General features: G+C 39.2%; 59 protein-coding genes, 3 tRNA genes and 1 pseudogene. 46 read left to right on the plus strand and 17 right to left on the minus strand.

The window, feature by feature from the left end; all coding sequences use genetic code 11:
- Nucleotides 1-373: 373 nt before the first annotated feature.
- Nucleotides 374-1,006 (minus strand): multiheme c-type cytochrome, encoded by a 633-nt coding sequence (locus tag AB4140_RS06210; RefSeq protein ID WP_372000177.1) that lies wholly within the window; start codon nt 1,004-1,006, stop codon nt 374-376.
- Nucleotides 1,007-1,413: 407 nt separating this feature from the next.
- Here AB4140_RS06210 and AB4140_RS06215 point away from each other — a divergent pair, with 407 nt between their 5' ends.
- Nucleotides 1,414-1,662, plus strand: coding sequence for a YdcH family protein (locus tag AB4140_RS06215; protein ID WP_102476762.1), 249 nt, complete (start codon nt 1,414-1,416; stop codon nt 1,660-1,662).
- Between the two features lie 50 nt (nt 1,663-1,712).
- Here the strand turns inward: AB4140_RS06215 and AB4140_RS06220 are convergent, their stop codons facing one another.
- From AB4140_RS06220 to AB4140_RS06230, 3 genes are all read right to left on the minus strand, one after another.
- Nucleotides 1,713-3,014: an ectonucleotide pyrophosphatase/phosphodiesterase gene (locus AB4140_RS06220; RefSeq protein ID WP_102476763.1), complete on the minus strand. Its 1,302-nt coding sequence runs from the start codon at nt 3,012-3,014 to the stop codon at nt 1,713-1,715.
- Between the two features lie 235 nt (nt 3,015-3,249).
- A complete protein-coding gene (locus AB4140_RS06225) occupies nt 3,250-6,447 on the minus strand; it encodes an efflux RND transporter permease subunit (protein WP_372000179.1) in 3,198 nt (1,065 codons plus the stop codon).
- A 2-nt stretch (nt 6,448-6,449) separates the two neighbouring features.
- The gene (locus AB4140_RS06230) at nt 6,450-7,649 is read right to left on the minus strand and encodes an efflux RND transporter periplasmic adaptor subunit (RefSeq protein WP_372000181.1); all 1,200 of its coding nucleotides are present in this window, start codon (nt 7,647-7,649) and stop codon (nt 6,450-6,452) included.
- A gap of 434 nt (nt 7,650-8,083) precedes the next feature.
- On the opposite strand from AB4140_RS06230, the gene galE reads away from it, so the two are divergent.
- Entirely contained in the window at nt 8,084-9,112 is a 1,029-nt protein-coding gene (gene galE / locus AB4140_RS06235; protein ID WP_372000183.1) for a UDP-glucose 4-epimerase GalE, read from the plus strand.
- Nucleotides 9,113-9,608: 496 nt separating this feature from the next.
- Nucleotides 9,609-11,204, plus strand: coding sequence for a glycoside hydrolase family 43 protein (locus AB4140_RS06240; RefSeq protein ID WP_372000185.1), 1,596 nt, complete (start codon nt 9,609-9,611; stop codon nt 11,202-11,204).
- Nucleotides 11,205-11,319: 115 nt separating this feature from the next.
- Here the strand turns inward: AB4140_RS06240 and xylA are convergent, their stop codons facing one another.
- Nucleotides 11,320-12,639: a xylose isomerase gene (gene xylA, locus AB4140_RS06245; protein WP_102435458.1), complete on the minus strand. Its 1,320-nt coding sequence runs from the start codon at nt 12,637-12,639 to the stop codon at nt 11,320-11,322.
- A 50-nt stretch (nt 12,640-12,689) separates the two neighbouring features.
- On the minus strand, nt 12,690-14,147 hold the full coding sequence (gene xylB / locus AB4140_RS06250) for a xylulokinase (protein ID WP_102435456.1): 1,458 nt from the start codon (nt 14,145-14,147) through the stop codon (nt 12,690-12,692).
- Nucleotides 14,148-14,347: 200 nt separating this feature from the next.
- Here xylB and AB4140_RS06255 point away from each other — a divergent pair, with 200 nt between their 5' ends.
- The 11 genes from AB4140_RS06255 (at nt 14,348) to AB4140_RS06305 (ending at nt 28,985) form a co-directional block, all read left to right on the plus strand.
- On the plus strand, nt 14,348-15,304 hold the full coding sequence (locus AB4140_RS06255; RefSeq protein WP_102435454.1) for a Gfo/Idh/MocA family protein: 957 nt from the start codon (nt 14,348-14,350) through the stop codon (nt 15,302-15,304).
- Nucleotides 15,305-15,417: 113 nt separating this feature from the next.
- Nucleotides 15,418-16,452 carry a LacI family DNA-binding transcriptional regulator gene (locus AB4140_RS06260; protein ID WP_102435453.1) on the plus strand — a complete coding sequence of 345 codons (1,035 nt, stop codon included), beginning with the start codon at nt 15,418-15,420 and terminating at the stop codon, nt 16,450-16,452.
- 297 nt (nt 16,453-16,749) lie between these two features.
- On the plus strand, nt 16,750-17,457 hold the full coding sequence (locus tag AB4140_RS06265) for an NrtR DNA-binding winged helix domain-containing protein (RefSeq protein ID WP_372000266.1): 708 nt from the start codon (nt 16,750-16,752) through the stop codon (nt 17,455-17,457).
- Between the two features lie 141 nt (nt 17,458-17,598).
- A complete protein-coding gene (locus tag AB4140_RS06270; RefSeq protein WP_102435449.1) occupies nt 17,599-18,957 on the plus strand; it encodes an MFS transporter in 1,359 nt (452 codons plus the stop codon).
- 92 nt (nt 18,958-19,049) lie between these two features.
- Nucleotides 19,050-20,087: a glycoside hydrolase family 43 protein gene (locus AB4140_RS06275; protein ID WP_303502109.1), complete on the plus strand. Its 1,038-nt coding sequence runs from the start codon at nt 19,050-19,052 to the stop codon at nt 20,085-20,087.
- Nucleotides 20,088-20,402: 315 nt separating this feature from the next.
- Nucleotides 20,403-23,432 carry a TonB-dependent receptor gene (locus AB4140_RS06280; RefSeq protein ID WP_372000188.1) on the plus strand — a complete coding sequence of 1,010 codons (3,030 nt, stop codon included), beginning with the start codon at nt 20,403-20,405 and terminating at the stop codon, nt 23,430-23,432.
- A 71-nt stretch (nt 23,433-23,503) separates the two neighbouring features.
- Nucleotides 23,504-25,135, plus strand: a complete 1,632-nt coding sequence (locus AB4140_RS06285; RefSeq protein ID WP_372000190.1) for a tryptophan halogenase family protein — start codon at nt 23,504-23,506, stop codon at nt 25,133-25,135.
- 32 nt (nt 25,136-25,167) lie between these two features.
- Entirely contained in the window at nt 25,168-25,896 is a 729-nt protein-coding gene (locus AB4140_RS06290; protein WP_102435441.1) for a SapC family protein, read from the plus strand.
- Nucleotides 25,897-26,005: 109 nt separating this feature from the next.
- Entirely contained in the window at nt 26,006-27,493 is a 1,488-nt protein-coding gene (locus AB4140_RS06295; RefSeq protein WP_102435439.1) for a tryptophan halogenase family protein, read from the plus strand.
- A 6-nt stretch (nt 27,494-27,499) separates the two neighbouring features.
- The gene (locus AB4140_RS06300) at nt 27,500-28,183 is read left to right on the plus strand and encodes a DUF6445 family protein (protein ID WP_372000192.1); all 684 of its coding nucleotides are present in this window, start codon (nt 27,500-27,502) and stop codon (nt 28,181-28,183) included.
- Nucleotides 28,184-28,196: 13 nt separating this feature from the next.
- On the plus strand, nt 28,197-28,985 hold the full coding sequence (locus tag AB4140_RS06305) for a ThuA domain-containing protein (RefSeq protein ID WP_102435435.1): 789 nt from the start codon (nt 28,197-28,199) through the stop codon (nt 28,983-28,985).
- Here AB4140_RS06305 and AB4140_RS06310 read toward each other — a convergent pair.
- Nucleotides 28,982-30,034, minus strand: a complete 1,053-nt coding sequence (locus tag AB4140_RS06310) for an SMP-30/gluconolactonase/LRE family protein (protein ID WP_372000194.1) — start codon at nt 30,032-30,034, stop codon at nt 28,982-28,984. The genes AB4140_RS06305 and AB4140_RS06310 overlap by 4 nt on opposite strands.
- A gap of 133 nt (nt 30,035-30,167) precedes the next feature.
- Here AB4140_RS06310 and AB4140_RS06315 point away from each other — a divergent pair, with 133 nt between their 5' ends.
- From AB4140_RS06315 to AB4140_RS06335, 5 genes are all read left to right on the plus strand, one after another.
- Nucleotides 30,168-31,412: an endo-1,4-beta-xylanase gene (locus tag AB4140_RS06315; protein ID WP_372000196.1), complete on the plus strand. Its 1,245-nt coding sequence runs from the start codon at nt 30,168-30,170 to the stop codon at nt 31,410-31,412.
- 567 nt (nt 31,413-31,979) lie between these two features.
- A complete protein-coding gene (locus AB4140_RS06320; RefSeq protein ID WP_303446336.1) occupies nt 31,980-33,146 on the plus strand; it encodes an endo-1,4-beta-xylanase in 1,167 nt (388 codons plus the stop codon).
- Between the two features lie 404 nt (nt 33,147-33,550).
- Nucleotides 33,551-34,129: a hypothetical protein gene (locus tag AB4140_RS06325; RefSeq protein ID WP_372000198.1), complete on the plus strand. Its 579-nt coding sequence runs from the start codon at nt 33,551-33,553 to the stop codon at nt 34,127-34,129.
- The gene (locus AB4140_RS06330; RefSeq protein ID WP_372000200.1) at nt 34,126-36,663 is read left to right on the plus strand and encodes a hypothetical protein; all 2,538 of its coding nucleotides are present in this window, start codon (nt 34,126-34,128) and stop codon (nt 36,661-36,663) included. Before AB4140_RS06325 ends, AB4140_RS06330 begins: the two co-directional genes overlap by 4 nt.
- A complete protein-coding gene (locus tag AB4140_RS06335; protein WP_372000202.1) occupies nt 36,633-39,749 on the plus strand; it encodes a tyrosine-type recombinase/integrase in 3,117 nt (1,038 codons plus the stop codon). Before AB4140_RS06330 ends, AB4140_RS06335 begins: the two co-directional genes overlap by 31 nt.
- Before the next feature lie 91 nt (nt 39,750-39,840).
- Here the strand turns inward: AB4140_RS06335 and AB4140_RS06340 are convergent, their stop codons facing one another.
- From AB4140_RS06340 to AB4140_RS06355, 4 genes are read right to left on the minus strand one after another with little or no spacing between them, the layout of a single operon-like run.
- Nucleotides 39,841-40,167: a hypothetical protein gene (locus AB4140_RS06340; protein WP_372000204.1), complete on the minus strand. Its 327-nt coding sequence runs from the start codon at nt 40,165-40,167 to the stop codon at nt 39,841-39,843.
- 24 nt (nt 40,168-40,191) lie between these two features.
- Nucleotides 40,192-41,055, minus strand: coding sequence for an HD domain-containing protein (locus AB4140_RS06345; RefSeq protein WP_372000206.1), 864 nt, complete (start codon nt 41,053-41,055; stop codon nt 40,192-40,194).
- On the minus strand, nt 41,048-42,271 hold the full coding sequence (locus tag AB4140_RS06350; protein ID WP_372000208.1) for an Arm DNA-binding domain-containing protein: 1,224 nt from the start codon (nt 42,269-42,271) through the stop codon (nt 41,048-41,050). Before AB4140_RS06350 ends, AB4140_RS06345 begins: the two co-directional genes overlap by 8 nt.
- Complete coding sequence (locus AB4140_RS06355; protein WP_372000210.1) at nt 42,264-42,551, minus strand: hypothetical protein; 288 nt, start codon at nt 42,549-42,551, stop codon at nt 42,264-42,266. The genes AB4140_RS06350 and AB4140_RS06355 overlap by 8 nt, the downstream gene beginning before the upstream one ends.
- Before the next feature lie 69 nt (nt 42,552-42,620).
- Between AB4140_RS06355 and AB4140_RS06360 the strand changes: the two genes are divergently transcribed.
- From AB4140_RS06360 to AB4140_RS06425, 14 genes are all read left to right on the plus strand, one after another.
- Nucleotides 42,621-42,845, plus strand: a complete 225-nt coding sequence (locus tag AB4140_RS06360; protein ID WP_372000212.1) for a helix-turn-helix domain-containing protein — start codon at nt 42,621-42,623, stop codon at nt 42,843-42,845.
- 201 nt (nt 42,846-43,046) lie between these two features.
- Entirely contained in the window at nt 43,047-43,988 is a 942-nt protein-coding gene (locus AB4140_RS06365; protein WP_372000214.1) for a hypothetical protein, read from the plus strand.
- 56 nt (nt 43,989-44,044) lie between these two features.
- Nucleotides 44,045-45,187 carry a PcfJ domain-containing protein gene (locus tag AB4140_RS06370; RefSeq protein ID WP_372000216.1) on the plus strand — a complete coding sequence of 381 codons (1,143 nt, stop codon included), beginning with the start codon at nt 44,045-44,047 and terminating at the stop codon, nt 45,185-45,187.
- Between the two features lie 527 nt (nt 45,188-45,714).
- Nucleotides 45,715-46,077 carry a CRISPR-associated ring nuclease gene (locus AB4140_RS06375; protein ID WP_372000218.1) on the plus strand — a complete coding sequence of 121 codons (363 nt, stop codon included), beginning with the start codon at nt 45,715-45,717 and terminating at the stop codon, nt 46,075-46,077.
- Between the two features lie 452 nt (nt 46,078-46,529).
- Nucleotides 46,530-47,231 (plus strand): VWA domain-containing protein, encoded by a 702-nt coding sequence (locus AB4140_RS06380; RefSeq protein ID WP_372000220.1) that lies wholly within the window; start codon nt 46,530-46,532, stop codon nt 47,229-47,231.
- Nucleotides 47,218-47,754 carry a hypothetical protein gene (locus tag AB4140_RS06385; protein ID WP_372000222.1) on the plus strand — a complete coding sequence of 179 codons (537 nt, stop codon included), beginning with the start codon at nt 47,218-47,220 and terminating at the stop codon, nt 47,752-47,754. The genes AB4140_RS06380 and AB4140_RS06385 overlap by 14 nt, the downstream gene beginning before the upstream one ends.
- Nucleotides 47,744-48,547 carry a PP2C family serine/threonine-protein phosphatase gene (locus tag AB4140_RS06390; RefSeq protein ID WP_372000224.1) on the plus strand — a complete coding sequence of 268 codons (804 nt, stop codon included), beginning with the start codon at nt 47,744-47,746 and terminating at the stop codon, nt 48,545-48,547. The genes AB4140_RS06385 and AB4140_RS06390 overlap by 11 nt, the downstream gene beginning before the upstream one ends.
- Before the next feature lie 26 nt (nt 48,548-48,573).
- On the plus strand, nt 48,574-50,067 hold the full coding sequence (locus AB4140_RS06395) for a protein kinase domain-containing protein (RefSeq protein ID WP_372000226.1): 1,494 nt from the start codon (nt 48,574-48,576) through the stop codon (nt 50,065-50,067).
- The gene (locus AB4140_RS06400; RefSeq protein ID WP_372000228.1) at nt 50,057-53,599 is read left to right on the plus strand and encodes an AAA domain-containing protein; all 3,543 of its coding nucleotides are present in this window, start codon (nt 50,057-50,059) and stop codon (nt 53,597-53,599) included. Before AB4140_RS06395 ends, AB4140_RS06400 begins: the two co-directional genes overlap by 11 nt.
- On the plus strand, nt 53,596-55,626 hold the full coding sequence (locus tag AB4140_RS06405) for a hypothetical protein (protein ID WP_372000230.1): 2,031 nt from the start codon (nt 53,596-53,598) through the stop codon (nt 55,624-55,626). The genes AB4140_RS06400 and AB4140_RS06405 overlap by 4 nt, the downstream gene beginning before the upstream one ends.
- Nucleotides 55,619-58,192 (plus strand): hypothetical protein, encoded by a 2,574-nt coding sequence (locus tag AB4140_RS06410; RefSeq protein ID WP_372000233.1) that lies wholly within the window; start codon nt 55,619-55,621, stop codon nt 58,190-58,192. Before AB4140_RS06405 ends, AB4140_RS06410 begins: the two co-directional genes overlap by 8 nt.
- Nucleotides 58,193-61,930 (plus strand): DUF2357 domain-containing protein, encoded by a 3,738-nt coding sequence (locus AB4140_RS06415; protein WP_372000236.1) that lies wholly within the window; start codon nt 58,193-58,195, stop codon nt 61,928-61,930.
- Between the two features lie 30 nt (nt 61,931-61,960).
- Nucleotides 61,961-64,942: a hypothetical protein gene (locus AB4140_RS06420; RefSeq protein WP_372000238.1), complete on the plus strand. Its 2,982-nt coding sequence runs from the start codon at nt 61,961-61,963 to the stop codon at nt 64,940-64,942.
- Nucleotides 64,942-65,607, plus strand: a complete 666-nt coding sequence (locus AB4140_RS06425) for a hypothetical protein (RefSeq protein ID WP_372000240.1) — start codon at nt 64,942-64,944, stop codon at nt 65,605-65,607. Before AB4140_RS06420 ends, AB4140_RS06425 begins: the two co-directional genes overlap by 1 nt.
- Nucleotides 65,608-66,003: 396 nt before the next feature.
- On the opposite strand, the pseudogene AB4140_RS06430 reads toward AB4140_RS06425, so the two are convergent.
- Nucleotides 66,004-66,106: pseudogene (locus AB4140_RS06430) on the minus strand (hypothetical protein); the annotation flags it as partial.
- Between the two features lie 382 nt (nt 66,107-66,488).
- Here AB4140_RS06430 and csm6 point away from each other — a divergent pair.
- The 7 genes from csm6 (at nt 66,489) to AB4140_RS06465 (ending at nt 78,082) form a co-directional block, all read left to right on the plus strand.
- Nucleotides 66,489-67,610: a CRISPR-associated ring nuclease Csm6 gene (gene csm6 / locus AB4140_RS06435; protein ID WP_372000242.1), complete on the plus strand. Its 1,122-nt coding sequence runs from the start codon at nt 66,489-66,491 to the stop codon at nt 67,608-67,610.
- A 284-nt stretch (nt 67,611-67,894) separates the two neighbouring features.
- A complete protein-coding gene (locus AB4140_RS06440) occupies nt 67,895-71,335 on the plus strand; it encodes a DEAD/DEAH box helicase family protein (protein ID WP_372000244.1) in 3,441 nt (1,146 codons plus the stop codon).
- 55 nt (nt 71,336-71,390) lie between these two features.
- Nucleotides 71,391-72,980 (plus strand): N-6 DNA methylase, encoded by a 1,590-nt coding sequence (locus AB4140_RS06445; RefSeq protein WP_372000246.1) that lies wholly within the window; start codon nt 71,391-71,393, stop codon nt 72,978-72,980.
- Nucleotides 72,977-74,146 carry a restriction endonuclease subunit S gene (locus AB4140_RS06450; protein WP_372000248.1) on the plus strand — a complete coding sequence of 390 codons (1,170 nt, stop codon included), beginning with the start codon at nt 72,977-72,979 and terminating at the stop codon, nt 74,144-74,146. The genes AB4140_RS06445 and AB4140_RS06450 overlap by 4 nt, the downstream gene beginning before the upstream one ends.
- 46 nt (nt 74,147-74,192) lie before the next feature.
- The gene (locus AB4140_RS06455) at nt 74,193-75,425 is read left to right on the plus strand and encodes a DUF6161 domain-containing protein (protein WP_372000250.1); all 1,233 of its coding nucleotides are present in this window, start codon (nt 74,193-74,195) and stop codon (nt 75,423-75,425) included.
- Nucleotides 75,426-75,437: 12 nt separating this feature from the next.
- Entirely contained in the window at nt 75,438-77,201 is a 1,764-nt protein-coding gene (locus tag AB4140_RS06460; RefSeq protein WP_372000252.1) for an AAA family ATPase, read from the plus strand.
- Nucleotides 77,201-78,082, plus strand: coding sequence for a hypothetical protein (locus AB4140_RS06465; RefSeq protein ID WP_372000254.1), 882 nt, complete (start codon nt 77,201-77,203; stop codon nt 78,080-78,082). The genes AB4140_RS06460 and AB4140_RS06465 overlap by 1 nt, the downstream gene beginning before the upstream one ends.
- Before the next feature lie 628 nt (nt 78,083-78,710).
- Here the strand turns inward: AB4140_RS06465 and AB4140_RS06470 are convergent.
- The 4 genes from AB4140_RS06470 to AB4140_RS06485 all read right to left on the minus strand — a co-directional run bounded on the left by AB4140_RS06470 (nt 78,711) and on the right by AB4140_RS06485 (nt 80,553).
- A tRNA-Val gene (locus tag AB4140_RS06470) sits at nt 78,711-78,787 on the minus strand.
- Between the two features lie 26 nt (nt 78,788-78,813).
- Nucleotides 78,814-78,890, minus strand: a tRNA-Val gene (locus AB4140_RS06475).
- Nucleotides 78,891-78,910: 20 nt separating this feature from the next.
- Nucleotides 78,911-78,987, minus strand: a tRNA-Val gene (locus tag AB4140_RS06480).
- A 195-nt stretch (nt 78,988-79,182) separates the two neighbouring features.
- Nucleotides 79,183-80,553 (minus strand): MATE family efflux transporter, encoded by a 1,371-nt coding sequence (locus AB4140_RS06485; RefSeq protein ID WP_372000256.1) that lies wholly within the window; start codon nt 80,551-80,553, stop codon nt 79,183-79,185.
- Nucleotides 80,554-80,582: 29 nt separating this feature from the next.
- Between AB4140_RS06485 and AB4140_RS06490 the strand changes: the two genes are divergently transcribed.
- Nucleotides 80,583-81,200, plus strand: a complete 618-nt coding sequence (locus AB4140_RS06490) for a riboflavin synthase subunit alpha (protein WP_372000258.1) — start codon at nt 80,583-80,585, stop codon at nt 81,198-81,200.
- Between the two features lie 80 nt (nt 81,201-81,280).
- Here AB4140_RS06490 and AB4140_RS06495 read toward each other — a convergent pair whose 3' ends face one another.
- Nucleotides 81,281-81,481: a CPXCG motif-containing cysteine-rich protein gene (locus AB4140_RS06495; protein ID WP_372000260.1), complete on the minus strand. Its 201-nt coding sequence runs from the start codon at nt 81,479-81,481 to the stop codon at nt 81,281-81,283.
- A gap of 386 nt (nt 81,482-81,867) precedes the next feature.
- Between AB4140_RS06495 and thrS the strand changes: the two genes are divergently transcribed.
- From thrS to AB4140_RS06520, 5 genes are all read left to right on the plus strand, one after another.
- Entirely contained in the window at nt 81,868-83,796 is a 1,929-nt protein-coding gene (gene thrS, locus AB4140_RS06500; protein WP_372000262.1) for a threonine--tRNA ligase, read from the plus strand.
- 3 nt (nt 83,797-83,799) lie between these two features.
- Nucleotides 83,800-84,342, plus strand: coding sequence for a translation initiation factor IF-3 (gene infC / locus AB4140_RS06505; protein WP_076540890.1), 543 nt, complete (start codon nt 83,800-83,802; stop codon nt 84,340-84,342).
- Between the two features lie 89 nt (nt 84,343-84,431).
- Nucleotides 84,432-84,626, plus strand: coding sequence for a 50S ribosomal protein L35 (rpmI, locus tag AB4140_RS06510; protein WP_055023949.1), 195 nt, complete (start codon nt 84,432-84,434; stop codon nt 84,624-84,626).
- A gap of 18 nt (nt 84,627-84,644) precedes the next feature.
- The gene (gene rplT, locus AB4140_RS06515; RefSeq protein ID WP_076540889.1) at nt 84,645-85,004 is read left to right on the plus strand and encodes a 50S ribosomal protein L20; all 360 of its coding nucleotides are present in this window, start codon (nt 84,645-84,647) and stop codon (nt 85,002-85,004) included.
- A 99-nt stretch (nt 85,005-85,103) separates the two neighbouring features.
- Complete coding sequence (locus tag AB4140_RS06520) at nt 85,104-85,673, plus strand: GNAT family N-acetyltransferase (protein ID WP_372000264.1); 570 nt, start codon at nt 85,104-85,106, stop codon at nt 85,671-85,673.
- The last annotated feature ends 71 nt before the right edge of the window (nt 85,674-85,744 follow it).

The raw sequence follows: 85,744 nt of genomic DNA on the forward strand, positions 1-85,744 counted from the left end.
TCAACAAATAGTGAGCTGTTGATTCTTGGAGTTTTTTGCGAGGATTGATAGCAGCTAAATAGAAGTCACTAGGAAACTAGAAGCTATTGGACGTACTTGTCTGATGTTGATTTTATTTACAGCAAAAGTGAATTTCAATTTCTAACTTTATGGCTGTTTAAAACCAGTAAAATCGCGCTGACTTATCTCAAATTCAACGCGCATTTCATCATAATTATTTAAGTTAACTGCCAGTCAATTGTTTCAATACCTGTGGCGGTACTAAGGTTGATAATTTCGCTAAACATGCATTAGTACTTGGATCGCGATATTTAATTTTAAATTGACATAATGTGTATAAGCGTTGCGGCTCATTACTGACTTACTTTCGGGGTTAAATCGCGATTAAAGCCATATTGGCCAGCGGCTGTGTTTGATTTTTTGTCCATTTGATATGCTCACTGGCGGGGCCGTGACAGGCTTCACAGGCCATGTTGATTTCTGACCAACTACTGTCAAAGCTATTGTCTGTTACGTTATAGTTTTTTTTGACATTGGTTGAGTGACAATCAGCGCACATGTAGTTCCAGTTTTGGCCTTTATTAGTCCAAAAGAACTCGTCGTAAGGATCCATTTCAGGATACAAATAAAACCAGCGCTGTCCGCCTTCATCTTTACTACGGCTATCCCAAGCAAAAGGGATTAGTTGTATCGCACCATTTTCAAATTCAACCATATATTGCTGTAGAGGTTCATAACCAAAGGTATAGCTAATTTTATAGTCGTTAAACTTGCCATCTGGGCCTTTAATATTGACCCAGTACTCACTTCCTCTCATAAAAAAGCGTGAGACTTCACCTTGGTAGTCAAATTGTTGATCGGTAAAGTTTGCTAGAACGATATCTGCAGTAGTCCGCCCCATAGACATATCATGATGCGAGCCTTGCCAATCACTGTATTGTTGCTGGTGGCATTCAACACAGGTTTGGCTGCCACTAAATTCAGCTGCTGGTGTAGTCGCATTCACAAAAAAGGTCGTTAAGCTGAAGAAGGTAATACTGATTAGCTGATTGAATTTAATCTTAAATTTACGTCAAAGATTATTTAGATCTTATAGTAAAATGAAATTAACAATTAACCAACACTTTGCTGGTGGCAATGTTGATTTATTCGCCATTTTTGAATTTTTTTGGCTACTGTTAAAGTACTGGAAAAGCACTGTTATTATGCTTTTATGACTAAAGCAATATTGGCAGCATAGTTTCGCAATACCTAATACAGTGGATATCAACGCTAAGCGCAGTGGTAAATTATGCCGAGCAACTTGTTTTTTATATCAATTGCTCTACATTTTAATAAGAGAACGACTAGCGTTACCGCGTAAGTACACATAGATACGTTTAACTCATTGAAGACAGGATATAAGAGGCTTTTATGCTAGGTGAAAATCATTCCCTCAGAAACGAATTTCCAGATCACATAGATACGATTACTTCGCTTATTAGCAGCAATGTCGATTTTGCTGAAATAATGAAAAAATACGATGCGTTAGATAAACAAATTAGAGATCTTGAGATGCGAGACTCGCCCATCGCAGACGAATCCATCCATGAGTTAAAGCAGCAGCGTGTAGTAATGAAAGACGCCCTTTATCATCAAATTACTTTGGCAGAACAGGGCTAAAAGAATGTATTTAAGAAGCGGGCAATATCGATTAGATATTGCCCGTTTTTTTATTGCTTTAATAAAGGAGACAGCACGTCAAGTTTGCCATCAATGGGTTCACTAATAGATAAATTAAGTATGTGTGCAATTAAAGGGTAAACATGAATATTTTTAGCTAACTCAATTTCTGCTTGATGGTTAAAAGCCGGGCCGTTGGCATAAAAAATGGCATTCATATCCGGCATCACTTCAGCGTAGTAGCCATGTTTACCCTTAACGCCAGGTTTTGCATCACTGCTGGTAATGTAATGATCATGGGTGACCAAAATCGCATCACCAATGGCGGGATTAAAGTCATACTCAAGGTGCTTAGGTATCGACTCCTTTCTATAAAATGCTAAGCCATCGGTCGCAGCAACTAGTTTCTCAAGGGCAATTAAATCTTGGTCTTTATTATTGCCATGGGCGCGCACTAATGAAAAAGCGGCGTCATTAATAAAACTAAATCGAGATTTTAATGCCTCATCATCGGCAAACAGTTTGTCTGTGTAGATACGCTCAAAATCAGCAACCTGTGCCATACCGTGATCTGATGTGATGATAATATTAACCGCATAAGGTAGCGCATTTACTTGTTCAATTAAGCTAGCAATGACCTTATCAATGTAATTGACAGCATCATGGGTTTGCTGCGATAACGGCCCGTGATGATGACCTGCGCTATCGACATCTGAAAAGTATAATGTCACAAATTGCGGCCGCTGCGTTTCAGGTAATTTAAGCCATTCAATAACTTGCTCGACACGGGTTTCATTTGCGACTCTACCGTCATATCGTTTCCAATAAGTGGGTCTAAAACCTGCTATTTCAGCTTCTGAGCCGGGCCAGAAATACGTAGCTGATTTCATTCCTTGCTGGGCAGCTAAAGACCAAAGTGGAACGCCAGTGTAAAAACGGCCATCGGTAACGGCATCATGGTCGCTTAAAGCGTAATGGCGCCCTAATGTGGGGTTGTAGAAACGATTAGCAACAATGCCATGATTACTGGGATAGAGACCGGTAACCAGTGTCAAATGGTTAGGGAAGGTGACTGTTGGAAATGACGGCGTTAATTGCGTTATTGTTGCGGCATTGCTGGCAAAGTTATTAAGAAACTTAGGCTGATGAACTTTATTGTAATCATGCCTATAACCATCAATAGAGATAAGTAACACATAGGGCTTATCATTGACATTATGGGGCTGATTTGACCCTAATGATGATGTTTCATCTGCCATGATATTATGGCTTAAAAAAACCAATGCGATAGTAATACTGCTACTAAGTTGTTTTAACCTTGCAAGGCTGTTGGATGCTAACCATTGACGCATTATTGCTTCCTTTATTATTGTATTTAGTCGAAGACAAAAATTACTTTGAACTCTTTTTATTATCTAATTTAGCCATCATAGTTAGTGTTGATGACAATCATATGATGTGTCATATTTTGCAGGCTGATTAGTTAACAAGTATTTTAGTTAATTATCAATGCAATTAACTGAAATTAAAACAATAAAAAAGCGAAACATCCTGTTTCGCTTTTAAGTTGGTCACATTTTTAACCGATTATTTTACTGCTTGACTGGCTAACTCTGCTTTATGCTCTTCAGCTGTTAATGGAAAATAATGTCTCCAAGAACCTCTCAAGAAAATCCGCGTATCTTCAATTGCTATATAAAGACAAGGGATTAAACACAGTGTTACCACTGTTGCGAACAACACCCCAAACGCCAGTGATACGGCCATTGGTATCACCATTTGTGCCTGCATACTGGTTTCAGTCATGATTGGCACTAGACCAATAAAGGTCGTTAAAGAGGTCAACATAATCGCTCTAAAACGTCTGCAACCAGCGTTAATTACCGCATCATTGAGTTTAACCCCTTGTTTTCGGGAATTATTCACATAATCCACCATCACTAGTGAGTCATTGACCACCACACCTGCAGCGGCAATAATCCCGAATACAGAAAGGGCACTTAAATCAATACCTAAAATGATATGGCCAAGCATTGAGCCAATCACGCCAAATGGGATCACCGACATGATCATAAAGGGTTGCACGTATGACTTAAGCGGTATCGCTAATAAGCTGTATATCACCAACATAGAGATAATAAAATCACGCATTTGGGTATCGGCACTATCAAGTTGCTCCTGAATACTGCCAGAAACCTCACTTTTCACTCGAGGGTATTTTGCCAATAATTGCGGAATGAAATTATCACGAATATCTTTGGCGAGTTTAAATGGCTCAGCTTGTTCAGCATCAACCGAGGCCCATACATTAATGGTTCGGTTACCATTTTCACGGCGAATACTACTCACGCCTTGAACTACGTTTATATTAGCGACTTCAGACAGGGGTAATTCAGCACCTTGAGGCGTTTTAATCAACACCTCCTGAACGAGGGCGATAGAGTTACGTTGCTCTTCTGGGTAGCGTAGCATCACCTTGATTTCTTCGCCGTTACGGATAATCCGCTGTGCTTCAAGTCCGTAAAAGCTATTACCGACTTGTGAAGCAATATTGGCCAGGGTTAAGCCTAAACTGTGGGCTAAAGGTTTTAGGTCAAATTGCACTTCTTTGGCAGAGGATTGACGACTGTCATTAATGTCACTCACCCCTTTTAAAGTACCTAACTTTTCTTTTAACTCCTTCGATGCAGCAATTAATTGCGCTTCATCGTTACCCTCTAATCGGAAACTGATATCACCATCATCTCGGCCACCGCCAAACAAGCTATCTTGGATGGTAAAAGATTTAACCCCTGGTATTTTAGGCATTGCTTGGCGCCATAATTCGGCAACTTCGAAGGTATTGATAGGTCTTAATTCGGGGTCGACCAGTTTTGTCCTCACTTCTGCTTTTGTACGACCTTGAAGCTCAACTTGTAACTCAGCAATCATGCCTTGACCATATTGAGATTCAAGATCTTTCTCTACTGTGCGCAGGGCAGACTCAATGGCATGGGCGGCATTAAGGGTTGCGGTTTCTGCGGCATCGACATTCATTTCCAAGGTGATACGAGGAAAATCATGGGGGATTTTAGGTTGCCCAATAAAGCGTACTAAGCCGCTTATATAAAGGGCTGCGCAAATAACAATTAACATCACAAAGGTCGCAATAACTGAATAACGGTATTTTACTGCAGCAGTTAGACTAGGGCGGTAAACATTAGCAATAAAATTCGCTAGGTTTGTTTCAATTTTACCTTGAATAAAGTTAACGATATTTCTTAACCAATCTAACGGATTTTTAGAACCCGGTTGCACAACTTTAGGTTTTTTCATATGCGCTAAATGTGACGGTAAAATTAACTTTGATTCCACTAATGAAAAGATTAAGCACAAAATAACCACAAACCCAATGGCTTGACCAAAGGCTGATGAAGGGCCGTCATCTAAGGTGATCGGTAAAAACGCTGCAATGGTGGTTAATACCCCAAAGGTTGCCGGCATGGCGACCCGTTTAACCCCGCGAATAACACTATCGATATTTTGACCGTTTTCTTCACATTCAGTATGGGCGCTTTCTCCCATCACAATGGCATCATCGACCACAATACCCAATACCAGTATGAAGGCGAATAAACTGATGACATTGATGGTGACATCAATAAAGCCCATTGGCATAAATAATAGCGTACCTAAGAAACACACGGGTAAGCCCATCATTACCCAAAACGCTAACCGCACTCGCAGAAATAACGCCAGCATGATAAAGACTAATAATGCGCCTGTTTTCATGCTATCGAGCATTAAATTTAAACGACCTTCAAGGTAGTAGGTCATATCAACCCAAGGCTCTAAGGTCACACCGTCTGGTAAAATAGCCTGTTTGTCAGTAACGTATTTTTTTAAAGTATCGGCAACATCGGTGATACTTTGGTTTTTAGCGGCGCCAACAAAAAAGGTGACAGCATTTTGGCCATTGAATTTAGAATATTGAATGCCTTCTTCAAAGCCATCGTTGACCGTCGCAACGTCTCCCAGTAATAAGTTAGTACCGTCATCCAAGGTTAATAAGGGTAAATCTTCAAACTCATATCCGACATACGCTTGGTTTTCTACTCGTAAGTTAATGTAGCCATTTTCAGCTTTAATTTGTCCCGCTGACATATTACGGGAATAACCACGTACAGCTTCTGCAACATCGTTAAAACTAAGACCAAATTCTCTGAGTCTGTCTTTACTGACTTCGACACTGATTTCGTAATTAAGTCCGCCATAGAATTCTGAAATATTTACATTAGGCAGTTGCATGATTTCTTGATGAATTTTTTCGCCTAAGTCTTTGAGTTGTCGTTGAGATAAGTCGCCATATAAACTTAAATACATCACTTCTTGGCGTATTTTTATGCGCTCAACTTTCGGAAACTCCATGCCTGCTGGGAATGTTGATACTGAGTCAATTTCTGATTTAACTTCATCCAATACAATTTGCGGATCGTATGAGTCTTCAATTCTGAAATAACCAGAGGCTTGGTTACGATTAGAATAGGTAATAACCCGCTGCAAGCCCTGAACAGTCTCTAAAGCTTGCTCTATTTTGACCGTAATGCCTTCTTCAACTTCTTGGGGCGCAGCGCCCGGATAAACGGCGCTGAACTCAATCCAGTTAATTTCAACTGCAGGGAAGAATTGCTTACGTATGGTGTTTGCTGTCAGTAAGCCACCAAGTAATATGATGATCATTAATAAGTTTGCCGCCACACTGTTGCGGGCAAACCAAGCAATCAAACCTTTATGGGTGTCTTCCATGATTATTCCTTATCTTTGATGGCGATTGCTGATTTAATAATGTCGTCACCTTCAATAGCATCTTGCTGGAGAATCTTATCTTCAGGTAACTTTACTGACATGCCTTCAATAGGGTAATCAAGTGCCGAGGTAATAATATTCATCCCATCTTCTAAACCACTTGAAATAATCACGTTACTGCCGTCTTGGCGAATAATATTAACGGGTAAATAACGCAGTTTCATTTCTGTATCCATGACCGCAACTAAACCGTTTACAATCAGGTGGCGGGGAATAATTGCAACGCTGCCAGCTTGTGTGCCACCAATATGTGCTGTGACATAGGTGCCAAAGCGTAATTCTTTATGGTTACCTTTAAGTGCATAAGGGTCATTTATTTCAGCGACTAAATAAGTCATACGACTCTTACTATCAATCACACCTTCGCTACGGACAATCGTGCCTTGCCATTGCTGTTTTTCACCGGCGAAGTTACCCACCAAACTTACTTCAGCATTAGCGCCTTTTCTGTCTAGATATTGCATTTCTTTATCTGCAAGTGGCAAACGTACTTCAGCAATTTCAGTGTTATACAAGGTGCCAATTGATGCGCCATTGCCAACATAAGTGCCTAAGCCAATATTACGACTGGCGATTAACGAATCATAAGGTGCTTTAATCACTGAACGTTCTAAATTACGTTGGGCACGATGTAAGCCGGCTTCAGCACTTTTCAACTTAGCGATTTCTTTGGCTAATTGAGGTTTACGTAAACTTAAATCGCTAGGTTTACTATCGGTAATCTCAGCCCATTCACGTTCGGCTACTGCTGCAGTGGCTTTTTCTAGCACTAGGTTTGATTTAGCTGATGCCAGTTCAGCTTGTGCATCAAGTAATGCTGATTCGTAATCACTTGGATCTATTTTGGCGAGTATCTGGCCTTTTTTGACGAAGCCTCCTTTTACAAAGGCTTCTGCAAGGTAGGTGATTTCACCATTCACTTGTGCCACTAATTCAGTTTGATACTTAGGGTTAACAACCCCATAAGAGCTAACCGTAAATGTCATTGGCTTATATTCAATGCTTTGTACTGATACAAGCGGGGTCGTGTCTACTGGTGGTTTTTCTTCGGGTGGTTGCTTCATGGCAACTAACGCCGCTGTTATGGCAATGCCAGAACCTATAATTAAGAAAGGAAATACTTTTTGCATTGTGGTCGCCACGGGACATCCTTTTTGAAGAGATAACACAAACCTTTCGCGCTTGTGTGCAAATGAGTTATCGACATTATATGGAGATGTTAATAAACCTGTTAACTGTAAGTGGTAACAATGTGTAATTTAATGTTTCAAATGTTTCGAGACTGACAGTTTACTTATTACCTATAGCGACAATTGTGCATATAAAGTCCCATTATTTGATAGTAATTCATAACGTTAAACGAGCTTGTCACATAAGTATTGGCAAGGTTGTAAATGTATACACTGGGTTTAAATGTGAGGCTGGTAAGGAAAAAAATAGGTAATAAAACCACATTCATTAACATATTGTGCTGATTTACGCTCATGAAGCTAATTTTTAATAGTAATTTCGAGTGCTAAGGTTCAAAATCACTGATTATAAATGCTCATTTTTATCTTTCACACAAGGAACAGTAATGAACGTATTAGTTACCGGTGGTGCTGGCTATATCGGCTCACATACAGTGTTATCACTGCTAGAAAACAATTGTAATGTCGTTGTTTTTGATAACCTGTTTAATTCAAATATTGAGTCAATTAAGCGAGTAGAGGCATTAACTGGGAAATCGGTAATTTTTATAGAAGGTGACATTCGTGACAAACACGCTTTAACCGCAGTTTTTGAGCAATTTGATATTCAAACCGTGATCCATTTTGCAGCCCTTAAAGCTGTCGGTGAATCAGCGCAAATTCCACTTGAGTATTATCAAAACAATGTTCATGGTTCAGTTTGTTTGTTAGAAGTTATGGCCGAACATAATGTTTATAACTTTATATTTAGTTCATCAGCGACCGTTTATGGCGAAGAAAATGATGTGCCTTATGTTGAGACCATGAAGTTAGGTACACCTTCAAGCCCTTATGGGGCAACTAAAGTAATGGTCGAACGGGTGATGGCAGATTTTGCTGTATCAAACAGTAATTTTAGAGGGGTATCATTACGTTACTTTAATCCTATTGGTGCCCATGAAAGCGGCCAAATTGGTGAGTCACCAAAAGGTATTCCTAACAATCTTCTGCCTTATGTTGCTCAAGTTATGGTGGGGAAACGTGAAAAGCTAAGTATTTTTGGTGCTGATTATCCAACTAAAGATGGTACCTGTGAACGTGACTATCTACATGTAATGGATTTGGCAGAGGGGCATGTTGCAGCAATGAACTGGTTAGACAACAATGCTAGCTTTACGGGAGTTGAGTCGTTTAACTTAGGTACAGGTAATGGCGTATCGGTATTTGATATTGTTTCAGCGTTTGAAAAGGCGGTTGCAAAACCTATCCCTTATGAAGTTAGTCCAAGACGAGCAGGGGATTTAGCTGCATTTTGGGCCAATGCGCAAAAAGCTAATCAACAATTGAATTGGCAAGCAAAGCGCAGTTTAGATCAAATGATGGTTGATACCTGGCGCTGGCAATCAGCTAATCCTAATGGTTATGATCAAGCGTAACGTTAGTCTTAATGTCTCGCAGCATGAGTTGAAAGCGCCTTTATGTGAAAATGAAGGCGTTTATCACACATCTTGGTTAAGTAAATCCCCCTTAAATAATCACAGCAACAATCAGTTAAACGATTACTTAAACAATCATTTCTACGATCAATTCAAACAGAAAGAATGCCTTTAAAAGCTAGTCTGTTGTCGGCACTTTTTCATCAATACTAACAATTTCCATTTTCTTAAATATCAGCAAAAGTCCGACATACACGCCAACCAAATTTAGCCCTAAACCTATCCGTTATATGACACATGTATCATTCAGTAGAGTCTATTAAACAGTAATTATTTAGTTGATATAAAAGCAATTAATATGTCAGTTTTTTGGTGAATGAACATTGAAAAATAAGCTTTTTTAGCAATAATTCCACCTCTAATGTTAGCGCTAACAACTGTTGTGTGATATAAAATAACTCACTTTTTAACTTTGTCGTTACAAAACAGGTTGCTTATGAGTCAACAAATAAACCCAATTTTACCAGGTTTTCATCCCGACCCCAGTATTGTCAGAGTAGGCGATGACTATTACATTGCCGTGTCGACATTTGAATGGTATCCCGGAGTTCAAATTTTCCATTCTGTGGATTTGGTTAATTGGAAATTAGTGAGTAGGCCATTAAATCGGGCTGCACTACTGGATATGACAGGTTGTCCTGACTCATGTGGTATCTGGGCGCCTTGTTTGAGTTATGCGGAAGGTTTGTTCTATCTCATTTATACCAATGTAAAACGATTTGATGGAAATTTTAAAGATACCCCTAATTATCTAACGACGTGTAGCACCATTGATGGTGAATGGAGTAACCCGGTTTATTTAAATAGCAGTGGTTTTGACCCATCATTATTTCATGATGACGATGGCAGTAAATGGTTAGTTAATATGCTGTGGGATCATCGACCAAATAAACATCCCTTTGCAGGGATAGTATTGCAGCAATATTGCCACAAACAGCAAAAGTTAATTGGCACAGCAGTTAATATATTTGCTGGTAGCCCTCATCGCCTTACAGAAGGCCCACACTTGTATAAGATAAATGATTATTATTATTTATTAACGGCAGAAGGTGGCACCAGTTATGAACATGCTTGCACGTTTGCGCGTTCAAAGCATATCGCGGGTCCTTATGAGATTGATCCCAATGTACATGTATTGACGTCTAAAGATCATCTCGATAAACCCTTACAGCGAACAGGTCATGGAGGTTTAGTTCAAACTCAAGAAGGGCAATGGTATTTAACCCATCTGCTCTCTAGGCCGCTAAAACTAGATGATGGTGTTAAGCGCAGCCCGTTAGGGCGAGAAACCGGTATTCAAGCATTAATATTACATGATGATGCTTGGTTTAGGCTGGCATCGGGTGAAGTGTATGGTGAGGTTAATCCTATAGGCTTAACCGTTACACCCAAAAGAGATTTCTCACATTATGATGACTTTTCAACCTCGATATTACCCTGCCATTATCAATGGTTGAGAATCCCAAATCCTGAATGTTTTTATAGTTTAACGGATAAGCCTGGCGCGTTGACTTTGTATGGTAAACATTCTGTAGGTAGTACCTTTAAACAGGCACTTATCGCGAGAAGACAACAGCATTTATCTTTTGTGGCACAAACTCAATTACGCTTTAAACCAATGAGCTTTCAGCAACAAGCAGGGTTAATTTGCTATTACAATGCGCATAAGTTTCATTATTTGTATGTTTCATATGATGATGAAAAAGGTGTGCATATCGATGTTATGAGCTGTTTGGGTGATGAATCTTTAAAAGCTGATTTTCCCATTTATCAAAAACGGCTGCCAATTAGCAGCGAGACTGTGAGCCTTAGGGCTGAAGTTGATAATGAGCTGCTGACCTTTAGTTATTCGGTTGAGAAGGATGTGTGGTTACCTATTTGCGAATTAGATTACAGTGTTATTTCTGATGAAGCAGGAAAGGGTGAAGGCGCTAATTTTACTGGTGCATTTATTGGGATGTGTTGCCAAGATTTAACCGGCGCAAATATTGCCGCTGAGTTTAACTATTTTGATTATCAAGAAAAGCATTAGCGATTTAACATCTTAATAAATCAGCGTTAAAAAAATAGGCCATCTTAAAATAAGATGGCCTATTTTCTATACATTCATTTAAACCACAAGCAAAGAGGTTTATTAGAAATCAATTTTAAATATAGCGATTAACCACATTTTCAAGTAATTCTTGGCGTCCAGAAACCGATGTTGGATTGATATTCTGCTCATGGACTACCTTAGCTAAGCTTTCTAAGCTATGTTGACCATCAAAAATATCTTTACCAAGTCCTTTATTCCAGCCTGCATAACGTTGCTCTACAAATGAAGATAACGGTGCATCTTCAATAAGTTGTGCTGCATTAAGTAGTGATTTAGCCATGGTATCCATACCACCAATGTGACCATGGAATAAATCATCATTTTCACACGATTGACGACGAAGTTTTGTATCGAAATTTAATCCGCCGGTTGTAAAACCACCTGATTTTAAAATTTCGTACATCACTAAGGTACATTCAGCAACATCGTTAGGGTATTGGTCTGTGTCCCAACCATTTTGCATATCACCACGGTTAGCATCGATACTGCCCATAATGCCTTCAGCACATGCTACAGCTACTTCATGATGGAAGCTGTGTCCAGCCAAGGTTGCGTGGTTAGCTTCAATATTTACTTTAATTTCATCTTGTAAACCGTGCTTGTGTAAGAAGCCTGCGACGGTTGCAGTGTCATAATCGTATTGATGTTTAGTCGGTTCTTGAGGCTTAGGCTCGATTAACAAAGTGCCTTTAAAACCAATTTTATGTTTATGTTCTACTACCATTTTTAAAAAGCGTGCGTACTGTTCGCTTTCTTGCTTTAAGTTAGTATTCAGTAGCGAATCATACCCTTCACGGCCGCCCCATAACACGTAGTTTTCGCCACCTAAACGGTTAGTCACTTCCATTGCGTGTTTTACTTGAGCTGCGCCATAGGCAAACACTTCAGGGTTTGGATTCGTAGCACCACCTGCACAAAAACGTTTATTTGAGAACAGATTAGCTGTACCCCAAAGTAATTTAACGCCAGTACGCTGCATTTCTTTTTCTAGAATGTCTGCAATGTGGTTTACGTTAGCATGGCTTTCTTTTAACGTTGCGCCTTCAGGAGCAATATCGGTGTCGTGAAAGCAAAAATAGGGTACACCAAGCTTTTCAAAAAATTCGAATGCAACCTTGGCTTTTTGTTCAGCTAGAGCCAGTTGATCACCTACAGGTTGGATCCAAGGGCGATCGAAGGTACCTTCACCAAAAATATCAAAACCCGTTGAACAGAAGTTATGCCAGTAACAAGCGGCAAAACGCAAATGTTGTTTCATTGTTTTACCAAGAACGACACGATTTTCGTCGTAGTAACGAAATGCTAAAGGGTTTTTACTGGCTTCGCCTTCGTATTTGATTTTTTCGATATTATTAAAAAATTGTTCGCTCATGTTGACTCCGTTTCTTTTAGTTAATTTAATACTATTTAAGGGTTTAATTATTAAAATAGATGTTTGGTTGCTTGGTATAAGGCTTTAAATTTTTGATATTGATCGGCGTAATAAACTTGCATTTCAGGGTTAGGTAATACCAGGTGTTCAAGCTTGCCACTGGTGCAGATTGATTCAAGAGGACTCTGTTCTACAGCAATTCTTGCTAACCTTGCTGCGCCATATGCCGGTCCGACTTCACCGCCTTCACGGTATGAAAGTGAACGGTTCAATACGCTAGCAAGAATATCTCCCCATAATCGACTTTTTGAACCACCGCCAATAACCGTAATTTCATCAATGGTTGCACCCGCATCTAGTAACACCTGTTGACCATCAGCAAAAGCAAATGCCACACCTTCTAATACTGCGCGGCCAAGGCTGGCAGCAGTGGTGTTATGGTCTAAACCAAAGAAAACGCCTTTGGCATTCGGGTTATTGTGCGGGGTTCGTTCACCAGAAAGGTAAGGTAAAAACAACACTGAGTTTGGCTGACTAAAATCACATTTAGCGATTTGTTCTAGTAGGGCTGATTCATTGCCATAACCTGTTAGTTTTGTCACCCAACTCAAACAACTTGCCGCGCTTAATACCACCGACATTTGATGCCAGGTATCACTCAAACAGTGACAAAAAGTATGGGCAGCGTTATCTGGATTAGGTAAATATTGCTCATTTGCAACAAAATAAACGCCAGACGTGCCTAGAGATAAAAATGCTTGGTTTGGCTTAATCACGCCGATACCAATTGCGCCAGCGGCATTGTCACCCGCGCCAGCAACAACAGGCACAGAATCCATGCCCCATAAACTGGCAATATTCGGGCTTAACTTGCCTGTTATATCTGTGCCTTCAAATAGCTGCGGCATATGTTCAATGCTTAAAGAAGTTGCCGTTAGCATCGCTTCAGACCAGCAACGATTCTTGACATCTAACCACAGGGTACCTGCGGAGTCAGACATGTCTGATGCAAAATCCCCAGTCATTTTGAAACGTAAAAAATCTTTAGGTAATAATACCTTGGATACTTTGTTAAAGTTTTCAGGTTCATGCTCTTTTACCCATAACAACTTTGGTGCAGTAAAGCCTGGCATCGCAATGTTACCGGTAATATTACGCGAGTTGGGTTCATTTTCTTCTAAGGTTTTACATTGAATTTCGCTTCGACCATCATTCCATAATATCGCCGGACGAATAACTTGGTTGTCGCTATCTAGTAAAGTCGCCCCATGCATTTGACCTGACAAACCAATAGACTTAATCGCTTTGAGTAATTCAGGCTTTTGGGTTTTAAGCTCTGCCATCGCTGAACAGGTAGCTTGCCACCAATGATTTGGATCTTGTTCTGACCATTGGTCGTGGGGACGAGATATTGTCAGTGCTGAACTGGCTTGTGCTAACAACTGATCATTATTGTCTAAGATAATGACCTTCACACAAGAGGTTCCTAAGTCTATTCCAAGGTACATAATTCTATCCGTTGTTATGAGTTTCTATTTTTTGTTAGCGCTAACATTATCATTGAGTTTTAAATCTATCAAGTGTATTTTGTTTCATTAATGTTAACTTTGGTTGGCTGTTAATCGAGTTAATAGCAGATAGCGCAGGTTTTACAGCGCGATAAATCGCTTTTGATAAGGCAATTTGATGAATATAAAGGGAGTAAAGTATGGCCAAGCTAAATTGGGGGATTGTTAGCGCAGGAAGGATTGCAGCTTTATTTTGTCAGGACTTAGTCTTTTCTGAGAATAGCCATTTATATGCGGTAGCAGCCAGAAAGCAAACTGATGCCGATGAATTTGCCAAGCAATACCAGGTTGAAAAAGCGTATCAAGGCTACCAAGCATTATTTGATGATCCAAAGGTTGATATTGTGTATATCGGCACCCCACATAATTTTCACTTTCAACAAGCCTTCGATGCGTTGACTGCTGGAAAGCATGTACTGTGCGAAAAACCGATGACAGTTTCAACAGAGCAATGCCAAATTTTGGTCACCTTAGCCCAAGATAAAGGCTTGCTGCTGATGGAAGCCTTATGGACTTACTTTTTACCTGCGATGCAACAAGCTAAGCAATGGTTAAATGATGGCCGAATTGGCAAGCTTAAGCACATTAAAGTTGATTTTGGTTATCCCGTGCCGTTTAACCCAGATGGCCGAGAATATAATGCTGAATTGGCGGGTGGTTGTTTATTGGATATGGGAATTTATCCCTTGGCAATTGCAGATTACTTCCTACAGTCTGATATCGATAATCTCTATGTTCAAGCACATGTCTGCGAAACAGGTGTGGAAGATGATGTCATCATTATTGGCAAAAGTGATGATGTGATGGTTAGCCTTGCAACTTCATTTCAATGTCGATTGGGTAATAATGCTTATCTTATTGGCGATAAGGGTTACATCTTGATCCCTGATGCATTTAGAGCGAAAGAATGTCATTTATTTCATCTTGATGATTTAATCGAAAGTTTTAGTGATGATAGACAATCATTAGGTTATCACTTTGAGGCAGATGAAGCATGCCGACTGATTAAGCAGGGCAAGGCTGAAAGTGCAGTGGTTACCCATCAACATAGCTTATTGTTTCAAGTACAGTTAGCCAAGGTTAAGGCGCTTATTTAAGGCTTAAGGTTAGTGTTTCTGTATCATTAAGTTTTTTAATATTAACGATATATTTATGAAGTACGTGAGTAGCTGTTTATATTTTTGACCTGATAATGATGAGTAGGCAAGTTATGGGTAAGGTAAAAAAAGCACGCATACAGGATGTCGCATTAGCAGCTGGTGTCTCAATGATGACAGTATCGCGGGTTTTAAACCAAGATCCTAACGTCAGTGATAATACTCGCAGTAAAGTGCTAGCTGTGGCTAAGCAGTTACACTATCGACCTAATGAATCTGCACGTCGATTAGCCAGTAATAAATCCTATTTACTCGGATTAATATATGACAATCCAAGTGATGCCTATATTAGCCAGTTTTTGTTAAGTGCATTGAAAAACTGTCGTGCTAAAGGGTTTCACCTCGTGGTAGATGAAGCAGACAATAACCTTGATATAACACTGCAATCAGTAAATGATCTGATTAACGAAACCAAAGTGGATGGAATAATTTTACTGCCTCCGGTTTGTGACCAAAAGGAAATAATTGATTGTTTACAACGGGCTAATGTTCCGTTTGTAAGAGTCGCGCCGGATAGTCAATTAACTGTTTCACCCTATATTTGTATGGACGACTATCAAGCCGCTTTTGATTTAACGGAAACACTAATAAAACAAGGTCATCATAAAATTGGCCATATTATTGGTGATCCGAAGCAAGGGGTTAGTCGTTTACGCTATCAAGGTTATTTAGATGCACTGCGTTCAAATAGAATAAATACCCCACCGGAATACATAGAGCAAGGTTGCTTTAGCTATCAATCTGGAATGTTAGCTGCGAAGAAAATGTTGTCGTTAACTGATAAACCTAGCGCTATCTTTGCAGCTAATGATGATATGGCTGCCGCAGTCATATCAATTGCCCAAAACCAAGGGCTGAATGTCCCTAATGACTTATCTGTTGTCGGTTTTGATGATACAACGCTTGCTACGATTGTATGGCCAAACATCACTACGGTTAGGCAACCTATCAATGACATGGCCAAGTTAGCGGTGAGTTTATTTACCGCTAATAAAAATAAAGACTTTTCTGATCTAAAAGGCACTCAACTACGCAACATTCTAGACTTTACTATTATCCAAAGAGAGTCGAGTAAAGCGAACACGTAAACGACTAAAAGTGTTAATAAACTGGTTTTAACAATACTCACATCAAAAATTTGGAGGCATAAACACACGTTTACACTTGGGTGTTTATGCACTCAACATTTAACTTTTCAGTCTCTCAAAGTATAAATTGAAATTGTATCAGTCATTTACAATTATGATTTTGATGAGTAAAGTGTTTTATAAATTTCTGTTGTGTATGACTTTAGAATAGGGTGTTTAGCTAGCTATTGACTGCTACATCCCCTCAAGTTGTATCACATTGCTTGCTCTATTATTTGGATACCCCCCGTGAACTTTATAAACGAAGTTATTAATGAAGAAACGATTCCAGCTGATTGTATTAGTAACTTAACCGTTGATAATCTTATTTTTACCCTGCATGAAGGTAAGCTAAAAGTATTGCTCGTTAAATACAATCAAGGGCTTGCAACTAACCAGTGGGGGCTCGTTGGACACTGGGTACGTAGTAATGAGAATCTTGAAACGGCGGCATCTCGCGTCGTTAAAAATACCACGGGTGTCGAAAACTTGTACTTAGATCAGCTAGGTGCATTTGGTGATGTTGACCGTTATCCTGCCAGACGTATTATTACCATTGCTTTTTATTCATTAGTGCGTTTTGATGACACTGATTTAGCTCATGGTGCCAATGCTATTGAGTGTGAATGGTTTGATGTGAGACAAGTCCCTAAATTAATGTTTGATCATGGCAACATTCTCGCCAGCTGCTTAAATCATTTAAAATACAAAGTAAGACATGAACCCTTAGGTTTCAGTCTATTACCTGAGAAGTTCACTTTATTACAACTGCAAGAATTGTATGAATCTATATTGGGTTTAACCTTAGACAAACCTAACTTTCGTCGAAAAATTTTAAAGATGGATTTATTGATAGATTGCAAAGAAAAACAACGTAATGTGGCACATCGCGCTGCCGCATTGTACCGTTTTGACATTGATGTTTATGAAAAGCTGACGCAATTCGGTTATACCTTTGAATACTAAAACATAAGTTTTGCTACCCCATCAAAGACAGCAATCGCTGTCTTTTTTTACATCCTGTTAATAATTACCTAAAGCTGTTTACAATGTTAATTAATTGATATAGTGTTTGTGACTATAACCTTTAATTGGAATGTAATGGTAATGGAAAAGACGAATAAGAAACTCACCATTAAAGAAAAGCTTGGCTATGGCCTAGGAGACACTGCAAGTAACATCGTGTTTCAAATGGTCGCCAACTTTATGTTGATTTTCTATACCGATGTTTATGGTCTCTCAGCTGCAGCAGCCGGAACCTTATTGTTATCGGTTAGGCTTTTTGACGGATTAACTGACCCTATCATGGGCGGTCTAGCAGATAGAACTCGTACTCGTTGGGGCTCATACCGTCCATACATTCTAATGTTAGCAGTACCTTATGGCGTTTTAGCCTGCTTAGCGTTTATCACCCCTGATTTTGATAGTACGGGTAAGTTGATTTATGCCTACGTGACTTATGGGCTGCTAATGACATGTTACACGGCAATTAACATTCCATATGGTGCTTTAGGTGGGGTGATGGCTTCAGATCCTAAAGAAAGGACCTCTTTACAATCTTTTAGATTTGCCATGGCGATGGCTGCGCTGGTGGTTATTGTTTGGGCAATACCAAGGTTAGTCGAATATTTTGGTCAAGGGAATGATGCTGTAGGTTATCCATTAGCAATGATTTTCATGGGGACATTAGCCGCTATCTGTTTCTTAATGTGTTTTGCAATGACCAAAGAAACACTCACTAACACGGATGCGAGTAAACGCTCGACTCAGAGTATTTTTAAAGATTTCTTTCAGTTATTTAAAAATGATCAATGGTTAGTCATTGCCATTATTAGTCTAGCGACGTTAATTCTTATCGGTATTCGAGCATCTGTTGCACCGCATTATATTAAATATTACATCGGTGATGAATCGCTGCTATCGAATTTTTTAACATTGGCAGCAGTGGGTTCAGTACTTGGTGCGATATCGACTAATTTCCTGTCTAAGTTTATTGAGAAAAAGATCCTGTTTCAGGTGGCATTAGTGGTAGTGATAATTTCACATTCATTATTTTATGTCATAGGCAGTGACCAAATAGCACTTATCTTTATTGCTTACTTCATCGCCAACTTTGCCCATATGATCATAACGCCCATTATGTTTTCAATGGTTGCTGACACTGTTGATTACGGCGTTGAGAAAATGGGTAAACGTTTAACGGCTATCACTTTTTCAGGGCATTTGTTAGCCATTAAATTTGGGTTTGCTATTGGTGGCGCATTAGCTGGTTGGATATTGTCTGCATATGACTATGTCCCTAATGAAGTACAAACTGAACATACACTGTCAGGTATTTTATTGGCCTTTGCCGGAATACCGATTGCCTGCACCATCATCTGTTTATTTGTCATTAGTAAATATCGTTTAACAGAAATGGAAGTTAAAAAAATTCAATTAAATCTACTTGAAACAAAATGTAGCTAGTTATTTTGATTATTGAAGATTGTTAATTTAAAAGTATTCGTTGAAATCTTGGTGTTGTATTGGGTGCTAAGGTTAAATAGAAAAGGGAAACCATGATTAATAAAGAAGTAAGTGATGCTGAAAGGAAGCAGCAATTGGATATTGAAAATGCTCATTCATTTAAACAGAAGGATGAACCATTAGTATCTCATATATATACAGCCGATCCTTCTGCTCATGTGTTTGAGGATAAAATATATATCTATCCTTCACATGATATAGAAACTGATACTCAAATTAATGACGATGGCGATCATTTTGCCATGAAAGATTATCATGTTTTATCTATTGATAATGATACTAATGACGTGATTGATCATGGTGTTGCTTTGAGTGTAGAAAATGTTAAGTGGGCGAGTAAGCAAATGTGGGCGCCAGATGCTGCTCATAAAAATGGCGCTTATTATTTTTATTTTCCGGCTCGTGATTTACAAGGTATTTTTAGAATTGGCGTAGCAACAAGCCATTCACCAGCAGGCCCCTTTGTTGCTGAAGATAATTATATTGAAGGTTCATTTAGTATAGACCCGGCTGTTTTTGAAGATGATGATGGCAGTTATTACTTATATTTTGGTGGTTTATGGGGCGGGCAATTACAAAATTGGCATGAAGGCCAGTTTAGTCTGCAAGACAGTTACCCTGAAGATGAGCAAGCTGCATTGCCAGCCAAAATGGCAAAGTTATCAGATGATATGTTGTCTTTAGCCGAAGAGGTTCAAGACATCGTTATTGTCGATGAAAAGGGTCATCCAATCACCACAGCTGATAACCAACGTCGTTTCTTTGAAGCGTCTTGGGTACATAAACATAATGGGAAATATTATTTTTCATACTCTACTGGAGATACCCATAATATTGCTTATGGTATTGGTGATAATCCTTATGGGCCATTTGTATATCAAGGTGTGATATTAAATCCCGTTTTAGGTTGGACTAACCATCATTCAATTGTGGAGCATCAAGGAAAGTGGTTTTTATTCTACCATGATGCCAGTTTATCGTCGGGTCAAACACATTTGCGTTGTGTGAAAAAAACACAATTACACCATGATTCAGACGGTCAAATAATAACCATAACAGCATATGAGTAATGCTTTGTATAAAGCGGGATAGCAACATTTTTATTTGTCTAAATAAGTTATGGTCAATTTGACCAGTAGATTTAAATAATACAGGTAAAGATTAACGAAAAGTTTACACATTTAAATACGCAATAATGAGCAGAGAATCGACAAACTATAGCTTTATATTGAATTTAACGATTTAATAACATACGAATCGATTGCAGTCTTTGTTAGTACTCTTTATTGGATTTTTAAATCAAACGGTTAGTTACTTCTGGGGAGTAATTAATTGAAAAAGGAGTCATTGCCATTTTGGCAATAACGAAGCGAGGGGAGAATGAGATGTTTAATAAAAAGATAATAGCCACTTCAATTCTAGCAGCATTAAGTTCAATGTCTGCGACACATAGCAGTTATGCTGCAGAAGCAGCTGATGACGTCGAAGTGATTCAAGTGACAGGTATTCGTGGCAGTTTAATCCGTTCAATGGATCTAAAACGCGAAGCCGAAGGTGTTGTTGATGCCATTTCTGCAGAAGATATTGGTAAATTTCCGGATACTAACTTAGCGGAGTCACTGCAACGTATTACTGGTGTTTCTATTGACCGTTCTAACGGTGAAGGTAGTACTGTGACTGTGCGTGGTTTTGGCTCGGCACAAAATCTTATCACCTTAAATGGACGACAGTTACCTAATACTACAGGTAGTCGTACGTTTGATTTTGCCAATGTCGCTGCCGAAAGTGTATCCGGTGTTGAAGTTTATAAAACCTCTGATGCCAGCATTACTACTGGTGGTATTGGTGCAACGATTAATTTAAGTACTTATAAACCACTAGATGCACCCGGTCTAACAGCCAGTCTGTCAGGTAAAGCTGTAGATGATGCTTCGACTGAAACAGGTGGGGTTACTCCTGAGTTTAGCGGTTTATATTCACAAACTTTTGCTGATGATACTTTTGGTATTGCTATTTCAGGTAGTTATCAAGAACGTGAAAGTGGTATGAAACAGTTTTTAGCCGATCAAGGCTATCGTGCCAGTGACGCGAGCAACACAGGTTGGGGCGGCGTACCAGCAGGTGCTGAAGGCGGAACTAATCGTCCAACTATGGGTATTTACTCAAACCCACAACAGCCACGCTATGTCATGGAAGAACGTCAACGTGAACGTATCAATGGCCAATTAACATTACAATATCGTCCAATTGAAAACTTTACTGCGACATTGGATTACACCACCTTCAGAAATACCATTGAAGAACAGCATACTGATGCTTCAGTTTGGTTTAACTATGCCGGCGATCGCAGTGAATCAGTTTGGACGGGTGAGCCCAATGCTGTGCCATTAATTTATTCTGAAATTTATGACATCAACAGCCCTGGTGATTTAAAAGATACTTCACTAACAGTGGGTGCTTGGGGTCGTGAAGAGGTTACTGATTCAATTGGCTTAAACCTTGATTGGCAGGTAACAGAAGATTTAGTGTTAACGCTAGATCATCATAGCTCTAAAGCCAACATGAAAGCGTCGGATCCACGTCACGGTACTCGTAACAACGTGCAATTACCGTCATATACGCGTAGCCGTACCGGCCTTGATTTAACGGGCAGTTTACCGGGCATTGCTGTAGGCGATATCGAAAACTTTAACCCTAGTACCATGCGTTTATCAGGAAGTTGGTTTGCCAATGACAAATACACGTCAGAAATTGATCAAACTCAATTAGATGGTAAATACCATTTTAACAGTGATTTAAGTATTGATTTTGGTGTTTCGCTTAACACTGTGAATAACCGCTATCGTCATACTCAAGTGCAACGCCCAGATTGGGGTGGCGTCGGTGAAGAAGGTGACTTCGAGGATATTAATTGGACTGAAGATACCATCCTAGACAAATTTGATGATACAGGTACCGCTGGTGATTTTGAAGGTACTCCAACCCAAAGTGATTACGATTTATTTAATCGTATTTTCTTTGCTGACTTTGATGAGATCATCAGTGCTGCAGAATATGCCGATCCTATCGCTAATGTTGATGGTCTATATGGTGATTGTAAGGCCGCCTCTGGCGCTGCTGCAGGTCCTAATGGAGAAGGCCAATTCTGTGCTTCGACGAATTGGGATGCTGATACCAACCGCTTTACTGAAGAAGAAACCACCGCAGCATACATTCAAGCTAATTTCTTAGGTGAAATGTTTGATATGCCATATAGCGTACATGTCGGTCTACGTTATGAACAAACTGATGTAGTCTCGACAGCTTCGGCGCCGGGTTATAGCCGCGTTGAATGGAACGAAGACACATCCACCTCTATCACGGGGCAAACAGGTATTGAAACTCTAAAGCAAAGTGCTGACTACGATATTTTCTTACCAAACATTAACTTTAACTTAGATGTGACCGAAGATGTACGCGTTCGCGCAGCAGTAGGTAAAACAATTTCACGTGCGGGTTATAACTCGCTGTTAGGTGGAACGACCATTAATACGGGTGGTAATTTAAGTGGGTACTCTGGCAGTTCAGGGAATCCTGGCTTAGAACCATTAGAGTCAATTAACTATGACTTGTCTGCAGAGTGGTATTACGATGCGGGTAGTTATGCTTCTTTGGGTTATTTCAGAAAGGACGTGTCTAACTGGATTAGCTATGGCTCTAAACAGTCTAATATTTTCAATCTATCTAACCCTTTGAGTGGTGATAAATTTAATGCGGCAGTGGCAGCTTTAGGTGCTAACGCATCAAATGAGCAAATTCGTACTTATATTTTTGAAAATTATGCAGATGATCCAAACGTAACGCCAAATTTTGATGATGATGGCTTGTTAGATGGTGGTACGATTGCTGGCGACCCATTAACAGATGATGAAGTCGTATTTGACTTAAATGTACCTATTAATGGTGACACAGAACATACCATTGATGGCATTGAGTTTAATGTACAACACTTATTTGGTGAAACGGGTTTCGGCGGTATTGTAAACTACACCATGGTTGATTCTGACCTGCAATATGATGATAGTTCGCTTGAAGATACTGAAGCATTGGTTGGGTTAAGTGATACTGCTAACTTAGTGTTATTTTACGATAACTACGGTGTGCAGGCGCGTGTTGCTTATAACTGGCGTGATGAGTTCTTGTCAGATAAACGCGTTAATGGCGATCTAACCACGCCTATCTACACTGAAGAATATTATCAAATTGACTTCAGTATTAGTTATGACATTCCAGCAGTTGAAGGACTTACCGTCTTTGCTGAAGGGATAAACATTACTGAAGAAGTCGTGAGAAAACATGGTCGTCAAAGCCAATTAGTGTTTGAAACAACACAAACAGGTGCGCGATATGGATTAGGGGTTCGCTATACGTTCTAGTAGCGAGCTGTAAATGATAGCGGCTGCCCCCAGTCGCTATCACCCTTATTTACTTGTGTTTGTGGTGAGCTATGAATAATAAAATCACAGAAGTTGTTATTGTTGGCGGTGGTACAGCAGGCTGGTTAACAGCAGGGATCCTTGCTGCACAGTTCAAAAAAAAGTCACTAGCGATTAATATCACCCTAGTTGAATCCGCTGATATTCCCACGATAGGCGTGGGTGAGGGGACTTGGCCTTCAATGCGTGAAACCCTGAAACATATCGGGATTCGCGAGTCAGATTTTTTAACTCATTGCGATGCCAGTTTTAAGCAAGCGTCGAAGTTTGTACATTGGAACAATCCAACGACGAGTCATAGTTTTTACTACCATCCATTCACACAACCTGTCGCGGCTGATTTTCAGCAGAGAACCGACATTGCAGTCACTAACCACTCTGCTTGTCATTACGATGGTGCAGCCAGTTTCGCTCAATTATTCTGTTATCAATCAAGTCTTTGCCAGCTTAATTTAGCCCCTAAATTAACCCATACAGCAGATTACGACTATATCGGTAATTATGGTTATCATCTTGATGCGGGTAAATTTGCATTATTATTAAAAAATCATTGTATTGATACACTTAACATCAAACATATCAGCGCTAACGTCATAGGACTTAATGCGGATGCAACAGACTTTATTACCTGTTTACAGACGGATTCTTTAACGTCGCCGCTTGTTAATGGTGACTTATTTATCGATTGCAGTGGTCAACAGGGCTTATTGATAAAACAGCATTATAAAATTCCGTTTATTTGTAAAAAATCTATCTTGTTTAACGACCGTGCCGTTGCGGCTCAGGTGCCTTATTCATCGAAAAACCATCCCATTAATTCAAGTACCCTTGCCACAGCGCAGGCTGCTGGTTGGATTTGGGATATTGGATTGCAATCTCGCCGTGGGGTTGGCTATGTGTATTCCAGTGAGTTTATATCAGATGAAGAAGCCAAGATTGCGTTAACGCAATACATTGGTGGTGAAGTCGACAGCGTAAGCGTTAAACACCTTAGCTTCAATCCTGGCCATTTAAGCAAATTTTGGCATAACAACTGTGTTGCTATCGGCATGTCAGCTGGCTTTATAGAGCCGCTAGAAGCGTCAGCTTTAGCCTTAGTCGAACAATCAGCGATGTTTATTGCTGAGCAGTTTCCGCATCATGTGCAAGTATTGCCTCTTATTGAAGAGCGTTTTAATCAACGAATGCTCAACCATTGGCAACAAATAATTGATTTTTTAAAGCTGCACTATGTTTTATCAAATAGAAAAGACAGTGAGTATTGGCGTAAACATAAAGATGACACCACAACGCCAACTTCTTTACTGAAGTTATTGGCGCTTTGGCAGCACCAAGCCCCGAGTAAATACGATATTACCCAAGCTTATCCGCTTTTTCCTGCTGCCAGTTATCAATACGTGTATTACGGCATGAAGCAACATGAGCTGAGTGACAAACTCGATTTAAGTCAATACTCGGCGCAAATACAGAAGGTCGCTCAGCAGCAACAACAATTAAAACAAGTCGCTATTTGTAATCGAAGTTTACTTAACAGTATTCAGCAAAGCATTATTCAAACAAGCAGAAACAAAGATCTCACTATAAAAAAAAGCCCCATTCATAACCGCGCCGACGATCATCATGACAAGGCTCAATTAGCATAGTGGTATTAATAAAACCCAAAAGGAACGCATCTATGGCTACTCACGCATTATTAAATAACGTTGAACATAAAAATATAAAAATTATTACCGAACGTTCAGCTAAGTATGGCGATGACCAGTGGTTTTCACCGACTTTTGTCGCTGAATTTAAAACGGTTCAGGCTCATTACCCGATTATGTTTCAAAAAAATGCTGACACAGGCGAGTTTACGCCAGTCACCCTGTTTGGGTTTAAAAATAATGAAAACTTATTCTTAAATGAAGGTAAGTGGGATGCCAGTTATATCCCGCTTTCAATGCAAAGATTGCCATTTTACATTGGCACTCAGCATTCGGTAATGAACGGGGTATCTGAGCCACAAAGAGTCATTACCTTAGATATGGACTCACCTAGAGTCAATGATGAGCAGGGCGTTGAACTGTTTTTACCTTTTGGTGGCAATAGTGAATATTTGGAGAATATGGCCAATATACTTGAGGAGTTACATCAAGGGCTCAATGCGAATGCATTATTTGTTGCTGCACTCACTCATTTTGATTTACTTGAAGCGGTGACTATCGACGTGACGTTAAATAATGACAGTCAGCATCAGTTAATTGGTTTTTATACTATCAATGAAGATAAGCTAGCCAGTTTGGCGGCTGATAAAGTGATTAAATTACATCAATCAGGGTATCTTGAAGCCATTTACATGATTATTGCTTCTCAGGCGCATATGAGAAAACTGGTTGAACGTAAAAACAGTCAACTGACCCATTAATGGGATTTTGATGATAAATACTTTATCAGTAAATTTGTTTATTTATTATCATTAATTCGATACCGTATCATGGCTATATATCTTTTAAACAAGCATGCAGGCTACTGAAATGAATAAAAAAATAACAAACGTAGTTATAGCTGGCGGTGGTACTGCTGGTTGGATGGCTGCTGCCGCTTTTGCTAAGTTATTAGGCAAGAATATTAATGTCACTTTAGTTGAATCTGATTTAATTCCTACCGTAGGTGTCGGTGAAGCAACCATACCGACCTTACACATTTTTCATGATTTATTAAAAATCAACGAAGCTGAATTTATGGCTGCGACGAATGCCACGTTTAAATTAGGTATTTCTTTTGAAAACTGGCGTGATGTTAATCAAGACTATATGCATTCATTTGGTTACATAGGCCAAAGTTGCTGGGCTGCAGGATTTCAACATTTTTGGTTAAAAGGTGTTAAGCAAGGGGTTGCCAGTGACATAGGCGATTACTGCCCTGAACACGTGGCAAGTCGTGTAGGTAAATTTGCAGTGCTAGCTAATCATGATAGAAATCATGCGTTTCATACCGATGCAGGACTTTACGCCCGCTTTCTACGTCAGTTTTCTGAAAAGTATGGCGCTAAACGCATTGAAGGAACGATTTCAAAAGTAAATTTAAATGAACAAAATGGTTTTATTGAATCGTTAACATTAGCTGATGGTCAACAGATTGCTGGTGACTTATTTATTGATTGCACCGGTTTTAAAGGCATGCTGATAGAAGAAACACTGCATACCGGTTATGACGATTGGCGTCATTGGTTACCTTGCGATAGCGCAATTGCGGTGCAAACGAAGCAAACGAAACCACTGGTACCTTATACCCGCTCTATTGCTCATCCTTGTGGTTGGCAATGGCAAATACCGCTGCAAAATAGAATGGGTAATGGTTTAGTCTTTTGTAGTCAATATCTGTCTGATGATGACGCTAAATCATTACTGCTTGAAAATATTGAAGGGGAGCTGATCAACGAGCCTCGAGTTATCAAGTTTCGGACTGGTACTCGACGTAAGCATTGGAATAAGAATTGTGTCGCTATCGGTTTATCCAGCGGATTTATTGAACCACTTGAATCAACCAGTATTCATTTGATCCAACAAAGCATTGTTCGATTAATGCAAAACTTGCCAACAACCGCAATGGAAAGTGGCGTGGTTGACAATTTTAATCAAAAGATGCGAATTGAAATTGAGAATATTCGTGACTTTATTGTGCTTCATTATCATGTGACAGAGCGAAAAGACAGTGAGTTTTGGCGCTATTGTAAGCAAATGGATATCCCTGAAAGCTTACAAAAAAGAATAGATTTATTCAAACAAAGTGGCCAAGTGTATAAAACAGATCAAGAGTTGTTTGGTGAAGCTTCATGGCTACAAGTGATGTTAGGCCAAGGCTTGATGCCTGAGCAATATCATCCTATTGTCGATAACATGTCTGATGACGAATTGGCGCAGTTTTTAGGTACCATTAAACAAAGCATCGCTAGACGGGTAAATAGCTTGCCTAACCATGTGGATTTTATAAATAACTACTGCAAGTCTACAATCAGTTAAGGCGCTATGTTTAGTATTAATGCTGATATAAAGCCTCGTATTGAATATATCGGTAACAGTAAAATACCTATTGTTATTATTGATGATTATGTCGCGGACATCGAGGTTGTTCGTGACCAGATCATTACTGCTTGTCAGTTTATACAGGATAAACATACCCAATACCCGGGGATCAGAAGTGCCATGTCCAAAGCTGATGTGGTTGCTTACTTAAAACCACTGATGCAAGCCTTGTATTCTATTTTTAATTTGCCTAAACACCTTACGCCAAGCCCTTGTGATAACTATTACTCACTGTTGACCACAGCAGAAGCTGATTTGTCATTAATACAAACCATTCCACACTTTGATACTTATCATCCTAATCTTATTGCCTGTATTCATTACTTATCTTGTCATCAACATGGCGGTACCGCTTTTTTCCGCCATAGACGTAGTGGCTATGAATTTATTAATGAAGCCCGATTAGCAGAGTACCAAACAACACTTAATACTTTACAGCATAGTGGCTACTGCACTGAGGATCATCCAGATTTTGAATGTTATAAAGTGATCCCATATCAGCAGAATCGGTTAATTATTTTTCCTGGGCAACTACTGCATTCAAGCCTGGTAAAACCGGCGTTTGATATCAATGACAATCCCATTACCGGTAGATTGACGGCAAATTTATTCGTCAAATTTAAATAGGATAATATTACAAATGCATAAATTTTTACTCGTGGTATTTATAGCCATTGTTGGTTTTAACCATCAACACAGCCACGCGACAGGTTTCGAAACCTTAGCGGCTAAACAATTCAACGTACTATTATTTACTAAAACAGCTGGCTGGCATCATAAGTCTATTCCAGCAGGCGTCACGGCGTTTGAAAAGCTTGCAGATAAACATTATTTCAATCTGATCTGGCATGAAGAAAGTCATTACTTTAACGATGAGTACCTCAGCAAGGTTGATGTCGTGGTATTTCTATCTACTACGGGTGATATTTTGTCGAATGAGCAGCAGCAAGCCCTTGAACGCTACATTCAGTCAGGAAAAGGTTTTGTCGGGATACATAGTGCATCGGATACTGAACATGACTGGGGCTGGTATCAACAACTCGTTGGGCATACGTTCGTTATACACCCGGTAGTGCAAACAGCTTGGCTGTCTAAAGTGTCTAGTGAATTTCCTGGTCTAGAATCAATGCCTGAAAAGATGCTGTGGACTGACGAATGGTATGAGTTTGGTGAAGCTAATTCAACGGGACTGAATTATCTTTTGACTGTCGATGAAACCAGTTATAACCCTAACGCTGATTGGGGCACCAAGCAGGGCAGCGGCATGGGTGATTTTCATCCTATTGCTTGGTATCACAACTTTGATGGCGGTCGATCGTTTTATACTTCATTGGGCCATATCAAACCAGTTTATCAAAATAAGCTTTTTTTAGACCATCTATATGGCGGACTATATTGGGCTGCTACGGGTAAAGGAATAGTCGATTAATTTGAATGAGTTGTTGATATACCTGCAATCGTTGATTGTAAGGTAAATAAGCCATTACCCGTGGTGATAAGAATGGTTTTTAAATCTTTACCACCAAAAGCCAAGTTGGTAATTTTAGGGGCAATATAAACGCTTTGAAGTAATTCACCTTGTGGGTTATAGACATACAATTTACCTTCATTATGACTGGCAGCATAGATGTTTCCGGCACAATCAACATTGATCCCATCTGGTGTATCAATGTTGATTTTAAAAATTAATGCCCCTAACTCATTATTCTCCGTAAGTTGGTGTGCAAATATTTGATGGCTATAATCACCGACATATAGGATTTTGTTGTCAGATGATAAACTAATTCCATTAGGTTTGATGAACTTAGTTGATAGCAAAGAGACTTCATTTTTAACATTAACTTTATAGACACCGGTGAAGGGGGTTTGTTGCGTTCTACCGCTTAATTGCCAGTCGGGATCGGTAAAGAATAATTCTCCTGAAGGATGCTTAATAAGATCATTGGGAGAATTAAATTTTGCGCTGTTAAAGTCATTTACCATTAACACTCGTTCTTTGGTCGTTAGTGAAAATGTATTCACTGAGCGCGTGTCATGATTCATGCTGATTAACTGTTTATTCTCAGCTAGCAGTCCATTGGTACCGCTATTTTCAATAAACAACTTAACACCGTCTTGCTCATTCCATGAATAAATAGCTGCTTTTGGCCCATATGTCTGAGGACCATTAAAATCCATTTCTGAAAAATAAAATTTACCTGTCAACCTAGACCAAGTTGGCCCTTCTAAGAATTTGAGTTGAGTGGTGATCAATTTAGGTGATAAGCCTTTTGCAAAAGGACGTATATCCTTTGGGCAGTTTGCAATTATGGTTGAATGTGATTTGGGGGCAATCAAATTGCTTTGTTTATCAGCGGCCTTTATGTTTGGTGCCAAGACTAGCATCAGCCCAAAAACAAAAACACGCTTTAAATTGCCATTAGTTAGTGTATTCATATCTAAACCGTCTCTTTGAATATTGTCATGTTTATCTACCATGCATTGATGCTCAAAAGCTTAGTCGCTTTTTTTTGTATCAATAAATTAACAAAATAAACTCAAGTGGTCAAATTGACTATTACATTGAAATCCTCATAAGATAGCTAACACTATTTATACAAAGGATGACAGGATGAAACTAAACACAAGGAAAGTAGGCGTAGGGAAACAAGCATTAACGACATGCTTAGGCGTATCTAGCCTCGCAATATTAAAGTTATCAGTTTTAAAACTAGCTGTGATGCCAATATTTTTTTCAATGTTGTATTCAAGCCATGGCGTTGCCACTGAAGCTGAGATACAGAACGGTCTCATTGAAAATGAAGCTTTAAAACAACACTTTAAAAATGATTTTAAAATTGGGGTAGCAGTGAATGATGAAATTGTCTCAGGACAGGATCCTCTTAGCGCTGGCATTATTTCCAAACAATTTAATACCATCACCATTGAAAATGCCATGAAGGCAGAAATCGTTAACCCACTTCCCGATCAATTCAACTTTACGGCAGCGGATCAATTTATTGATTTTGGAAAAAACAACAATATGTTCGTCGTAGGACACACGCTGGTGTGGCATAACCAAACGCCTGATTGGTTTTTTAAGCAAAAGAATGGTGAAGCAAACTCTCCAGAACAGCAAATTGATCGAATGGAGCAACATATTAAGCTAGTTGCAGGCAGGTATCTGGGCAAAGTGGATGCTTGGGATGTGCTCAACGAAGTCATTGGTGATGATGGTAACTATCGTCAAACCGTGTGGACTAATGTTATTGGAAGTGGTGACGAAATGGCAAAAGCCGCTTTTACCTTTGCCGCCAAGTACGCGCCTAATACCGAGCTTTATTATAACGATTTCAATGCCTGGAAACCGGCTAAGCGTGACGGTATTGTACGTATGATCAAGATGCTCCAAAGTGAAGGGATAAAAATTGATGGCGTCGGAATTCAAGCGCATTGGGGACTTAACTTTCCCAAAGGTCATCTCATCGAAGAGGCAATTGATGTATACGCAGCATTGGGGCTGAAGGTGATGATCACTGAACTCGATATTGATGTGTTGCCATTTACCAAAGAAGGGCAAGTTATTGGGCAAGGCTTTATGCACCCGCAGTTTCAGGAGCAAGAATTTAAAACTTACTTAGATCCATATTCAGATCATTTACCCGCTGACATTGAAGCAAAATTAGCAGCACGATATACAGAGCTATTTGATATATTCAAAGCAAAGCGTGAAAAGATCGACAGAGTCACCTTTTGGGGATTACATGATGGAATGTCGTGGAAAAATGACTATCCAATTCCGAACCGCACCAATTATCCGCTGCTATGGGATAGAAAACACCAACCTAAGCCTGCATTCAAGGCACTGTTTAACTAAACATTTGATTTCAAGCTGAATGCTGAACGCCGCAGATAGACATTGTTGTTATTTATTACTTCAAACTCCCGATCTTAGCGGTAGATAAACTTTATAGCCATTTGGCTCTGGCTTTAACGGCTAATGGTGATAACGACTGTAATCATTCGTTTGATGCTGAAGTTAAATCGTCAGTAAATATAAAATCTATGTTACATAAATGTTTTAATAAGCAGCAAAATAGTCTATTTTAGATTAGCTTGTTGTCCAAAGGACTATTTGATAGTTTCTCATTATAACCCTAGCAGTATAGGAATAATCATAATGAGTGCTTTGGACTTGATTTACAAAATGGCGAGAGCAACTGAAATCTTTACTCATCAGTTAGACATTTCTTACCTTGGTATTAGCAGGCTATTAAGTTGCAGGCTTAATTGAGAGCCTGTAATTAAAGCCAATATTTATTCGGATTAGCGACTATCAGTCACTAATTAGATTCGTTTAAACGACAACTATTAACCTTGTTTGGTCGATGTAATGCATTAATATTCGGCCAGATTACTCACAAATAGCGGGACATGGAAAGTGATGAAAATAATTAATAAATTCAATAAACCGTTAATTGCAGGTTGTGCCACGGTAGTTTTAGCGCTATCAGGCTGTAATAATGACCAAGGTGTCACTCAGCAAACAAAACCTGAAGCAACAGCAACATTGACTCAAGATATTATTTTAAAAAATCAATTTGCTGAAAACTTTAAAATTGGTACAGCAATCAGTAAATCTCAAGTATTGAACCCTACCGATCCTGAGCTATTGTTAGCGGCTAAACACTTCAATACCTTCACGCCTGAAAATTCGATGAAATGGGAGTCGGTGAACCCATTACCAAACGAATATCAATTTGATGTTGCTGATGCATTAGTTAGCTTTGCTGAGCAAAATAATCAACAACTTGTAGGTCATACTCTCGTTTGGCACTCGCAAACGCCTGACTGGGTATTTGAAGATGATGCGGGAAATCCTTTAAAACGTGAACAACTATTAAAGGTTATGGAAACACATATTAAAACTGTCGCTGGTCGTTATGCTGATCAAATATTTGCTTGGGATGTAGTAAATGAAGCACTTAATGAAGATGGCAGTTTACGTGAATCAAAGTGGCAGCAAATTATCGGCGATGACTTCATAGAGCAAGCCTTTATCTATGCACACCAAGCTGCGCCTAATGCCAAACTGTATTACAACGATTACAATATGTTTAAGCCTGAAAAAAGAGCAGGTGCTATTGCGTTAATCAAGCGACTGAAACAAAAGGGCATTCAAATCGATGGTGTAGGTATGCAAGCCCATTACTCTCTTGATTACCCAGACTTCACCGAAGTTGAAGATTCAATTGTCGCGTTTGCTGCAGCAGGTGTTGATGTCATGGTCACAGAGCTTGATATTTCAGTGTTACCATTTCCTGAAAACTTAGCAGCAGGCGCCGACGTCTCATTAGATGTCGCACTGCAACAACAATATAACCCGTACGCTGCAGGTTTACCCATTGCAGTAGAGCAGCAATTAGCATCACGCTATCAAAACTTGTTTGCTCTCTATAAAAAACATAGCGACAGCATAGGTCGAATTACGTTTTGGGGGGTAAGTGACAAGCAAACTTGGCGCAACGGTTGGCCAATGGCAGGGCGAACAGATTATCCGTTACTCATTGATCGAGATATGAAGTTAAAAGCTTTTGTGAATTCTTTATAAGCCTTTATATAAACTACAAAACAGCCACTCTTTGAACAATCACTGAGTGGTTTTTATGATATTTAAAAGTAGTTGATGATATTTTGTAAATCTTAGGAATTTTGAACATAAAAAAACCAGCATAAGCTGGCTGAATTATTATGATTTGAAATTGGTACAACTGAGTGGATTCGAACCACCGACCCCTACCATGTCAAGACGTTCTCCCTCTAAATTTCATTAATTCCTAACCTATTGAATTAGTCTATAAATTATTAATTTTTAGTGGTTTATGTGCTATAGATCAGAATATAATTCGATGTTTTTAGCAATTTAAGACCAATTTATCTCTTGATCTGGTCACAAAATAGGCACAAACTGTAAATGTCCAAATTGACTACTACTGAACATTTTGTAGGTGATTGATGAACATTCATGCCGCTAATTTTGAAAAGAACTTAGATAAGCTTTTGGTTGATGTAAAACTTGAGTCTGTAACATTCAAATCAATTACTCTTGATCGAGAATTAAAGAGCTTTTATGAGTCATTTAATTTAATCAGTACATTAAAGCCAAGTTCTGATGACGAATTTGAATCTCCAGCTTCAATATTGCTAGATTCATATCAAGCTCCACTCTTAGTTAGTCAAACCCAGGCAGGTTACTATCGGTTGATATCAGGTGTTTTAACGTATCAGAAGTTATGTAAGCTCTATGCAGCAGACGAAAGTTCATTGGTTCCTTGTTTAGTTTTACCAAGACGTCCTAATAAAGACACTCTAAGATTGCTCATGCTGAATGATATCGTTCGCCCCTTACTAAAACAGTTCGTTGATGTTACCGGACATACTGTCACTATGTCATTATCGGCATGGTTCATTACTGATGAGCAACCATCTGTTTTCAAATCCCCTCAGTGGCAATCATTATTTCCAAAGATAAGAACCAAAACAGAATTATGTGAATGGTTACATATCAGCACCAAAGTGGTTAAATTAAAATGATTACTTTAAAACAGTATTTGTGTCAGCATATTTTTCAATATAGTGAAAAAAACTTACTGGAGCTCAGTGAAGAGGAAATTGTAGAAGATCTCGAAGTGTTGATTGAAAGAATATCAGCGCCAGTGTCTCTGGGTGGATTAAGCCAGATTATCAAAATGATAAAGGAAATAAAGCATTTCTCATCGGTTTCAGCAGAAAATATTTTAAGAGAACTTCATTTGGCACCCTATATCTTTTCGGCGCTTGATGATCATGGTTTTTATATAGATGATAAAATTTTAGAGGCTGAATATTATCGTATTACTTACCACAAAGGTTGGTGCAGTGAACATCCTTTCTATGTTTTATTGCTAAAGTCCTATCAATACCAACTCACTCAAAAGTCATGTCAACTTTTGGCTGCATTTATAAAGCACTACTATGTAGTTCTAGATACTTTGAGAGATCCTGAACTTGCGACAACATCATCTACTAGAGAAGAAGAGGCATGTTCTAATCTTAGACTTTTTATGAAATCCACAGGTCAAGATTTTATTGAATTTCACCAGACGATACCTTTTTCAGATAAAGACACGCCAGAATTTATCGCTTTTCAAATAGAAGAATATCTAGAGAGTAAAGATAACTGGTTTTATTCAGTACATAAAAATTACCTTCGAGTGTTATTACATTTTTTTTCAAATGACTGGAAATCACCTAAGAGCTTTATTAGAAAACCTTCAATTATTGATCGTGAACCTAAACGCTATGTTGATCCCAAAGCATTACCTATTGTTGGAGCGCAAGAAGATATCTTTGCTTTAATCCCTGATAAACCTTTGACTCCTAATGGAGACGGTTTAGATGAGGATGACCAATTTGAAAGCCAAAAATTTGTAGTTAATAATCGTGATTTAACTACCAAGAGAGACAAAACTGAGCTACTGGATATAGACATTCCATTCAACAAAAACATTCAAGCTAGGATAGCAATTGACGTTACAGCGAATGTTCGTCGATCCCATAATATGGGAATGCAGAATACTCAATTATTAATGCCTGAAGAGTTAAACTTTTTAGTAAGTACATTGATAGCAAACGGCAAAAAACAAAGTAACCTTGACGTCGTTATTACTATTTGGCTGATGCTGCTGTTGAGTAAAACCATCGCAGAAATTCAAAACTTGTACGTTTTTACAGACCTATCTAAAAAGCGGCAAGGTCTATACATTGATGAAAATGGTCAGGGCTGGTGGCATTTTTTTGTCCTGCATTCAGCCAAATCAAGGATGGAACACTTTGGTTTAAGGAAAATCAAAGAAGAAGTCTTTACATCTTGCCCTGATTTTTTATTAAAAATAATTCGCGCTAATTTTGGTAAGAACACTGTCGGGCCAATAATAAATGAAAAAAATATAGAAGTATTAACGAATAAAATCACTCTTAAACTTAAAAAAATGTCTGATAGTCACAGTTCCGGCCGAATAAGTATTACACGCCTCGTCAATTTCATAAGCTACTATCTTAATTCTACTGAGATTATCGACCCTATTTATATCGATTATAGTTATGCTGTTCAAATGTATACTACCCGTGTAGCAAGAAGTTATGCCAATGTATGTGACCATCATCGATGCAAACAGTTAAACAAACTTTGGCTGAATGTTGAAGAAGATATTTTAAGATATTCATGTAAACCATTGCCAATCAGGTTTTTTGACTTGCGCTACTATTCAACAATCAATCATTTTATGGGTTCTTCATTTACACCAACTAATGAAGCAATTACAAAATTGATTAGTGCTTTATCACAGAGAATATCAGCATCAAAGCCAAGCTTTCATCATAAATTAGAAAGCATCATCGATTACCACAATGCGTTTACTGCTTATACCGCATGGATGTTGTTATTTGGTACGGGTTATCGAGCTGCTTGGAACCCTTTACCTACATTAGCGTTATTCTTGCCATCCTTTAATCTTATGGGTATAAGCGATAAAGATGATTCTGATTTCACCCACTCCAGAATTGTTGCTGTTCCAAATGTTTTAAAAATTCAACTTGTCGAATATAAGAGGCACTTAGGCTGCTTACGATCGTTATTACGGATCTTAATGCCAAAAATTTGTAGTTCATTAGATAAAATCGTCGATGTAGCTCAAAACGTCCTCGGCTTTAATCATTCTCAAGCCTCACAATGGTACAAAATAATAAGAAATTCACGTAAAGAACAAGGGCCTTTCTTCTTTTTTCATAAGCAGCGATCAAGTACTGTAGTTAAGAATTTATCACCGTCTGAACTGGTTGGATATTGTAGAAGAGAGATAGTGTTACCAGCAAATGCTGGTCGACATTGGCTAAAATCTAAATTGCTTGATAAAAATGTTAATACTGAATTAATTAATTTTCAAATGGGTCACTGGCAAACTGGTGAGGTGCCATTAGGTGATTATTCTGCACTCAGCCATGTAGAAGCAATCAATGAAATACTTCCAACACTCAATGAATTATTTAAGGAGGTTGGATGGGTACCAATAAAATCCGTTCTTTCATAAAAGAACTCAACGATGATCGGGATTATCATCCATTTTATTGTGATTGCAGAGATGCTTATTATAATAAAAGCAGTAATACAGCTGTTGTGGAGCCACAGAGGGTTTCTGAAAAGGAGTTTCTAAATTTTTATATTAACTTACTCGGACATCTTAAAAAAAATATTCTAAACTCAAATACCAGTTTTTTACACAATGAATTGAAGTCTTTAATAGCTAATTTGAAGCCTGCAGTCATCATTAAGCAAACTCAATTATTGATTCTGCAATCACTCCTTAATTATGCCAAAAAACACCTAAATATTGATTCACCAAATATATCGACCATTGTTACTTTAAAGCGAGATAAACCCATATTGACACCGGTTGATCTTGTCAAAATGCCTGTAGTTGAATTACTCAATTCGATTCTAGATAGTGAATTAATCACGCCTAACAGAGAACTCTCAACCGCGGGTAAATTAGGTCGCGCAGCCTTAATGATTTATTTAACGGTAAGCATAGGAAAAACCGAAGATTTATTGTCGATACTTGAATCACCCGAGGATGTGTTTTATGTCGGTGGAGTGTGTTATTGGCAGTCTCAAAAACAAAATTCATCCAAAAGGTTTATTTTAAGTGATGTCGCGTTGATGACAATACAACAGTGGCATGGTCTCCAAAAAGATAAGCGTGTTAAAGAACATATGATTAAATCATCTATATTGGTGTACTTAAATACAGTCTCTGACTTCAATTGGTCTGATTTATCAATAATCAAATTAAGGACATTGCGTAAGATTGACAATGTTTTACGTTATGGACCTGTTCAGTATCGAATGTATTTATTACCTAGTGTTTGTCAAGCATTGCCAGAGCATGCTTTCATTCGTCTTTTAACGAACAAAGCTTGTAAATACACAAATCCGCACACTGTTGAAACTAGTGAAGCAAGTGTTAAACCATTAAAAAGTTGGAAAGCAGTACTCACTGACACTTCGGTGTTTATTTCTATTGATCAAACGCTTCAAGAGTTACAAATTATTTTTGAACACGTTTTGTTTTTGGATGAAAGCAATAAAAACCGTACCGATTGTTTAACTTATTTAACCAACATCCTTAAAACTCAAAAAATAGTCAAAAATTCATGCCTATGGCTGCTTTGCTCTTGGTTCTTTATTTTATTAAAGAATGGTGGTACTTACAAAAAACGTTTAAGAATATCTACCACTGTTGACTATGTTAAAAGTATCAGTAGACCTTTTTTATCTATTTTTAGTACAAGTGACATTAAGTTATTATCAGGGGAAGATTGGGCTAATAAATTAAATGAAACTTCTGAGTTATTTACTTCAGCTCAACGAAAAAAATATGTTTATTATTTTGCCCAATTTTTATTAGATTATGATTTGGTTCGTGATTTATGTTTGTCTGATATAGATGTCGTTGGAAGTGCAAGTGAGGTTGATGCTAATTTGATTTCAGCATCTCATATTGAAGAAGTGTTGAGCTATTTAAATCAACACGCACGGGAGAGTCCTGTTCATCAATATGCTTATTTTTTACTTTGCTTTTGTTTTTTCAGTGGTTTGAGACGAAATGAGACGGCTAAATTAACCTGGGCAGATTTTTCATTTTCTCAACAGGAGCCAAATCAAGATGAATTTGACTATGTTCAATTATCGGTAAGACCAAATTTACACCGCAAACTTAAAACGGCTTCAGGACGGCGTGAGTTACCTTTAGATGCGCTTTGGCCTAAACCTTCACTTAAAAAGTTACGTACAAAGTATCAAATACATAAAAATGCTAAGGGGAATAAAAAAGCATTGCTTTTTGAGAACGCTAAACACATTAACCAAGCATATGATTTGATAACCGATTTGCTACGCCATTACACCCAAGATTACAGTTTAAGGGTCCATCATCTTAGGCATAGTTTTGCTAATTGGTCATGGTGCCGCTTAAACCCAACCATTATAAAACAAGGCAAATCACAACTGATAATCTTCAACAATGTTATTTTTGAAGATGAATATTTAGAACGCTTACAGGATCGTTTAAGTTACAGTAATAACTCACGAAAAAAAATGTTTGTGTTGTCACATTTAATGGGTCATAAAGGAGTTGAATCGACTCTTAACAGTTATCTTCACCTTAAAGACATTCTATACTACCTTGAGATAAAGCCTCATTTTATGCTTACCAAGTACTTCATTTCTGAATGTGTTGGCCGCGCAACATTAGTTGATGAAGATCAAGGGTTAAGTTTGGCTGAAAGGATTAATTATTTCACTCAAGATACAAAAAGAATATTAGACATTAAACCAGCACCTTTGAACACTTTATTACGAATGCCTTCTTTCTTTAACTTTGAACTGAAAATATATCCTAACTTAAGTATCAGTAGTTTGACTTGGGCCAGGGCATTAAATGCATTAAAAGTCAGCTCCGTAATAGAGTCATCAGAGCATTTTAATGTACCTTTAGACGAATTACAGCAGTTACTCGAGAATGCTAAACAAATTAACCAGAATTACCCACGTACTGGTAAAAAACTACCATTAATTCCAAAATTTCCACGTTTAAGTCATTTAACTTGTAGTAAAGCGCTAGACAAACAATTGGTTATATCTGATAGAGTATTTATCTTTTTGTGCAATCAACTTGATAAGAGTATTGAGGAGGAGAGGTTATCATTAGAAAATTTAAGGCAGATCATGGAGATTATAAGATATGCCATACCAGGTAAAGATTATGTTCTACGGTGCCCTAACGTATACATTTCTAGAGTTTTTATTCGATTTTGTCAATTACTTGGTTTAAAAAACAGACATTTAAAGTTTAAATTCTATAGTGCTGACTTAAGTGAAAAAGTCTCAGAGGCAGTACAAATCAAATGGAAGAGAAGATTGGCTGAGCATGAGTTTAGTCATGCTAACTTTGAAGTAGCGACTCAAAATGAAAACAAATACTTAGGAAAGCATGATGGTTCCGGATTCTTAGAGATAGCAGTTGTTAATAATCTTTATAAAAGGGTACAAAGACATCAAAGTATATTCAGTTTTTTTCATTTGGTATTGATTTTAAGTTATGAAAACAAACGGTAACATGTCATTTTCTTAAAAATTACATTGTAAATAGTCATTCACATTCTGATTGAACTTAAGATTACATAATGGCCTGATGTGATATAAAAATTTACGATAGATTGAAATGTAGTTTGTATTTGAAGGTGCAATATCCACCTTGCTTGATAATTTGAGCTACTGTAGGGGCGTGGTACTGAAGTTTATACGCTGTTCTTAAAGCATTATAGTCTTCTCTGTCATGCTCCTTTATACATTCAGCATCGTTTTCAATTTCTTGTAAATATTTCCTGATGTCATCGAAAGTGTAATATTCCAGGCTTCGTTCATAAAACGAGCCTGTAAAATCAATTATTTCAACTTTAGTACCTGATACAAAAATTTCAGTAACACCTTCACCTGTTGCAAAATACTCAGAATAACCAATATAGCGCAGCATTCGATTTTTTCCTTAAATGTTAGTTTATAGACTGTTGAGTCTATACATGACACTACCATTCACCTTGGTGAAATAATAATGTTCTGGCAGTTTCTCAAATTTACGTTTTACAAAGTTTGATTCAGCTGATGTACGGTCAGCTTGTTTAAGTACAAATTCAATCGCATAACGTGTTTTATGTCCATATGGCTTTGCTGATAGTAGATCACTCAACATCGAGAACACTTTACTATTAAGTGTACCCAATTCACCTAATGGATTAGCAAGTAAAGCAAAGTTGTAACTCTCATGCGGGCCACCGATATAGTCATCACTTTGATTTTGTAGTTGGGGGTATATTTTTCCAATATCATGGAACAAGCCAGCAATAAGCCCTGTTTGACATTCAATTTCTGGATGCTTTAAATGTCTGGCATTTTGGTAAGTCATTTCAGCAACTTCAATACTATGCTCAAACAGACCATTTTTATACGCATGATGATGCTGAAAACTAGCTTGTGATTGGATATACAGCTTAAGCACATCAGGTTTGCTGAGAATATAATTGGTAAAAGGCTTAAGCTCAGCAAAAGTCACTAGGCTTATGAGTTTAAAAAAACGACCCATAAGATTCTTATTAGGAAAATCAATCATATCAACTAATTGTAAATAGGTTTGCTCACTACATTGAGATTTTATAGGTCTAATTGCACATATAACGATATTACCATTGCTATCTTGTGAGGCATTTATTTGAGCTAGTCCATAAGATATTTGGCAATTCCTTGCTATTTCTGCAGACGTTATAGCTTGTATGGTTTCATGATCTGAAATAAATTCACAGTTGGCAGTTGGTAAATGGCCACTTAACTTAATGTCTTTAATCCATACAAAAGTAGAATTACTCATAAACGCTATCTCCTGTTTTATCCATTTGTGTTTGTTTGATTAAGAGATCAAATGCACTACCGTCTTGACGTGTATTGTTAGGTACGTAGCGGCTATAAACTTCAAACAGCATTTTGGTTGTGCTGTGACCCATTTGTTTAGCAATCCATTCAGGACTTTCACCCGCTGCTAACCAAAGCGTTGCGCATGTATGTCGAGTTTGATAAGGGCGACGAGGCTTCATATTCATCTCTATTAACATTGGATACCAGATCCGCTTTGTTATATTGCGGTGGTCTAGTGGATTCCCATTGTTATTACAGAACACGTACTCTTGCTGCCCCGTTAATTTAAACTGTCGTCTCAAAGCATCAGAAACAGGCTGAGATAATTGAATACTTCGGTAAGATGCAGACGTTTTTGGTGTTTCAACATAACCATCAACAATGGTCTCTTGTATTAAAATCTCAGAGCGATCAAAGTTGACGTATTTCCACTTTAGACCATCAATTTCAGCGGTACGCATCCCAGTAAAAAAACGGACTGTATAATAGTTCTTGTAATCTTTACGAACTTTAGACAATACCAATTGCACTTCAGCTAAAGAAAAAGGTTCGATTGGGGTCTTCTCAACTTTTAATGCTTTAATATTGACGAATGGAGTAGGGAAGTCATAACGAATAGCAGCTTCGTTTAAAATCCCACGCAATGGAGTCATTACATGATTTATCCAATCATTGCCAAGTTTTTTAACTCTCCCAAGACGTTTAGGCTCTGAAATACTCGCCCGATATTTAATTATTTGTGGGCGGGTTATCTCATCCAGAGCTTGGTTACCAAAATGTGGTATTAAATAGCGCTCGAAAATCATAGAAACATTTTTATAGTGACTGAGTTTCCATTGGATCTTATTTTCATCTAACCATTCAGAAGTAAATTCATAAAATGTTGGAATGTTAGTGACTAATTTTTGTTCTTCTGTGTTAACTGAGTTATTTTTTGCATCTTCAGTCTTTTCGTCGATCTCTGCAAAATAGCTGCACCGAGGACTAGATGGAAAGTGTTTTTTGAATACAAATCTACCCAATCGCATTTCGGCTTCAATGTTGTTTAAAATTACGTTTAGTCGAGAACGATTTAATTTGTTATCAACTAATATAGTTTGCTCTCTACATCTAATGCCTTTATAAGTAAAATCAAACAATAGTTTGTTGTTTCTGGATCGAATACTAGCCATGACATACACCTCCTTTTACCATTGGGATGACATGGTGATTTACGGCAGTTGACCGATACATCTCTTTTTCTACTTCCTCCCATATATACATAATTTTCCTTCCACCGAATGGCTTTATATAATGCGTTCCTTCGATAAAGACATTATCTTTTAAAGTTTGGTTGATATAAGGAGCACTAAACTTTATTCTTTGAGAAAGTTCTTTTGCATTAAGTAGTGTTTGTTGCATATAAACCTCTTTATGTTCTCTAGTTGCTATATTTGTTCTTGATAGGAACATTAAAGCACCTATTTTATGTTCTTACAAGGAACATTTGAGTGGTTTCATAATATTTAAAGGGGAATAGACGTGATTAGGTTTAAAATCAAAGAGTTGATAGCTGAAAAAGAATTCAAGGAACGTCGAAAGATTACTTTACAAGAAGTCGCTGATGCTGCGAGCGTGAACAGAACTGCTTTATCGAAGATGATGAATCCAAGTTATGAATACTCAACTACAACCAAAGCGATTGATTCTTTGTGCCAATATTTCGGATGTAAAGTTCAAGATGTCATCGAGTATGTGGAAGATTAATCGGGTGTTAACTTAGCTTATTATTTCAATCCTTTGGCTGTTATTAGCTTTATATGTAGCTTAGTCTCTAAACGTTAATAAGCATTTATTATATTTTTATTAAAAGTTTTATCGCTTTTTCTTTTTACAAGCTTACGATCCGCATCATTCCTTCAGTTTGAATACTATGGTATTTCAACAGACTAAGTGAAGGGTATTCATATGTGCAAGCAAGCGAGTTATAGTAAGTACCAGAAAAGTGTGATCAAGTTTTTGAATGATTTATTGGGTACCCGCATACCATTTACTTATGAAAGAACCCAGAATAATCACCTCAAAGTCCTAGTGGATGGAGTACCTAAGCCGCTGTACACCGGTTCAACACCTTCTGATATAAAATCAATCAATAACTTTATGAGTTATGTTAAAAAGGAATTGAGAGCTGTAGGTGCTGAGAGTGAACTCAACACAGCGGATCAAACTCCTTCAATTCAATCCGTATTCCAACCAAGTTTTGAAAAACTCATTCAAACTTGCATTAAGTCATTGAGAACACGAATATCATCGATATCTGAACAAGAAAAAATTAAAGTTTTGGAACTAAATGATATTGATTTTATTAAAAAAGATAGGGTCAAAATTGTAAAGCACACGATCTCTCATACTTTGCAGTCAAATAGGCAAAGGGGATATATAAAGCCAAAAGCGATGAAAGAGATAGAGGCGAGTATTATTAAGCATCTCAACTTTATGCTACCAAGCATGGCTTTTTATTCTGACCTTATAGTTAGCGCATATAGTGACGATAAAGTTAATGATGATCTTGTAATGGTGAACAGCCTTGATGAGACATTAGCAGCAGTACAACAAGCTCCCGAACCGACCTGTTCAGAAAGCACATTACCAAGCAAGCCTGGTATTACAACTAAACCTGAAATATCTGACAAACAGTTAAATGCACCAGCCAAAATCATGCAGCTCTCTACTAGTAAGCGTATCAATTCACTTCGCACGTTAACGAATGATAAAGCTCTAGAGCTAATAAAAGACATTCAACAAGCCATGTCTCTTAATCGTGAGCAAGATATTGAGGCTGTCGTCGCTATGATTCAAGAAAAATCGATTCCAATGGATGCCATTATTTCACGCTTAGAAGCAGCTTAATATTACTGATTTTGTATTTTATCGGTGGAGAACGCCCATCTGTTTTTGGAGATCATATGAGCCAGCATTTAATTATACCAACTAGAAGTCTTGGCTTTGGGTACGACCTGGAGTTACATGATTGGAATCAGAGACTTCAAGCTTATAGGATCTTTGAAGGCCAGCCTAAAGAACTTTTAGAAGGAGGGTTGGGATTAGGGTTGAATCTTATTCGCCAATTTACCTCAAATATTGAATGGTATAAAAGTATTCCTAAGGAATTTTTAGCCAAATCAGCCCCATTTCCAGAGCACCAGTATCAAATGTTATGGCTAGCGGCAAACGTAAAACCAGCCGCTCAAATTTTACTGACAAGACCCTTGTTACTGGTGCTTATTTGCGAACATTACTCGGTTGATAATGAGACGGCAAAAATAGTCGCTCAACTAGGTCAGCGTGATATTTTGAAACGATTAGGTTATCACGGCTCAAAAGGGGCATTAAAATTTATAGATAAACTGGTTCTTAAGTTTGATCGGGACATTGAGCTCCAACATGTTAAGAAGCAATTAGATAAACGCTTTTGTCGTTATCAAGTATTCAAGCATTATTCTATGGTTAATTTTAATGCCTTAAGCATAGATAATAGATATCCATTTTTAACGGGGACTCGGTTTGGTCAGGTAATCGCAAGTGACCAAAATATTAAGAGAGTGTCATTAGTCGCATACTTATTAGATGCACTCATGCTGGGAGTTCAATTAGGGATAAATGATCCAGTACAAAGAATTGGTATCTTGCAATCCATCGATGAATTAGAACAATTACATCAGCGATGGGTTGATCGACGTAATAACCTCAGAAGGCAGCAGTTAAGACCCAAGGATGCTGATAAACCTTACCCGATTATCATAGTTGGAAATGAACAGATAATAGCTATTAATAATTACGATGCGCTATTTGACGAAGGCGCAAAAATGAAGCATTGCATTGCTATTTATCATCAACAGATAGCATCAGGTGAGTACTGTGCATTTAGTATGCTTAAGCCTGAAAGGATGACTATAGGCGTTAAAATTATCAAGAAGGAAACCACATTAATACAACTAGATCAAATATCAGGTGTTTGCAATTCACTGCCTTCAAATGAAGCCAGAGAGCATGCATATAGGTGGCTTGAAATAACCAAAAAAAGTTTAATTGATATTGTTACAAATTGAAGCATTTAGATGATCGTTTTTGAAAGCAAGTTCTGGTATAAAAGAATACAAACTACTACTGTATATCAAGCACTTATGGAAAAGGAACTTCATTATGAATTGATTCTTGGTCACAATGAGAAATTTGGTCATTTAGCAGAAAGTATTTTGCATCTAGATCCTTGAAGCGTAACCACAAGGTTTCGCAGTAGAACTACTCAAAGATATTGATGAGATTGTTACTTAATCCTGAATTTCTCAGGCTAACATTAAAAATTTCAAATCTTGGGTATTTATACCATCAATACTTTTTCCAAAATTTAATTGTTATTGAATATCGACACCTATTTCATAAAATAAAAGTACTTATTTATTAAGTATAGATGTAAATGCAGAACGGAATCTGAACTTTATACTTCTCTTAATCTGCTTCTTTAAATATTCATACTGATATGGCCATAAAATATGCCTACGGTTAGCTCTTTGAGCGATATATTACTCAGACAAAGTGGTGTTATCGATGGATTGTAATAGACGAAAGATAATTAATGATAAATTTTTTAGTTAATGTAACTGGAGCTAGCCCTCAAGTTTTTACTGAAATTTTGTATGTGCTGTATAAAAGGCAAACAAACCCAAGCCCTGATGAAGTCTTTGTCATCACAACTAAAAACTCTAAACAAACAGTCATAGAAGGCCTATTTGAACGGGTCCATTGGCAGCAGCTGATACTAAATTATTCGCTGACTTGTAATAAGTTTGATAAAACCATTCTCTGGGTGATCACTGATGAGCAAGGGAGTGAGTTAGAAAATGCAAAAGGCGAGGATGATCAGAGTTGGTTGAGGCTTCATCAAAAATACAGATTTTACCATGCAGTTCTTGCAGACCTTTTTCGACATGAAAGGTGATGTGCGAGTTTATAAAGCATTCGGTCTAGAGGTAAAGGGGATTGGGTTAGAGAGCAGTTTGAAAGATTAGAACCTATATAACCGCCAAGTTTATTCAGGAAGAGCTAAGCCAGTTTCATAAAAAGCTAATGAATCACTTACCAAGTGATGTGCTAGGAAAAATTATAGTGCACTCAGATGGCGTAAAGGGCGGGGCAACATACTCTGTATCCAATGGGCTGATCGTCGATGTGAGTGACCTTTAAGATTGTAAGCTTACAATCATCGATAAATCATTGGTTTAGTTATGATGGTTTTATTAATAAATATGTCTCAATATCTAAGAATTAGCTAGCTCTTTTAGCTGCATAACATATTGAGAATTGAAACGTACTAGTTGATATGGAAAGGTTTGATTATGTCTGCTTCCTGTTCAATACATTTAAAATTGTGATAACTCAAAGGACGATATTATGACTGGATTTAACCCTTCAAATTTTACTGTAGCCAAGGCTAAGCCCCTTCCGGTGGTATTGCTGCTTGATGTGAGTACCAGTATGCAAGGTAATAGCATTAAGGAGCTAAATTCTGCAGTAAAAGAAATGGTAGAAGATTTCGCTAGTGCTGAAAAAAATGAGATTGAAATCCTTGTTTCAATTATCACCTTTGGTGCTGAAGTTCTACTTCATACTCCATACACTTCTGCTAAAGATATTGAATGGCAAGATTTGGACGTAAGTGGTGCAACGCCAATGGGTACGGCTTTTTCGATGGCAAAAGCGATGATTGAAGATAAAGAAACAACACCGTCGCGCGCTTATCGCCCAACAATTGTATTGGTGTCAGACGGAGCACCAAATGATGTTTGGCAGCAGCCTTTACGAGAGTTAGTGAATGAAGGTCGTTCACAAAAGTGTGATCGCATGGCAATGGCAATTGGCAGTGATGCTTCTAATAACGTACTAAATGAGTTTGTATCTGGTACTGAAAATAAGGTATTTACGGCACAAGATTCTTCGCAAATACAAGAGTTCTTTAAGTTTGTCACTATGTCGGTAACTACCCGTACTCAGAGTCAAAATGCGAATGTTGTTCCAAAGGAAGAAGAGGTTCAGCGTTTAGTCAAACAGGAAGATAATCAGCAGTCAGAAGAGCTTGAAGATGAGTTCATCTGAGTTGCATTGCATCATAGATTGCTCTGGTAGTATGGCTGAGTATGGTAAGCCTATGCTGTTGGTTAACCTGCTGCGCTATATCCGTCAATTTACTGCACAACACAGTAAAAGCACGCGATACCTCAGTTGGCGAGAAGATATTGCAGAAATATTTTGGTTAGCTGAAGTAGATGTTGAGCTACCAGCCGCTGAAGGTAGTAGTGATATTGCCGCCCTTTGTAGTTGGGCTGAAGCGAATCCTCAAACACTGATTATGGTGCTGACAGATGGTTATTTTGAGCTAAATACAGAACAGCGGCAGCTAGTTTCCCTGGTCGATAATTTGTACTTTATTGGCGTGGGTGGTGATGCTGATTTAGCACAGTTAAATACGCTATCGAATCATAGCTATGGTGCAGAACAGCTGGATCATGTTTTGCACACGATCTGGCGACCAGAAATCGTTGCAGGCGGGCCATTGAACCGAGTTGATTTAGCCGGTGTTATTGTTGAAAACGAATCAAAGGATGATGATGAGTGGTAACACATCTGTATGGCGTGGCTTCGGTGACAGTGAAATCGGCCCTCTTCATCAGCGCCTTGGCGTACTTAATCAGGATGCTTACCATCTCGAGCTTAAAAATGAGCCAATCCTGATTGCTTTGTCTGATGGTTTAGGAAGCAAGCCGCTGTCTCACTTAGGTGCTCAAGCTGTAAGTCGGGCAGTGGTAAGGTTGGCTCAGTACCGCGCGGATGAAGTGATAGTTGAACGAATAGTTAAGCAAGAAATTGAGCATGAAGTTGAGCCAGCGTCGTTGATTGAATTATTTCATGATTACTGGTTAGAAGAGCTTCAGGGTATAGATATTGAGCAATGTAGTTGCACAGCACTGTTCGCCATTGTATTGGGAGAACAGACTTTTATCGCTCAGCTTGGAGATGGGGATTGTTGCATTATTACTTCAAAGGAAGGTGAGTGTGAACAACAGGTTCGTTTTTTATCTGATAAAGACGAAGACCTATTTGCTAACCAGACGCACTCCTTAGGTAAAAAAATTCAAGCCAGTGCGTGGAAGTTTTACCTCCAAGCGACGGCTGAGTTGGACGCTTGTTTCTTAGTAACAGACGGTATTTCTGATGACCTCGCTTTAGAATATCGAGCTAACTTTTACTTAGAGTTATTGAATCAATATTGGCAGTTAACAGATGACCAAGTTAAGGCTGATGTACGGCGCTGGATTAGTCAGTGGCCGGTTGTTGGTCATAGTGATGATAAAACAATTGTTGCATTGTTTCGTCAATCCTCTTTGCACAAAACATATTCTGCTTCGCCCTAACTCAGGGTTAGCATAGGACGCTTCAAATGAAACAGCAAAAAACACCTGAACCTAGGTGGGTGAAAGATCAATTATCCCAGCGGCATAAGCTAACTAAAAAGCTGGGGCAAGGTGGGCAAGGGATTGTATATCGAACTTCAGATCCTGAACTACTGGTTAAAATGCCATTAAAAGATAATAAGGAAATAACCGATAAAGCTGAAGTGAAAAACTTCCAAGAACAGCTTGAACGGTTGTACTTATTACCATTAACCGAGGCAATGCACATTACTAAACCACTTTATCTACTTGAAGAGCAAGCAGGTTATGTGATGCAAATGATGCAGGATATGCAGCCGATAGGTGATTGGTTGCCAAAGATTTTAAATAAACAGGTTGCTAAGGACTTTACACGTCCAGCTTGGCTTAGCGAAGATGTCCCTTTGGAGGCTGCGTACTCGCTAACTATGTATGCTAAATCTGGTGGCGCCAAGAGAAGGCTGGAGTTGCTGGCTCAGGCAACTATAGAACTGCTTAAGCTGCACAGTGTTGGGCTGGTATTTATGGATGTCTCTCCAGAAAATATCTTTTGTTCGGCTATTCCAGGGAATAACGAATCCTGGATGATTGATGCCGATAACCTTCGCTTTGAGGCGGTAAGTGCCGGAGCTGGTGTTTTAACACCGCAGTATGGTGCCCCTGAAGTGATTAAGGGAGAAAGTGGTGCGCGAGTAACAAGTGATGCGTATTCGTTAGCACTCTTGGCATTCAAGGTGCTGACTATGTCTGGAGCTTTTGATGGGCAACTTTTTCGTGATGCTCAAAGTGATGACGAAGATTGGGCTACAGATGATTCAGAAGAAGGTGGACTAAGTCTAGAGTTACAGGCCGAGCATGGTTTATTACCGTTTATTTTTGATACAGAGGATAACAGTAATAGTCGAACTAACGGGCTGCCCCATGAATTAGTTCTGACACCGGAATTACTTACCTTTTTTCAACAAATGTTTGGTCTAGGTCGAACCGCACCTTGGCAACGCCCAAGTCTTCATTCACTACCACGAACTTTAGCCAGTGCCGCCGATAGCTCAATTCAATGTGGCTGCGGCATGAGTTTTTATTACCAACTTTCGGTTTCTGAGCAGTCCTGCCCATATTGCAAGCAACAGCCAGAGCAGCTTTTGGTAGTCACCAGCTATTTTCATACATCAGATGGTTCAAATAAGCCAGCTTGGACTTGGGTTGCCCCTTTGGTTGACGGTAAAGATCTTAGACTGCCAAGGCGATTGTCAGGTTTTTTTGATATTGATCAGCATAACGCTCCAATGATTGAAATTAATCAGGTTGAGCAAGACTGGTTTATCTATGTTTCAGCAGAAGATTTACGCCTAGATGTAGCTGATAACAGTGGGCGTTTTCGTCAATTAACAAGCCAGTGGTTGTTAGAAAGACAAGAGCTTGAGGCTGGAGTGCAGTTATATCTGCATGCTCCTTGTTCTGTGATTATCGAAATTAGGATTCAGAAAAATAATGCGATTTAAACAACTCAATATTGAAATAAGTCATACCTTCTGGATAGAGCCCTTCGATGGTAAAGGACTGACGTTTACGCAGGGAGATTTGGGTCAACTACGTTTGAATTCACGTACGGGTAATTTACAGCTAATTATTAAGGGCAAGTTATTTACTATTTCCTTGCGTGAGCCTGCACTACTTAATGACATCGGGCTTGGATTCGCTCGTGCCAATGCAAACCTTATTGAAGTAAGTCGTGTGCATAAGCAAAAGGATTGGCCACAAGAGCGTATTCAGTTTGAGTTGGCACTCGCATCGTTCAATGGCCCTGAAATTGAGCTAGGGGTAATTGATATTGCGCTTGATCCGAGAACATTGGAGCAGGCGAAAGCTGCTGAACTTGGTGAGACTTTCGTTGATATTAAAGAAACTCTTGAGCAGCGCTGTAGATTAAGCCTTACTGACGAACCTGAGCAGCAGTTCGCAATTGCAGTGTTAGGAGAAAGCGCTCTCGATCAGCTTAAGCACCTTGAGCAATTTGAAGGCGATATCGATAAAGCAGATAAAACTACCCTGCAACAAATAAAAAACGGCTTAGTTTTGCTAGGCGATAACTTGCAATTAGCCGTGCAACAATATTCAGCGGTGGAATTTGATTATTTGGGGGTGCGCAAATTAGTTACGCGTTCGCACAGAGCGCCTACTAGATCCCTCAGGCTTATCAAATTACAGTTGAACTTTAGTGAACAACGTCAACAGATGGCCATACTGGCTACCCAACAACTAAACGAGATTATCTCGGACCAAAGAGGGTATTTGTCTACCTGGGATAAATATGGAAGTTCGGAAGGTGAGCAGTTACTTAAACGAGCCAGAGCGGTCGGACACATCAAAATTGCCCCTGAAAATTGTCAGATTGATGATGATTCTGCTGAACTGATGTCTATCTATGTTGAAACTGATTTACGCAAGTTATTAACGTCACAAGATTCATTGTTGATGGTTAGTCCTGAAACGCCTATTGCTCATCTCGTAGATCCTGATATGGATTGGAAAGCGTTTAGTACGCAGATGTTGGAGAGCTATAAGGAACGAAAGGGTTTTGATAGCGGCCTTTCTGATTGGCAGCAGCAGACAAACTCAGAAGATAAAACGGGTAGTGTTAAGGAAGAGGGTGTACCGGAATCGAATGAAAGTACCGAACCGTTTAATATAGTAAAGGTTGAGCAGCATCGAATAGTCGTTAAAGATGGTATTGTGCCTTCGCATAATATGGTGCTTGCACTGTCTATCTTGGGTGATCAGGTTCAAATTGAGCGACGAATGATGGCTCGAAGTGCAATTATTGAAGGTAAAAGTGCAATGCCTCATTTGGGATTGCTGATAGAGGAAGGCGCTACCTTACCTCCTGGGCGTGACCAACGTCCGTTTACAAAACCGCTTTCTTCTTTTGTTGAAAGCAAGGTATTCCCTAAAAATGAACCGACTAAAACCCAGAGACGCGCGATTAAGCTTGCTTTGGAAACACCAGATATTATGGTTATTCAAGGCCCGCCAGGAACCGGTAAAACGACTGTGATCACGGCCATTATTGAAAGTCTTAATCAGGAAATTGATAAAAGTAAGTCGGTTCAAGGAGATATCTTAGTTACGGGTTATCAACATGATGCAGTAGAAAATCTATTAAATCGTTTGTCCGTTAACGATTTACCCGCTATTAAGTTTGGACAACGTTCTGGAGAGACTGCGCAGAGTAACTCAACAGATGTCAAACTGGATGAATGGCGTCAAGAGACGGTGAGTCGGATTTATCAGAATACACCAGAGATAAAGGAAAGTATTGCTTACTTACAGCTTGAACGTGATGTTAAAGCATATTCGACAAGTCCAAGTGATAGCGCTGCTTTGCGTCTTGTAAACAAGGCAAAAGCATTGCTAGTAGGAGTACCAGGTAGTGATGAATTAATACGTTTGCTAAAAGATTTTAGTGGTGAACTTACTAATCAGCAGTCGGTTGAGAGTGACAGTGTGTTAATTTTACGTTCATTACGCCTATCAAAAGCTGCATTTATGGATGATGGCGCCAATAGAGCCGCTGCTTTGTTAGCTTGGCTTAGTGATAAGGCTATAGCTATTGAAGAGGGGGATTTAAAGACATTACGACAAGCTGTGTCATGGCAAGCAGAAAGTGAACTGAGTTTTTTACCGCAGTTAAAAAAAATCAAGCTTCAGTTGTTAAAGCGGTTTACACCTAAGCCTCATCTTAAGCGGGTTTTAGCAAGAGAGGATGTTAAGTCTGCAATACAGCGAACGCTCGATTTATTGCAGGACAGTAGTCGAAATACCTCCAAAAGCAGAGCTCTGCTTGAATATCTAAGTGATCTTGAAGGCAATCCCTCTTCAGTACAAACGGCTTTAGCTGAATACAATCTAGTGTATGGCGCTACGACGGGGCAGTCTGAAGGTAAGGATATTCGTCGCTTCAAATCAAAAAACGGTGACGGTAAAGGCTACTTGCAGTATGGCACAGTGATCGTTGACGAAGCTGCCCGAGCTAGCCCTCGAGACTTGATGATCCCAATGGTTCAAGCAAAAGATTGTATTATTTTGGTTGGTGATCATCGCCAACTTTCCCATATGGTCGATGACTCTTTGCTAGAGCAAATGGAAAAAGAGTTAGACGATACGGATGATTGGCAAGGTGGAAGAGAGCAGTTTAATCAGCATATCAAAGAAAGTATGTTCGAATATTTATTCAATCGTGCAAAAAAGTTGGAACAGCAAGATGGTAAGTCCAGAACTATTACGCTAGATGCGCAGTATCGTAGCCATCCTCTATTAGGGAAGTTCGCCAGTGACCAATTCTACAAGCCTTATGGAGAAGGGTATGAATCCCCTTCTCCAGCCAGCAAGTTCTCACAAGAGCTTGACGGAATTAAGAATAAGGCAGCTGTATGGCTAGACGCTCCAGCACAACTTGGAAAGGAAGAGCGTAATGCTAGCAAAAGTCGATTTAGAAAGGCTGAAGCCGAGTTGATTGCAGAACAGTTGAAGCAGTGGATAGATAGCAAACAAGGGAAAGGTCTCAGTTTTGGTGTGATTTCTTTTTATAAAGCACAGGTCAATGAGGTAATGAAAGCGCTTGCTAAAGACAAAATCACCGTACAAAACGAGCAAGGGGATTATGTTATTGCACAGAAGTATCAGATGTTGTTTGACAGCAAAGGCAAGCCATTAGAGGAACGATTACGTATTGGTACTGTTGATTCGTTTCAAGGAATGGAGTTCGATGTGGTGTTCTTATCGATGGTACGTTGTCAGTCAGAAAGTTCAAAGTTTTTTCAACAGCGTCAATTTTCGGCAAAGGAACAGCAGCGAGTATTTGGTCACCTGATGTCAAAGAGTCGTTTATGTGTATCTGTGACGCGCCAGAAAAAAGCATTGGTCGTAGTAGGTGATAGTCAGTTGATTAAAGCTACAATTGCAAAGCAAGCAGTACCTGAGTTACAGGCATTTTATGAACTGTGTAAGAACAATTCGCATGGGGTGGTAAAATGAGCCTACAGCACCCTAAAGTATTTAAAGTACTACATCAACCGCATTCTATTGCCCAGCATCACCCGAAAGCAACGCAAGATATTCTATGGCCCTGCTTACGTTTTGCTATCTCGTTACAGGCTAAAGCAGACCAAGATTTGAATCTGTTTGAGAGTACTTTATTACGCTTGCTAAGCGAAGGGGGAGGTGATCTTAAAGAGTTAAGTCAGCAGATGGGACTTACAAATAAAGAGGGAACGCGCTCCAGTCTAGCAGAGTTCTTGTGTCTTAAATTACAGCAATTAAATTTGATTACTGACAGGCTGAATTTAACGCATGAAGGTGAGCAAGTGCTTGAAAAAATCAATAGTACCCAAACGCGGGTGATTGGTGCCACGGTGTACTTTGATTTGATCAATCACTGCTGGTTACCTGTAATTAGCCGTGGCGAATTACAGCCTATTCATGCAGAACAATCATCCGTGGGATTGGTCGAGTTTTCTCAAGGCAGTGTAGGAAATGCGAAACAGATAAAAGCACTGCCATTATTGAGTGAAACGGTTTCTAAAAAGGCTCCAAGCGAACGCGACGTAATCGATATTATTAAGCGTTCTCGTCAGCATAATAAAAAGCTTAAAATCTATTCAGCCAGTACTAGTGGCGATGGTTTTGTAACAAATAGCGGGACTATTTCAGTCAACCCAAACGGTGAATTGGTTTACCTCCATTGCTATGCGTTTATGGTTGCTGGCGGTAAATCTTTTTATATAAGTGATGGTTTCCGCTCAACCACTCAGGAGCGATTTACCCGAGGGTTTAAGCGTGAGGATAACGCATCAATAAAAACTGCTCGTGATAAGTTGTGGAAGAAGAGCTTTAGAGACCATCAGCGTCAAGCTATGAGCGAGTCCAGTACATTACGTAAGACTTATCAATTATTGGTATCAAGCAAGGTGAGTAATGCCACCGAGAATTCGGAGTTTAAATATAACCTTAAAAAATTCGTTAGCCAGAGTTATGCCGAACTTGAGCAAATGCTATCCGAGTGCTATTCCTTTTCGAAACTTAAAAACTGTATTTCAGAGTTAAGCACAGACCCGAAAAGTAATGCTGAATTAGCGCTAGAGGCGGCTAACCATTTAGGGTTTCAAACAGAGGGTAGCAAGCTTGTTAATAAACTACTTAAGACGAACAAGGGTAGTGTTATCCACCTCAAGGCTGATAAACCAATAATGTCACCGCTGCTTTTGTGTCACTTATTAGCTGCACGGGGGGACGTGAGGCAACCTATGGCTAAATTAGCTCAGGAATACCCTCTGCTGTTGAAAGATATTGCAAGGTTACGACATTGGAGAAATCCAATTGATCATGGTGACTCTGCTGATGTATTGAGTGTAATCGGCTCTGAAGAAATTAATTTTATTCATCAGTTGGTCGATCAGGTACGCCAGCTATTGTCAGAATGGATAAAAGACATGGGCGATCAAATACCAGAGCAGACTATACCCGACTGGCACAAAGAGGATATACGCAGTAAAGCTAGCTATAGGTTGGAGCAATATTTTGGCTTGATGCTCAGCCGAATAAGCGGACCTATTTATCAGGGACTGTTTGATGCTTTAGTTCATTCGAGTTCGGAAGATGGACGAGACAAAACCAATGCGCTTGCGGGAGCATTGCAACATGCGCTTTATCAGGCCAGCCAAGCACTTGATGCGAGTGAGGCAAAAGATATTGAGTTTGTAAAACGAGAGTTGGCTAAATTGGGTGCAGAACAAATTACGAAGAGTAACCCACACAAGGTGCAACTGGCACTAAATGGCGGTAATGCGACCCTAGGAGCTAATTTTATAGCTTTTTGGGCACAAATTACTGTCCAGCAACAAATAGAGCTACAGTCAGCTGAGGGCTTTGTTAACGCAGTTGATAGATTGGATAAAATAAGAGGTCATTCTGGGCCGGTAATAGGCCAGCATGACAGTTTGAATGAGATTGAAAAGACAGTGTTTAAATTAATTAAGCGTTTAATGGAGCAGTATTGTGGGTAACAAGCAACAAAATCCAAGCAAGGATAAAGCCGAAAATACACAGATTCAATATCAGCAGCAGAGTCTTCAAAAGCAAGCTGATGCGTTGGATAAAAAAGAGTTAGCGTTAAAAGAAAAACAACTGAAAATAGCTAATCAAGAGCAGCTTTTAGAGCAACGTGAAGAGGCTCTTGTTAAAGGTAAAACCTCACTTAATGCTCGAGGTTTAGAACTTGAAAAGCGCCATCAACAGCAAGAGAGTAAGCATCTAGAAATTGAGCAAGGCTTACCCGCTTTGCGAGATGAAATTTTTGCTGAGCGCGAAAAGCTGCTTGCAGAACAGCAACAGCTGCTTAAACAGCAGTTACGCGATGTTGCAGCTAAAGAGCAGCAGCTGCAAGCTGAGCGTGAACAACTTGAGCGAGTGCAGGAAACAGTTGATGGTGATTTTGCTGAGCAGCGAGCTGACTTGCAGCGAGAGCTGCAACAGATACGTTCTGAAGCCATCACAAAATTACACAATGAAGTTCAGCAGCAGCGGGAAAAAGATTTTAAAGAGCTTGAAGCAGAAGTGCAGCAGCGCCGAGATGATCTTGAAAATCGTGAACAGCAGTTAGATCAGGATAAGGCCGTATTAACAAGTGATCAGAATAACGTTAGGTTTCAGCAAAGTGAAAACAAACAACTGAAGGCTTCACTAGAGCAGATAATAGCTGAACGCACTAAAACAAGAGAAGAGGAATTCAAACAAGATCAGAAACAGTTTGAACAGGAAAAGCAGCGGCTTTTAAGCCGTATTGAACGTCAGGATACACTGAGCAGCAAGTATGATGAACTTGAAAAATTGCTTGGTGATCGTTCAGCAGATGAGGTGCTACTCGAGCTTACTGCAAAGAACGAAGAGCTGGTAGTATTGCGTGAAGAGCTTAAGCGCCCGAGTCGAGAGTTAGAAGAATACTATGATGGCCACAGAGCTGAAGTAACAAGGCTGGAAGAAGATAAACAGAAATTACAAAAAGAAACACGTGAGCTTCAGCACGATCTGGATACCCAAGAGCAGCTGGAGTTTGACCAAGAGCGGCTACAAACTAAGTTTAATAGCCTTGATGTTAATTATAAGGCGATTTTAGCAGATAATAACAAATTGCAAGAAACCCTAGATCGATTAAATCCAGCTTATAACGAGCCACAAAATCGGGAAGAACGGATTAGGGATATTAAACGCCCTTATGTCGAAAGTTTTGTGCCTCGCCGTCAAGAAAAAAGTATCAATGAGCTCAAATGGCTCGAAGCGATTTCTACAGGCATTGATAAACACGGCTTGCATTTCTCTCCCCGTATTCTATGCGCTTTCCATACGGCTTTAAAAATTGCTGAATGGTCACCGTTAACGGTACTCGCAGGTGTTAGTGGGACAGGTAAGTCGGAGCTACCAAAATTATACAGTCGCTTTGGCGGTATTAACTTTATCAATGTGCCTGTACAGCCAAACTGGGACTCACAGGAAGCAATGTTGGGCTACTTTAACTCAATCAGTAACAGCTACCAAACAAAGCCGATGCTCAACTTTTTGGTTCAAAGTCGGGAGAAGCTGATAACGGGAAGTGATAATTTAGAGGCTAACTATAACGGTCTTGATGATACTGTAAGTTTAGTATTACTAGATGAGATGAACTTGGCTCATGTAGAGCTTTATTTTGCTGATTTCTTAAGTAAGTTGGAGCAGCGCCGTGCGACCAAAAATGACGAGTTGCCATTTATCGATATTGACTTAGGGGCAAAGCTAGATCCTTATAAGCTTTCTCTAGGGCGCAACCTATTGTTTGCCGGCACAATGAACCAAGATGAAACGACCAAATCGTTATCGGATAAAGTGATCGACCGTGGTACATCCATCTTTTTCCCGCGCCCAGAATCTTTGCATCGTCGAAAAGAACTTACCCCATTACCTGAACAAGCGCCGTTATTACCAATGAAAATTTGGTGGGGTTGGATTAATAAAAAGAGCGATCTAAGTGAGGTGACTGTAACTCACTACAAGCAATTGATTGAAGGTATTAATAAGTATTTGGGAACAGACGGCAGAGCCCTTGGTCACCGTGTATGGCAATCGATCGAGTACTATATAGTGAACCACCCTCTGGTCATTGGCTTGGATGCTGAGCAATATCCCGACGAGCACAAAGACGCACTCAAGTTTGCCTTTGAAGATCAGTTGGTTCAGAAGGTAATGCCTAAGCTACGAGGTATTGAAACCCGTGGTTATGCTAAAGAGCATTGTCTGAATCCTATTCGTGATCTCCTGGCTGATAATAAACTGGATATTCTGGATGACTTCGATAAAGCGATGCGAATTGGCCATGGTCAATTTAGTTGGGCTAGTGCTGACTATCTCAATAATGAACAAAGTAATGAGCGTTATCAGGAATTGTTTAAGCTTGCTTTAGAACCATCATCTTATCAAAAAAAGATAATTATGTCAGAGCCTAAGCTAGCTGATAAAGAGGAACCAACTGTTCTGCATTCGCGATCAAAAAAATATAAAATGCCTGAGTTTTTCAAAACGAAGACAAAGGAAAATGTTTAGATGAATTCCGCTATTACAGAGACACTGAGCGATTTTGGACAACTCTATCATCGCTATCAGAATCAGGAGCCAATAGCAAAACAGTTATTACAGGGGCAGCACCGTTACCTGAGTTATCTCACTTTTGATCCTCTCAATGGCCAGGCAATGCCACAGCGAATGAGCAACTGGCTGAGCCAGAATATCCTAGGGCCGGAACAAAACCTGTGTGATCGTTTTACGCATATTATTGATCATTGCATCGATGCTATCGGCCATATTTTATTATCGCCTCGGCAAACCGTAGTGCGTGTTCATGAAATGACACCTGTTTATTTAGCCCAGCGCCTAGATAGTCGATCAGTGCAGTGGTTGAGTCGCAAGCCTGGCAACAATATGCGTGAGAAGTTGGCTGCAAATCCGCACATATTGGCTGCCACGCGTAAAATGAGCTTTGACACCCTTGAGAATCGCCTATTAAAGGCTTTATTAATCCGTGTCCAAGGGCTGCTTTTATATCGCCAAGAAGCGGGTTTACAGTTAGCTGAGGAGCAGGAAGCTCTTCTTGTTTCTATACAGAAAACGTTACGGTTTGAAGGTTTTTTAGCAATCAAATCGTGGCAGAATATGCCACCTAATAATGTGTTATTGCAAGATAAACAATACCGTAAAGTGTGGCGATCGTGGCAGTTATTACAGCGCTTGGAGGATGACTGTCAGTTCCAACAGGAGAACTTTTTTGCTTCTGGGTTTGGTGTTTTTAGTGAGTTACTAAAGCAATTAGCCGGTACAACACGTTGTGTATTATTGGATCAGGCTTGGCAATTTAAGCTTGATTACCTTTCGGTGGGCTCCGCAATTGAATCAACAGAAAAACTAGCCCCGGTCGAAGTGATGGCTATTGATCTTGGAGATGATGAAGCCAAGGGCGGAGCAAAGATAATACCGCAAGCTGACTTGGTATTTTCGCTATCTGCCGAAGGTCATATTCGAATTAAGCGGCGAGTAAGTTCCGAGTCGTCACAATGCTGGGATGTTGAATTTCAGAAAAAAGATGGTTTGATCGGTGTAAAAGTAATTTCACACCCTGAAAAACGTACCCAAAATGAAACCTTGGCGGTAGCAATGCCAGCAGACTTCCCCTGCCTAGTCAAACTGCTTATTGGCGAAATTCTTCCAGGAGAAAGCAAACCTCGGAAGGTTGTAAGGCCATTGATAAAGGCATCTGGCGATTTTGTCACGCTGTTGTTCGAAGGGGCCAGCTATAAATTGCAACTAGGAAGTGAATCGGCAACGCGTTCGATAGGCCCACAGTTGTTGGATGTAGCAGGATTAGATTGCAGCCAAAGCCAAGCTTTGCCAGCTGATACAGAAGTGTTTAGTGCTCGAGAGCTATCCCAGATAGATGGTGATACTAAGTCCCGCCAGTTAGGAGGTTTTTCAGACCTGCTAGCGAGTCAATTTCATGCGCACAAAGCAATGCATTATCTGGTAAGTGACCACCATAGTGAGTTTGAGACTAGTGATCTGCGCCGTGAAATTAATCGCAATTTTAATAATGCAACTCCATTACCGAAAAGTATCGCAGCAGTTTATGCCACACTGGAAAAAAAGCATTTTAAGCCTAATGATTTGATTATGGTTCTCAGCTCAGATAATGATGGCATTTATGCGACACCGATATTTTACTGCGGTGGAAAAAAATCGAGGGAGGATTATTTTGAAAGACACCCGTCGATTAGGATTTCCCAGCAAGGAGAGCGACAGCTACTACGCAATGCTTTAGTTAACTCAGGGTTGGCAGAGAGTATAGCTGAGCGCTTTATCGAACTGTACAGCTATCGAGAGATTGTAACAAATAAAGGGCAGCTGATACTGCAAGATATTGAAAAGTGGTATCGTATTCCTACTGGCCTCAAAGTGGCAAGTGTTGATGTCAGTGATGTGCTTTTCAAAGAAGCACGAGCATTGCAGAAAATGGTAGAAAAAACCTTCTTCATTTCTGTATCTGCGGCAATCAAAACACAAAAGGGTATTAAGCCTTCACAGTGGCTTGCTGGAAACGCTCTTTTAGGATCACAGCAGCTACTACAAAAACAGTATGAACAACCTCATAAAATTTTTTGGAAGGATCATCTGCCGCAGTTGATGACTCGATTGCCAGTAAATGGTATCGAGCAGAATTTCTATTTTGTTGATAGGGGCACCTCCGTTAAACCGGAGCGTGGTGTTCCAGTTGATATTCTAATCGACACTCCATTCACTCTACCTGGTGGAAAAGAAGAGTTGCGCTTTACTGTCTACCAGGGCAAAGAAAGCGATCGACAGGTGTTTTCATTATTGTTATCGCTTCGAAAGCCACTTAAAACAGACTGTATATGTATGCTAAAGCTGAGCTATACCTACGGTGAAGAACAGCCTTATAAGTTGCGTTTCATTCCTGCTACTGATGACAATAAACCGTTTAACTATGTCGATGCTCTATGGGGTAAAAAGCGGGACTATATCGACAGTCGTGATATTGCTATTCCGACTTTTCCTGAACGTAAAGCGTTCGAGGATTTACGAGCATTTCAGGGCAGTGATGGGACAAAGGATATTGTTGATTGGTTAGAACGTAACCTAGAGCAGATGGATGATATTTATCACTTTATGTTGTTCGACAAGAGTGAGAAACGATTTAACTTCTCTTATCAAGATATTGATTGGATTACTAATAAAGATTTTGGCTTTTATAAGTCACACCCCGATTACGACAGTATCTTTGTGCATAAAAGTAAATTTGAGGGTCTTGATATTGTAAACAAACGCTATTTTTCTGGTGGTGTATTTACTAAATCAGACAATAAGTTTTCTTTGGTGGATATTGGTGCTCAGGGTGAATTAATAGAAAGAGAACTCAAAAGTTTACCAGGTAGGTGGCGCTTTCCAATGCTTATTTTTAGCGACCAGGCTCGTAGTTTTATTGATAGTGATATGTCAGATAGGTTTACTCAATTAGGGGAGAAAGCTATCGAACAAGCGGAAGAATTGTTAGTCCTTGAAGGGATAGATAAGGCTCTTGAGATAGAGTTAAAGCAATTCTTAAGCTACTGCCACACATTGATGCCGCAATCGGAGGTGAATGATTTACTGCAAGCGGCAACTGACCCTAAACTGCTTCGTCGTGAGCACCTGAGATTCAAGTATGCATTAGGTAATGTTAGTCAGGCATGGCAGCAACAATTACTCGAGAAGATGTTGGAACCTGTTGATGATAGTGGTGATACACGCTCCGCGACTCTCGAGATTTTGTCGGTGGCTATGTGGCGCGATAAAACAGTGATTCATAAATTAACGGCAGAACAGGTTAAGACCCTTGCTGAAAGGCTCAACGAATCTCTGACTAAAGATATTACTTTGTTAACGACAAAGGATAAACATTACAAATGGAATCCTTTTATTCTGCGTTTAGAGCTAATACTTGCTTTATTGCGTACTAGGGAAAGCTCAGTACCAGCAATTAGCACACTGTTTTCCTATGGAAGTAGTTTAAGTAACAAGCTACTAAATACGGTAGAACAAGCTACTAGTAACCAAGCTGAGGCATTGGCTCATCAGCTTCAGCAACCAAAGGTCGTTGCTCGGGTTAAATTAACAGTAAATAAACCGGATAGTTATCACCGTACTCCAGATTTACTCTACGCACTGAAGCTATACCTTTCTGGAGAGGATGGGGCTGATCTAATTACGATAACGGAATTGGTCAATAGTGCCTAATGCGTATCATTCAAATTTTAAAGGAATGCCATGAGTGACGTTGTAGAAATTAAGCCGCTAGATAAGTTGTTAGCAGCATTAGACAGCCCAGTTGATCAAATAGGGATAGCCAAGCGTTTGCAGTCAAGCGATGCTTTACAGGCTGATGATTACCATTTTTTTCGGATTAATAGCTTAAGTCATATTTCTGATGAGTCATGCCGTGAAGCTTTGGAAAATGTTTACAGTTGTATTCGTTATCCTGGGGCTAGTGTAGTTTACATACTTGAAGGAGATACTAATGGTGTAGCCTTTTACCTAGGGGTAGCACGAAATTATTTATATCCTAAACCAATTATCACTATCGCTGATATTTCAAAAAATATATTAAGACCTAGTTTTGAAGGTAATTTCAGAGGAAGCGATGTAAGCCAGCCAGTAACCAATGGTGGCGAACTAATTAAGCAGTTGCAGGGTTATCGCCATGTAGGCGTATTGCAAGGGACCGTAGGCGAACAACCTCAGGGAGAGAATGCTTTTTACCAGGGCGTTGATAGGCTGGTCGATGTGATGACTGGTGGTGACTTTTGCCTTGTGATTACGGCTTCGTGCGTTGAATCGCAAGATATCATGTCGCTAGAGCAATGGCTGCATCGAGGTTATGAATTGCTTGCTCCCTTAGCCCGTGTCTCATTTCAGCAGGGGAATACAACAGGCCGCTCTATCTCTTTGGGGAGCAATGAAGGGGAGAGTAGTGGAACAAGCGTTGCTGAGAATACAGGCTCTTCTGAAGGTAAGAGTGATAGCACAACTAGATCAACTAGTAATCGTGACAGTTCAGACTCCGGTACTGAAGGTACCTCAAATTCAACCTCCAAAGGCAAAACTGAAGGAAAAAGTAAGTCAACTAACAGCGGAACTAACTTCGGAGCTTCATTAAATCAAGGCGAAACACTCAATGTTTCGGTGGAACGTCATAATCGGCAAGCACAGCAATGGCTTAGCTATCTAGATGAGGTTTTGTTACCAAGAGTTGATTATGGGCGAAGCCGTGGTGGCTTTGTATGCAATATAGCACTTTTAGCAAAGAGCCAACACACACTACTAAGGCTTGGTGATGTTAGCAGATCGATCTTTAGCGGCAACATGGGTAATCAATATCCATTGCAGATGCTAAATATCTCATCTTTACCTGAGTGGGTTTTTAGCGTTAAAAACCTACAAATCCCTGTTATCCCGCGACAGCCCGCCAATGACCAAGTTTTGAGTGTTTTCGATAGCCTGAAATCACGGGTGAATCTAAATGGGCAAGTGATGATGGGGGCTTATGTCACCCCGAAGGAATTAAGCTTGATTGCTGGTCTGCCTCAGCAAGAGGTAGTTGGTTTAGAACTCAAGGAGCAGGTGACATTTGGTTTAAATCCGCCACCGGTATCTATTGTTGATAGCCTGCCATTGGGCAGCCTAGTGCAATACGGTCGCGTGTTAAAACATAAAAAGGTAAACCTAAATCGGCGCGATTTAAATATGCACGTATTCGTTGCTGGTGTTACAGGTAGTGGTAAAACGACTACCTGCCACCATCTTCTACACGAAAGTATGCTTCCTTTCTTGGTAATTGAGCCAGTAAAAACTGAGTATCGTATGCTGCTAGATAAATATGACGATTTATTGGTGTTAACTCCAGGGCGAGATGACCTAGCACCATTAAGGTTAAATCCGCTTGAGATGATGCCCGGTGAAACCATTTCAAATCGAGTCGATATTATCAAAGCAAGTTTCTCTGCATCATTTGATATGGAGGCGGCAATTCCACAGGTATTGGAGGCTGCCATTTATCGCTGTTATGAAAAAATGGGTTGGGATCTCAGTGCCTCAACACATCCTTTATATAATGACCCTTTCGTTCCAGGTTGCTACCCATTTCCAATATTACGAGATTTACTTGACGCTACCGAGCAGATTGTAAAAGAACAAGGGTTTGATGAGCGTTTGCGTCAAGATTATATTGGCTCTATTAAAGCGCGCCTGCAAGGATTGCTAGTGGGTGCTAAAGGGCAGATATTTAATACATTGCGCTCTATCGATTTTGGTAAGTTAATACAACGTCGTGTTGTGATTGAACTTGAAGAGATCCGTAATGGCGCAGAGAAGTCTCTGTTGATCGCTTTTATAATGACCAATGTTATTCAGGCATTAAAGAATGAGCACCGTAAGAACCCTAAATTTCGTCATCTGACGCTCATTGAAGAAGCTCACCACCTTCTAACTAAAGCGGATCCTTCAACAAGTAGTAATCGCAGGCAAGCTATTGAAATGTTTAGCGATATGCTAGCAGAAGTACGCAAGTATGGTGAGGGGTTAATCATCGTTGATCAGATCCCAAATAAGTTAACCCCTGAAGTGCTCAAGAATACGAATACTAAGATTGTTCATAAGTTATTTGCTGAGGACGATAAAGTAGCAATCGGCAATACTATGGCGCTGGAAACATTACAGCAGCAACACCTGTCTAGATTGGAAATTGGGCAGGCAGTAGTGTTTGGGCAGGGTTGGAAAAGCTCAGTGCTTACTCAAATTGAGACTAACTCGGCGACACAAGCCGATATATCTCTAGACATTATTGAGCCTAAAATACGCGACCGTGCTTGGCAGTTTTATCAGTTACCAAGCAACCTCCATCTATTGCCACTACAGTCTCAACAACCTGCAACGTCGATAGAACAGTGGAGGGTTCAGATGTCATTTAGTGCGGATACTAGATTGTTGAGTGCTTATACCCAATACATGGGTGAGCGGAATGAAACAAATCGTTTAAATTTAACGGTATTATTAAAACAAGCTGCTGACCGTCTTGGGTCTACATCAATGGTAGTGGAGCATCTACTTCATCATTTATATATTCCAACTCAAGAAGAGACGGTAAATCAGTGGCGAGATAAGTTACAAGCTTGCTATCCACACTTGTTTGAAGAGGGGCATGCTAGAGTAACTAAAAGAGAACTTTATACAGGTAATAGGAGAGAATATTAATGTTTGGTATTGGAGCAGCTATTTTGGGAGGACTTAGTTCTGTGGGAACTGCAATTGGTTCGGCATGTTCAGCGATTGGTGGTGCTGTGATATCTACTGGCCGAATTTTGATTGATGCTATCAGCCGCGGACTCCCGATGGTTGAAAAGATCTGTGATGTTGCGCTCACTGTAGGTAAGGGACTTGGTTTATTTTCCCCAGAACAAAATGAATTAGATATTTACGAGCTTGGTATGCGCACTGAACGTTCGGTCGAAGAGGGTGTAACATCCGAACAATTTGATAGTAACAAAGCATTTATAGATCACCTTCGAGATAAGATAACTTTGAGCAAAGAAAACGTTGAAAAGCTAGATAACCTTTCAGATAGTGACAAACTGAAGTATGCCTGCATCGGCAGTGCTATGACGATTGCGGCTATTAAAGAAAAATATGAGGTAGATATCCCTGAGACATTTTGGATTGCGGGGACCGACCTTGGTGTTCAACCAGAACAGTTCAAGCCAATGCTAGATATATTTGAAAGTGCGCAGCTAAAACCTGACCTTGAAGGATTCGTTAAGGGAGAGTTACCTTCTGAGTTACAACGGAGTATTTATGATCTGATTGATAACAGGTTAGGTGACGTTCTCAGTAATGAAACCCTTGATAAACTTCTTTGTTGATTTTTATCTTAAGTGAAGGTGTAAAGATTCCGTAGGGACTAGCCAGTATAATTTGTAATAGCTCAGATTTGATCTGGCAGATACTTATTTTTGAAGGATTCTGTCAACTTAAATTTGAGTTAAATTTTTATCCGCCCAAATTAATTTACCATCAAATATTGCGCAAGTGGTGTTCGACAACAGCACACTTTCCTTGGTGTGCTTGTATAAATCCGCAATTTACTCTGGGTTGATGCACAAAGTACCTTACGGCCTTTTAGAGAATATCTCGCTCCTCCTTGATGCGAATCAACTCAGCTTCAAATTTTGCGATCTTTAGTTGGTCGTCAGTGGATTTGGATATCTTAGGCTTATTAGATCACTGGCTACGCCAGTGATATAACTTTTTGGTATAGAGCCCAGGCCTATCAGAGACCTCATAAACAGAATAACCACGTTCAGCTATTTGCTTAACACCTTCTACTTTGAATTCATGAGAATCTCGTTTGCCTTTGCTCATAATCAACTCATTAATTAAGTGACATTGTAACTTTAGGTGTCTAGCAAAGTATGGGAAGTCCAATCTAGCTCTACAGATATAACATACTTGGAAATATATAAATTAAAGTGATAAATAATTAATTTTAAGTGTTTTTTAGCAGTTAATTTCAAAATCAATTTAAAGTGTTTTATGTAGTGGTCAAAAATAATCGACCACTATAATATTATTTGACATATATCGGTGACAAGACTGATTAAGTCACATATAGTCATTAAAATACTTGAATAACTTTGGTAAAACTTCAAATTTAACAAGTATATGAGATAGATGCAGAATGGAATCTGGTTTTGGTTTTTCCTTCTTTGTACCTTTAAATCTGTTAGTTATGTTGAAGGATTGTATGAAAAACATTTTAGTCGCTGTCACTGGCGCAAGTCCTCAAGTATTAACTGAAACACTTTTTGGATTGCACATACAAGGAAAAGCGATCCCTGAAGAAGTATTCGTTATTACCACTAAAGGCTCAAAGAAACTGTTAGTTGAAGGCCTTTTTGAACAGGGCAATTGGCACCAACTAATCACTGAATATTCACTTCCGCCTATTGTATTTAATGAATCAAACATTTGGGTTATCAGTGATGATAATGGTCACGAATTAGAAGATGCCAAGCGGGAAGAAGATCAGTCAACCATGGCAGATTTCATTACCCGTAAAATAGCAAAACTCACCGCTGATTCGAATTGCGCCATTCACGGTTCAATTGCTGGTGGCCGAAAAACCATGGCGTTTTACATGGGTTATGCCATGTCTTTGTATGGGCGTGAACAAGATGCGTTAAGCCATGTGTTCGTGAATGATGAGTTTGAATTTGTTAAAGACTTTTACTATCCAACGCGCCAAGATAATTGGATAGAAGGCAAAACGCCTGACACGCTAATCAACACTAAAAATGCCATAGTGACTCTTGCTGAAATTCCTTTCGTGCGAATGCGTAAACAGTTTGAATCTGATCTGATTAACCAGCTAGATGATAGTTCTTTCTCAAAAACAGTCGCATTAATGAATGCTGCCAGTCACACGTTATCCATTTCTATCAATTTGAAGACAAGAGAATTGAGTCTATTAGGTGTGGATATCAAGCTATCAGCAAAATTATTAGCATTGTATTTATTTATGCTGTCTCAACCATCCCGCACCATTAAAGTAGGTTCAAGCTTCATTAAAAATACTGACTTTTCCAAACAATATCTTCAATACTTTTTTGATATGAAAGGAGATGTTCGGGTATACAAAACCTTTGGTTTAGAAGATGAAGGTGATTGGGTTCGAGAGGAGCTAGACCTATTACTACCTATGAATGCGAAGTTTATTCAAGAGGTTCTGAGCCAGCTAAATAAAAAGCTACTAAATCACCTTCCAAACGATGTTGTTGAAAAAATAAAAGTGCAATCCGATGGCGTTAAAGGTGGGTCTACTTACTCAATCTGTGAAACTTTAGCTGTAGAAGTTCGTTGCCCATAGGAATTACAAGCTTATAAAAACAAAACTTGTTTGATTTTGAGTATATTGATTCAATGTTTAATGTTTATGAATCATTTGTTTATAACCATTTAGTTGTACAAAAAATTATTTTTAAATAGCAGTGTCGGGTTAACTCATTAAATCTGCTACTAATTAATTGTTAACTCAATGACTATAAAACGGCCAGTTTTGAGAATAGTAAAGGAATACACTCAATCTATTTATAGTGTTGGCAAAACAAAATTAATACCGCTTTAGGCATAAAAATAAGGAATTAGTTAGGAATGAAGCAATCAATGAATTTTGAACATATTCGACAACAGTGGCCAGAACTCCATAAGCTAGGTGCATTTGCTGAAGAATACGCGATAACAGATCCACAAAGTTCATTGGTAAAACTGCGTTGTTTTGCAGAAAAAGTAGTAGGGTTCTTATATAAAGAGCTGCGCTTACCTGTTTTTCCTAACTCTAATATTTACGACAAACTCACAGCTGATGACTTCACCAGTGTCGTGCCTCGACTCATTACTGATAAACTTCATGCTATACGTAAAAGCGGTAACCAGGCTGCCCATGAAGGTAAAGTTGATCAACAACAAGCGATTTGGATATTAAAAGAAAGCTATTTTATTGCTAGCTACCTTTTTATGGCTTATGACGGTGGTAAGCAGCAAGATTGTCCAGAGTTTTGCGTACCCACCCAAAAGCAGCCACTAAATCAAGATAACCAAGAATTTGCCAAAAAGAATAAACAACTAGCGCAAAAACTCGCTGAAAATGAAGCTCGCCTAAAGCAAGCATTAAATGAATTAGAAGCTGCAGAGAAAGCGCAAAAACTAGCCCAAAAAGAGTCTGCTAAATTAAAGCAAAGTATTGATCAAAATAAGATTGATCAAGTGAAACAGCGAAACATGAAAATCACTTCAAGTTTTGATTTTGACGAAGCGCAAACACGAGCCCGTATTATTGATATCGATCTTCGCGCTGCAGGCTGGAATGTCTCTTTAGATGAAGCAAGCACCGAAGAAGTCGGTAAAGAGGTGCAAGTTGATAATCAGCCAACACCAACAGGCATCGGCTACGTTGACTACGTGTTGTGGGATGATGATGGTAAGCCCCTTGCCGTCATTGAAGCTAAGCGCACAAGAGAATCGGTTGAGAAGGGACGTGAACAAGCAAAAATATATGCGGATGCCTTACAAAAGCAATACAAACAACGTCCTGTCATTTTCTATTCTAACGGCTACGATATTCGCATCCTCGATGATGCGCAGGGCTATAATAGCCGTAAGCTTTACGGCTACTATTCAAAAGACAGCCTTCAGTATCTTATTAAGCAACGAACCCTTAAAAAAGATCTTAATACCACGCCCATAGATTTAACCGTAGCAGGTCGTGATTATCAAATAGAAACAATTACTCGTGTAAGTGAGCGCTTCAGCGACAAACACCGTAAATCATTAATTGTGCAAGCAACCGGTACCGGTAAAACCCGTGTTTCCATTGCTCTCGCTAAACGGCTGCTTGATGCAGGCTGGGCCAAGCGAGTACTGTTTTTATGTGACCGAAAAGAGTTACGTAAACAAGCGGGTAGCGCGTTTAATGAATTCACTGAAGAACCCTTATATGTGGTCGGTAAAAGTAAGAAAGAAGCCGCTAGCAGCGCACGCGTTTTTATCGCGACATATCCAGGTATGATCCGCATCTTTCAAAAATACGATGTAGGCTATTTCGATTTAATCGTAGCCGATGAGTCACATCGTTCTATCTACAATATTTACGGCGATATCTTTAAATACTTTGATGCTTTAGAAGCTGGGTTAACCGCTACGCCAGTTGAGATGGTCTCTCGTTCAACCTGTGAGCTGTTTGGCTGTGACTTTAAGCTACCAACCGCTAACTACCCGTTAGAACTTGCCATTGAACAAGGTAATCTAGTGCCCTATAAAATAGTCAGCTTTACGACTAAATTTCTGCGAGAAGGTATTCACAAAAACAACCTCACAGATGAGCAAATTGCAGCGCTAGAAGAGCAAGGAATCGATCCTAACGAGCTAGATTTCGATGCTAAGCAAATTGATGAAACCGTCAAAAACAAAGATACCAACCGCGCCATACTGCGTAACCTAATGGATAAAGGTATACGTGACGTAGACGGTCAATTGCCCGGTAAGACCATTGTGTTTGCACGCAATATTGCTCATGCCGAACTAATGACACAACTGTTTGGTGAAATGTACCCACAACTGGGTGAAAACTTTTGTCGCGTAATTCACTCGAAATACGAACGTGCAGATGAGCTTATCGATGACTTTAAATCTAAATCAGAAAATAGCATACGTATTGCGATATCGGTGGATATGCTTGATACCGGAATCGATGTACCGGCATGCGTCAATTTGGTGTTTGCTAAACCAATAAAATCAAAAGTAAAGTTCTGGCAAATGATAGGCCGTGGTACACGCTTATGTGAAGACCTGTACGGTAAGGGAAAGGATAAAACTCACTTCCTTATTTTTGACCATTGGGAAAACTTTGAATATTTCGACCTAGATCCAGAAGAAGAAGACGTTAAACTAAGTAAGTCACTGACCCAAAAGCTATTTGAAAGCCGCTTAACCTTAGCTGATACTGTGCTGAAAAAGGCAGATATAACGACCTTTGATGCAGTAGTAAAGCTTGTCCATCAAGATGTGTGTTTATTGGATATGAACACCATTGCAGTTCGCGATAACTGGCAAGTCGTCGAAGCCTGCAAAGAGCTAAAACTGTTAAATCAATATTCTCCACAAACCAAAGTAAATTTGGCTGAGCATATTGCGCCATTAATGCAGTGGCGCAACATCATGGGGCAAAGTGAAGCTTATCGATTTGATAATGAAATCGCTAAGTTACAAACGCTAGTGTATGTAGACCCGAGTCAAATAGACTCAGCCAAACAGGTGGTGATGAATAAAGTCGAGACACTGCAGATGCACTTAAACGAGGTGCGTGCTAAGGCTAAAGCAATCGCGGCGATTCAAACTGATGACTACTGGCAAGATGTGACCTTCGCCGAGTTAGAGGAAAGCCGACTCGCACTGCGTAGTATCATCCATCTGCGCGATAAAGAAATCCAAATACCAGAGCCTGAAATCCTATTTGATATTAAAGAAGAAGAAGCTGAATACAAATTCACAGAGCGTCCAACCAAAATTGTCTCTATCGATTATCAAATCTTCCGTCAACAGGTTGAGCAATCCTTAGCGCCGTTTTTTGACTCAAATGCAGTACTGCAAAAAATTCGTTTAGGCCAAGCTGTAACAGCCACTGATTTAGCGCAGCTTAACTCATTAGTGCACACCCAAAACCCCAATGTGGATTTGAACACATTAAAAGAGTTTTTCCCTGAATCGACAGCCACGCTCGATGAAATCCTACGTACCATTGTGGGCATGAACCAACAGGCGATAGAAGATAAGTTTACTGAGTTTGTGCAACAAACCCACACACACATGAATGCCAAACAACAACGCTTTATCAGCATGCTTAAAAACCACCTCATTCGTCATGGTGCTATTCAAATTGAGCAGTTATACGATGCGCCATTTACCCAAGTACACGACATGGGGCTTGATGGCGTGTTTAGTGAACAACAGGCCGATGTTATCCAGCACTTTATCCAGCAATTTAATGTAGAATTGGGCGCAAAGAGCGGCAGTGTCGACAAACAGATCCACCTTTAATTTAAGCGCAACTTAAACATATTTTAAACGTAATTTATACGCATCAGGAAACAACATGATCACAGGTCAATTAAAAAGCAAAATCGACAAACTTTGGGAAGAATTCTGGACAGGTGGCATCACCAATCCATTAACTGTGGTCGAGCAAATTACCTTCTTAATGTATGCCCGTATGCTCGATATGAACGAGCAAGCCGATGAAAAACGTAGCCTACGTACCGGTAAAGCATTCAATCACCGCTTTAACGACACACAGCAACATCTGCGTTGGCAAAATATGCGTCACTTAGGCGCCGACGAACTATATAAAACCGTTAAAGATGAGTTATTCCCATACTTTGCTACAAGTTCTGCTGAATCGGTGACCGAAGGGTATGAAGGTTCGATTTTCTCAGAATTCATGAAAGATGCTCAGTTAATGATCCAAAAGAAGTCATTACTATTAAGAGCAGTAGAGATGGTAAACGACTTACCACTTGATAACTCAGACACAAAAGGCGATTTATACGAATACCTGCTAAGTAAGCTAACTACCGCAGGTATTAATGGCCAGTTCAGAACCCCGCGCCATATTATCCGCGCCATCGTTGAAATGATGGACCCAAGTGTCACCAGTCGCATTTGCGATCCTGCAAGTGGCACCGGCGGTTTCTTATCAACCTCTTACGAGTATCTACTTGAAAAATACACCTCAAAAGAGGGCATAGAGCGTGAAGCCCTTTTTGACGAAGACGGTAAACCATTACTCGATGTCGACGGTAACGCGGTTGAAAACGTACTCTACTCAGGCGACTTAATCGAGCCTGAACAACGAGCCCACATTGACACTAAGATGTTCAATGGCTTTGACTTTGACGCCACCATGCTTCGAGTCGCAGCAATGAACCTTGTTATGCATGGCATTAAACAACCTGGTATTCATTATCAAGATACCTTAAGCCAACGCTTTAGTGAGAACTTCCCTAACGAGGCTAATGAAGGTTTTGACATTATTCTCGCCAACCCGCCATTTAAAGGCAGCTTAGACGAAGAGGACGTTTGTCCTAACTTGTTGCGTAAAGTGAAAACCAAAAAGACTGAACTGCTGTTTGTCGCGCTGATTGAACAAATGCTTAAAATTGGCGGCCAGTCAGCCACTATTGTGCCAGACGGAGTGTTATTTGGCTCATCAAAAGCGCACGTGCAATTGCGGCAGTTATTAGTTGAAAGTAACCAGTTAGAAGCGGTAATTTCACTGCCAAGTGGGGTATTTAAACCCTATGCCGGTGTATCAACTGCCATTCTTATTTTCACCAAAGGTGGCAGCACCGATCACGTATGGTTTTATGACGTACAAGCCGATGGTTTCTCATTAGATGATAAACGTACGCCAATTAAAACGAACGACTTGCCGAGCTTAATAGCAGAATTCAAAGGTCGTGACAAAGCACTTGCTGCAAGCGCTAGTAATGACAAAACACAAAAGGCGTTCTGGGTCAGTAAAGACGATATCATTTCGAACAAATATGACCTGTCGATAAACCGCTACAAAGAAGTCGTTTACGAAGAAGAAAGTTATGAACAGCCAAAGGCGATTTTAACGAAGTTAAAAGCGCTGGAAAATGACATTCTAAAAGACTTGATTAAGTTGGAGGAAATGCTGTGAGTTGGCCGTTAGTTAAGTTAGGGGATGTCGCCCCGTCCAAACCAATTAAAAAACCAGCGGTTAAAAACCCTAACGAAGTATGGCAATTAAATCTTGATATGGTCGAATCTCAGACGGGGAAAGTAATTAGTAAAGTTATTGCACCGGTCAGTGATGCAGGGACATCAACACATTGGTTTGATGAAAGGTACGTACTTTACTCAAAATTGCGACCATATTTAAATAAGGTTGTATTGCCTGATACTCAAGGTTTAGCTACAACTGAATTAGTACCAATGTTACCTGATGCTGAGAGATTGGACCGAAGTTATCTTGTCCATTATTTGCGTTCTAATCGTTTTGTTAGTTGGATTAATGAGCAGGTTGCGGGTGCGAAAATGCCTCGTGTTTCGATGAAAATATTTTGGGAACACGAAATCTCACTCCCACCACTAGACGAGCAAAAGCGCATTGCCGCGATTTTAGATAAAGCCGATGCCATCCGCCGAAAACGCCAACAAGCCATTAACCTCGCCGACGACTTCCTCCGCAGCGTCTTCCTAGATATGTTTGGCGATCCCGTCACCAACCCGAAAGGTTGGGAAGTTAAGAAGCTTGTTCAACTTTGTGGAGTCGGTTCAAGCAAGCGTGTATTTGTTGATGATTTTGTTGATTCAGGCATTCCGTTTTATAGGGGGACAGAGGTTGGTAAACTTGGAGAGGGTAAATCTATTGAGCCAAGCTTATTTATTTCACCACAACATTATTCTGAATTGAAAGAGCATGGTGGTGTCCCTAAAGTTGGTGACCTTTTACTACCCTCTATTTGTCCTGATGGTCGAATTTGGCGTGTAGAACATGAACATCCATTTTATTTTAAAGACGGGCGAGTGTTGTGGATTAAATCTGGTGATAGTGATGTAAACAGTGATTACCTAAGAAGTTTATTACAACGTATATTTTTTGCTAATTATTCACAAATAGCGTCTGGTACTACATTCGCAGAACTGAAAATTGTAGCGTTGAAAAACTTAGATATTCTGGTTCCTCCAATGGATAAGCAAATAGAATTTTCAAATGTAATGAGAAAAACTATGGCTAATATAGAAACGCTTAACCTTGCAAAGAAACAAGCTGAAGAAATGTTTAACTCTTCTAGCCAAAAAGCGTTCGCTGGAGAACTATAGCGATTTACTTTGAAACAAACATAAAAAGAATAACAAGGACGTTGATATGTCAGAAGAAATCGAACAAGAAATAAAATTAAAGCGCATTACCATCAAAACCGAAACAGGCAGTAAATGGTTTGATGAACCTGAAAAGTTATTAGCTTGGGTTCAACAACAACGTCAGCTTTATGCCTTTCATGCTCAACAAAGCCAACGTTATCAAATGCACCAGTTGTTTACGACTTTTGATCAAAGTTGGAATAATCTTCAAAAACAAGTAACTGATGGTTTAAAACGTTTTAAAAACGATCCTGACAATTACAATAATCGGGTTGAGCAGTTTAGTAATAGCTTTAATTCTTTCCTTGATAGCAAAAAAATTTTTACTGAAGAAGCTCCATTCTATGAGTTTGTTAAAAGACAGGCAGATAAAAGTGTGGAGTTTGGCTTAGCTGCTATTGCCGCTGTTTTTGATGTCAATGTTAGCCCTATTGATCGCAAAATGTATCAAGGTTTACAAGAAGCCGATGCTTATATTTCAGGTAATCAAGATCGTGTGAAGGATGAAGCTGATTCCTTGCAGATGCTAAAAGAGCGCTGGGATGAAGAACAAACGAGCCAGCGAGATACCTGGATTACTGAGTACCAAACTACAATTGATGAAGCAACACGCCAAAATTTAAAAGTTGATGGCTTAATCAGTGATTGGCAAGACCAAACCGAAACACAAACCGCTGATTTAGAAACGCATAAAGAGCAGTTTAAAGCCAAGTTTGATGATGAGCTGGCCAGTGCGAAGACAGACTTAGAAAACCTTACCAAAACCTATGATGACAAGCTCGCATTACATGCCGCTGTTAGGTACTGGGGTATTCAGCAAAAAAGTAACCGCAACAAGGCAATCGGTTTTGGTATTGTCATGTCATTAATGATTATCGCTGTAGTTACAACATTAATGGTATTTGTTGATACTCACTTAAATACAACAATTAAAGATGTAGCATTAAACAAGCTCATCACTGTTGCCGTTATTACCACATTCGGTATTTGGCTTATTAAAGTCGCGGCAAATATTTTCATGTCTCACTTGCACCTTACTACTGACGCACAAGAACGTAGAACCATGATTCACACCTATCTTGCACTTACTCGCAAAGGCCAAGGACCCAAAGACGAAGACCGCCAACTTATTTTGCAAACACTATTTAGACCAAGCACAACCGATATGGTTAAAAATGACCAAGGCCCAACCCAACTCGTTGATATGATTAACCGATTGTCTACCAAATCAAATTAGAAGAGAAATTTAATGAGAATCACCAAATTATCACTCACCAACTTTCGCTCTTTTAAAGAAACACAGACTATAGAGTTTGCACCGGTCACTTTACTGTTTGGCCCAAATAGTGTGGGTAAAAGTACGGTATTAATGGCGCTGTTTTATCTGCAACAGATACTTGAGAAAGGTCAGTGTAATCCTCAGATACTTGATGCTTTGGGGGATAAATTTGTCGGTGGCTTTAAAAACTTGGTGAATGGTCGAGATATATCTAAAAGAATTAAGATAAAAGTCGAATATGATAAACACCATGCTATTGGGTCTCAATATACTACAACTAGTGATCTAATAAATGAGCTAATAACGCCAGGGCTCGATGTAATAATTTCTGACAGTGCAGCAGCCTCATCAAATAAAGTGGCAGTGGAGTTTGTGATTGCTTGGTCACATACAACGGGTTCAGCTTTTATTGAGTCTTATTCTGTTTGGTTAGATGATAATTTTGTTGGAACAATAAATAGTGATGCAGGGCTAAAAAATCCAATCGTTAGCTCATTAAATTTCAGTAATCAACTATTTGATGAATGGAATGATGCACAAAATGATTGGCTCGATGAAATATTTCATAATAGTGAACATATACTTTCAAGCACGAAGGTCGAACTGTTTGACACAGAGATAAATAATGATGATTTTGTTTTTGAAGACCATTTCGCTGAAGACGGTTTAAACAACAGGGTAGAGTTATTTTTGCAACATCAATTACCTTTTGGTGTTGCATGTATCGCTGGAGCATTACCTGTATTAGGTAAGAAATTAACTACTAGTTTAACTTTTGACAGTGAATTAAATGGTTCAATTATTGTTGAATTGCTGAGTGAGTTATTTGTGTCACCGCTTGACAATCTTCTTGATATTCTCAACAACAGCCTTTGTATTGGTCCGCTAAGAAAAATTCCTAATTCAACATATGAGCCGAATCCATACCCTAAGCAAGGTGATTGGTATTCAGGTCAAGCTTGTTGGGATGAACTCGCAATTACTAATATAAGACGAGACCATAACGTAAATGAATGGCTTGGTTCTGAAAAGTTAGATTTAGGTTATAAGCTCATCTATCGAACCCAAGAAGGCGAGAACCGTTTTATTACTCCATCATTTGATGTAAATCATTATAACGATTTATTAGCAATTTCAGATGCTATAGGAATTCAAATTGAGCAAGTACATGAAAGTGATGAGTCTGAACCTAACATAATAAATTACGAGAATTTAGAAGCTGATAGGGAATCTAAAGATATACACTCTTCATTTTATAAGGGCTTATCTCAATTTAAGCATACGTCAGTTACTTTGTGGGATACTCATAATAGTATCGATGTTACAGCTTCAGATATTGGTGTTGGGGTTTCTCAGTTATTACCATTAGTTGTTGCTATTTATTCGCGAAATAAAGGGGTTATTGCATGTGAGCAACCAGAGTTACATGTTCATCCAAGGGTACAAGTCGCCATTGGAGATTTGTTAACCCAAGCAAATACAAAAGCCGGTTTTTTAATTGAGACACACAGTGAGCATCTCGTGTTACGAATGCTTAAGCGTATACGACAAACAACAGCAGACGAATTGCCTGATGGTTTTTCTCCTGTTACTACTGATGATATATCAATAACTTACCTTGAACCTTCAGCAAATGGTGTTTTAACTAAAAAGTTTAAAGTTACTGATGATGGTGATTTTGAGAATGACTGGCCTGGTGGCTTCTTTGATGAACGCGACGAGGAGTTATTCTAATGTATCAAGAAGTTGCGTTTGACCCTCGTTGCCTTAGTGAGTTTCACTATTATGGCTTATTAAAAGAACGATTTGGATTTGAGTCAGGACGTTACGTTATTGCGCCAGTAAGAGAGTGGGCGAAGGAAGCTTTTAAAGCTGCAAAAGCTTCAGAAAATCTTAAACCAATAAGAAAGAAATCAATTACCAACTTTTTAAATAACCTTCAAAGAAATAAAAACCAAGGCTACGTGATACTTCCAACTGATCGAGTTCACATAAATGCGGAAAATTGGTCCGATTGGTGTTCCAAGCAGGTTACACATCTAGCATTCAACTCTGTCATTTCAGAAACGTTTGCAGACGCTATCAAATATGATGATCTTATTGAAGGTCACGCAAAATGGGATCTACCACCGACTATTCAAATTAATAAAACTGCAGCCGAAATTTCTTCACAAATAGGGACGCTATTAAGATTCGGAGGTGATTTATTAATTGTTGACCAGTATTTCAGATTGGCTGCTAATCCGGTGTTGGTAGAAATATTCAAACAGCTTCAATGTTCTCATTCAATTAATAGTATTACCTTAGTAACAAGTATAAATACTGCTGACCCAGCCAGAGTTTTTAATCAAGAATATACTGAAATTTTCGAGTACATTCCAAAATTTTCAATTGTAGTTGCACCTGCTAAGTATTTCCATGATCGATATGTTATCTCTGATAAAGGGGCAATTAAGTCGGGTCATGGTTTTTCTGAAGCAATTGAACAAGGAGCTCAAGCGGATAAATTAAGCATTGGCTTATGTGGAATGCTGGAAGCTACTGATACTAAAGGCTGGGTACATCGAGTTATTGATGAGCAAAAAGCTGAGAAAATTGTACTTTTCAATAAATAACCGCATCAAACCCTAGATTCTCGACATAACCGACACACGCTTGCCCGTTAAAACTTCTAACGGTTAAATAGCCAAGTGTTTTCCTCGGCCTCATATTGATTAGTAAGCTCACATTAGTTAAATGCTGCTCAGTAACTCATGCGATCGCCCTGGCTAATAAAGCCTTTTAAAATTAATTATTGTAGCGGTGCATTCAACAGTATGAGTGGCATGCAGATCTATTATCAGAAAAGTATAACCGACAGCACTTTCACACAGTTTAAGAAAAGCTAAATATGCCCAAATAGTAAGGTTTGTCTAAAGTAGGCTTTATCCAGTTAATGACTATATGTTTGCCCATAATTTTTGTTTAAGGTGGGGGTCATAAAAATTTAGCTTAATTAAACGCTGTGCCAACATGTTGGGCACAGATTTGGCACAATCGGCACTTTTGGCATAAATCTGTCGATTATAGGTTTTGTTATACGAAATAGAGAAGGGTGGTTTAACTAAGTGTTTTTGACGATAAGTAATATGGATTTAAAGCTAATTGGCACGGAGTTTTGACTATTGGGCACAAGTAATATTTGGTTTGTTTTTTTATAAGGAATGTTTTATTTATGTTTTACAGAGGGTTACAAGTAAAGAATGGTACAACCGAGTGGATTCGAACCACCGACCCCTACCATGTCAAGGTAGTGCTCTAACCAACTGAGCTACGGTTGTATTGTGTTTAGCAATCTCAAAAAAAATGGTACAACTGAGTGGATTCGAACCACCGACCCCCACCATGTCAAGGTAGTGCTCTAACCAACTGAGCTACAGTTGTAACGTGTCTTTCAAATAATATGGTACAACCGAGTGGATTCGAACCACCGACCCCTACCATGTCAAGGTAGTGCTCTAACCAACTGAGCTACGGTTGTATTGTTGTAAGATGACATCTTCATGTAATCTGTGGAACGAGCGATATCTTACGGGATACGTGTTTTGATGCAAGCAAAAAAATCAAAAATATGAACGAGTGGCTATTTGCTGTGCAAATTGAGTTGTATAGCGTCGTATTCAAGTGTTTTTAATTACGATTACGACGCTCTACCACTGCATTGACACAATCACTTTTAGCTATGGTCTTCAAATGCCGCTTTAAATTTGGCATTCTTCTGAATATAGATTAGACGCAATGCGAACAATATCGCGGCACTGGTTAAACCTGCTATTAAGCCAATCCAGAACCCATGAGCGCCCATAGCGGGCACAATGATATCAGTTCTAGCTAATATGTAGCCCAATGTCATACCAATAGCCCAGTATGACACCAAGGTGATATAGAAGGCGCTCTTGGTATCTTTATAGCCACGTAGTGCACCAGCTGCGACCACTTGGATAGAATCAGATAATTGGTATAAAGCAGCAAGGAACATTAAGCTACCCGCTAGTGCAACGACTTCAGGGTTATTATTGTAAAGCAGGGCTATTTCAGTTTTGAACAATACAGTAATGATTGCCGTCACCACCGCTAATGAAAATGCCAATATCAGTCCTATTTTTGTGACCATTTTGGATATTTCAACTTTATCCTGACCGAGGTAATAACCCACTCTTATCGAAACGGCAATACCGATTGATAATGGCAACATAAATACGATTGATGAGAAGTTGAGGGCAATTTGATGCCCAGCAACGACATTAGCACCTAGGGGCGCTAATAATAAGGCAATAACAGCGAATAGACTGACTTCAAAAAATAATGCCATAGCGATAGGGGTGCCATGTTTCATCATTTCCCATATCGTCTTCCAATTAGGTTTATTTAATTTGGAAAATGGCGCTATCTCTGCAAATTTCTTATGGAATTGCATGTAAATCATCATGGCAATCAACATTGCCCAAAACACTAATGCAGTAGCAATACCACAACCAGCACCGCCCATCGCAGGGACCCCGAAATGACCATAGATAAAGATATAGTTGGCAGGGATATTAACCGCAAGACCGACAAAGCCAATAACCATCGTCGGTAATGTATAAGAGATGCCTTCAGAGCAGCCCCGTAGTATTTGGTACAAAATAAATGCAGGTACACCCCACATAAAACCATGTAAATAGCCTGCACTTAACTCGGCTAATTCAGGTTCTAAAGCCATCATGGTAAAAATAGTTTTAGCAAATGAGAGGAACAACAACACACCAACACTGCCAATTATGGCAATATAGAATGCTTGCGACATCAAGGGTTGGATTGCTTTTGGATTATTAGCGCCGTGATGATGGGCAAACACTGGTGTAAATGCCAACAGTAGCCCTTGCACAAACAATAAAGCAGGTAACCATAAGCTGGTACCAATCGCGACTGCAGCCATATCGACAGCGCTGACTCTACCGGCCATAACAGTATCGATAAATCCCATCATTGTTTGGGTAACTTGAGCAATTAATACTGGCATTGCCAGTTGGATTAATTTTTTGGCCTGAAAGCCTGTGTTATTCATTTAAAAACCTTCAACTAAAGAGCACAAATATGTTTACTGGTATCGTACAAGCGACGTGTGATGTTATTACAATTAAAGCACAGAGTGGTTTAAAAACATTTGAAGTTAATATTCCAGGAGAGCTACAGCATGGTTTAGAAACTGGTGCGAGTGTGGCAAATAACGGTGTTTGTTTAACGGTCACAAAGCTGGTGAATAATAGAGTTTATTTTGATGTAATGGAAGAGACCTTACAGCTAACAAACTTAAATTTTATTGAACCGGGTGACAAAATCAATATTGAACGTTCTTTGACCTTCGGAAAAGAGATAGGTGGCCACATTTTGTCAGGTCATGTTCATACCATGGCAACAATTACCCACATAAGTCATACCGATGAGCATTACAATTTAACATTAACAGTACCGGCTAAATGGATGGATTATATCTTCTATAAAGGTTTTATAGGCGTCAATGGATGCAGTTTAACGGTAGGAGAGATTGATCAAGACCAGTTCAAGTTACATTTGATCCCAGAAACGCTCAAATTAACTAATTTGAGTTACTGCAAACTGGGTGACAAAATCAATATCGAAATCGATAGTCAAACTCAAGTTATAGTCGATACAGTAGAAAGAATTTTAGCTAAAAAATCATTGCTAAAATAGCCTACAAAGGCTTAGATTGATGACACATTCTAAGCTACTACATCTAAGCCTATTAAAGCAGGTTTTTACATGTTCAACTGTTAATAGAACTGTTCTTCATCAGAATCTATAAATAATTGAATGGTTCTATTTGAATCGTTTACTTGCAATCGCATATGGATTGGATTGCAGCACACTCGACAATCATCATAATACTCTTGATCTCCACAACTAGTATCAATATGAACATGTTGATTATGGCCGCAATGCGGACAACTTATTACTCGGCTGACTAAATTCATAACTTCCCCCAGTATTTAACATTAAAGCATTTGCAAAACTAAAAAACCTTTAACCGTTTAGCAGCAAGCAGGATTGAGCTTGGAATTAAGTATAGTAAACATTAGTAAAACTCGCGTAATGCCAAAGTTGTCAGTTGAGGTAGCAGCTGCATTGGCTATTAAAAGTTAATCGAGTCATCCAAGAAGTGTAAAAAGCTGTTGTGATGGTGTTTTATTCAATTTTGCGACTGAGTTAGCTTGCTTGCAAAAGGCCTTTTCACATACAATGCGTATTCATGCCACTTATGACTCAGACTCCTGTAATGTCTGATGTTCGGTGGCATTTCTTTTATATATTAATTACCAAGTGGCCCTACGTGTGGGTCACCACTGGATAAGGAAATGAAATGCCTATTATTACTTTGCCTGATGGCAGCAAACGTGAGTTTGCCGATTCTGTTTCTACTTCAGATGTCGCTGCCGACATCGGTCCTGGTTTAGCTAAAGCGTGTATTGCTGGTCGTGTGAACGGTGAACTCGTTGATGCTTGTGATTTAATTACCACAGATTCAGAACTTTCAATCATTACGGCTAAAAATGAAGAGGGTGTTGAAATCCTTCGCCATTCTTGTGCGCACTTATTAGGTCATGCTATTAAGCAAATGTGGCCTGAAACTAAAATGGCAATCGGTCCAGTTATTGATAATGGCTTTTACTACGATATCGATTTAGATCACAAGCTTACTCAAGAAGATATCGATGCGTTAGAAAAACGTATGCAAGCATTAGCTAAAACAAATTATAGCGTTGTTAAGAAAGTGGTTTCTTGGCAAGAAGCCCGTGATACGTTCGAAGCTCGTGGTGAAGAATACAAAATTGCAATCTTAGATGAAAATATCAGCAAAGATGCAACCCCAGCGCTTTACCATCACGAAGAATATATTGATATGTGTCGTGGACCTCATGTACCTAACATGAAGTTCTGTCAAAACTTTAAGTTAATGAGTGTTGCTGGTGCATACTGGCGCGGTAACTCTGACAATAAAATGCTACAACGTGTTTACGGTACTGCTTGGGCAGACAAAAAAGCTCTTAAAGTACATTTAAACCGTCTTGAAGAAGCGGCTAAACGTGACCACCGTAAAATTGGTAAACAGTTAGACCTTTATCATATGCAAGAAGAAGCGCCAGGAATGGTGTTTTGGCACAATGATGGTTGGAGCTTATATTTAGAGCTTGAGAAGTTTATTCGTCAAAAACTAGGGCAATACACTTACCAAGAAGTTAAAGGTCCATTAATGATGGATCGTAACTTGTGGGAACGCTCTGGCCATTGGGACAAATACGCTGATGCGATGTTCACAACGAACAGTGAAAACCGTGAATATGCGATTAAGCCTATGAACTGTCCGGGACACGTACAGATCTTTAACCAAGGGTTGAAGTCTTACCGTGATTTGCCATTAAAAATGGCTGAGTTTGGTTGTTGTCATCGTAACGAACCATCAGGTTCTTTACATGGCCTAATGCGCGTTCGTGGCTTTACTCAAGATGACGCACACGTATTCTGTACCGATGACCAAGTTCAAGAACAAGTCAGTGAATGTATTCAAATGGTGTATGACACATACGGTACGTTTGGATTTGAAAATATCGTCGTTAAATTATCAACTCGTCCAGAAAAACGTATTGGTGATGACGATATGTGGGATCGTGCTGAAGAAGCATTAAAGAAAGCACTTAAGGCTAATGATATCGAATTTGATATTTTACCTGGTGAAGGTGCGTTCTATGGCCCAAAAATCGAATTTACTTTGCATGATTGCTTAGATCGTGCGTGGCAATGTGGTACAGTGCAACTTGATTATGCGTTACCTTCACGTTTAGGTGCTACCTATGTTGCTGAAGATAACACTCGTCAAACACCGGTTATGATTCACAGAGCTATTTTAGGCTCACTTGAGCGCTTCCTCGGTATTCTAATTGAAGAGTATGCAGGTAAATTCCCGACATGGCTTGCACCAGTGCAAGTAATTGTTATGAACATTACTGATAAACAGTCTGATTATGTAGATGAAATTGTTAAAACTTTCAAAGAAAGTGGCATTCGAGCATCTAAAGACTTGAGGAATGAGAAAATAGGCTTTAAAATACGTGAACATACGTTAAAGCGTGTACCTTATTTATTGGTCGTTGGTGATCAAGAGATAGAAAATAAGGAAGTTGCGGTACGAACACGTGACGGTATCGATTTAGGCAAGATTAAAATCAATGATTTTATTGCCAAGATACAAAAACAAATTTCGAGCCGTAGTCTAATTTTGTTGGAGGAATAGGTCATAAAGATCAAGAGAGCAGCAGGGCGACAGCCAGCCCCTAATCGTATTAACGAAGAAATCACTGGCGTACCAGAAGTTCGTCTATCGGATATCGAAGGCGAATCTGTTGGAATCGTAAGTATTTCACAGGCTCAAGAATTAGCTGATGAAGCAGGTGTAGACCTGGTTGAAATTAGTCCTAACGCTGAGCCTCCGGTCTGTCGCATTATGGACTACGGTAAGTTCCTTTTTGATAAAGCGAAAGCTCAAAAAGAACAAAAGAAGAAGCAGAAACAGGTCCAGCTGAAGGAAATTAAATTCCGTCCTGGCACTGATGAAAACGACTATCAGGTAAAACTACGCAACCTGATTCGTTTTCTAGAAGATGGGGACAAAGCGAAAATTACGCTGCGTTTCCGTGGTCGCGAAATGGCACACCAAAGCTTAGGTATGGATCTTTTGAACCGTATCAAAGCAGATTTGGAAACATATGCTGTTGTTGAATCTTTCCCGAAAATGGAAGGTCGACAAGCAGTTATGGTCCTAGCACCTAAAAAGAAATAGTAGGGCAACCAATTAAAAAGTAGCAAAATCCTTTTTGAGGGTTTTGCTCGCCTTACGTTTTATTAATGTCCCAATGCGGAGTTTTAGCAATGCCTAAAATGAAAACAGATAAGGGTGTCCAAAAACGCTTCAGAAAAACCGCTAATGGTTTCAAGCGCAAACAGGCACACTTACGTCATATTTTGACAAAGAAGAGCACTAAGCGTAAACGTCACTTACGTGCTAAATGTTTAGTAGCTAAGTCTGATGTGCCAGCAATTGCACGTCAACTACCATACGCTTAATTAAAGGAGATATGAACAATGCCTAGAGTTAAGCGTGGTGTAACCGCTCGTGCTCGTCACAAGAAAGTACTTAAATTAGCCAAAGGTTATTACGGAGCTCGCTCTCGTACTTTCCGTGTTGCTGTTCAAGCAGTAACTAAAGCTGGTCAATATGCTTACCGTGACCGTCGTCAAAAGAAACGTCAATTCCGTCAACTTTGGATTGCACGTATCAATGCGGCATCTCGTCAAAATGGTCTTTCTTATAGCCGTTTCATTAACGGTCTTAAAAAAGCTTCGATCGAAATCGATCGTAAAATTTTGGCTGACATCGCTGTATTCGACAAAGTTGTTTTCACAATTTTAGTTGAAAAAGCAAAAGAAGCTTTAGCTAAGTAATTAGTTATTATTCTTTAAAAAAGGAACCTTAGGGTTCCTTTTTTTATATCTAAAATTTAGAATCTTGCCATTGTGTTTGACTTATTGGAAGTAGGTGTTATGAAAACCCAGTTAGCAACAGACAGATTATCAATTGCTATTATGACGCTTGATGATGCCGATTTACTTTACGATCTAGACCAAAATCCCGATGTGATGAAATATATAAACGGCGGAAAACCTACCTCAAAATCTGATATAGAACATATTTCTATACCACGTTTGGCAAGTTATTTAACGCCATCCAAAGGGTGGGGCTTTTGGAAGGTGTTTGAAAAGCGAGAACTAGATACTGTTGATAGTCGTGATAACTTTGTTGGTTGGATATTGATTAGGCCCATGGGCTTTTTCAGTGAGACCCCTGAATTTAATAATCTTGAAATTGGTTGGCGATTCAAACAATCAGCTTGGGGGAAAGGTTATGCGACAGAAAGCGCCAAAGCAGTGATTAAATTATTGGTAGAGGAACAACCAATTATTGAACGTTTTACAGCAATAGCGGATAAGGATAATTTAGGTTCAATTAAAATTATGAAGAAAATAGGAATGGAATTTATCTGTCAGCAGTTTCATTCAGATGTTAATGGCAAAACTGAAGTTGTAATATACAGTTTGAAAGTTAACCATTAAAAAAATGAGTAATGTGCAGTAATAGTGTTAAACAAAAACTGGTCAACTGTAGAGGGTGTAACAGATTCTGT

The sequence above is a fragment of the Shewanella sp. 10N.286.51.B2 genome (assembly GCF_041469265.1).
In the GTDB taxonomy this organism is placed as follows: Bacteria; Pseudomonadota; Gammaproteobacteria; order Enterobacterales; family Shewanellaceae; genus Shewanella.

What these genes read in the sequence shown, in the direction of transcription:
- AB4140_RS06215 (WP_102476762.1), top strand. Translation starts at nt 1,414, where the DNA reads ATGCTAGGTGAAAATCATTCCCTCAGAAACGAATTTCCAGATCACATA.
- AB4140_RS06220 (WP_102476763.1), bottom strand. Translation starts at nt 3,014, where the DNA reads ATGCGTCAATGGTTAGCATCCAACAGCCTTGCAAGGTTAAAACAACTT.
- AB4140_RS06225 (WP_372000179.1), bottom strand. Translation starts at nt 6,447, where the DNA reads ATGGAAGACACCCATAAAGGTTTGATTGCTTGGTTTGCCCGCAACAGT.
- galE (WP_372000183.1), top strand. Translation starts at nt 8,084, where the DNA reads ATGAACGTATTAGTTACCGGTGGTGCTGGCTATATCGGCTCACATACA.
- AB4140_RS06240 (WP_372000185.1), top strand. Translation starts at nt 9,609, where the DNA reads ATGAGTCAACAAATAAACCCAATTTTACCAGGTTTTCATCCCGACCCC.
- xylA (WP_102435458.1), bottom strand. Translation starts at nt 12,639, where the DNA reads ATGAGCGAACAATTTTTTAATAATATCGAAAAAATCAAATACGAAGGC.
- xylB (WP_102435456.1), bottom strand. Translation starts at nt 14,147, where the DNA reads ATGTACCTTGGAATAGACTTAGGAACCTCTTGTGTGAAGGTCATTATC.
- AB4140_RS06255 (WP_102435454.1), top strand. Translation starts at nt 14,348, where the DNA reads ATGGCCAAGCTAAATTGGGGGATTGTTAGCGCAGGAAGGATTGCAGCT.
- AB4140_RS06260 (WP_102435453.1), top strand. Translation starts at nt 15,418, where the DNA reads ATGGGTAAGGTAAAAAAAGCACGCATACAGGATGTCGCATTAGCAGCT.
- AB4140_RS06270 (WP_102435449.1), top strand. Translation starts at nt 17,599, where the DNA reads ATGGAAAAGACGAATAAGAAACTCACCATTAAAGAAAAGCTTGGCTAT.
- AB4140_RS06275 (WP_303502109.1), top strand. Translation starts at nt 19,050, where the DNA reads ATGATTAATAAAGAAGTAAGTGATGCTGAAAGGAAGCAGCAATTGGAT.
- AB4140_RS06280 (WP_372000188.1), top strand. Translation starts at nt 20,403, where the DNA reads ATGTTTAATAAAAAGATAATAGCCACTTCAATTCTAGCAGCATTAAGT.
- AB4140_RS06285 (WP_372000190.1), top strand. Translation starts at nt 23,504, where the DNA reads ATGAATAATAAAATCACAGAAGTTGTTATTGTTGGCGGTGGTACAGCA.
- AB4140_RS06290 (WP_102435441.1), top strand. Translation starts at nt 25,168, where the DNA reads ATGGCTACTCACGCATTATTAAATAACGTTGAACATAAAAATATAAAA.
- AB4140_RS06295 (WP_102435439.1), top strand. Translation starts at nt 26,006, where the DNA reads ATGAATAAAAAAATAACAAACGTAGTTATAGCTGGCGGTGGTACTGCT.
- AB4140_RS06300 (WP_372000192.1), top strand. Translation starts at nt 27,500, where the DNA reads ATGTTTAGTATTAATGCTGATATAAAGCCTCGTATTGAATATATCGGT.
- AB4140_RS06305 (WP_102435435.1), top strand. Translation starts at nt 28,197, where the DNA reads ATGCATAAATTTTTACTCGTGGTATTTATAGCCATTGTTGGTTTTAAC.
- AB4140_RS06310 (WP_372000194.1), bottom strand. Translation starts at nt 30,034, where the DNA reads ATGGTAGATAAACATGACAATATTCAAAGAGACGGTTTAGATATGAAT.
- AB4140_RS06315 (WP_372000196.1), top strand. Translation starts at nt 30,168, where the DNA reads ATGAAACTAAACACAAGGAAAGTAGGCGTAGGGAAACAAGCATTAACG.
- AB4140_RS06320 (WP_303446336.1), top strand. Translation starts at nt 31,980, where the DNA reads ATGAAAATAATTAATAAATTCAATAAACCGTTAATTGCAGGTTGTGCC.
- AB4140_RS06325 (WP_372000198.1), top strand. Translation starts at nt 33,551, where the DNA reads ATGAACATTCATGCCGCTAATTTTGAAAAGAACTTAGATAAGCTTTTG.
- AB4140_RS06330 (WP_372000200.1), top strand. Translation starts at nt 34,126, where the DNA reads ATGATTACTTTAAAACAGTATTTGTGTCAGCATATTTTTCAATATAGT.
- AB4140_RS06335 (WP_372000202.1), top strand. Translation starts at nt 36,633, where the DNA reads ATGGGTACCAATAAAATCCGTTCTTTCATAAAAGAACTCAACGATGAT.
- AB4140_RS06340 (WP_372000204.1), bottom strand. Translation starts at nt 40,167, where the DNA reads ATGCTGCGCTATATTGGTTATTCTGAGTATTTTGCAACAGGTGAAGGT.
- AB4140_RS06345 (WP_372000206.1), bottom strand. Translation starts at nt 41,055, where the DNA reads ATGAGTAATTCTACTTTTGTATGGATTAAAGACATTAAGTTAAGTGGC.
- AB4140_RS06350 (WP_372000208.1), bottom strand. Translation starts at nt 42,271, where the DNA reads ATGGCTAGTATTCGATCCAGAAACAACAAACTATTGTTTGATTTTACT.
- AB4140_RS06355 (WP_372000210.1), bottom strand. Translation starts at nt 42,551, where the DNA reads ATGTTCCTATCAAGAACAAATATAGCAACTAGAGAACATAAAGAGGTT.
- AB4140_RS06365 (WP_372000214.1), top strand. Translation starts at nt 43,047, where the DNA reads ATGTGCAAGCAAGCGAGTTATAGTAAGTACCAGAAAAGTGTGATCAAG.
- AB4140_RS06370 (WP_372000216.1), top strand. Translation starts at nt 44,045, where the DNA reads ATGAGCCAGCATTTAATTATACCAACTAGAAGTCTTGGCTTTGGGTAC.
- AB4140_RS06375 (WP_372000218.1), top strand. Translation starts at nt 45,715, where the DNA reads ATGATAAATTTTTTAGTTAATGTAACTGGAGCTAGCCCTCAAGTTTTT.
- AB4140_RS06380 (WP_372000220.1), top strand. Translation starts at nt 46,530, where the DNA reads ATGACTGGATTTAACCCTTCAAATTTTACTGTAGCCAAGGCTAAGCCC.
- AB4140_RS06385 (WP_372000222.1), top strand. Translation starts at nt 47,218, where the DNA reads ATGAGTTCATCTGAGTTGCATTGCATCATAGATTGCTCTGGTAGTATG.
- AB4140_RS06390 (WP_372000224.1), top strand. Translation starts at nt 47,744, where the DNA reads ATGAGTGGTAACACATCTGTATGGCGTGGCTTCGGTGACAGTGAAATC.
- AB4140_RS06395 (WP_372000226.1), top strand. Translation starts at nt 48,574, where the DNA reads ATGAAACAGCAAAAAACACCTGAACCTAGGTGGGTGAAAGATCAATTA.
- AB4140_RS06400 (WP_372000228.1), top strand. Translation starts at nt 50,057, where the DNA reads ATGCGATTTAAACAACTCAATATTGAAATAAGTCATACCTTCTGGATA.
- AB4140_RS06405 (WP_372000230.1), top strand. Translation starts at nt 53,596, where the DNA reads ATGAGCCTACAGCACCCTAAAGTATTTAAAGTACTACATCAACCGCAT.
- AB4140_RS06415 (WP_372000236.1), top strand. Translation starts at nt 58,193, where the DNA reads ATGAATTCCGCTATTACAGAGACACTGAGCGATTTTGGACAACTCTAT.
- AB4140_RS06420 (WP_372000238.1), top strand. Translation starts at nt 61,961, where the DNA reads ATGAGTGACGTTGTAGAAATTAAGCCGCTAGATAAGTTGTTAGCAGCA.
- AB4140_RS06425 (WP_372000240.1), top strand. Translation starts at nt 64,942, where the DNA reads ATGTTTGGTATTGGAGCAGCTATTTTGGGAGGACTTAGTTCTGTGGGA.
- csm6 (WP_372000242.1), top strand. Translation starts at nt 66,489, where the DNA reads ATGAAAAACATTTTAGTCGCTGTCACTGGCGCAAGTCCTCAAGTATTA.
- AB4140_RS06440 (WP_372000244.1), top strand. Translation starts at nt 67,895, where the DNA reads ATGAAGCAATCAATGAATTTTGAACATATTCGACAACAGTGGCCAGAA.
- AB4140_RS06445 (WP_372000246.1), top strand. Translation starts at nt 71,391, where the DNA reads ATGATCACAGGTCAATTAAAAAGCAAAATCGACAAACTTTGGGAAGAA.
- AB4140_RS06455 (WP_372000250.1), top strand. Translation starts at nt 74,193, where the DNA reads ATGTCAGAAGAAATCGAACAAGAAATAAAATTAAAGCGCATTACCATC.
- AB4140_RS06460 (WP_372000252.1), top strand. Translation starts at nt 75,438, where the DNA reads ATGAGAATCACCAAATTATCACTCACCAACTTTCGCTCTTTTAAAGAA.
- AB4140_RS06465 (WP_372000254.1), top strand. Translation starts at nt 77,201, where the DNA reads ATGTATCAAGAAGTTGCGTTTGACCCTCGTTGCCTTAGTGAGTTTCAC.
- AB4140_RS06485 (WP_372000256.1), bottom strand. Translation starts at nt 80,553, where the DNA reads ATGAATAACACAGGCTTTCAGGCCAAAAAATTAATCCAACTGGCAATG.
- AB4140_RS06490 (WP_372000258.1), top strand. Translation starts at nt 80,583, where the DNA reads ATGTTTACTGGTATCGTACAAGCGACGTGTGATGTTATTACAATTAAA.
- AB4140_RS06495 (WP_372000260.1), bottom strand. Translation starts at nt 81,481, where the DNA reads ATGAATTTAGTCAGCCGAGTAATAAGTTGTCCGCATTGCGGCCATAAT.
- thrS (WP_372000262.1), top strand. Translation starts at nt 81,868, where the DNA reads ATGCCTATTATTACTTTGCCTGATGGCAGCAAACGTGAGTTTGCCGAT.
- rpmI (WP_055023949.1), top strand. Translation starts at nt 84,432, where the DNA reads ATGCCTAAAATGAAAACAGATAAGGGTGTCCAAAAACGCTTCAGAAAA.
- rplT (WP_076540889.1), top strand. Translation starts at nt 84,645, where the DNA reads ATGCCTAGAGTTAAGCGTGGTGTAACCGCTCGTGCTCGTCACAAGAAA.
- AB4140_RS06520 (WP_372000264.1), top strand. Translation starts at nt 85,104, where the DNA reads ATGAAAACCCAGTTAGCAACAGACAGATTATCAATTGCTATTATGACG.